The organism is Chryseobacterium sp. LJ668 (assembly GCF_019613955.1).
Lineage (GTDB): Bacteria > Bacteroidota > Bacteroidia > Flavobacteriales > Weeksellaceae > Chryseobacterium.
The window spans coordinates 346,028-461,370 of record NZ_CP080443.1; the positions used below are offsets into that span (position 1 = coordinate 346,028).

A 115,343-nucleotide genomic window follows, 5' to 3' on the forward strand; every position below is an offset into this window, starting at 1 on the left:
TATTAATAATAAATTTTTAAATTTGATACAAAATAAACATCCAAATATAACTAAACTATGAAAAAAAGCTATCTTTTTCTTTTAATGCTCCTATTCGCTTTTCTAATAAGCTGTAATGGAGACGACACGATGACCAGCCCAGAAACGAATGTGACAGCCGTTCAAACAGGGAAAATTACAGGAAAAGTAATGTCGCAAAACGGAACCAAACCTATTGGAGGTGCCTCTGTATTTGTATTTGATGATAAATATAAGATTTATCACACTAATTCTGATGCAAGCGGTAATTTTACATTAGAAGCTCCGTCCGGAAATCAGACCATTTATATCCAAACCGGAAACGGAAGTAACTTCCGTACAGAAATCTCAACATCTGTGAAGGCAAATGAAACTGTCAGTTTAGATGTAACTCAGACCAAACTCACTCAGGTAGCCAAGATCGCTTATGTAAAAGGAAATTATGATAAGATAGAAGATATTATCCAGACATTAGGCTATACTGCTACAGAAATTACTCATGCAGATCTTGCCAACATTACAACATTAGCACAATATGACATTGTATTTTTGAATTGCGGATCAAGAAAATATGCTCAAACTGCCGCATTATACCCTTTGATTGAAACCAATCTCGCTATTTTTGTTGCAAACGGAGGAAGTATTTATGCTTCTGATTGGGATGTCTCCTATTTGGTTGGCGGTACAGATAACACCAATAATTGTTCACTTGCAGGCGGATTTGTTCCTGATGCAAAATTATGCTCAAAAAATATTGGCTCTTCAGGAATAGTTGCAAGTACTATAAGCAACCCTGCTCTGGCGACTGCAATGGGCTTTAATACATTAAATATTGATTATGATTTGGGCTCTTGGCAGAAAATCATTAATTACGATGCTAATTACTGGGACGTCTTGGTAAAGGACACTTCTACTAATGATCCTTTGATGATCAGAACCAACCAATTTTCAGCAACCGGACTTCCTACTACGACCATTGGGAACGCTCCGAATACAGCTTTTACAACTGTTTGTATTACCCTTCCGGGAAATATTCAGATTAGTGTTTCTGTTCCGACAGTTGCAGTTCCTTACCTGGTAGCTTTAGGAGCGACAGTAGGACCTTGCTCAGGAGCAACAAACAGTGGATACATTTATTATACGACATTTCATAACCATGCTACCGGAAACATCGGAAATGCAGGAACGATTCTACAATATGTAATTCTTAATCTATAGAATCGGCTTAAAAATTGATATATTTGAAAAGTGACTTTACGGAGTCACTTTTTTATTAAAAAATAGTTTATGGATCACACTTTAATTTCGATCATCAGCATAATTTTACTTGTTTTAGGTATACTGGGAACTTTTTTACCTGTTTTACCGGGACTTGTCTTAAGTATCGCCGGACTTTTAATTTACAAATATGGTACAGATTCTGATCTGTCGATGATTTATATTTGGGCCTTCGTCATTCTTACGCTGGCTTCGGTAGTTTTAAGCTATGTAATCCCTGCAAAGACTAACCGAAAATATGGCGGAACCCGCTGGGGAAGTATTGGCTCTGTCATCGGTACCATAGTCGGAATTTTTCTGCCCATTCCATTAGGATTTCTTGTAGGAATGTTTGCCGGAGTTTTCATTGGAGAATTGTTGCATGACAGCAAAGACATGAGCAAAGCTTTGCGCTCGACAAAAGGTGCATTTATAGGGTTTATCTACGGAACCGGTTTTAGCCTCGTAGTAGGAATTGCTATGCTAATGGTTGTTGTCTTAGATATAATTAATTTTATTTAAAGAAAATATGCTGTACAAAATTATTATTTCCAGTTTTGCATTATTGTTTTTAGCAAATTGTAATGCTCAGAAAGAGGCAAAAAATTCCGAAAATGGAGCTATAAAAAATAATGTGTCAAAAAATATTGAAGGGAAAGTTATTTATTTCGCAGAAGGAGAAAATAAATTTCTGAGCGAATATCAGATGAATGTCACTTTTAAAAACATCGCTGAAGACAGCCGTTGTCCGGAAGGTGTAACCTGTGTGTGGCAAGGAGCTGCCGTTGCCAACATTGAGTTTATGGGCACACACACTAAACCGGCAACTTTACAATTAGCCACTACAGAAAATGCAGGACGCAATTACCACAAGTCAATTTCTTTTAATGGATATGTGATTACGCTGGTTGAAGTCAATCCTGCGCCCGCTTCAGGAGAAGGTGCAAAAGCACTGAGTGGAAAATACCGAATCGGACTCATCATTAATAAAGATGGAGGAAATTCTTCTACCAATCGATAGATTTTTTACCCTTTGAAACTAAATATTCATTGATTTTTGAGAAAGGTTTGCTTCCGAAAAATCCTCTGTGAACTGAAAATGGTGAAGGATGTGCCGATTTTAAAATAAAATGCTTCGCCGGATTGATCAATTCGGCTTTTTTTTGTGCAAAAGCCCCCCATAAAACAAAAACTACATTTTCTTTTTTATCTGAAATTTCTTTAATGATATAATTTGTAAACGTTTCCCATCCGAGATCTTTGTGAGAATTTGGTGAATGTGCACGAACGGTCAAGGTTGCATTTAATAACAAAACGCCCTGCTTTCCCCAATCGTCGAGTTCTTTTGAAGTTCTTTCAATACCAAGATCATCTTTCAGTTCGATAAAAATATTTTTAAGTGAAGGTGGTGCAGTCACCTGTTCGGAAACCGAAAAGCACAAACCATTTGCCTGAAAATCATTATGATAAGGATCTTGTCCGATAATGACAACTTCAATATCGTCAAAAGGCGTAATTTCTAAAGCTCTGAAAATCTGCTTTTTTGGCGGGAAAACTTTTGTGATTGCGTATTCCTGCTTTACTTTTTCCCAAAGATTGGTGAAGTAAGGTGTGCTCTTTATTTGGGCTAAAATTTCGGTCCAGGTCATGTAAATTGATTACTTTATGGGTTTTAATTCTAAATATTGATCTTTTCCTAATGTAATATAAAATAATGCCAAGAAAGGATTTCTTCCACTTAGATTATATCTTAAAATTTCCTCTTCTTTAATATTTAGATTAATTAAATTTGAACTACACCAATCAATTTTTGCTTTTAAAGCGTGATTTCCTGCAGCAATCTCAAATTCTTTCGATTCACCATCTTTTATTTCTCCTATTTTTTCGTTGTCGAGAAAGATTTCTATTGACCGTAAAATATTTGAAAATTCTGATGAACGATTAATAATTATTTTTGCCATATCTGTCGATTCAAATTTAAAATTTTATTAAGATTCTTTTTTGGTAAGATTTAAAAACACACGATTATGTCTTCAAACTATAAACCAAATTATCTGGAAAACCTTCATCAGTTCTCCCCTCTTGCAAAACAAAATCATGTTTCAGAAGAAGTCCTTTTGAATTTTCGTTAAACTTATTGGTAAAAGCTAAAATCTCCTGCAAATTTAATTCATTAAAACCAAAATTTAAAACTGCATACAGAGCTTCAGACATGATTCCTTTTCTATGAAATTCGGGTAATAATTCATAACCTACCTCTGCTTCTGTTCTATCCTCAGAGAATTTCCAGAGACAGATGGTTCCGATAAGATTGGGTTGGTCTTTTTGTGAAATACCCCAATAGAACGTTTCATGATTCTGAATTCTTTTTTTGATCGTTAAAATAAAATCCAACGCATCATAATTTGTTTTGGGCGGAATTCTTTTGACAAACTGATTGACGACTTTGTTGCTTCTGATTTTTAAAATATCATCAACGTGACTTTCATCGATTTCCTTTAAAATAAAACGGTCGGTTTCTATTCTCATATTCAAATGTAATAAAAACGATGTGAAGCTGAATTAATTTTTAATTGAAACATGAAAATGGTTTAAAATTGGGAATACATTTTCAAATTCTCAAATTAATTCATTTTCAAATTAATTATCTTTGTACTGTGTATATAAATAAAGCAGATTTAAACGAATTAGAATTTCCGGCATTGCTTGCGGAAATTGCTCCTTTTGCATATTCTCCGAAAACGAGAGAAAAAATCCTTGAGCTTCGTCCGATGAAAATTGATGAGGCAGAACTTTCGCTGAAAAAAACTTCAGAATATCTATCAAGTTTTGAAAGCTCCAACGCGATCCCTTTTGATGAATATGAAGACATTGAAAGCGAGCTGAAACTGATGTTGATTGAAAATTACCGTCTAGAAAATTCAGCTTTCATTAAAATAAAAACATTAACGGAACAAATAGGAAAACTTCAGAAGTTTTTCCCGACGATGCCCGATACTTTTCCAAATTTAATGAGAGAAGCATCTGTTCTGGAATTCAAAAAAGAAATCATTGATAAGGTTGACAAAGTTTTCAATCGTTTTGGTGAAGTAAAAAGTGAAGCATCACCGGTTCTGAAAACTTTGAGAGCGGAGATTCAGGTGGCGAAAAAAGCGATTCAGGAGAATTTCAATCGTGTATTGTTCAATTACAGTCAGAGTGATTTTCTGGATGATATTCGCGAAAGCATCATTGAAGATCAGCGGGTTTTAGCCGTAAAATCGGCTTATAAAAAAAGAGTTCCGGGAAGGGTTTTAGGACTTTCAAAAACAGGATCAATTACTTTTATTCAACCGGACAGCGTAGTAAAGCACTATTTTAAACTGCGAGAAGATCAGGAAGAAGAAAAGAAAGAAATCGATAAAATCCTGAGGCAGCTTACTGCAGAATTGGCGATTTTTCAGCCTGAACTCTGGCGATATCAGATATATATTTTTGATTTGGATTTAACGAGAGCAAAAGCAAAATTTGGTGAGCTGGTGAATGGTGTTTTACCAAAAATCAACCGTCATAAAACGCTGCGTTTAAAGGATGCTTACCATCCGTTGCTTTGGCTAAGGAATAAAATTGAAAACAAAACCATTTTCCCTCAGTCATTAAGTCTAACTGAACATAACAGAATTATCTGTATTTCCGGACCGAATGCGGGAGGAAAGTCTATTACTTTAAAAACCGTAGGATTGCTTCAGTTGATGATACAGAGCGGAATTCTGGTGCCCGTTCATCCAAAGTCTGAAATGTTTTTCTTTGATAAAATTATGACAGATATTGGTGATAATCAGTCGATTGAAAACCACCTTTCGACTTATTCTTCACGACTTAAAAAAATGGGCGGCATCATCCGGGAATCTGACCCCGAAACATTGTTGCTGATTGACGAGTTCGGAACCGGTTCTGATCCAGAATTAGGTGGCGCTCTGGCTGAAAGCTTTCTTGAGTTTTTTTATGATAAAAAAAGTTTTGCAATTATTACAACCCATTATACCAATATCAAACTGGTGATTGAAGGGCTTCCGAATGCACAAAATGCTGCAATGCTTTTCGATGAAGAAACACTGGAACCGATGTATAAATTGGAGGTCGGACAGGCCGGAAGTTCGTTTACTTTCGAAGTTGCCGAAAAGAATAAAATCCCGAGATTCATCATTCATTCTGCGAAGAAAAAAGTGGAACATGATATCGTCAATTTAGATAAAACCATTGTCAAGCTTCAGCAGGAAAAATTTGAGGTTGAAAAACTGAAGACCGATCTTGTTGAAAGAAAAGGTTCTATGGAAGACAAGAGAGATAATCTCCAAAAACTGAACGAGCAGCTGCAACAAAAGCTTTTCAACTTTCAAAAATTGTATGAAGATGAGCACCGCAAGCTTCAGTATGGGAATAAGATTGAATCTTTTATCGACGGCTATATTAAAGGAAGATCAAGAAAAGATGTCGTAAAAGATTTTGTGAAAATTCTTGAACAGGAAAAATTCAGAAAAATAGGTGCGGATAAGGATGAAACCAAACGTTTGCAGGTGGTTAAAAGAAAAATCACTCAGCAGCTTAAGAAAGAAGATATTATCGAAAAAATAAGTGAAAACAACGATAAAATAGAAGAAAAACGTAAAACTGACCGGGCCGTATGGATGAAAGTCGGACAACGGGTAAGAATTACAGGAAGTACAAGCGTTGGAACGATAGAAACTATTTCAAAAAATAAAGTGACGGTGAATTACGGAACGTTCAAAACCGTGATCAGTGCTGAAGAACTGGAAAGGATTTAATTACATTTATGATTAAAATAAAGGAGAGTGTTTGTAAGCACTCTTTTTTTATTCTTATTTTTGAAATTCCCGGCAATCTTTCCGGTGGTGAACTCCGAATTTTGGAAGTTTTATTAATTATTTACTCAAGAGCCGAATTTATTTTATTGGATGAACCTTTTCACAGTCTTTCACCAAAAATTGTTTCTGTGATTAAAAATGTAATCAAAGAACAGTCAAGAAGTAAAGGTTTCTTAATTTCTGACCATCAATATCAGGATGTTTTGGATATTTCAGATGATATTTATCTGCTGTCTAATTCGCATTTAAAATCTATAAAAGATTTAACAGAACTGAGACACTTTAATTATCTTCCAAAAAATATTTAATTTATATCTTTGAGCTATAAATATTCTTAAGAATGACTTTCATCAACAAAGCAATTTATATAGCGGTATTCACTGTTTTTTCTTTTTCTCTGATTTTTGCGCAAAATAAAGTTCCTTTTGGCGTGGTAAAAGCTGAGGAAGGCTACGCCATGGTGCGCGTACACAAGGAAGATTATCGAAAAATCGTCGATAAAATACGAATGAAAAAAGGTGATGTTTTCGTTTATGTAAAACCAGCTCCCGGCGAAACAGAATGGATCTGGATCAAATATCCAGAAAAAGATGAGATCGAAAAACCATTCGTACGATACGACAGCCTGACCAAAGAGGGAATGGTTAACAAGAGCCGAATCGCTTTCATCGATCAATTGCCGCAATTTACCCCTTCTAAATCTAAAAACGGAAAGTCATTAATATTCACGGATAACAGCAATCCTAAAATTCCGGCAGCGCAAAGAAGTAAAGTAGTGATCGACGTATATCCTTCAAACGCAGGTTTCCGGAAACAGGTAAAAGATTCTGACGGAAACATCAAAACCATTGATAAGGTAAAGCCATGGGGAATTGACAAGGAATTGCCTGCGGGAATGACAGAAATTAAATCCATCAGAGTGCAGCAACCCGGAAGAGGTTCTGTTTTTGTAAGAGAAGCCATAAAAAACATGTTTCAGCCTACAATGGATTTTGAAAACATCGGCGTGACTTCTATTGATGACGACCATATTTTTCTATATATGATTAATGGTTCCGGAGCCAACAGATATACAACGCTCTGGACGATCAAAGAAGGAAAAGTAATCAGCCAGATTATTTTTAATAATCCTGAATAATTCATCTATTTATCATTATTTTTGCATACGAAAGCTGCAGTGCAGCTTTCAGAAATTGGTTCTGCCTAATCGCAGATGAAAAGGGAATCGTGTGTAAATCACGAACTGTCGCGCAACTGTAAAGTAACCAAAGTCTTTTTAAAAAAATCCACTGTACAAAATGTATGGGAAGGAAATAAAGATGTTACAAGTCAGGAGACCTGCCTATTTCTTTAGATAAAAACTTTCGCAATTAGAAGTTTGTTGATCTGATAGTCTAAGTTCGGGAATTTCTTGCTCCTGACCAATCTGTTGTTTCAATCTATTTCATTTTCGCATTAATTTAATAATGAAATATGACTACAGAAGAAAGAATTGAAGCCTCCGAAACCCGAATCTTTAAAGCGGTTTTTCCCAACACGACCAATCACTACGACACACTTTTCGGCGGAACTGCAATGCAGCTGATGGATGAAGTTGCCTTTATTACGGCGACCCGTTTTGCAAGAAAACGTGTGGTAACCGTAAGCAGCGATAAGATTGACTTTAAAAAACCAATTCCTGCCGGAACCATTGTCGAGCTGATTGGAAAAGTGGCCCACGTTGGAAAAACCAGTATGAAAGTGAATGTAGAAATCTATACCGAGCAAATGTATTCTTACGAAAGGGAAAAAGCAATTGTGGGTGATTTTACTTTTGTGGCCATTGATGAATTTAAGAAACCCATTCAGATACTATAATTTTTAAACAGTTTCGGCGGGCCTTTGGCCCGCCGAAACTGTTTAAAAATATCTAAAACTCTATCCGCAGATCATAATGATGGCTTACCAGAATAATCACTTTATCATTGTATTCACTTATGACGGCTTCAGCATCTGTAAATGTATCATCGTCATTTTTCTTATAGACCTTTATCTCACCAAAGCCGAGAATATCTCTCAGAATTTCCAAGGAATAATGATTTTCGCTCTGGTGATAAGTAAGATCGTCTGCTGCAAAATCGATATACTGCATGATAATTATTTTAATTGTTATGAAAAGAAATAGATTTTCCTTATCCGTTTAAAGCTATTATCATTCCAAAATCTAACAGATATTCTACTCTTTTACCTTAAAATGAGATGTCAACGAGAACATTTATTGAGGATTTACTCATTATTTACAATCCAAATTAAAAATAATTATACTGAAAATCAATACATTATATAATTTAATAAAATAATTTCACTACTTTGTATTGCATATTACCATTTTAATTACATATCTTTGTAATGTAGAATCGGAGAAGGTTTAACTAGCTAGAAACTTAACCCGGTTTTATATAACTTATAACAAAACTTATTAAAGATGAATACTGAAAATACCAAAGCGCAAATGCGAAAAGGGATTCTGGAATTCTGCATTTTAAGTCTTATCAACAATCGCGAAATGTATGTTTCTGATTTGATAGATGAACTGAAAAAAGGAAAACTGGATGTTGTGGAAGGAACCCTCTACCCTCTTTTAACAAGACTGAAAAACGGAGAATTTCTTTCTTACAGATGGGAAGAATCTACAGGAGGACCACCAAGAAAATACTACCAGATTACAGAAAAAGGTAAAACTTTTTTAGAAGAACTGCAAAACACCTGGAAAGAACTCACAGATTCTGTAAACCAAATCACTCAAAAAATTTAAAAAAACAAAGCTATGAACAAGACACTCTCAATAGGACTCGCAGGTTTTTCTTTCACAATAGAGGAACATGCATATATAAAGCTCAGTGATTATCTTAATGCACTTAGAAGCTCTTTAGAAGCTTCTGAAGCAGATGAAGTAATGCGAGACATAGAAATCAGAATGGTTGAAATCTTCAGAGATTCTTTGGATAAACGTGAAGTAATCAATGATACTGATGTAGAAAGAGTAATCGCTCAGATTGGAACTCCGGAAAAAATCGAAGAACAGGAAGAAGCTTATTACTCTGAGAAGAACTCAAATTCAAGAAGAAATAACTTTACAGGAACTACACAAACCGACAAAAGACAATTGTTCCGTGATCCTGAAAGACAAAAAATTGCAGGAGTCTGCGCAGGTTTAGCAGCTTATTCAGGATTGGATATTACTTGGATGAGATTGATTTGGGTGGGTGCATTTATATTTCTTTGGGTTGCTCCTGGATCATCTTTCTTAGTGATTATTTTATACTTCATTCTTTGGGCAGTTTTACCAAAAGCAGAAACTGCTTCAGATTTTTTGAAAATGAAGGGTAAACCGTTAAATTTTGACAATCTGAAAGAAGAATCAAGCAAAATTGTACAGTTTGCTAACGAAACCACCACAAGAGCGGGAGAAATCTATATGGAGAATAAACCTTACATTAATAATGCTGGAAGTGGAGTTTGGAATATTTTAAAATACTTGTTGGGAGGATTCTTCGCATTTATGGCAGTTTCTAGCATTATTGGAGTATTCATTCTATTCGGTCTTTTTGGAATAGATTCAAATTTTCCAGGAGCAAATGAAATGAAATTCCTATTTGATGACGATGGATTATACACTGTATTTACTGCGCTAATCATTATAGCATCATTGATTCCTACAATATTGTTCAGCTTACTAAGCATCAAGATTTTTTCTCCAAAAACTAAATTGAGAAATATTGGTTGGGTAATTGGGGTGCTCTTTCTAACAGTTATAGCATTAGGTACTTATTTTGGAGTGAGCATGGCAAAAAGAGAAATGTTTCTGAAAGGACAAAAAGAAGACACTGAAGAGGTAGCCATCAATACTTTATCTGATACAATTTATGTGGATATGAAAAGTATAACAATACCGCAGAACTTCACTGCATACGACGACGATCTTTTTTCTGATAAAATATCTGTTTATGAAAAAGATTGGATCCATGTTGATGTTACGAGAAAAGCAGATATCAAAACGCCATATTTAATTATTAAAAAAGAAGCGAAAGGTTATAATATTCCTTTGAACGCCACTGTTCCTGTAGAAATCGTTGGCAATAAGGTGATCCTTCCTAATTACATTAAATATCCTTATGAACACCGTTTCAGAGATTATAGCATAGATTACGAATTGGTAATTCCACAAAATGCAGTGGTAATTCCCCTGAAAAAAGATCAGATTAATTTTGATGGCGATACGGATGGAAACGGAATCAATGACAATGAGGAAGATGAAAATGAGGATGAAAACGGAAACATCTCCATTGAAAAAAATAAAATTTCTATTAACGGTGCTACGATTGAATACAGTGATAATGACAAAGATTCTGTAATTATTAATGGGAAAAAATATCAAAAAAATGAAGCCAAAAAGATTATGGATACAATGAAGATGAATATTGATAATATGAAAGACGTCGATATCAAAATAAAAGGCGATAAAAAAGAATTTTCTATCAAAACCAAATAATTAAACTTGAGAGAGTGACAGAAGGTGTGGATGAATAGCAACAGTTTGAAACCCACACTCTTCTACTCTCAAAAAAACACTAAAAATTTTCAATAATTAGTGGTTTATATATCAAAATAGTCTTATATTCGTAAAAAATTAACCAACGTAAAACATCAAATCATGGTACAAGTAGTTTTAGAAATCGCAGTAAAAATCGCAGATTTAATCAGCGGATTATTTTAAGAGAGACAATATTTCAATATATTTGTAAAGTATAACCAAGGTTTGGTTATACTTTTTTGTTTTAAAATAAAATTCATGAGAAAGATAATAGGCAAATTTTTGTTAAAAATGCTGGGCTGGAAAGTTGTTCTTCAAGGCGATGTCAACAGTCTCAACCGGTGTATTCTCGTTGTAGCACCTCATACCCACAATATGGAATATCTTCTTGGAAATCTTGCTTATTGGTCTTTAAAAAAGCCTTTGAAAATTATCATTAAAGATGCTCATACGAAGGCATGGTATGGCTCTCTTGTGCGAGGTCTGGGTGGTATCGGCATCGATAGAAGCCAGAAAAATGATCTTGTGAATTTTGTAGCCAATGAATTCAAGAAAGACGATTTCAGCCTGGTAATCACTCCGGAAGGTACAAGAAGCTGGGTTCCGAAATGGAGAAAAGGGTTTTATCATATGGCTTTGGCGGCGAAAGTTCCTATTGTTTTAGCAGCAGGTGATTTTAAAAGAAATATTGTATATCTTGGATATACCATTCCCTACGAAAGACTTGAAACAGCGTCCTTTTTAGAAATCATGGAAGAAATACAAAATTATTATATCAAATATGACATCGGACCAAAAATCCCATCCAATTGGAATCCGAATATTTTAGGAAACGATTCAGAAGCTAAGAGTTAATTACGAATACGAATTACTTATCATCATAAAAATGTATACAGAAGGCAAAACTAAGGAAGAAATTTTAGAATTTATCAACAATTGGGGAGAAGAAACTTTTGCCAAAACTCTTGATATACAATTTATTGACATTGATCTGGAAAACGAAACGCTTACAGCAACCATGCCTGTCTCACCAAAAATCCATCAGCCGTTTGGCATTATGCACGGTGGAGCGAGCTGTGTTTTGGCAGAAACTATGGGATCCAGCCTTTCTAATATTTTCATTGATGGCAGCAAATATTTCGGTGTGGGAACCAATATCACTTCCAATCATTTAAGAAGTAAAAAAGACGGCGTTATAACGGCTGTTGCGAGATTTATCAGAAAAGGGAAAACAATGCATGTTTCTGAAATCGAAATCCGGGATGAAAAAGGTCAGCTGATCAATCATACGACAATGACCAATAATATTATTAGCAGGTAATTTTAAGATTAATATACTAAGACTCAAAAACTTGAGTCTTTTTTTATATACTTGCTGCAACCTTTTTACTTTTTGTCATCTTATAATTGTAACCCATAAAATTATCAGTTATGAAAAAGTATTTACTCTTATTTGTTTGTTCAATTTTCTTGGTCATCAACTCTTGCACTGACAGCGATGTAAACATTGAAACAAAAACACCAGTTACCGTACAGCAAATCGGTAAAGGAAATTTAGTAGGAAATTACGTTCCGCAACAGAATATGGTCATCACAAATTCTACGCAATGGAATACGCTTCTTAATACTTTAGACAGTGTGAATAATACTTCTGGTAGTTTTACAGAAACGAATATTGATTTTAATCAGTTTATGGTTATTGCAGTTTTTGATGAAGTATTTCCTAACGGTGGACATTCTATTGATATCATCACGGTAGATGACAATCCTCAAAATATTGTAGTAGACCTAGAAAGATTATTAACAGGAAATCTTACAACTGTTGTTACTCAGCCCTATCATATTGTGAAAATACCTAAAAGCACAAAACCTGTTTTATTTCAATAGAAAATGCAAATTTTTTAATTTTATTAAAATTTTATCCATGAAAAATTTACTTTTACCTTTTTTATTGATACTTGCTTTAGTTTTTTCTTGCAGAAGTGAAAACGATGAAATGCTGGAGAAAAATGCAAATTCTGTAAACCTATATATTGCAGGTGCCGAAAATAATCAGGCATGTTATTGGAAAAATGGACAGAAAGTGATTCTATCAAATGGAACAGGGCTGTACGCGAGTCAGATTATTGTTGAAAATAACAATGTGTACGTGTATGGAGCAATGACCTCAGAATATACTTTAAATCTATCATCAAAACATTTATATTTGTGGATAAATGGAACTAAGAATAATTTAGATGAATATCTACAGGATGTACCAGATCCCAATCCAAGCAACAACTTTCAAATTTCATCCCGAATGATTGTTGAAAATGGAAATATTTATTTTTGCGGATCGATAACCAATAGTACTATACCTAGTCAAACAAATCAAACGTATTATTATTGGAAAAATGGAATAAAGTACCAGATTTCAAATGATCCTGCTCTCACATCACCCGGAATGTACCAATTGATCAATAATGAAATTTATTTGGGAATTCGTAAGAACTATCAGTATAATCCACTTACCTGGGAAACTGGATTTTACAAAAACAATATATACTCTCCTCTGACAAATGATTCACAAATCCTAGACTTTCTCACTGATAATACTGGAACATATGCATATGTAAAAAATATACTAACCGGTGAAAAGACTTTGAGAAATATAAATACAAATGCAGTTATAGCTTTCCCTTCAAATCCTCCAGGAGAAATTTTAGATGTTACATGGAGTAATAATGATAAGTACTTTATAGGAGATAATTTTTATTATAAAAACAACACATTAGTACAGCTAAATGATCCAAATGGATATAACAGAATTCGTGGTTTTAAAGTTAAAGATCAACAAATTTATACAATCAGATATAAAGACGGGTCAAATGTAGGAACAACGGTAAAAGTTTTTATAAATGATGTTGAAGTTCAGAGCCAACCTATCACAGGCGTTTCAGATCCTAATGTTGGAGGGTTTTTATCCATATTTATAGACTAACATCTAATGCAGGCACCAGACTGGCAAAAAATCTATCTCAACCACTCCCCAAAACTCTTGGGGATTTGTCGCAGATATGTCGCAGACTTACAGACTGCCGAAGATCTTTTGCAGGACAGCTTTATCCTGGCAATGCAAAAAAGTCATCAGCTGAACGATGAAAAAGCCTTATTCGGATGGCTCAAAACAATTGTCGTGAATAACGCTTTACAACATTTACGAAAACACTCCAAAGAAATCTTTGTCACCACAGAAATATCAGAAATCCCGGAACTACTGACAGAAATGAATACTCTCGCCACAGAAAATAATCATATTTTAGCCTACGATTTTACCAGAGAAGAACTGTTGAAGTCTATTGACAGCCTGCCTGTACATCATCGGTCTGTATTTAATCTTTATTTTATCGAAAATAATTCACATGCAGAAATTGCAAAGCTGTTGGGAATCAATGTGAATACGTCAAAATCGCATTTGATGAGGGCGAAAAAATCAGTACAGAATTATTTGATGACTCATTTTGTTAATAAGAACACGCCGAAAAATAAAAAGAAAATGACCCAGCTACTGATTTTCATCGGATTTGGCGGACTGGCTTGGGCACAGACTTTCCAAAGTAAATTTGCAGATTTCAGCATTTTACCTTCAAAAGAGTTGATTATTCCTAATGATATAAAAACAAACAGTTTATCTTTCTCTGCATCAAGTTTAAACAAAAATCTTCAAAAAAAATTAATTATTGCAGCGACGCTTTTTATCATCATTCTATTTTCTATACATGTCAATAAAGGAAATTATCAATTCCAAAATTCAAAGGCAAAATCTCTGGTAAATACGAAGATGATTGTGAATGAAAAAATTTCTGAGAATAATTTTATCTCTCAATCAAAACCTGAAATTACTGAAGAAGTTCGAGCAAATGCAATCAATTTAAATCAAAAAATACAGATTCAAAAAACGGTTTCTTCTGAAAATAAGGTCAATGAAAAAGCAACTATCGTTAAACCAAAAGATTCAATAAAAAACATTCCAAAAAGAGTGGTAATTGTAAAAAAAGTGATCCAAAGAGATACCATTTTTATTGAAAGAGAAAACTAATGATACACATATTTTACAATAAATTCCTTTTTATTTTTGCAATTTTATTTTTGCAGTTTTTTCAGGCACAAAGAACCAAAACCGATACGGTATATGTTTATGAAAAAGTGACTGTGTATGACACCATTTACCTGGAAAAAGCTGTAAAAAATAAATTAAATGATATCATCCTCAAAGAGTCTGTAATAAAAGAACTGGTGATAGAAAACCAGCTTCCGCAAAAGCCCGGAAAAAACAGGATTAACAAAAACAAAGCATCAGGATTTGAATTTGGAATTGAAGCTGGAGTCGGGTTCAAAAACAGCAATTGGGCAAAAGAATTGAGCAACGGCAAACAACAATTTGGGCAGAATTCAGGAATATGGATTTCCAAAAGCGTAAGTCAAAATTTATATCTGATGTTATCTGCAAATGTATATCACTGGAACTCTACTTTTGATCTGGATGCAAATAAAGAAGATACTTATCTGAACGGATTTTATTTCACAGAAGACAGTGAGCCTCTGCTTTTCCAGAGATTTAACAATAAACACTTTGAATATATAGCACAATTGAAAGTCTTATACGAATGGAAAAAAATACGTCCGTTTGTCGGTTTTTTGGCAAACAGAAATGTTTATAAAATGCAGTTTTTGGTTCCTGAAAATAATGTTTTAGATAAGCTTGATGATTTTAAAAGCAAGCAATTTAATTTTGGGTTTTCTTTTGGAATTCAATACCTGGTTTTTCCTAAATTACTGATCTCAGCTGATTATCAGTATTATCGAATGAAAGATTTATCTTTAAAAAACAGCTCATTTGATTTTGACATTTTTAAGACTAATAATACCTTTGCTGAAAGAAAACTCAATCTTGGAATTTCCTATACCTTATTCAAGTAAAGTTTTTATTAACCTCTAATTTATGATCTATTTCAAATTTCCTTTTGACGAAAAGCTCTATTCTACAGATGGATATTCAGATAAAAAAGCTGTATTATTCAAATCTTTTGATCAGTCTGAAAGTATCATCTTCAATGGAGATATGATTGAGATAAATGATAAAACCGGGATTTTTTTGGGTGAATCATTCGTTAAAGATGAAACCCGATTTTCACCCGAAAATCATGAAGAATACGTAAAAAAACTGCAGAAAGTTATTGAAGTGATCAAAGAAAATCAACTTCCAAAGCTGGTGCTTTCACGAAGAAAAATTTTTAGAGATTTTAATGAAATTAATGCAAAAGAGAGCTTTAGAAACTTATGCGAAGCTTATCCCAATGCATTCAGATATATTTTTATAAAAGATGGTAACTCCTGGATGGGTGCATTTTCAGAAGTGCTGGGAAAATTCAACAAATCTACCCACGAGTTTGAAACGATGAGCCTCGCAGGAACGATTCCTATCTCTGAAAGTTGGACAGATAAAGAAATCGAAGAACAAAAACCTGTTTCTTCGTATATCAGAAATGTTTTACAGAAATTCAATACTAATGCTGAAATCTATGAATCGGAAACATACGATCATATTTCGGGAAATATCAAGCATTTGAGAACCGATTTTAAACTAAAAATAAATCCTCAGGATCTTGATGCAATTATTGAAGAACTTCACCCTACTCCTGCAGTTTGTGGAATTCCGAAAGATTTTTGTCAGGAAAAAATTAGGCAGTTCGAGAAATTTCCCCGAGAACTGTACGCCGGATTTATCAGAATTGAAACGGATGAATTCATCCAATATTTCGTGAATTTACGATGTGCGAAATTGTACAGCGACTCTGTACATATTTTCACAGGCGGCGGAATTACTGCCCAAAGCAACCCGGAAAAAGAATGGATTGAAACTGAGCTAAAATCTGAAGCGGTTTTGAAAAACCTAGTTTTTTCAATCTAAGCCAGTTATTTCAACAATTTCTATAAAAAATCCTCTCTCAAAACTGAAAGAGGATGATATTTTATATTAAAAGTATTATTTTTTAACTCCGATTTTACTCCACGTATTCAATACGAAGAGTAAAAACAACCCGATGACACCGCAGACAATTGAAATTACATACTTCATATTGTCTTCTGATGAAATCTCAGAATGCCAGTCGATTGCATAAATATTGATTGCGATAATCACGATAAATACGATTAAAAATACTTTATAAAACTTCTGCATGATCTTAAAAATTTATATAGGTCTGCACCAATTGTGCAAAGTTTGCTGTAAATAATTTAATTGAAATTGCGAGCAGGATGATTCCGAAAACTTTCTGTAAAATCGACAATGTCGCTTCACCCATTTTCTTCTCTAACCATGGAGCTGATTTCAGCACCAAATATACAAAAATTGTGTTGAGAACGATTCCAAGAATGATGTTAATATCATGAAATTCTGCGCGCAAAGACAAAGTTGTTGTAAGAGTACCTGCTCCTGCCACCAACGGAAAAGCGATAGGAACAATTGATGCCGCTTTTGCTTCGGTAGTTTTATTGATCTCAATCCCAAGAATCATTTCTAAAGCAATAATAAAAATAACAACTGCACCTGCAATTGCAAACGAGTTAACATCTACCCCGATAAACTTCAAGATCTTATTTCCTACAAAAAGAAAAACAATCATGATCAACCCGGCAGTAATCGACGCCCTCTTGGCTTCAATCTGCCCGAACTTTTGCTTTAAGCTTACGATAATAGGAATAGAGCCGATGATATCGATCACCGCAAAAAGTACCATAAAACAGGTCATGGTTTCTTTAAAAGAAAAATCTTGAAGAATCTCCATTATTCAATAATTATTAATTTCGCAAAATTATGAATAAAAAATGATTATTTACTAATCTGAGAATACAAATCGATAATTTCTTTCAAAAGTTCCCCAATTGACTCTTCAGATTTTACAGGTGTAAATTTTTCAATCTGAATTCTTTGAGACAGATTTCTATACCGTTCTGCTACGGAACCTCCAAGATGCTGCTCCAGGAATTGTTTGAAATCATCCTTGGAACTTTGAAAATACTGGTTTCTAACCTCCGAATCCAGCTCATCAACCGTTGCAAAAAACTGATCAAAGCGATGACTGTCTTTTAAATTTTCTAGATATGTAAAATAGTCTCCTACATCACTTTTCAGACTCTGTCTTATTTCTTTTTCAGTTTCAGCCACCGAACCTAAAGGTTTTGGAGCTGTTTTTTCTTTAACTATAATGCGTTTTTTTTGCCAATTTTTAAACAGCAAATATGCCACGAATAAGCCCAGTAAAATTCCTGCGTTAATGAAAAGGACCTTCCAGTTAAATCTGCTTTTTTCTTTTACTTTAAATGTAGTCGTTTTTAAAACCGGACTGTTTACTGTTTCAAGCAGTGTATTAGTATATTCATTCACTTTCTCAACCGTAGTACGTGCTTCTAAAACCTGATCATGTGAAAATGCAGTAAGATTTAAAGTTTCCTGGCCCAGATTGATGTATTCTTTTACTGCAGGGTTAAAGAAAGCAAACTCTTCTGTTTTTATATTAAGACTTCCGGATTTATTAGGTATTAGAACGTAATTGGCTAAAATATATCCTTTCATGCCTTCAATTCCGGCTTTTACTCTTGAGGTAATTTTGGGAGCGAAAACTTCGTAATCGGGAGAGTTTTCAATTTTTGGCAATTCCATATCTGACAAATTGCCTTCACCTGAAACTTTCAGAATGACATTGACCGGCTTTTTAGCTTCTATCTTGTCTTTAGATTCGTGATAAACATCTACTTTAAAATTTCCTACAGCATTTTTAAAACATTCCGGAGAACCCTCAGGAAGCTTTTTTACATTCAATTTTACTTTATTAGAAGACACTTTGCTTTTGGCTGTATACGAATTTACCGAAGCAGAAACTGAAGGTATCTCAACAAATCCTGACTCATTTGGAAATACAATAAACATTGCTAGAATCTGGGAAGGCATATTTCCAAATCCTGACGGGTCGATTTCAGATTTGTGAAAATTTACAGGATATACATTGATGTTCTGATTTTCAGGAAGATGTATATTTCTTACCTTTCTCAGGTTGTCTATATTTTTGGAATACACTCTCAAGACAGCTACTGTAGCCTGATTCTGATACACCTCTCTATCTTCAATTTCCATATTGAGATAAACGTCATTATCAATGTTTTTTGCGACAGTTTTCTTCTCAATATCACGAATAAAGATATCGAATGGTTCTGTTTTATAGATTTTATTATTGACAGTAACCAATACAGAACCGATTCTGATTTTGCCTCTTTGCTTGGGTTCAAGAGCAATTCTGGTAATGTACTGTTCTACAGAAACGTTAGAATCGGGATCTCTCACACCCTGATTAAATGAGCCGTTGCCAATAATATTAAATTTCGATAAATCCGGCAGCATGATTTTACTTTGCTGTACGAGATTATCACCATTCAATTCTAAAACAATCGTGAGATTTACAATTTCTTTACCGTTGTAATCACTTTTATCAGGTTTCATAGTGAGTTCTACCTGTCCGTAAGCAATTACGGAAACAAGGGTAAACAGTATGTAAATAAATTTTTGATTCATCACCAATCTTTCTCGTTGCTTGGAGGCAATGAGTAAGAATTCTTATTTAAAATTCTTTTGGCGGTTTCTTTTTCTTTCTCACCTACTTTATTCAATATGGCGTTCTCAACATCTTTTGGCATTTTGCCCTGATTATTCTTATCTTTATTGGGCTGATCGCCTTCCGGACTTTCACCTTCATTATTCTGACCTTTACCCTGATCTTGCTTAGGATCGCCATTTTTGTCTTTATTCTTCTGCTGATCGTCGCCTCCGCCGCCTTTACCGGATTTGCTCTTCTGATCTTTCTTCTGCTGATTTTCCTTCTCTTTTAATTTTGCAATTTCAAAATTCTTTCTTGTGGCTTCGTTGTAAGGATCCTGTTTCAGCGATTGTTTATAAAAATCTGCAGCCTTCTCGGGCTGGTTCATCTGCATATAGCTATTTCCCAGGTTATGCAAAGCAGCTGCCTTGTCCGGAATCGTCTGTGAAAGACTTTGTGCTTTCTCAAATTCTGCCTTTGCTTCTTCGTATTTTTTGCTTTTATATAAAGCATTCCCCAGATTATAATGTGCTGTAAATTCTTTTTCATCAGATTTTATAGCTTCCATATATCTTGATGAAGCGCCTTCATAATCTTTACCTTTAAATTTCTGATTACCCTCATAGACCAGAGTTTTATAATTTTTCTGCCCAAACAATGCGCCTGAGAATGAGAAAGTAATCATAAACGAGAGAAATAAAAATTTAGTATTCATCTATTGCAAAATTATTCCTTTATATGTTAAGAAAGAGATGTGTAATTGTTAAAGTTGGGTTAAAGTATTGACTGACTAAGATTTTGATAAAATCATCAGAGTTTTATATATTGAAATCTCTCTTGGGATTAAAAAGAAAAATAATCAGAAAAAACAAAATAGAAACCGCTAAAAAATACTGATAATAATGATTTGCATTTTGAGACTTCACTAGAGTTGCTGTGGAAGATACCTTTTTTCTTAATGCTTCGATGATTCTGTCGGGTGCTTCGCTGATGTTATTTCCGTCAATATAGGTTCCGCCGGTAGATTCTGCTATCTTATGAAGCGCATCAGTTTGTCTTTTAGAAATAACGGTTTGTCCGTTCATATCGCTTTTATAGCCCATCAACTGTCCAAATTCATATTCCGGAACGGGTGCACCTTCTTCAGAACCAATTCCAACAGAGGTTACCATAATGCCTTCTCTGTTGGCAAGCTTGATTGCAGCATTATCATTTCCTTCATTATCTTCACCATCGCTTAACAAAACAATTTTTCTAGAACCTTTGTTGATATCTTTAAATTTATCAGCCGCTGTTTCCATTGCTTTCAGAAAGTCTGTTCCTTGAATTTTGACAGAACCTGTTTCTACTCCATTAATATAAGTTTCTGCAGAATTATAATCTGTTGTCAACGGCATTATTGATGTGGCCTGGCCTGCAAAAATAATCATTCCCACTTTATCGTTTTTGAGCTTCTGCATCGTTTGAATAATAAGGTTCTTAGCTTCCACCAAACGGCTTGGCTCCACATCTTCGGCATTCATCGAGTTGGAAACATCCAGCATAAAAATCACATTATTAAATTTCTGATTGGTTGTCACTTCTTCAGAACCGCTTAATAAATCAATGATTGAAAAAATCAGAAACAACGTAGCCAAAAAATATAGGGCCGGAAAAATCTTAATAAATCCTGATTTTTTTTCAAATAAGGCTTCTTGGAAACGGCTTTCTGCAAATGCATCCCGGCTTTTCTTCTTCCACCGTAAATACCGGATAAGAAAAAATGACAAAACAGGCAAAAGCAAAAGTAACAACAAGTACCAGTAATTTCCTAAATACAACTCCATCAGCTTAAAAATTTATATAATACCCATCTTAATAATGCATCAAAAACCAGCATTCCTAAAGCAATCCAAAGGAAAATTTTAAAATATTCCTGATAATTATAAAGCTTGGCAACTTTTATATCAGATTTTTCAAGCTGATTGATCTCGCTATACACTTCTTCCAGACTGCTGTTTGAGGTAGCTCTGAAATATTTTCCGCCGGTTTCATTCGCAATTTCTCTTAAAACAGGCTCATCAATCTGAACCTCTGTTTCGGTAAAAACCAAATCTCCGAAAACATCAACTTCTGTAGGCATGAGCGCAATACCATTGGTGCCGACACCGATAGAATATACTTTTATATCATTGTTTTTAGCCAATTCAGCGGCAATCTGCGGCGGAATAGCATTTTCAACATTACTGACACCGTCTGTCATCAAAATAATGATCTTACTTTTTGCCTTGCTGGTTCGAAGATGATTTACCGCGACAGAAAGTCCTTCCCCTATTGCAGTTCCGGGATAAAGTTCGGTTGTATTCAGATTTTTCAGCTCCTCAATAACCACCTGATGATCTGAAGTGACGGGAACTTTAGTAAATGCTTCTGAGGCGTACGTTACGACTCCTATTCTATCGTTGGGACGCTTTTCAACAAATTGTATGGCAATTTCCTTCAATGCGGTCAATCTATCGGGTGAAAGGTCTTTAGATAACATACTTAATGAAACATCTACTGCAAACATTATATCTACACCTTTGGTATCATCTCTGTCCTGAGAGATTGTAAACGTTCTCGGTCTTGCCATCGCAATAAAAAGACATGAAAGGATAATGTATTTTGAGATTTTTAATAAAAAAAGAACAGGCAGAATTCCATTATTGCTCACCATATTTCCAATAGATGGAACTTTTATCCCTTTCAATTTTTTCTTGCTTATATCGAGAATTAATAAAGGAATAAATGAAAGAAACAGCAGCAAAAACCACGGACTGTAGAACTCAAAATCAAACATCTTTTCTCAGGTTTTCAAATTCTATATCCTTTGATGATCTTTTCACAAAGTCTTTGATTTCGTTAAAATCTTTTTCCATCGTCTGCTGATTAGGAAAAGTTTTAGCAAATTTCACCAGATCACCTCTGAAAAATACATCTTCTATAATTTTCTCATTATCCTGCGAAATGGTATTGTTTTCTTTCATTAGATGAATCAGATCATCAGTCAACAAAACATCGGCAGGAATTCTATATTGTTTTGCAATAAATTTTCTTGAAATATCAATTAACTCCACGTAAAACGAACGGTAGTTTCCGTCTTCGATATATTTTTTCTTTCTTAGAGAGTCCAATTCTTTTAAAGTCTGATTGGTTGCTACTATCGGCGAATCTTTAGATCTTCTTCCATATTTTACAAACATAATAATTGCAATAATTAAAGCGATCAAAGCTAAAGCTCCTAAAACATACCATTTATAAAGCTGCCAATAATCTATGACATCCAGTTTGACGTCCTTATTATTCATGATATCATTGATCACATCACCTTTTTGGGCAGTATTTACCACTTCAATTTCATAAGGAATTGTTTTTAAAACTCTGTCTCCTACTTTAAACTCAAGCTCAGGAATGGTATACGTTCCTTCTTCAAAAACTGAGAATTCAACATTTCTTTGGTAAGAATCAGGCTGAATTCCGATGCTGTCTTTAATTTCTTCAAAATGAAATGGCAGCAATTGATCCTTTGGGGCAGCTTTTACTTCCTGATTATTGAGATTATCAATTTTCACGGTAAATCGGTTGACTTCGCCGAGAGCCAATGTTTTCTTCTCAAGATTCGAGGAAAGTATCTGCGACAAAGCGTTTGCAGAGATGAAAAATGATAAGAGTAATACTAATTTTTTCAATTTTAAATAGTCAATTTCGGCTAATGCCTAATTTATTTTTAATTTAAATTTATTTCTTCTGAAAGTAATGATACAACAATTTTGAGTAATCATCGCCCGTACTGATATTCATAAAGCTTGCCGAACTGTTGGCAAAATCTTCCTCCAATACTTTTACTTTCTGCTTTTTTGCTTCCGCAAAAGTATATCTCCATCTTGCGTTTGAAGTATTGACCCAAACCTGTTTCCCGGTTTCGGCATCATGAAAAAGCGTATAACCTACATCAGGAATTTCATTATCTTTTTCATCGAAAATTCTCATTCCCAAAAGCTGATGTTTTTTTGAAGCAACACGAAGCATTTTAGAATCATAGGCGTCTTCAAAATCTGATAGTAAAAAAACGAGTGACTTTCTTTTGAAAATCCCCATCATGTATTCTAAAGATTTATCGATTTTAGAAACTGCAGGAATATAATCTGCCGTCAGAATATTGCTGATAATTGACAAAATATGCTTTCTACCTTTTTGTGGCGGAATCACTTTATAGACTTTATCTGCAAACAAAATCAATCCCACTTTATCATTATTACCTGCTGCTGAAAATCCTAAACTTGCGGCAATTTCTGCAGCATATTCTCTTTTGAGCTGGGTTTTAGTACCATAATCCATTGAAGCAGAAATATCAACTAAAATCATCATGGTCAGCTCACGCTCCTCCTCCATTACCTTTACGAAAGGCTCACGAAAACGTGCCGTTTTATTCCAGTCGATTCTGCGGATTTCATCACCGAACTGGTAAGGCCGAACTTCTGAAAACGTCATTCCTTGTCCTTTAAAAGCACTGTGATATTGTCCCATCAGAGAAGCTTCCGTCTTCTTACGAGTGCGGATTTCTATTTGCTTTACTTTTTTTATGATGTCTTTTATCTGCACTTAATCACTTCATTTATCGTTGCCTTTATCTTTTTCTTCTACTATACTTACCAATGTATATTTATCGTAAGCCATGATATCAAAAACCTTTGACACTCCGGTCAATAACCATTTTTTATAAATGAGTTTTCCATTCATATAAAGATAAAACTCATTATCTTTTGTCACTTTATTAAAAATTGGCATTACGGTGCCTGTATTTTAGCCAAAATTCTGTTCACAATTTCTTCAGAAGTAATTTCTTCTGCTTCCGCTTCAAAGGTTAATCCGATTCTGTGTCTTAAGACATCTTTTGCCAATTCTTTTACATCTTCAGGAATGACAAATGCTCTTCCTCTTAAAAAAGCGTACGCTCGTGAAGCAATTGCTAAGTTGATTGATGCTCTTGGAGAAGCTCCGAAACTGATATAATTTTTCAGTTCAGAAAGACCGTATTTCTCCGGAAAACGGGTGGCAAAAACCATATCAAGAATATATTTTTCAATCTTTTCGTCCAGATAAATCTGGTTGACAATCGATTTTGCTTCAACGATATTCTGTAAAGAAATAACAGGTTTTACCTCCGGCTGATGCGAAGTAGAGACCATTCTCATTACTTTTCTTTCATCCTCAAATTCCGGATAATCAATTTTGCATTTCAGCATAAAACGGTCGCTTTGCGCTTCGGGCAAAAGATAGGTTCCCTCCTGATCGATGGGATTTTGTGTTGCTAATACCAAAAACGGTTTTGGAAGAGGCATCGTTTCGTCACCTATTGTCACCTGTTTTTCCTGCATTACTTCTAGAAGGGCAGACTGCACTTTGGCCGGAGCTCTGTTGATCTCATCTGCAAGTACAAAATTGGCAAAAACAGGGCCTCTTTTTATTGAAAAATCGTTTTCTTTAATATTATAAATCATCGTTCCCACAACATCTGCAGGAAGAAGATCTGGTGTAAACTGAATTCTTGAAAAGTCACCATGCACAGCTTCAGCAAGCGTTTTTATCGCCAATGTTTTTGCAAGACCAGGAACTCCTTCGAGCAAAACATGGCCATTTCCCAAAAGTCCGACCAAAAGTCGATCTATCATGTATCCCTGCCCGATAATTACTTTGTTGATTTCCTGTCTCAAAAGTGAGAAGAAATAATTTTGTTCTCTAACTTTTTCCGTGAGTTGACGAATGTCTTCTGCTTGATATGAATCTGACATAGTTTAAATTAAAATAATTGGTAAATTTCTGATAAATACTTGCATTAATCAACACAATGAATGCCATATTTGAGTTAAAATTTGTTAAATATTCCAGACAGATTAAAAGATTCGGAATGTTTAAAGTTTGAAATTAAATATACTTTAAATTTAAAATCATAAAAAATACATAAATTTTGCCTTAAACCCCTATTCAAAAATTGTCATTTTCAGTTTATTAAACTATTTTTGGTGATTAAATTTTTTGCAAAATGAATTATCATTTTCAAGCTCACAGACAGGTCAGAAAAAACCTTTTGGATATCTTGCAGAACACTTCACATGATGATCTTCTATTAATTCCCGATGGTTTTAATAACAACATGTACTGGAATATTGCGCATACCGTTGCTACACAGCAATTGTTGCATTATTATCTGAGCGGACATCCTTTCAGAATCGATAAATACTGGATCGAAACCTATAAAAAAGGAACCATGCCCAATCTGAATGTACAGAAGTCTGAAGTAGAAGATCTAGAATTTCTTTTAACCGAAACATCCAAGATTTTGATGAAAGATTACGACAGCGATTTTTTTTCAGATTATACGCCGTACACCACAAGTTTCGGGATGGATCTGAAAAGTATTCAGGATGCAATTATTTTTAACAATCTTCATGAGAGTTTGCATTACGGCTATGCAATGGCGCAGAAGAGAGCAATTTTAGGAGAAAAAGGCTAAAGAGCTAAGAAAAAATAAGTTGAATTAAACTTATACATTTAAATTAAAAATATAAAATTTTGGAAGATTTTCAACATAAGAACTCAAAACCTGAATTTAGAAATTCAGAACCTAATAAGAAAGACGATTTTATATTCGGGTTGCGTCCCGTTTTAGAAGCGATTGAAGCAGGGAAAACGATTGACAAAATTTTTGTACAGAATGCCCTGCAAGGGGAAATTTTCGCAGAGCTGAAAGCTGTTTTAGCAAAATATAAAATACGTCCCAACTATGTACCTGTTGAAAAACTGAACCGTTTTACGAGAAAAAACCACCAAGGTGTAGTTGCTTTTATTTCAGACGTACCTTTTCATAAAATAGAAAATATTATTCCTGAATTATTTGAGGAAGGAAAAGTACCGTTCATATTAATTTTAGACAGATTAACTGACGTAAGAAACTTTGGAGCCATTTGCAGAACTGCAGAATGTGTGGGAATTCATGCAGTTGTTATTCCTGAAAAAGGAGGAGCACCGATCAATTCTGATGCGATAAAAACTTCCGCGGGGGCAATGTACAACATTAAAATCTGCAAAGAGAATAATTTGGCTCATGTGGTAGATTATCTTCAGCAAAGCGGAGTTTCTGTATTTTCGGCAACTGAAAAAGCACAAAAACTGATTTACGATGTCAATTTTACAGAACCTTGTGCTATCGTGATGGGGAATGAAGAAACCGGAATTTCTAAAGAAGTTCTGCATCATTCTGACGAAAAAATAAAACTTCCCATCGAAGGAAAAACTCAGTCATTAAACGTCTCTGTAGCTTGCGGAGCCATTCTTTACGAAGCGATGAGACAAAAATTAGTGAAAATCAATTAATAGTAGTACAATCATTTATGAAAAATATAGCAGCAATAGCATTGATCTCTTTAGCCATTATTTCATGTAAAAAAGAGACAGCAACGATTACAAAAATAGACCCTAAAACCGGAAAAACGATAACAGTAGAAGTTCCTGCAGATTCTGTGGCTGAAGTGAAAGCAAATCCTGCAATCAAAGACTCTTTGGGTGTTTATACACAGTCTTTTAAGCTTGAAAAAGGTAAAACATATCCTTTAACGACGTACCAAAGAGACGTGAAAACAATGACTGATCCTCAAGGAAAAACATTGAACGGAACAAGTGAATCTACCGACGAAATGAGTTTTACAGTAAATGATGTGAAAAATGGAATTTACGATATTACCATCAATCTGATCGGGAAAAGAAACTCTCAGAGTGCTGATGGAAAAACCATTGTTGTAGACACAAAACAGGCAATCCCGAAAGAGGACAATCTTAAAATGATCTGGAATGTAAACCGTGCATTGACCGGTAACAAACTGAACATGAAAATGGACAGTAAAGGAAATGTGATCTCAATTACAGGTTTTGATGCTATCTATACAAAAATTTCAAACGCACTGGGAACGCTCATCAAAGATGCTAATCAAAAAGCAAGTGCTGTTGCAGGTCTGAAACAAACCTTTAACGAAAAAGTGCTGAAAGACCAATTTGCAAAAAACCTGACAATTATCCCTAAAAAAGGAGTAAAAATCGGTGAAAAATGGTCGACAAGCGAAAGTGCTGATGAAACAGGAAAATTTAAGGTAACCTCAAACTATGTTTTGAAAAGTGTAGGAAACGGTATAGCTGAAATATCTATAACTGGAGGAATTCCTAAAAAAGAAGAGAAAAAATCTCAAGGCGAGATGACGCACAGCATGAGCAGCGAACTGGCTCAAAACGGAACCATTAAATTTGACCAGAATACAGGCTGGATCACCAATCAGAATATCACGGTAAAAACTACTCAGATAGAAACAATTTCAGACGGAAAACAGTCTCAGAGTATGAAAAGTGTGTCAAATTCTTCTGTAATGGTAAATCCTGCTGCTAAATAATTATAAAATTTGAAGGTTGAAGAGTTTTTAGCAACTAGAAATGTGTCTTTTGGATCTAACATTACAATTAATTTGATTGGTTATGAAATTTATTTTTGAGTTAATTCTCGCTACAATTATTATTTTCTTTGTCTGGAATATTTTAAAAAGAGTTTTCTTTAAATCTTTTTATAAATACACAGGCTTTAAACCAAATAACGTGCAGAACCAGGAAAATAAAAACTCAAATAAAAATATTGATAAAAAAGTAAAATGGGATGCAGAAACTGTGGAATACGAGGAAGTGAAAGATAAAAGTAATGCGAAGCATTAATGGATCTTGTGAACTTTGCTAAGTGAAATCAAGGATTCGACGAAGTCAAACGCCTTAGCGAACTTAAATATATGCATATAGTAGCAAAATAACTTTGCGGACTTTGCATTAGAAACAAAAACAAATCTAAACGAATGATTCTTAAAATCAGAATTTCTCAATTAATATCTACTGATAACCAAAATGGCAAAAAATAAAAACTTAATTTACATTGCAATTTCCATCGCTGCATTCTTAGTTTTAGCATTTTTATATTCCACTCCTGTGCTTACGGGAAAGCAGCTTTTCCAACATGATATCGTTCAGTATCGAGGCGGAGCGAAAGAACTTATCGATTACAGAGACACTTACGATAAAGAAACATATTGGAGTGATTCTATGTTTGGAGGGATGCCCACTTACCAAATGGGAAGCCGTTTTGATGGTGATATTATTAAAAAATTAGACAGTTACTTGAATATTCTTCCGAGACCTGTTAATTATCTTTTCTTATTGTTTTCAGGATTTTTCTTGTTAGGAATGGTCGCAGTAAGAAATTGGAAATATGCGCTTTTGGGAGCCACATTTTTTGGTCTTTCTACCTATTTCTACATCATTATAGCAGCCGGACACAACGGAAAAGTCAATACCATTGAATATTTTGCACCGCTTTTAGCCGGAATTTTACTGGTGTATATCAGAAAAAAATACGTCCTTGGTTTCATTGTCACCACTCTATTCTTCGGATTGCAGGTGGCTGCCAATCATCCACAGATGACCTATTATCTGTTTTTGGGACTGGGATTTTTATTCTTGTCTGAATTAATCAGAGCCATCCAAAAGAAAACACCGATGAAACATTTCATGATCTCATCCGGAATCATAGCAGGAGCTTTAGCGATCGGTGTCGGGATGAATTCTCAGCGAATCATGGCCAACTCTGAGTACATTAAAGAAACTGTAAGAGGAAAACAAATTCTCAATACAGAAAGCCACACTGCCGGAAATTCGGGAATGGATAAAGAAAGCATACTGATGTGGAGTTACGGTAAACTGGAAACTTTAAATCTTTTCATTCCGAGATTGATGGGAGGCGGAAGCCAGGAGCCTGAAGCTGCAGAAATGATGTCTAAAGTTCAGGAGCTGGTACAGGAAAATGTAACTTCTCAAGCAGAAATGGATAGGGTCTCTAAAGGTTTTGGAAGCGTAACCTATTGGGGCGACCAACCCGGAACTTCAGGTCCTGCTTATCAGGGAGCTATTATATGTTTTTTAGCCCTTTTAGGATTCTTTTTTGCATGGAAAAAGTACCGCTACTGGATTCTTGGAGCGACTATTCTGACGATTCTTCTGGCTTGGGGAAGCAACTTTATGCCATTGTCGGATTTCTTTATTGAATATATTCCTTTTTACAGCAAATTCAGAGCACCATCTTCTATTTTGGTTGTTATTGAATTATTATTTCCTTTAATTGCCATCATTGGATTGTACAGATTTTATACTGATTTATCTTTGGAAGAAGAATATAAAAAGAAAATTTTGACGTATGTGAGCGGCGGAGTTTTAGGCTTGACATTAATTTTAATTCTTTTCGGAAAGTCTCTATTAGGCTTCCATACCGATAATGAGAAGACCTATTTACCACCCTTCCTACTAGATTATTTAACAGAAGAAAGATTTAAATTATTCAGAATTGATGCAATCAAAGCATTGTTTTACGTGGGAATTACCGCTGCTATTTTATTTTTTAGTTTAAAACAAAAACTGAATCAGAATCTTACTTTAATTATCATTGGTGTGGTAAGCTTATTTGATTTATGGACAGTCAATAAACGTTATCTGAATGACGATAATTACGTTGACAAAATCTTCGCTGAAAACCCTTTCCAGACAGAAGGTTCGGATTATCTTGCTGAAAAAGTAGGTGATAATCAAAACCTTCAATCTATTCTGGCAAGTATTCCGGTTAATAAAACTCTGGAAACAATTGCTGAAAAAGACAAAAAACATTACAGAGTTTACAACCAGGTTTTGGGAGTAACAAGTGAGACCAATACCTCTTATTTTACTTCTTCCATCGGTGGATATCATGCAGTACGACTGAGACGATATGATGACCTACTGAATGAATATATTTCAAACCCAGACAGCGTAAAAACACCGAAAATATTGAATTTACTGAATACAAAGTACATGGTTTTCGGAAATCCACAGGAACCACAGGTTGTCCCGAATCCTAATGCGAACGGAAATGCGTGGTTTGTGAGTGATCTTAAATTTGTCAATACTCCAGACGAAGAAATAAAATCGCTTGGAAATATTGACTCAAAGAAAACAGCAGTTATCAATGTTTCAGACAAGGCTTATTTTAATGGAAAACAAGTTCAGCCAGACTCTACCGCTTTTATTAACCTAACAAAATATGAAGCGAATGAATTGGAGTTTAAATCTCAATCGAAAACCCCACAATTAGCTGTTATCTCAGAGATTTATTATCCCCACGGCTGGAAAATGTTTGTTGATGAAAAAGAAGTTTCGTACATCAAAGCAGATTATCTTTTGCGTGCAGTACACGTTCCGGCAGGAGAACACAGCATCAGAATGATTTTTGAACCTGAAGTGATTGCTACCGGAAAATGGATTTCTTTGCTATGTTTTGGATTATTTGTTTTATTGAGCGCGGGTGGATTATATTATATCTACCGCAAAAGAGACGAAAGTAAAACTGCTAATTAGTAAGTTAAAAGCTTCGAATGGATTTAGCAGATTTAGAAACAACAAAATTTATTTCTCAAAAAGAATTTGAAATATTCGAAGAAAAACTTAACCAATTAATTGCTAATCAAAAGCTCATCAAAGTTGGTGATGACACATTAAGAAATTTTGACTGCTATCTTTATCAGTCTTTTGATAATAATAAAATCTACTGTTTATCTGTTCCTGATAATTCTTGGAGAGGTTTTTTTCTAAATTATGAGAAGGCTAAAAGGCATATTATAAATTTAAAAAAGCTTGATAAACAGAAATCAACAGGTTGTTTATTTTCTTTATTTCTAATAATCCTAATAACTTTAATAGGAATAATTTTTAAAAATTATCTTTAAATTGACAGAGAAAAAAATCCTTATCATCACCTATTACTGGCCACCTGCAGGTGGACCGGGAGTTCAGCGATGGTTGAAGTTTGCAAAATATCTCCCTGAATTCGGCTGGAAACCTATTATTTTTACTCCTGAAAATCCAAGCTATCCTTTGATTGATGAAAGTTTGATAAAAGACATTCCTAAAGATTTAAAAATTATAAAAACTAAAATCTGGGAACCTTATCAATTGGCTGAGAAGCTTAATAAGAGTAATAAAAAATTTAAAGCCGGGCAGTTTGATGTAGGGAGTAACCAAAGCTGGAAATCTAAATTATCCATTTGGGTTCGCGGAAATTTTTTCATTCCGGACGCTAGAGTCTTTTGGGTAAATCCTTCTGTGAAATTTTTAGAAAACTATTTAAAAGAAAATAAAATTGATGTTGTCGTTACTTCCGGGCCGCCGCATTCGCTACATTTGATTGGTTTGAAATTGAAAGAAAAATTCACTGATATTAAATGGATTGCCGATTTCCGTGATCCTTGGACGGAGATTTCTTATTACAAACATTTAAAACTAACCAATAAATCTGACAAAAAACACCGTCAGCTGGAAAGTGATGTTTTCAAAAACGCAGATATCACATTGGCAACAAGCTATACCGATGCTGAAAATTTCAGGAAAAACGGAGCCAATGCCTTTTGCATTACCAATGGTTATGATGAAAGTGATGCTTCTGTTCCGCACCCAACCGCTGAAACTCTCTCAAATAAATTCACTTTGAGTTATATAGGAGTTCTTGAACAGCTAAGAAATCCTCAAAACCTTTGGAAAGCTCTTGATGATTTAATTATCATAAATGCAGATTTTGCTAAGAACTTTAGTCTAAAATTTGCAGGTAGAATTGATGATAAAATTTTGCAGTCTATTGAAAATTCAAACGTAAAAAATCATATTGATAATCTGGGATATCTGTCACATGACAAAGCAGTTGATGAAATGTCAAATTCTTCAATGTTATTGATTACCAACTTCCCGAACGAGTCTTCAAAAGGAATTATTCCGGGGAAAATATTTGAATATCTTGCGACAGGAAAACAGATTATTTCTTTTGGCCCGAATGATGCGGATGTTTCAAAAATTTTAGACGAAACGAAGGCCGGAAAACATTTCAGCTATGAAGACTCAGAAGCAGTTAAAAGTTTTATTCTGGAAAAGTTTGAACTTTGGAAGAGCGGAAATCTATTAGAGAATAAAGGAAATATTCAGAAATTTTCCAGACGAAATTTAACAAAGCAATTGTCTGAAATATTGTAGCAACCGGTTATTAAATTGTCCAGCGGTCATTAACAACTGCAACCAGATAATACTTTCCTTGAAACTCTTCAAAGATCAAACGCAGGGTATTCCAATCCATCTCGTTGTTTTTCCCTGTGCCCTGTATATAATTTTCTGTAAAATCGGTATCAGGATAAATTTCCTTTAAATTGTTCAGCGAATTTCCACCAGCCTGAAATTCATTGGCAGAATAACTTGCATTCGTAAAATCTTTCACAAAAACCCAGTCTTTTAAGTATTGATTAACGGTTGCTTTATATGGATCTCCTGAGCCGTCTCTTGCGCCCCAGGTAAAGATAGTTTTAGTTGGTTGATATTTTATAAAATCTGGTTTGGTAAAATGTTTGTCTTCATTAATGCTGGTAAATGCATACATAGAAAAACGAACTCCTTTTTCAGGGTGAATAAATTCTGCAAAAGACTTATAATTTTTATTTTTTAATATGATAAGAATTTCATCGTTGATCTTTCTCAAATCCTCTTTTTTAGATTCCGGATCTGTTCCGGCAATTTCTGAAGCTTTTGTTTTCTGGCTTGTAGAATCCTGCAATACTTTATCAGTTTTGGCCTCATTCTTTTTACAGCCTGCAAAAAAAAGCAGAACGACCAATAAAAATATGTTCTTCATTTTTGAAACTTTACTTCTTACAACGACCAAAACTGATGCCATAAATTGACTAAATTTGTTCTATGGAAATTTTGGATATTCTCATCATCGGAGCAGGACCCATCGGTCTCAACTGCGCACTTGAAGCAAAGAAAAACAACCTCAGCTATTTAATTATTGAGAAAGGGACGATTGTCAACTCATTGTACAATTATCCTTTGTACATGAGGTTTTTTTCGACAGCTGAAAAGCTGGAAATTGATGAAATCCCTTTTATTTCTGCTGCTCCAAAACCTGGGCGACAAGATGCTCTGGAGTATTATCAGGGAATTGCAAGACATAAAAACCTGAATATTAATCTATATGAAAAGGTTTTACATATTTCTAAAAGAGAAGAAGAAGTCTTTGAAATTGAAACTTCAAAATCAAAATATCTGGCAAAAAACGTTATAATTTCCACAGGATTTTATGACCTACCGAATTTAATGAATATTCCTGGTGAAAATCTGGAAAAGGTAAAACATTATTACACCGAGCCCTATCCATACGCAAAACAGAAAATTGTCGTTGTCGGATCGAGCAATTCATCGGTTGATGCTGCCTTGGAAACTTACCGAAAAGGTGCGGAAGTTACAATGATCATCCGTCATTCTGAAATTTCTGAAAACGTGAAATATTGGGTAAAACCTGACATTGAAAACCGGATCGCAGAAGGAAGTATAAAAGCACACTTCAATTCTGAATTATTAGAAATTAAAGAATACTCCGTTATTTTTAAAGATAAAAATGGTGATTTACATGAAATTGAAAATGATTTTGTCCTCGCAATGACTGGCTATCTTCCCGATTTTGATTTTCTTAAAAATGCAGGAATAGATCTTCAGGAAGAATGCCTAAAACCTGCTTACAATTCAGATACGATGGAAACCAATATTCCGAATCTGTATCTTGCGGGAGTTGTGTGTGGAGGAAAAGATACCCATCTTTGGTTTATTGAAAATTCAAGAATTCATGCGGAGATGATTGTAAATAATATTCATTTAAAGGATGAATAGTGAAACGTCTTCAATTTCTTATTCCGTATGAATCTCAGCTGCAAAAATAAGATTCTGTTTAGAATCCTACGGAATAACAAACTGTATGCTATAAAAAGAATATTAATATTTTTAAAATTCAGCTTTTACTCCTAAAACAAAATTCCTTTTTGCAGCAGGATTGTAATAACGATTACCAAAAGCGTTGATATCAAAACCTAAAACATAATCGGTATTGTAAATATTTTGAATTTGCAGAAATAAATTGAGCTTCGTTTTTTCAATAACAACAGGAAATCTGAACTGAATATTGCCTACTAAACTTGAATCTGACCAAGCCGTATTTGCATCATTCAAAGGGATTTTTGAAGTGTAAAAATGAGAATAATCGACTGAAAGTATTTTGAAAAAAGTAAAATTCAGTAAACTGTTGATTGTAGACTTCGGAACTCCTGTCAAATCATTCCCTGAAAAATCATTTTCACCCTGCTGATAATCCTGAAATTTAAAATCATAAAAGCTGCCTGAAAATCTGAATTTAAAATTGCTGAAAAAATCATTTTTAAGATTGAAATTTTTAGACTCTAATAAAATTTCGAAACCTTTTTGAACAGTTTCACCAGAATTCACAAAAAATTCTTCACCGCGCTCATTCTGTCTTCTTACAATCGCATCTTTTAGTCGAAAATCAAAATAACCTGCTTCTGCAAAAAGGAAATTCCCAAATTGCTTTCTTATGCCAATTTCTTTATTCCAACCAAATTCCGGAACGAGATTCAGATTAAATTCCTGATTCGATGAGCGTATTTCTTCATTGGTGGGTGCAGAATTTCCCTTTCCGGTTTTCCCTCTCAAAGAGAAACCGTTCCCGATAAGATACGTAACTCCAAAATTGGGAAGCAGCTGATCTTTAAATTTTGTTTCACCGTTTTCAGAAACCGGATACAGCTTTTCCCAAGCATAGGAATTTGAATTTAAGCTCAATGAAATATCAGAAAAGAGCTTTTCACTAAAATTTAATTTCTGTGAGACAAAAAAGAATCCTGAATTGCTTTTAAGCTGATCAAAATTCTGCGGATCACCTTCTGCTCCTCTATTATTATCAAAATTTTTAATGAAAATATGATTTGTTCCACCTTCATAGCCCAATCTCCATTCTGCTGAAATTTTTTCCCAGTTCTGCTGATAATTCAAATGCGTTCTCACTGCAAAATTACTCTCATAACGGTTTTCAAAATTGGTGATAAAAGGGTTTTCAAAATCAACATACGAACCCTGAACCAAAACAAAATGAGACAAATTTGGAATTATTGCGAACTCGTGAGAAATGCCTGCTAAAATCATTTTATTACGTATTCCTGCATTCTGCTCATTTGCACCGGGAAGTGCTGCTGTTTTAGGCCTTGCTTGTTTTCTATTGAGCTCCATCTGTTCCAGAGTCAGGCCGCCTGGAGTTTGATAGTCGATATCTGAAAGGAGGATCATTGCCTTTAGTTCAGCATTTTTTGAATACTGAAAATTATCTTTTAAAAAAATATGTTTTCTTTCTACAGCAGACTGTTCACGATAAGAATCTGTACGGTAATAGTTCTGGAAAATTTGAAAAAAGTGTTTTCCTGCCTGTTTTGAAAAATTTATACTTTCATTAAATGTTCCATAACTTCCGAGGGAAAGGCTGCCTGAAACATGTTCAGCATTTTGAGTCTGCAGTAGAACAGCCCCACCTGTTGCCGCGCCAAAATCTCCGCTTTCCGGACCTTTAAAAATTTCTATTCTGTTGATCAATTCCGGAGATATAACATTAAAATAAGTATTTCCCGAAGCATCAGATAAAATAAAATCATCCAGGTACACCTTCACATTACGAACTCCGAATGGTGATCGCAGAGTGCTTCCACGAAGGGAAATCCGGTAACTCCCGGGTGAGCGTTCCTCCATTCTTGCACCTGCGATTTGATTGATCGATTCTAATAATCTTTCTGGTGGATTCTGATTGAGTAAATTTTCCGAAACGACAGAAACTGATTTTGTAGAGGTGATAAATGTGGTTGGTTTCTTGTAAGAATCAATTTTCACTTCTGAAATCAATGTCGCGGAATCCTTTTTTTGCGAAAAAATCATCGTAGTATAGAAGGTAAGTGCTAAAAAGTAAAATTTGGTCATGAAGTTGTTTGTACACTTGCATTAGCAAATATTGTACATTTTTAAATATTTTAAGTTTAAATTGTAATATTAAAAAAAAAAGCTGCAGAAATTCTGCAGCAGCAATAATCATCAGTTTTCAGATATTATTTCTTTATTTTTCAGCATCCACGGAACGACAAGATAAAAACCGAGAGCAATAGCTGTCGCCAAAAGCCCGGTCCCGATCCATAAAACACTGAATCCGAATTTTTCAGCGATCAGAGTTCCTAAATAGGGTGTAATGATAAATGCAATTGAAAACGAAATTCCATTTAGACCCATATAAGCTCCTTTGTTATTTTTCCCTGATCGTAATGCTGTTATGGTAGACATGAAAGGCAGTGTCCAGATTTCTCCGATGCATAGCAAAGTCATTGAAACCAGTAACGCAAGCAAGCTATAATCGAAAGCAAGCATTGCGTATGAAAACCCGCAAATAAAAGTTCCTATAAGCATTGTAATTGCGAGGCTGAAATACTTTTCTGCAATCTGCACGAGTCCCATTTCGAGTAAGACAACTAAAAATCCACTGTATGCTAAAATATAGCCTATATTGTGCTGACTCAACTGGGCAGTATCCTTGTAAAAAATCGTCAGTGTACTGAATATTTGAAAAAAACAGATTGAAAAAAGCATACAGAAAAAGCAATATAGCAGAAATTTACCATCCCGGTAAGGAGAATTTTCTTTTTTTATTTCAACTATTTCTTTTATTTTTTTAGCAGCTATTTCTGACAGTTTAGCTCTTTTTGAAAAAAACCAAATGTAGAGCAACCCTGCTAACAAAGCCGCCAAAGCATTGCTGTAAAACAGAAATTCATAAGAAATTGCAGATAAAATTCCACCCAAAGCAGGGCCTATTGAAAATCCCAGATTGACCGCCATACGATTGAGGGAAAATGCACGGGTAATATTTTCGGGTTTTGCATATTTGGTAATTGCTACAGAATTTGCAGGACGGAATGAATCGCTGACAATACTCTGCAATAAAATAATTAATGCAACTCCTGCTTCAGTTTTGAATATGGGAATCAAGCAAAACAATGGTACACTAAGCAACAAACTGATAGACTGTACCTTAAATTCTCCTATTTTGTCAGTGATATAACCACCTAGCCATGATCCGATTACCGAACCGATTCCGAAAAAACTTAAAACAATTCCGGTATTTTCTATACTGAATTTGAGATGCGCAGTCATGTATACTCCCAAAAATGGCAATACCATAGAGCCGGAACGGTTGATCAGCATAACCAATGCCAACATCCAGCTTTCTTTTGAAAGTCCTTTGAAAGAACTTGTATATAAATGTATGATTTTCACGATTTAATTGTTTGATGTTTAAAACAAAAAAACAGGACTTAAAAGTTAAGCCCTGCTTTATTTATTGTGATATAAATAAATTTTTACTCCGGCTTATAGGAGTCTTTTAAAGTTACCGTTCTGTTGAATACAAAATTTGTATCCGTAGAATCCTGATCTTTCGTAAAATATCCAATTCTTTGGAATTGAAGCGGCTCGCCTACTTCAACATCTTTCAAACCTGGCTCAGCAAATCCCTGAATAGTAGATACAGAATTTGGATTGATGAAATTTAAGAAATCTACATCTTTTTCAGCATCCGGCTGCTCTACCGTGAATAAGTTATCATAAATTCTAACTTCCACAGGAATTGCGTGTTTTGCAGAAACCCAATGTAAGGTACCTTTTACCTTTCTTAAACTTTCTTCGGTACCGCTTCCCGACTTCGATTTCTCATCATACGATGCGTAAATGGTTGTGATTTCTCCGTTTTCATCTTTCTCTACTCTTTCAGCTTTGATGATGTACGCAGACTTTAAACGGACTTCTCCACCTAATTTTAATCTAAAAAATTTATTGTTAGCTTCTTCTTTGAAATCTTCACGCTCAATATATAATTCTCTTGAGAACGGGATCTGCCTTGTACCAGCATTTTCCTGCTCCGGGTTGTTCTCGGTTTCAAGCCACTCTTCCTGACCATCAGGATAATTTTCAATAATCAATTTCACAGGATCTACAACTGCCATGACACGTTTCGCAACTTTATTCAGGTCTTCACGCACACAAAAATCCAATAGTTGAATTGAAATTAAATTTTCTCTTTTAGCAACACCTACTTTATCAATAAAATTCCTGATAGAGGTCGGGGTAAACCCTTTTCTTCTCATTCCGGAAATGGTAGGCATTCTAGGATCGTCCCAGCCGTTGACTACATTTTCGGCGATCAGCCTCTGCAGTTTTCTTTTAGAAGTAATCATGTAAGACACATTCATCCTTGCAAATTCTCTCTGCTTATTTCTAACCTTTCCGTCTTCATAAACCTGGTCTAAATACCAGTTATAAAGCGGTCTGTGGTTTTCAAATTCTAAAGAGCACAATGAGTGAGAAACTTGCTCGATATAATCAGACTCACCATGAGCCCAATCATACATTGGATAAATTTTCCACTCTGTACCTGTTCTGTGATGGGGCTTATTTAAAATTCTGTACATCACAGGATCACGCATATTCATATTGGGTGAAGCCATGTCAATTTTGGCACGAAGTGACATTGAACCACTTTCAAATTCACCATTTTTCATCTTTTCGAATAAATCTAAAGATTCTTCAACAGGACGGTTTCTAAATGGAGATTCTACACCAGTTTCTGTAGGATTTTTTCTTTGCTCTGTAATGATTTGTGATGGTTGCTCGTCAACATAAGCTTTCCCTTCTTTAATCAACTGAACTGCCCAGTTGTATAACTGCTGGAAGTAGTCGGATGCGTACAAAACTTTATCCCATTTGAAACCTAGCCATTCTACATCTTTCATGATAGAATCTACAAATTCCTGCTCTTCTTTTTCAGGATTTGTATCATCGAAACGAAGGTTTACGGGGGCATTGTATTTTTCGCCCAAACCAAAGTTGATGCAGATCGCTTTTGTATGACCTACATGCAGATAACCATTAGGTTCCGGCGGAAAACGGAAACGGATCTGATCATTTCTCATACCGTTTGCCAAATCATCTTCTATAATTTGCTCAATAAAATTAAGCGATTTTTTTTCTTCTTCCATTAGAGTAAACTTACGTTGCTGCATGATGTTTACAGCAATTTGCAAATTTAATAAAATTTAAGGGTTAAAAAAAACGAAATTTTTTACATTAAATTCACAAATAATTGAAAATTTATGTCGAACTTTATTCCGTAAAACCATTTTTATAAACAATAATGTCTGTTTATATCCTTAGCAACCGCAAGATTGTACGTCATAAAGGCGAAAAGAATGATTCTTTCTCTAATGATGAATACTCAATCCCCAATTTCAGGATTGCAAAATGTAATTTTGACGGCTTTAAGGAATCAACAGCTCAATTTAAAAAGAAGAAAGAATATTCTGACAGAAAGATTTTAGATTACAAATTGTTTTCAGAACCTAAAAAACAGAGCTATGAAGAAGTCTTGGATGTTTTGCTGAATGAAAAAGGATTAAAACAGTCTGGCTTAACTGCAAATAATCTCGGCGGAACTCAGAGAATGTTTTATGAATTGTATAAAGATATGTCTTCGACGAAAGTAAGAAGTGATGTATTGATATTTATTCACGGTTATGCATATACTTTCGATGATGAACTAAAAGCAATTATTGATCTTAAAAAGCTGTTTATAGATAACCCAGAATCTCCGATTGAGCATATTTTGTTTATCAGCTGGCCCGCATCAAGCAGTTTGATTCCTATGACTTATTTTGATGACAAGGCCGCGAGTATTAACTCCGGGACTTCATTGGTAAGACTATTTTATTTTTATACACAGTTTCTGAAAGATATATTTTCAAACAAAGATTTGAAGCCATGTAACCAGCACATTCACATGATGACGCATTCATTGGGAAATAGAGTACTTCAAAGCATGCTGTACAGTCTGAAAGGAGAGAATATTCTGCGGGTAATTGATCAGGTTTTATTATTGAATGCAGATGTTTCCTACAAAGTTTTTGATGATGCTGAAGATTCTTTTAATAAACTTCCTTTGCTGGCTAATAGAGTTTCGATTTATTTAAACAGAAAAGATGCAATTTTAGGCATTTCACAGTTTACAAAAAATATACTGACACCAAGATTAGGAAAAAACGGCCCGTCAAATATTGAACGTTTTAAAGATATTGTTTCAATTATCGACTGTACTTTTATTGAAAACGATTTGAAGAGTTCATTCAAATTTGAATTTGGAAACCATTGGGGATACCTCTCAAGCTCACAGGCACAGAGTGATATTTTCCAGACGTTACATGGGATCAATAGAAGCTTAATTGCCGACAGAGTGAAAAATAATGAATACACATTTACATTAATGCCTGTATAAAAACTAGGGATTATATATTGGATTATTAGCACTTTACAGGGAATGGCGTATTTTTTGCAAACGTACAAATTCAAAATACTATTAATATAAATATTATGGAAACAATCAAAAAAAAGTTTTTTTATATAGTAGACTATATAAAAAAAGCAATGTTTATTAAAGATGTTATTTAATAAACTCAATCTATTTAAACAACAGTTATTGGTAAAAAACTACTCTATCCTTTAAAAAACAATTGATCACCATCTAATCTTAGATGATTATCAAAATTATTCGTAAAAAGTCCTCCGGTACCTAAACCCTGAGGCATGGGATTGTTTTTGGTATAGGCGTACTGTGCAATAGCATTCAGTCCGATATTACTTTCTAGTGCAGAAGTAATCCACCAGCTTATATTTTGCTGATCAGCTAATGATATCCATTCATCAGATCCTGAGAATCCGCCGACTAATGATGGTTTTAAAATTATGTATTGAGGCTTTACAGACTGTAAAAGTCTTTTCTTTTCATTAAAATTAATAATTCCAATTAATTCTTCATCCAGTGCAATCGGTGTTGGTGTTTCTGCACACAATTGTGCCATATCACTCCAACTTCCTGCTCTGATAGGTTGTTCGATAGAATGTATATGCAGATCTGCGAGTTGCTGCAGTACAAGTTTAGCCTCTTCTTTTGAAAATCCACCATTGGCATCAACACGTAATTCTAACTGTTCTTTTGAGAATTTTCGTCTTAGTTTTTGAAGAATTTCATGTTCAGATTTCCAATCTACACCAATTTTTAATTTAATACAATGAAAGCCAGCTTCCAGTTTTTCATGAATCTGTTCTTCCATAAAACCAATATCGCCCATCCAGATCAAACCATTGATCACCATTGAGGTTTTACCGTCTGTGAATTCATTAGGGAAGTAGATATTACCACCATGTTTTAAATTTAATAAAGCCTGTTCGTACCCCAACCAAATCGATGGAAACTCCTTCAATTCTTCTTTTAAAAATTCAAAATCTTGATGTATATTATTAGAAAGCCATTTTAATGTTTCTTCGTAATCAGGGCGGTCATCAAAGCTCAGTCCCCGGAAAACAGCACACTCTCCTATTCCTTTTTTCCCGTTCTCTGCTATTTCAAGAATAAAAGTTTCCTTTTCATATAAAACGCCGCGAGATGTTCCACTCGGGCGTTTGAATTGTAATAAATATCTAAAATATTCTGCTTTCATTTATTTTACGCTGTCGATTCGCATAAATTCTTCTGCTTTTTCTACCATATCAACGCTTCCTGCGAAAAACGGTATTCTTTGGTGCAGTTCGGTAGGTTCAACTTCCATGATTCTTCTGAAGCCATCAGTAGCTTTTCCGCCCGCCTGTTCAGCCAAAAATGCCATTGGGTTACATTCGTACAATAGCCTTAATTTCCCGTTGGGTGACTGACCGTATGATGGATAAATATAAATACCTCCTTTCAGCATATTTCTATGGAAATCTGCGACTAAAGAGCCAATATACCTTGAAGTATAAGGACGGTCGCCCTCTTCCATCTGACAATATTTTAGATAATTTTTCACTCCCTGAGGGAATTTAATATAATTTCCTTCGTTGATTGAGTAAATTTTACCTGTTTTTGGAAATGTCATATTGGGATGAGAAAGATAATAAGTTCCTAATGAAGGATCTAATGTAAAACCGTTTACACCATTTCCTGTCGTATAAACAATCATGGTAGATGAACCGTAAATAACGTATCCAGCTGCAATCTGGTTGATTCCTTTTTGTAAGAAATCTTCCAGCTGTACCGGTGTCCCCGGCTCTGTAACTCTACGGTAAATAGAAAAAATAGTTCCTACAGAGACGTTTACATCAATATTCGAAGAACCGTCTAACGGATCGATTAGCACTACATACTTGCTTAAATGACCGTTTTCGCCACATTTTATATCGATAAAATCATCATTTTCTTCCGAAGCAATTCCGCAGACCACTTCTCTCTGTGACAGAGCAGTTATAAAAATATCGTTGGCAATAACATCAAGTTTTTGCTGCTCTTCACCCTGAATATTCTGATTTCCTGCTGCGCCTGTAATATCTACAATTCCTGCCTTGTTAACTTCTCTGTTAACAACTTTTGACGCCAGCCTTATCGCACTTAGAAGACGTGAAAACTCACCAGTGGAATACTGAAAATCTTCTTGCTTATCAATTAAAAATTCTCCTAAAGTCTGTAATGGTTGATCTGACATTTTTATACTTTTACGTTACCGTCAAATTTCGGAAAAATAATCAGACCTCAAAGAATTTTCTTTCAAATTAGATAAGGAGTTGATTAAAAGATTATTAACTCGTAAAAACATCATTTTAAAACAATTATGCATCAATTATTAATCACCAAATTGTGCTCTTTCATATCTCACTGTAAATTTATAATTTTGTCGATTCAAAAACTTTTATTTATCTAATCACTTTATTTTAAATATTCAATGAAAATTTTCAAGTTTGGTGGAGCTTCGGTAAAAGATGCCGAAAGTGTAAAAAATGTGTCTATGGTTTTGAAGAGCCAGGGCTTTGAGGAATGTCTGCTGGTCATTTCAGCAATGGGTAAAACAACCAATGAGCTGGAAAAAGTAGTAGAACTGTACTTTGAAAAAAATAACTACCAAACCGAAATTGAAAAGATAAAACAGAAGCACATTGAAATAGCTAAGGGGCTTTTCCGGAATGACCATGTGGCTTTTGACGAAATTAACCTGTTTTTTGATGATATCGTTTCATTCTTAAGAAGAAATAAATCTCCTAACTATAACTTCGTTTATGATCAGGTGGTGAGCTGCGGAGAAATGATTTCTACCAAAATTGTAAGCGAATATCTGAATGACATTCAATTTACCAATCAATGGCTTGATGCAAGAGATTATATTAAAACTGATGATTCTTACAGAGACGGAAATGTAAACTGGGCGAAAACTGAAGAGTTTATAGCCACCTTAAACCCGTCTATTTGCTACGTAACTCAAGGTTTTATAGGATCAGATGACAATAATTTTACGGTAACATTAGGGCGAGAAGGTTCAGATTACTCTGCCGCTATTTTTGCGTATTGCCTAAATGCAACGGCGATGACGATCTGGAAAGATGTTCCCGGAGTTATGACGGGCGATCCAAGAAAATTCAATAATGTCTCTCTGCTTTCCAATATTTCCTACGAAGAAGCCATTGAAATGGCGTATTACGGCGCAAGTGTCATTCACCCAAAAACATTACAGCCTCTACAGCAGAAAAATATTCCTTTTTATGTAAAATCTTTTGTTGATCCTACGAAAGGAGGAACAAAAGTAGGTGCCTGTGAAGAAAACCAGCATGAAGAATCATATATTTTAAAAGAAAATCAAACCTTAATGAAAATTTCTACCAGAGATTTCTCTTTCATCGCAGAAGACCATATGAGTCTGGTTTTCGGGTATTTATCTAAATATAAAATTAAAGTTTCGCTGATGCAGAACTCTGCAATTTCATTAGCTTTATGTCTGGAAGACAAATTTTTGAAAATTGATGAACTCAACGAAGAACTTCAGAAAGTTTTTAAAACTGATGTCGTAAAAAATGTATCTTTATTTACGGTAAGGAATGCAAAAATGGAAAACATCGGTAAATTTTACCAGGAAAAAAGTGTATTATTGGAGCAGATTGCGAAAAATACACTGCAGATGGTAACACAATAAAACTAATCACGACTAAAAACACATGAGTTTAATTTCGAAAAATGACTTAATCAAAGCTTCCGGCTTAAATAAAATGGGATTTCTCAAGAATCCTATTGCGTCTGCTGTAATGAGCGTTGCCAAGATCAATGAAGTAAACAGATTATACGACAAATTAAAAGACAAGGAAGGCAAAGATTTTTTCGACTCATTTGTTAGAGAAAGAAATTTAAGTTACATCGCATTTGAAGAAGATTTAGCAAAAATCCCTAAGACAGGACCATTTATACTGGTTTCAAACCATCCGCTCGGCGCAATCGACGGGATTTTGATGTGCAAAGTTTTATCAGAAGTAAGACCGGATTTCAAAGTAATGGGTAATTTTCTTTTAGAAAAGATAAAGCCGATGGAACCTTATGTAATTTCCGTCAATCCTTTTGAAGGCAGAAAAGAAGCTTATAGCAGCTCTTCGGGAATGCGGGGCACGCTGAAACACCTTGAAAATGGTGGCTGCGTAGGAATTTTTCCTGCAGGTGAAGTCTCAAATAAAAATAATCCTTACGGCGAAATTCTAGATAGAGAATGGGAAAAACCTGCTTTAAAGCTTATCAAAATGGCGAAAGTTCCGGTAGTTCCCATGTATTTTCATGCAAAGAACAGTACATTATTTTACCAGGTCTCAAAAATTCATCCGAATTTACAGACTTTGATGCTTCCAGCAGAAATGATGAATGACCGGGAAAAACCTATCCGTATCAGAATAGGAAAACCAATCACCGTAAAAGCAATGGATGATATGGAAACCATTGAAGAATTGGGTGAATTTTTAAAGCGCAAGGTGTACATGATGAAATCTTACTACGAGAAGAGAAAATCTTTGGCGCAGGTGATTAATCTTAAAAACTTATCGCTGAAATTTCAGTTGTTAAGAGAAGAAAACATTGTCCAGAATATCATTGATGAAACTCCGAAAGAAGATATTTTAAAAGACATCAACAAACTGAAAGGTACAGATAAGATGCTTTTCAGCAACGGGAATTATGAAATTTATTTTACTCCTTACGAGCAGATTCCGTCTGTGATGAGAGAAATAGGACGTCAGCGCGAGCTTACTTTTCGTGCGGTAGGCGAAGGTAGCAATTTACCTTTTGATCTTGATGAGTATGACAAGCACTATCATCATCTTTTTCTCTGGGATAATGCCACAGAACAGCTTGCCGGAGCATACAGAATGGCCCTCGGAAAAGATGTTATGAAAAAATTTGGTATCAAAGGCTTCTACACCAGTTCATTGTTTGAGTTTGAACAGGATATTCATCCTTTTTTTAAGAAGGTAATTGAAATGGGCCGAGCATATATCCGCGAAGAATATCAGCAAAAACCACTTCCGCTTTTTCTTTTGTGGAGAGGGATTGTACACGTTTGTCTGAGAAATCCCGATCACAAATTTTTGATGGGCGGTGTGAGTATCTCAAATAAATTTTCTGAATTTTCGAAATCGCTGATGATTGAATTTATGCGATCTAACTATTATGATTCAGCAGTGGCACAATATATCACACCACGAAATGAATATAAGGTAAAACTTCGTGAGAGGGATAAAAATCTGTTTTTTGACGAAATGGAATCTGATCTTAATAAACTAGACAAGATCATTGATGATCTGGAACCCGAATTAAGATTACCTGTTTTAATTAAAAAATATATCAAGCAAAATGCTAAGGTAATTGCCTTTAATGTAGACCCAAACTTCAACGATGCCATTGACGGATTGATGTATATCAGAATCAGTGATCTTCCTGAAAGCACCATCAAACCTGTTTTGGAAGAAATGAGTGAACAGATCAGAAAAGAACAGGAAAATAATACACCTGAAAATCAGTAAGTTTTTGATTTTAATTAAAAAAAAACTGGTAATACTTGCATCATATATCAAAACTTACTACTTTTGCATCACTTTAAAACACCGAAGTTATACAAACAACCATATAATGGTTTCTTAGCTCAGTTGGTAGAGCAATGGATTGAAAATCCATGTGTCCCTGGTTCGATTCCTGGAGAAACCACAAACCACCTTTTTTAGGGTGGTTTTTTTATTTGTGAAATTTTAAATAAAACATTTGCTAGGTATGATAAAATAGTATACTTTTGCACCCACTAAATAAGAAAATAACAAACAAAATATATGGTTTCTTAGCTCAGTTGGTAGAGCAATGGATTGAAAATCCATGTGTCCCTGGTTCGATTCCTGGAGAAACCACAAACCGCCTTTTTTAAGGCGGTTTTTTGTTTTTACTCAAATATTTCTTACAATTCTAAATTACTTCAAATTTGAAGCTATACATTAGCAAAATGAAAATCCTGATCATAGAAGACGAAACAGAATTGGCTGAAAGTATCGCAGAATATCTTTCGGAGGAAAAAAATCTTTGTGAGTTTGCAAATACATTTCGTGAAGCAATGCACAAAATAGAAACCTATCAATATGATTGTATTGTTCTTGATATCATGCTTCCAGACGGAAATGGACTTAAAATTCTTGAAGAATTAAAAAGTCAGAATAAACAGGATGGAGTCATTATCGTGTCAGCAAAAAACGCATTAGATGATAAAATAAATGGGCTGCAAATGGGTGCAGATGACTATCTTACAAAACCCTTCCATTTATCTGAATTAGTGGCGAGAATATATTCTATTATTCGCAGAAAACAATTTGGAAATTCAAATACAGTAAAGCAGAATGAACTTGAAATAGATCTTTTAGCTAAAACTGTAAAAATAAATAATGAAGTAATCTCGCTTACCAAAAAAGAATTTGATCTGCTGATTTATTTTATCGGAAATAAGAATAAAGTAATTTCAAAAAGTATTTTAGCAGAATATCTTTCAGGAGATTTTGCTGATATGCTGGATAACCACGATTTTGTATACGCACATGTAAAAAATTTAAAGAAAAAACTTTATGACGCCGGATGTGAACATTATATAAAAACGGTCTATGGAACGGGATATAAATGGTATTCTCAATAATAAAAATTAACAAACACAATTTAAATCGTAAATTATCATCTAATTTATCATTGATTTGAAACCCTTATTAAGCAAAACGACAAAACCATTTCTGATTTATGTTCTGATAATTCTGATCATAAGCATTCCTGTTTATTTTATTGTTGTAGACACCATTTGGAAAAATGAGCTAGATGAACACAACAAAACTATTGCTCAAAAAACAGCATTCGAGTTTAATCATCTTAAACTTTCTGATGAAGAGCTTAAGAAAAGTATTATGCTTTGGGAAAAAATTCAGCCAGAAACTAATATACAGGAAGTCTTGGCCGATCCTTTGAAAAAAGATGTATACTCTACAATAGAAAAACCCAAACTTTTTTCTTCAGAGCCAGAAATTGAAAGATACAGAAGCCTTAAAACAGTCGTATATATCAATAGCAAACCTTATATTTTTACGGTAGAAACAAATATTGAAGAATCTCAAGAAACAATTGCTGCAATTACCGTAATCACCACTTTTTTCTTCATAATGATCGTTTTAGGGCTTCTTATTTTAAACAAAAATTTGTCTGAAACAGTATGGAAGCCCTTCAGAATTACATTAGAAAAACTTAAAAATTTTAATCTCAACTCTCAAAATCCCATTGAATTTGAACAAACAGATACTAGAGAATTTGAAGAGCTTCATCAATCTTTGCGAAAACTCATTGATCATAATATTCTGGCCTATCAAACTCAAAAAGAGTTTACTGAAAACGCTTCCCACGAATTACAAACACCATTGGCCATTCTTAAAAATAAGATTGATCTCCTTCTGCAGAATAAAGATCTCACTGAAAAACAGTATCATATTGTAGAAGAAATGAATAAAACGCTGACTAGAAGTTCACGAATCAATAAAAATCTTCTTTTATTGGCTAAAATAGATAACAATCAGTTTGACACTCATGAGAAAATACAAATTGATACCCTGATAAGACAAAGTTTAGCACTATTAGAAGAGCATTTTCAGCAAAAAAACATTAGACTAACATCTAATGTTAATCCCAGGATCAACGTCTGCGGAGATGGTGGATTAACTGAAGTTTTAATCAACAATTTGTTAATTAATGCAATACGTTACACTGACTTTGATGGTTCCGTTTCTGTAAAATTGACCCATTCAAGCTTAGAAATTACAAATTCCGGATCAGAAAAATTAAATGCTGATTTTCTATTTAAAAGATTTTCAAGACTATCCACAGAAAATAAAGGAAGTGGTTTGGGATTGGCAATTATCAAACAAATCTGCAGATTTCAAAGTTGGAACGTTGACTATAAGTTTGAAAACCGCAGTCATGTTTTTACAGTTTTATTTTAATTTTTAAAAAATTCAAAATTTCTTCTAAATTGAATTGTTGATTTGCTCTTTAAAAGAGTAAATAATGAATTCAAAAACAATCTCAAAACTATTTCAAAAAATTTTTAACAGCAGATTTTCAGCATTATTCAGTGTTTTGGGATTATATCTCGTTTTATCATTTCTAATACGGTTGGGTTTTCTATTAGGGTCGGCAAAAGATGTAGACTTTAGCCCGTTCTATATTTTGAGAGCATTTTTTACAGGATTTTTCTTTGATCTTACTGTTGTTCATTTTCTTTTGCTGTTATATGCCATTTATCTTTCGATATTCCCAAAACGATGGATCGGTTCTTTAATGGATACATCTTTTACTTATTTCTATTTAACAGTTATTTTTATCGTTATCTATTTCAGTCTTTTGGCGGAAATTCCCTTTTGGGAAGAGTTTGAAGTACGGTTTAATTTTATTGCCGTCGATTACCTGATCTATACCTATGAAGTTGTAGAAAACATTCACCAAACGTATCCCTTACCTATAATTGCAGCCGTTTTGGTAGGATTGGTTGTATCAACCTTCTTTTGTTTCAAAAAACTGAATATCTTCAGAAATACCTTTTCAGATAAAATTTCATTCCGCTCAAGATTATTATACGGAATTCCTGTTGTGGTTTTTACAGTCGTTTTAGGATCAATAATGAAAAACAAACAGGCTGACTTCAGCAATAATTTGGTCATCAATGAATTGGGGAAAAACGGAGCCTTTTCTTTTTTATCAGCCTATGAATCAAACGAATTAGATTATGAAACTTTTTATCCCAAACTTCCGGAAAAAGAGGTGTATACCGTTCTGAAAGATCACCTTTTACAGGCAAATCAAAAATTTACATCAAAACGTTATGATGATATTTCAAGATCAACAATCGGACAGCATGAACGCAAACCAAATATCATTGTCATTGCAATTGAAAGTTTCAGTGCAGATTTTTTAAAAGCGTTCGGAAATAAAGATCATCTTACTCCCAATTATGATCAGTTGTCTGAAGAAAGTATTTTCTTTACCAATCTTTACGCCACAGGAACCAGAACTGTGCGCGGGATGGAAGCTTTGACGTTGTCTGTACCTCCTACTCCAGGAAACAGTATCGTAAGAAGACCAGATAACCAGAATTTGTTTTCGGTTTCGACAATCGTAAAAGCCAAAAATTATCAGCCATATTTTATTTATGGTGGGGATGGTTATTTTGATAATATGAATAATTTTTTTGGTGGACAGGGATTTGATATCGTAGACAGAAACAGGGGAAACCCATTATCTGACGAAATTAAAACCAAACGATTTGCGATCAAAGACAATGAAGTAAGTTTTGAAAATGCCTGGGGAATATGCGATGAAGATCTTTATAGGCAATCTGTGAAATACGCAGATAAAAGCTTCAATGAAAAGAAGCCATTTTTCCAATTCGTAATGACGACATCCAATCATAAACCTTTCACCTTCCCTAACGGAAAAATTGATCTTCCACAAGGTGACAGAAATGCCGCAGTAAAATATACCGATTATGCTTTAGGAAAATTTATTCAAAGTGCAAAAGCAAAGCCTTGGTTTACAAATACCGTTTTTGTTATCGTTGCAGACCACTGTGCAAGCAGCGCCGGAAAATGGGAAATCAATATTGCAAAACATCATATTCCTGCAATTATTTATAGTCTTCCCAAGCAAAATCCTGAAAAAATAAATCGTCTGACTTCACAAATTGATCTGATGCCAACTTTATTCGGTTATCTCGGATGGAATTACAACACCAGTTTATATGGAAAAGACATCAACCAGACAAAAATTGGAGAAGAGCGTGCTTTCATCGGTAATTATCGTACTTTAGGGTTGTTGCAAAACAATCTATTTACTCAGATTGATGATCGCGCAAGAGTAAAACAGTTTACCGTTTCCGGAACCGAGCAGTCTTTATCTGAAGTCAATTTTAAAGATAATGATCTGATTTCTGAAACCATTGCGTACTATCAGTCTGCCAGTGAAAGATTTAAAAACGGAAAGATGAAAGCCAAATAAATTTTTATACTCTCATAATGCTCTTCTAATTTCTTAAATCAAACTGGATAATTTAATAAAATTCGCATCTGCCGCTATTACTCGTGTACTTTTAGATATTTTTAACAATTCTTATCAATCAAAATTAAGTATCTTCGCTTATTAAATTTTAAACAGAATGAAAAAGATTATCTCCGGATTATTTATTTTTATCACTATATTCAGTTTTGCTCAGGACGAAATTCTATTTCAGGATGTCCCTTTCAAAGATCTTGTTGCAAAAGCAAAAAAAGAAAACAAGCTGGTTTTTATCGATGCATACGCCTCATGGTGCGGTCCCTGTAAAATGATGGAAAAAAATGTGTTCACCCAAAAGTCTGTCGGAGATTTCTACAACAAAAATTTTGTGAATGCAAGAATTGATATGGAAAAAGGTGAAGGACGAGAAATTGCACAGAAATTTGGTGTACGCTCCTATCCCACTTACTTATTCCTGAATGGCGATGGTGAATTGATTTCACAGAATTACGGCTACATGGAAGAAAATGTTTTCCTGGCAATGGCACAGGATATCAATTCTCCAAATAATAAAAAAGGATCATTGAAAGAACGTTTTGCACAAGGAGAAAAATCATCCGATTTTCTTATCAATATCATGAAGCTGAACTCATCTTCAGATTTTGAATTTGCAAAGAAGGCATCAGAAAGATACTTTGAAAATAAAAAAAAGACCGATGAGTTTACAAAGGAAGATGTGGGATTTTTATTGTATTTTTTAAAATCAACAGAAGATTTTAACTACAAAACATTTGTTGCTAAAAAGGATGAAATTATAAAATATCTACCTGAAGAAAATTATAATGATTTTAATAATCAATTGATTTTAGCTAAAGTTGTGCAACAATCTATTGATGAAAAAGCTAAAAAAATCAATGATGCTTATTTTTTGAAAACTGCAGAACCATTAGTCGGGAAAGAGGCTGCAGCAATTAAACTAAACCAAACCAAACTGGCATATTACGAACAAAATGCCAACTTTCCGGAATATGAAAAAGCAGCTCTAGATTATTATAATAACTCCGATGCTTTCGAGCCAAATGAATTGCTAAAAGCTGCATGGGTATTTTCGGATTATGTGAAAACTCAGGCATCATTAAAAAAAGCTGCCGAATGGGCAGAGAAATCGGTAATGCGAGGTGAAACTTCTGAAAACACCTATATCTTAGCCAAGATTTATTATAACTTAGGAAATAAAGATTTAGCCAAAAACTTTGCAGAATTATCAAAAAACATTGCTGAAAAATCCGGAAAAGATGCCACTTTAGCCAATGAATTATTAAGGACCATCAAATAAATACGCTTTGAAAAATAAATTTTTTTTTGCAGCTTCCTTAAGTATATTTTTGTCATTGCATTTCAATGCTCAGGAAAATATAATAACCCCTCTCGAATCAAAAAAAATCTATGTAAAAGGTAATGCATTGCTTATTCCTATAGGGGTTGTAAACGCGGGTTTAGAGTATCAGCTGAGTACTAAATTTACTATGCAGGGTGATGTTTTGATCTCTCCCTGGAAATCTTTTGCAGGGCATGAAGCACAGATTTATATGGGAACTATTGAAGGGCGCTACTATTTTAAAGAAGCTTTTAAAGGATGGCATGTAGGTGGTAACTTTTCCTTTGGGACTTACGTCGTACAAAAGCCAAATTATTGGAATGATTCTCAGTACGTAGATGCACAGGTAGGAGCTTCAACTCCGTATATCAATTCTCAGCTTTATCAGAAAGGATTTTCTTTTCTTATCGGAGTAGAAGGTGGTTATCAATTCAGGCTTGCGGATAACTGGAATATGGATATTTTTGCAGGTGTTGGAACTTCACAGGATTTCTACAAAGGATATGTCCGCGGAACTGGTGAAAGATACGATAGTGCAGATGGCTACAACAGAAGTGGTGAAATTATACCTTACCGTGGCGGTGTAATGATCTCTTATAGACTAAAATAATATGAAATTACTAGGAAAAAACCATATCATTATATCAGTTATTACTTTTGCAATTCTTTTCTTAATGAATTATGTAGGAAATAGAGAGGCTGATAAACTGGAACGCGCGCTGATGACTGCTTTTGCAGGAGTCATCGGATTATCAATCGGACTTTTTATTCTCAATAAAAGCAAAGATGATAAAAATCCGCCTCAGAATTTTGACTGATATGAATTGAATTGTAAATTCACGTACACTTATAAATCTAAGGTTAACTGGCAAAGCCAAATTGATGATTTACAATTCACAACTTTAATCCTCATAAATCACATATCTGCTTCGGATTTTTGAGAATTTTTCAAGATCAGATTTCCATGAGGCTTTGATTTCTGCTTGAGATTTTCCTGAAACAATTTGTCTTCTTAATTCATCACTTCCCGCCAAAGTATCAAAGAAAAGATTTTTAAGGAAAAAGTCCTGTTGAGGATTTTTATAATTTTTGTAAGCTTTGATCAGCCATTCTAAATTCAATTCTCTTAGATCTTTGGAGTAATTTGAAAGATTTTCACCGTAACATAATTTACCATTTAAAAAAGGATCTTTTGCTCCAAAATAGGGCTTCGGAGTAAACTGATAAGGCATATCTTTCGTCCAGGGTGAACCATATATTTGGAAAGGAGTTTCCGTACCTCTTCCTACAGAAACCTGCGTTCCTTCAAAGAAACACAGACTCGGGTAAAGATTGATCGATTTGTCGTTGGGTAAGTTGGGAGAAGGTTTATCTAAAATCGCATACCGTTGTTTCTTATGATATTTCTGCATCGGAATCAAAGTATATTTTGCCTGCACTCCATCTTTCAGCCATTTTTCACCATTCACCATTTTCCCGTACTCACCGATTGTTAAGCCATAAACGACGGGGACCTCGTGCATTCCTACAAAACTTTCCCATTTTTTCTTTAAAACCGGTCCGTCAATATATCCGTCATGAGGATTTGGCCTGTCTAAAACCAGAATTTCAACATTATTTTCCGCTCCGGCTTCCATTAAATAAGTCAAAGTAGAAATATAAGTATAAAACCGTACTCCAACGTCCTGAATATCAAACAAAACAATATCAAGACCTTTCAATTGCTCCGGTTTTGGTTTTTTATTGGCTCCGTAAAGCGAGATGATAGAAATTCCTGTTTTCACGTCTACTCCGTTTTTCACTTTTTCACCAGCATCTGCATCACCTCTGAATCCGTGTTCGGGGGCAAAAATTATTTTGATATTAATTCCGTTTTTCGCGAGAAAATCAACGATGTGGGTCTTATCTTTCATCAAACCGGTTTGGTTGGTTACAATCCCGATGGTTTTACCTTTTAATAATGGCAAATACAATTCAGGCCTGTCTGCACCGGTCTTGAAACAATCCTGATCCTGAATTTGAGAAGAATATGGGTTGAATACTCCTAAAAAAATTAGGCAAATAAGAAGTAAAGTTTTAATTTTGAAATCTAAATTCATAAGCTTGAAATTTCCTTTATATTTCTCTAGAAAAATAGCGTTTTCCAAAGATAACAAAAATAACCTCTCACGGGTGATCATCTTCATCGGAAGGCTGTCTGTTGCTTTGGGAATTATTGTTTCATTAATCACCGTTTCTACTGGTTTCGGCTCAAAAAAAGCCATCAAAGAGAGACTGGCAGATTTCAGCGGACACATGACTGTAAAATCAACCCGTTCCAACTCTTCATACAATACGTCTATACTTGATAATCAGGGATTAAATTTAAAAAAGCTGAAAGAGCTTGATGATGTCGAAAGTGTACAGAAATATGCAACGGTGACGGGAATTATGCGTAACGAACACAGTTTTGCCGGAATTATCTTCAAAGGTGTAGGAAAAGATTTTGACAGCCTGAGATTTAAAAAATTTCTCATCGTCGGAAAAACGCCACGAATTACTGAAGAAGGTTACAACAACGGGGTTACCATTTCTGAAAAAATTGCCAGCGATCTTCATCTGAAACTCAACGACAGTATCGTAACGGTCTTTGCAAAGGAAGATCAGAAGCAGATATACAGAAAATTTCAGGTGGTCGGAATTTACAAAACCGATATCAAGATGATTGATGATCAGTTTGTGATCGGCGATATGAATCATGTGAAAAAAATTCTTGACATGAAGCCTGAAGACATCGGTGGAATCGATATTTTCTTTAAAAACGTAGATGATATCGATAAAGATTCTTCGGAAGTGGAAAAGGTAATCGGTTATAAAAATTATGCCGAAAAAGCCACTGATAAATTTCCTCAGATCAATGACTGGATCAGTATTTTTGATGTGAATATTGCTCTGATTATTTCAATCATGCTGATCGTGGTGATCATCAATATTATCATGGTTCTTCTCATTTTGATTATTGAAAGAACGAACTCTATCGGCTTATTGAAAACTTTGGGTGCTACAAACGCGCAAATCCGCGCTACATTTATCAATTATACGCTGATCATTATGGTTCCCGGTTTGCTTTACGGCAATGCCATCGGTCTTGGTCTTCTGTTGATCCAAAAGTTCTTTGGAATTATTAAGTTAAACCCCGAAAACTATTATGTAAGCACGGTTCCTGTAGATTTGAATCCTGTTGCTTTTCTTTCAATATCGGCAGGAATTTTATTTATTTCAGGATTGGCTTTGATTATCCCAAGTTATCTGATCAGCAAAATTTCTCCGGTGAAGTCTATTAAATATAGTTAATTAGTATTTAGTTTTAAATTAATAATTATTGATTTTCAATAAAAAAACCCTGAACTTTGAAAGTTCAGGGTTTATATTTTTAGATTCTGTCTTCGTCGCTGTCATCTTCATCATCGAAGACATCATCATTATAATCGTCATCTTCATCATCATCAAAACTGTCATCATCTTCATCTGCGAAGCTGCCTCCAACAAAATCATCTTCAAATCCAAAATCGTCATCCATCAAAGGCATTGCTGATTTTTTGTTTTTTGAGCCAGGGCCGCTTTTGCTTGGAGCTTTTAATGGAGCATTCCCGAATCTGTATACTGTGATCGGGTAATTGACACCTTTTGTTTCTTCTATCACTTCTACAAGCTCGCAGAAAAACTCCCATAAATCTAGCAAACCATACTGGAACTGAGCTTTGTCACCAGTTGCTTCAAATGCTTCATCGATGTAAACGTCTGACATTATTTCGCCATCACCCTCATCACTCATATCTTCCAAAGGAACACTCTTCACAATGGTACCATCTTCTTCCAGGAGGTTAAAAGTAGAGAGCTCATCACCACTAAGGTTAAAAGCACTTTTGATTCCTAAATGCAGGTTCCACAGCGTTTGTTTTCCTTTAATTTCGACATCACGGAAAATATCTTCTTTTGTATCTAATATTACACGGATTTTGTAAACCATACTGCTATTCCAATTTCTATTTTTGCCTTAAATTAATTGATCAATTTCTGTTGCAAATATATAATAAATGAGATTTTACAAAAGAATATTTATAGAATTTTTAGAATTTTTTTTTGCTTACATTTTGCAGCTCTATTTGCTTTTTTCGAGCATGAAACTGAATTTGGTGCCCTCAAGATATACACTCTCGACCGTAATGTTTTCGTTATGTGCTTCTAATATGTGCTTTACGATGGCAAGTCCTAAACCTGAACCACCCTGTCTGCGGCTTCGGCTGGTTTCTACACGGTAAAAACGTTCAAAAATTCTTGGGAGAAGCTCTTCTTTAATTCCCATTCCGTTGTCGATGACCTCGATGAGGACCTTATTTCTAAGAACGCTGGTTTTTACGACTACTTTCGCTTCCTGCCGGTTGGCATAGTGAATGGCATTTGAAATCAGATTAATAAAAACCTGTGATATTTTTTGCTTGTCAGCTTCAACGAAAATCTGGCTGTGCAGAGTCTGCAGCTGCAGAACCGTATTGTTTTTCTCGGCTTCGAGATCTAGAAGGTCGAAGATTTCTTTGACTAGAATATTAACATCAAATTTCGAAACGGTAACATCTATTTCTCCTGCTTCCAGCCTGTTAATCATATCCAGATCATTAACGATGGCAATCAGCCTTTCCACAGAAATTCCGATTCTTTCAAGATATTTGTCTCTGATGTTGAGATTTTCCACACCGCCCTCGCTTAGCGTTTCTACATATCCCTGAATGGAAAAAAGCGGAGTTTTGAGCTCATGCGAAACATTGCCGATGTATTCTTTACGGTAACTCTCCATTTTTTTCATCACTTCCATCTCGGTAACCTTCTGCTGGTTGAAATCTGAAAATCTTTCACCCAATTCTTTCAGCGTGATGTTTTCCTGATTGTCATACACAATCTCTTCCGGTAAAATCTTAGAAATGTTCCTTACCTGCTTTTTAGCATAATAACTAAAAAGAAGTTCGAGCACGATGTAATTGATGACAAACATCGCAATAATACACAGGACAAAACCCATTTTAAAAAATGAGTTTTGGTAATATTTTTCGTTCAGTGCATCAAAAATGATGACCAAAGCAAGCATCACGATCGTTAATAGACATGATGATATGAAACTAAGTCTGTAAAACCTCAATTTTACAAGAATTTAAGGGGTTATAAGTTAAGTAAAGATAGGATTTTTGAATTAAACAATCAGTTTATATCCTATTCCTTTTAATGTCTGGATGGTATTGATTCCTAATTTTTCTCTCAGCCTTCTGATGTGTACGTCAATTGTTCTTTCACCTACGATGACATCATTTCCCCATACTCTTTCTAAAATTTCTTCTCTTTTGAATACTTTTTCGGTATTTGAAGCTAACAGATATAAAAGATCAAATTCTTTTTTGGGAAGTAAAAACTGCTGGCCGCTTTTTGAAACTCTAAAATTATCTTTATCAATAATCAGATCACCTACTTCAATCAGTTTTGCATTATCAGAAACCTGAGAGGTCAACTGTAATAATGCATTTACTTTAGAAATAAGAATTTTTGGTTTGATTAGTTTTACAATGTAATCGTTGGCACCTGCCTGAAAACCTGCCAACTGAGAAAACTCTTCACTTCTTGCAGAAAGAAATACGATAAGGCTTTTTTGAAGTTCTTTTACTTTACGCAGTTCCTGACAAGTTTCTATACCGTCTTTTTCCGGCATCATGACATCTAATAAGATAAGATCCGGGATAATCTCTTTGGCTTTTTCTATACCCTCGTTTCCGTTTGTGGCAGTATAAATATCGTAGCCTTCTTTTTCTAAGTTGTATGAAAGAATTTCGAGAATATCCAGTTCATCATCAATCAATAGAATCTTTTTTTGGTTCATTTTCAATTTTTACATTTCAAAGTTAACAAAATTTAAGCAAGATGACTGATAATTAGTTTTCATTCACATAAACTTAATATTTCTGGTCATTTCGTAATATTTAGTTAAGAAAAATTTAAAACTAACTAAACCATATGCAACACATTTGTTTTATTTCTTTGCACCGAAAGAATCTACAAACTAAAGTAAGTAAAATAATGAAAATTTATAAACTCAGCATTGCAGTCTTATTTTTATCCGGATCTGTATTTTACGCTCAAGAAAAAGTGCAAGATACAGTAAAGAAAGAAAAGAGAATTGAAGGAGTAGTAATTCAGGGAAGTACTAATAAGAAGACGGAAACTGCAGTCTTAGGTGAGCAGAAAAGAGCAATCATTCAGAAACAGGCGATCAGTGCCGAAGAAATTTCAAGAAAAGGAATCTCGAATGTTGAGCAAGGACTTACAAAGGTAACCGGTATCACAACGGTTGACGGAAGAGGATTATTTGTTCGTGGTCTTGAAGAAAGATACAATTACCTTTTAATTAACGGATTGGGATCACCATCAAACAACCCGTTTCAAAAAATTGTTGCTTTAAAGCAATTCCCGACAGATGTTGTGGGTAAGCTTAATATTTATAAAACGTTTAACTCAAATCTTTACGGAGATTTTGCGGGGGCAACTTTCGACATCGAAACACTAACAATGGACCGCGCTTTTTCTAAGGTAGAGTTTAGTGTGGGAGTAAATACTCTTAGCACATTCAGAAATAACTTTAAAGTAGCAGAAAACGCTGATGGCTTGAAGGGATATCTGGGACTAAATTCCCAAGATAGAAGATTGCCAAGTGAGATTAGAGATTCTCGTCCTAATGGTTATCAGTTTACGAAAGAGCAATCATTAAACTCATTCAAAGATTCTTGGAATGTTGATAATGTAAAATCTATGCCTAATACAAGTATTGGTTTTACTACCGCACAAAAACTGAAAGCTGGCGAAACAGGAAATATCGGTATTTTATTCTCTCTCAATCAGTCTGCTAAATATTCTTACCGAGATGGTGAAAATAATCAATTCAGAGATAACGGAGGTGTAATACAGTTGAGTAACTTATTAAATAAAAAAAGTTATGAATATGAAACTGAATCTTCAGCATTATTAGGATTAGCTTACAAAAATAAGGGAACAAATGTAAACTTGAATGCAATATACCTTCAAAATTCATCGAATATTGTTGAGGATTTTGTAGGTTACAAAAATTTCAGCGTTCAAGATATACGTTTTTTCAGAACAAATCAGCAGGATATTTCCAGATTTCTAGATTTGCAGCTGACTGCATCTCAAAAAATTTCTGAAAGGCATTTATTTAAAGCAGGAGCAAGCTACGTAATGAATAATTACAGTCAGCCAGACAGAAAGATTTTTGAACTTACTGCACCATCAGATTACAACAATGCATTAATTTCTTACGGAGCAAATAGTTTCATAAGACAGTATCTGGATGTTGATGGCAGATTTTACGGCTCAGCTTACGGAGAATACTCTGTGTTTATTGGTGATAAAGGAGAAAGAAAAGATTATCCTTTACAATTATCAGTAGGTTACAATGGGTTTGCTGATGTAAGACAAAATTCTTACCGTTTTATTTTCGGGAATCCTGGTACAGGAAGTACTTCAGTAGCAATTAATATTGATCAGCCTCAAGGTACTTTAAATAATTCAATTTCTAACGGAAGTCTTTTTTACAGTGAAGGTACTGATAAATATAATTATTTGTCAAACATCTATCAGTTTGTAAATGCAGGTTACCTGAATTTTGATTACAAGCCGAATGATACATGGGATATTCTGGTAGGTGGAAGAATTGAAAATGACATGAGAATAATCCGCTACAACCCTCTCGGTGATTCTCAAACTAAAAACTTAACACCTAATAACTATTATTTTCTACCTTCTGTATCGATCAAAAAAGCTTTAAATGACAGAAGCAATTTGAGATTATCAGCGAGCAAAACAATTACGCGTCCTATCCTTATTGAGACGATGCCGTTGCAATATGTGAATCCTGACAATACCACGATCATTGGTAATGCAAATATCAAAAATAGCGAAAACTACAATATCGATTTGAAATGGGAGTACTTTCCATCTAATAAAGAAATGTTTGCTGTTAACTTATTTGCTAAAAGAATAGACAATGCTATTGAACGTTCTTTTGTATCAACGGGTAACGCAAGTGGTATGGACATCACATTTTTCAATGCCAAAAAAGCAACTCTTGCAGGAGTAGAATTGGAAGGTATTCTTAGTTTGGGTAGAATTTCAGATGCTCTTAGTAAGTTCACATTGGGTGCCAATGCAACTATTATGTATTCAGATGTTGTGAGAAGTGATGATCAGTTAAAACTTGAAAAACCAGATGAAAATAACTACAAAGGAGAACTTAGAAAAAGAGGTCTTCAAGGTGCTTCACCGTACACCGTAAATGCAGACTTGAAATATGAATATAAAAATTCTAATAATCTTAGCCAGACATTATCATTAGTATACAATGTTTCAGGGTCCAAAATATATGCAGTAGGAAGCGCAGGTTCAGATAATTATTTCGAAAGACCTTATCACATTCTAGATTTTGTTTACCAAAATCAGTTAACAAAAAATTGGAATGTGAAATTTGCAGTTCAAAACATTCTTGACAGTAAATATCGTGTAGAATTGGGTGACGAAAGTTACTACCCTGTACAAACTAACAACAATTACGCTTATAACAGCTATTTCAATGGTGTATCGTTCAACTTCACAGTAGGATATACTTTCTAAATTAATAATTAATTAAATCTTAATATAAAATGAAAACAAATCTTTTAACTCTATTATCACTAACATTACTTTTGAGTGTTTCTTCTTGTACTATAGAAGTAAATGACGGTATGGATGGTGGTGTTGTGACTGCTCCGGGAGCCACTTCAGGTATTCTGCCTGACGGATCAAAATTACCGAACGTAATTACAGGTAACTTAACTGTAAAAAAAGGAAACTATACTTTAGAAGGTGTAGTAAAAGTAGCAGACGGTGCTACATTGACGATTGAAGCTGGTGCAAATTTCATTGCTTCTACTGCAACTACAACAAGCTTAGTAATCTTGCAAGGTGGTAAGTTAATTGCTACAGGATCTGCAAGTGAGCCGATTGTCTTTACTACGACCAACAAAACTCCGGGAGGTTGGGGAGGAATTACCATTTTTGGTAAAGCTCCTATCAAAGCCGTAAACGGAAATGCTACTGCTATATCAGAAGACGGAAATACAATCACTTATGGAGGTTCTGATGCTAACTTCAGCTCAGGGATTCTACAGTATATACGTGTAGAATATGCAGGTAAAAAAATTGGCGACGGTACTTCAGAAACAAATACTTTTACATTCTACGCAGTAGGTGACGGAACGATTTTAGAAAATTTAGTAGCTTACAAGGGTACGGATGACGGTTTTGAATTTTTCGGAGGAACAGTAAGCGCAAAAAATTTGGTAGCCTACGGTAACTATGACGATTCATTTGACTGGCAGGATGCCTGGAGTGGACAAAATAACAGCAACTGGTTTGCATTCCAGACTGTTACCGGAAACTTTGGTATGGAAATCGAAGCTTCAGCAAATATAGTGAATACACCTCCAAAAATCTCTAACATTACGCTTATCAGAGATAATAACACCAATCCTGAAGTTGCAGGATCAGTTGAAATTTCTGCAATCCAATTTAAGAGACAGGGTACAGGTATTTTCTCTAATGTTTACATTAGTGGATACAAAAATACAGGTGGTAAAAATGCTTATCCTATCCTAATTCAGGATGATCTTACCAATACAAACCAGGTACTTACAAGTAAAGTTTTAGTAACACCAATCAACCAGGTAAATTCTGACAATATTGGAATTTGGGGTTATACTGAAACAAATGGTGGCAAAACATTCCCTAATACGGCTACGGTAACTAAGGTATCTTTACCTGCAGGAGCATGGGCTACGGTAGATGGAGTAAATCTTCTTTCTGCATTGTAAAATTAAGTAATTAGTTTATTCATATTAATTTTGAATCCCTCAGGAATATTCCTGAGGGATTTTGTTATTATTTCATAAAAAAATTAGGATGAAATTCTACATTGCATCCTATTTATATTTTACTTCAATTAATTTAAGAATACTGAAATTTTCTTACGGCTTCCAAAGTCATATCAATTTCTTTTTCTTTAATCGCATCACTGATGAAATACGTTTCATAGCCACTCGGTGGAAGATAAATTCCGTTGGTCAGCATCTGATGGAAAAAATTATTGAATAATGAATGATTGGCCTGCTGAGCTTCATCAAAATTAGAAACCCTGTTGATGTGAAAAAATACAGACATCATCGAGCCTTTTCTGTTGATTTTGTGAGCAATTCCTTTTTCATTTAAAATTTTACCAATTTCAAAATCTAAAGTTTCTGTAGTTTTGCTAAGATTAGTAAAGAATTTCTCATCATTTTTAATAAGCTGCAATGTTTTTAAACCAGCTCTCATTGCTAAAGGATTTCCGCTTAATGTTCCTGCCTGATAAACAGCGCCTTTTGGAGCCAGATGATCCATAATTTCGTTTCTTCCGGCAAAAGCACCGACAGGCAAACCACCACCGATTACTTTTCCATAGGTCACCAAATCTGCTTTTACGTTGTACAGTTCCTGTGCACCACCAAAAGCTAATCTGAAACCTGTCATCACCTCATCAAAAATCAATAGAGTACCGTATTCGTCACAAATTTTCCTTAAATTCTGAAGGAAGTTATTTTCCGGTAAAACGCAGCCCATATTTCCCGCTACCGGTTCGATAATTATAGCTGCAATTTCTCCCTGATTATGTCTGAAAAGATCCTGAACCTGCTCAAAATCGTTATATCTTGCCAACAAAGTGTCTTTCGCGGTTCCTGCAGTCACTCCCGGAGAATTTGGGTTTCCAAACGTGGCAGCACCACTACCCGCTTTTATAAGGAAAGAATCTGAATGCCCATGATAGCAACCCTCGAATTTTACAATTTTATCTCTCCTCGTAAAGCCTCTCGCCAATCTTACCGCACTCATACACGCTTCAGTACCGGAAGAAACCATTCTTATTTGATCGATATTAGGAACATTTTCTGTAATGAATTTAGCGATTTCAGTCTCCAGTTCGGTAGGTGCACCAAAAGAAAAGCCTTTCTCGGCCTGAATCTTTAAAGCTTCTAAAACTTCCGGATGCGTATGTCCCAAAATCGCAGGACCCCATGAATTGATATAGTCAATGTAGGTATGGTCATCCGCGTCGGTAAGATAGGCACCGTTAGCAGATTTCATAAAAACAGGCACTCCGCCAACAGATTTAAATGCCCGTACAGGTGAATTTACACCTCCCGGAATGTATTTGTAAGCTTCTTCAAATAGAGCTGAACTTCTTTGATATTTCATTGTTGTAAATAGTTGACGGTTGATGGTTTTTGGTTGACAGTATATTTATGAGCTATAAACTAATAACCATCAACTAAAAAGCAATAACCAATTTAGTTTCTGGGTTTTTTCTCGATCAGATAGATTAATTGTCCGGCGGATGGTTTCTGTCCCTCATCCATTCTGTTTTTAGCGTACAGCTTACTAAGCTTTACCCCGAATTTCTGAGCAATGTCATGCATATTTTCACCCGATTCGGCTTTGTATGTCGGAGTATTCCCTTCAGAATTTTTTGATTCTAAAAATAAAATATCATCTTTCTTCAGTATATCAGACTGCAGATCATTCCATTTTATCAATTTGCTGTCGCTGATTTTAAATTTATTGGCGATCAGTTGAACATTGGTATCAGCAGGAATCACGACATATTTTAAACCACCATTAGGGTGACTTTTGATAATGATGGAGTTGAGAATTTCAGCGTTAGTCTTAATGCGCTCCACTCTTTTTTGCTGTTGTGCATAAGAAGTAGCTTTATAAGGAACTTTTACAGTTACCGGTACCATAGCCTTTTTTTCTTTTTTTGCAGGCTCCAGGCGCGCCATAAAAGTCCTGTCATCTTTCAAATCAGGATATTTTTTCAGAACGGCATACAGAACCTCTGCAGAATTTACCTCATCAAATTCATATAATTTGTACCGTTCAATTTTACCAATAAGAATTGATGCATATCGTGGATTTGTTGCATATCCTGCTTTTTTCAGACCGTGAGCCCAGGCTTTATAGTCTTTCATATCAAGATTAAAAAGATTGGTGTAGTATTTTCTGGTTGCCAAAAAAATAGAATGATCTTCGTACGACTGTTTGGGATCATCATACACTCGGAAACATTCATTAGGTGCGTCGTCGGTATGCTTCATCGTTTTGCCCGTCCAGTCTTCTTTGCATTTTATTCCGAAATGATTTTTACCCTCAAGAGCTAAGCGGCTTTGTCCGCCACCTGTTTCCAAAAGCCCCTGTGCAAGCGTAATTGAAGCCGGGATCTTGTATTTTTCCATCTCTTCTACTGCATACTGTGCAAATTTCTGAATATATTGATCTTCGGTAGCCCAGGTCTGAGCTGAGAATTTTGATAAAACTAAAAGGCTTATAAGTAAGAAAAGTCTTTTCATGTTTTTATTATTTTAGAACTTTAAATGAACATTCATCAGATTATTTAATTGTAATCAAAATGACTGTTTCATGTTTTTAATTTTATATAATTAAATCTCTATTTTGTTTTTCCAGAAGCAAATTAGCTCCCTCTACACCCTGCAATCCTCCTGTATGAAAACACAGTATTTTACTTCCTGCAGAAAAATAATCTGCATCAATCATTTCAAAAACCTTCTGCATCATTTTTCCTGTATAAACAGGGTCTAAAGGAATTTCAAAATTTGTTTTAAAATCATTGATAAAACGAATGTTATCATCATTTATTTTACCATATCCTCCTAAATCAGCATCGGTTAGATAAAAATTTCTCTTAGAGGTTAATTCTGAAATTTTTTGTTCTAATGAGGCATCTTCAACAACTTTAAATCCTATCACTTTCTGGTTTTCTTCACAAAATTCTGAGATCCCGGCAATTGTACCACCAGTACCTACTGCGGTGCAAAGATAATCAAAATCTTTTGTATGGGTATTGAGCATCATTTTGATTCCCATAACAGCGCTTTTATTTGTACCTCCTTCAGGAATAATAAGAGCATCAGGAAATTCCTGCTGCAAAAATACGGTGAGTTTCTCTTTGTGCCGATATTCTTCACGCGTAATAAATTTCAGGTTCATACCGTTTCTTTTAGCAGAAGCTAATGTGGGATTATCTTTCCATTTTTTCTCAAGTTCTTCTCCTCTGATGATTCCAAGAGTTGGAATGCCCGCTGAATGTCCAACTGCAGATACAGCCGAAATATGATTTGAATAGGCACCGCCGAAAGTAATAATTAATGGGTTTTCGGGCTTATATTCAAGATAATTATTGACCGTAAAAAACAGCTTCCAATATTTGTTCCCTGAAATCTGAGGATGAATAAGATCTTCCCTCTTCATAAAAAGTTTCACATTTTTATGGATATCAATTTCTTGGATTAAAGCTGATTCTTCAGGAATTTTTAAAAACATTTTTGAATTTTAATAATACTTTTTATAATAGAATTTTTTGCTAATATTTTTACTTTCTTAAATATTTCCAGAAGCTCCAAAAATTTCTTTTTTTAAGATAATCTAAATCTTGTTCATTAGCATAAGCTTCCCTTTCAAATGATATGGCGAGATAGGCTCTATGACCATCTTTCAGTTGTAAGAAATGGTAATAATATTCTAAAATGTAAGCAATATAAAAGAAGATAATCAGAAGCTCTAATTGCTGTCTCAAATGAATTTTTTCATGATTAATGAGCACTCTATTTCTCTTATCTTCAGGATTTTTGATGAAAATAAAAGGATAAAGCGTAATGCCGTTTATTTTTGTATTTTTGAGGAACTTTTGGCACACAATTATCATGATAACAAATATAAAAGTTTTGATTTAACTTATGGCGCATTTTGATATCAAAGAGCATGAAGACTTTTACTATAATGAGCAGGGCTACAAAGTTTTTACAGAAAAATTCCACCTAAGACGTGGCTATTGCTGCAAAAGCGGATGCAGACACTGCCCTTACGGATACGATAAAAAGACAGATACATTTATAAAAATCAATAAAAAAAATAAATACAATGAAATTAATGGTTCGCAAATTCCCTAATTTAAATATAAGTATCATGAGCAAAAAATATATTTTTATTTTATTGGCGGCAACTTTGGGTTTATCTTCTTGCAGCCCCTTTAAAGTACGTTCAGATTATGCTGAAACTGCCAATTTCACTTCTTATAAAACGTATAAAATAAGAATTGACGATCTGAAATTGAATGATATTGATAAAGACAGAGTACTTAATGAACTGTCTAAACAATTACAAATGAAAGGTCTTCAGTCTGGTGAAAGTCCTGATTTGATTATTAACGTTAAAGCCAATCATAAAAAAGTAACCGACATCACTACGTCTAATCCCGGCGGAATGTGGGGATGGGGCGGTGGCTTCGGATGGGGTATCGGAATGAATAGAACCTGGTCTAGCAACTATAATGAAGGCGCAATCATCGTTGATATGATTGATTCTAAAACCAATAAACTGGTTTGGCAAGGTATCGGAAGCGGAATTTCTGTTGACAGGCCTCAGGCGAAACAAAAACAAATTCCTCAGATTGTAGCCGAAATTATGGCTAGCTATCCTCCGGGAATGAAGAAATAAAAAAGTTAATCAATTCAATATAAAGTCAATACATTTTTGTATTGACTTTTTTTCAATCTTTCATTGAAATTCTTCCCGGTTAATCATTGCAAAATGTACAGCTTTCCAATATTCATGCCCTGTTATTATCATGTTACGTTCTAACATTCTTTGACCCGCATTTATTACACTTCAATAGAGATAACATTCGAAAAAATGAGAGATAACTTTCAGATGGTACTTTACAGCATTTGAAAACCATAAAACAAAAAATGCTTTAAAACATATGTTTTAAAGCATTTTAAACTACTGATATCGCAGTTGCGATCCGGACGGGACTCGAACCCGCGACCTCCGCCGTGACAGGGCGGCATTCTAACCAGCTGAACTACCGGATCAATTTTTTTAAAGTAAATTGAGAAAACTTTCTGCGATCCGGACGGGACTCGAACCCGCGACCTCCGCCGTGACAGGGCGGCATTCTAACCAGCTGAACTACCGGATCAATTTTTTTAAAGTAAATTGAGAAAACTTTCTGCGATCCGGACGGGACTCGAACCCGCGACCTCCGCCGTGACAGGGCGGCATTCTAACCAGCTGAACTACCGGATCTCTTCACAACAAATAAAAAAGTATCTTCGTTTATTGTGGTTGCAAAAATACAACTTTTAAGCTAATCTGCAAGTATTTTAATAAAAAAAATGCTTCCCGATACAGAAAGCATTCATTATCAAAGTGATTTTTTTATAAGTGTGCGCTCAATTTCTCAGCGATGATCTCTTTTGGAGTAACACCTACTAGTTTATCTACAACCTCGCCATTCTTAAAAATAAGAACTGTAGGGATGTTTCTGATTCCGTACTGCATAGAAATTTCCTGATTGTTATCTACATCTACTTTTCCTACCACAGCCTTCCCTTCAAAATCTGTCGCCACTTCTTCGATGATTGGTCCCAAAGTTCTGCAAGGTCCGCACCATACTGCCCAAAAGTCTACCAATACTGGTTTGTCTGATTTTAAAACCAATTCCTGGAACGAGCTGTCCGTAATTTCTAAAGCCATTTTTTTATTTTTAATTATTAATATCTATTTAATTTCTGAGATCAAAATTACCACTTTTAAGTGAATAGCTTATCTATGCTCAACATTTGTATTTTCTATGATCAGATCTTTAGAGATATCCTTTAAAGCTTCTACAAAAGAATCAATCTCTCCTTTGGTTGTCAGGTGGCTGAATGAAACACGCAAAGGTGTACAATCTTCCATTTCGTCCTCAGACAATATCATCATCATGACCATAGATGGCTTCGAAGCTCCGGATGAACATGCACTTCCCTGTGAAACTGCAATACCTTTCATATCCAGCTGCAGACCAATTAATGGGTTTTTATAAGGTAGTAAAAGACTCACGACTGTATATAAACTGTTATCCCGCTCAGAACTTCTCCCATTAAACCTTATTCCCGGAATTTCTTCTGAAAGCCTGTCAATGGTATATTGTTTAATATTCTGCATATGCTGGGTATAGGCATCCATATTTTTAAGTGAAAGCTCTAAAGCCTTGCCTAAACCTGCGATACCGCTCACATTTTCCGTACCAGCTCTCAGGCTTCTTTCCTGAGGTCCGCCGGTGATAATTCCTTTTAAACCGCTTGACTTTCTGATAAAGGCAAAACCTATACCTTTTGGGCCATGAAATTTATGTGCACTGCAGGAAGCAAAATCCACCGGAATTTCAGAAAAATCTAAACTCATGTGAGCCATTGTCTGTACGGTATCTGAGTGAAACAGAGCACTGTTTGCCTTGCACAATTCAGCAATTTTCTTGATATCTGCAATATTCCCGATTTCATTATTAGCATGCATTAAACTCACCAAAGTCTTTTTATCGGAAGCTTTCAATAATTCTTCAAGTTTATCTAAATCGATATCTCCTCTTTCATTAGGACGGATGTAGGCAACCTCCACACCTTTCCTTTTTTTCATATCCAAAATGCTTTCAGAAACACATTTGTGCTCCATTGGCGAACTGATGATTCTCTCAACACCCAAATGCGATACACTTGATTTGATGATCATATTATTAGACTCAGTTCCGCATGATGTAAAAATAATTTCTGCCGGACTTACATGAAGATACTCAGCTACCTGCCTTCTTACATTTTCGATTAAAATCTTGGCATCCTGCCCGAAACTGTGTGTTGATGACGGATTTCCAAAATTCATCTTCATGGTTTCTACCATTGCATCGATAACTTCTTCTGAAAGCGGCGTTGTAGCAGCATTATCTAAATATATTTTATTCATTTTATTTTGAATATTTTAATTCTACTGAAGTGAACTGATAATCTGACGGCACAGAAAATATAAACCAAGGGTTTGACATTACCTGAATTTCCATACCTCCGGACTGATATTCCGGAACTTCTACATATAAAACATTATCCTTTACAGAAATACTTTTAATGGTTGAAATTTTATGATCTCCGGAATTAAACGTACCTAAATTATACAAAACAACTTTTTTATTTTTAGGAAAAACAGGAATTTCCATTATGGGTTGCATCCCTGATTTTTTAAAATTTTGTGTAATAATGTTTTTCAGTTCTGTCTGATCTTTAATCATTTTATAACCAGCCTGATCTGCTCCACCCTGCGTTTCTGAGGCAAGAATCTCTCCCTTTGTCTGCATATCTTTTGAATTTTGTGACACGGCGCTTGTACAACTCATAATGAGTGCTACAATCAACATAAGAAGTTTATTCATAATCAATATTTATCTTCCAAAATTAGTGAAAAAATTGATAATGTCCTTCATTTGCCCAATTCAGCATTGGCCTGTCCCCTGCAGTATCTCCGAATGCAATGATTTTATCGTATTTAGCGTCTGAAATTTGTTTTTTTATTCTTTCCAGTTTTTCTTTGCCGTTGCAATTTCTACCGACAAAATTTCCTGTAAAAACACCGTTTTTGAATTCTGCCTGTGTAGAAACGAGATGCATCTGCAGTTTGTCTGCAAAAGGTTTTGCCCAGATGTCTAATGAAGCTGTGACAATAAGGCTCTCGGTATTTTCTCTGTCGATATTCTGGATAAAATCGAGTGCGTTTTCTCTAACGATTTTAGGATAATTTTCTTCAAAAAACTGCTTAGATTTTTCTTCAATTTTAGTTTGTAATTGGCCTTTTAAAATAGAACCTATAAAACTTTTCTTAACTTTTTCAGTTTGTGCCAATTTTAATTTTAATAAAATAAAAAGCGGAATATGTTTTACAAACTGCACCCGAAATTTTGAAGGATTGTAAAATTTAAGATACATAAACATGGTATCTTTATAGGTAATAGTACCGTCAAAATCAAAACAATATAATTTTTTCACTTGATGCTAAAGTTTTAATTTTTTAAATATAAATTCAGGAATATTTCTGATAATCATCATTATAACGCCCCAAATCGGTAAAACGTATGTCACATTCTTCTGCTTTTTGAATGCTTTGTAAATACATTCTGCAGCCTGCTTTGGATTAGCTGTTAATTTCGGATTTAATGGTAAACCTTCCGTCATTTTAGTTGCCATAAATCCAGGTTTTACGGTTAAAACATGCACTTTTTTTTCAAAAAGATAATTTCTCAAGCCACTTAAATAAGCTGTAAAAGCTGCTTTTGCACTTCCGTAAATGAAATTACTTTGTCTTCCTCTGTCACCGGCAACCGATGATAGCCCGATGATTGTTCCGGATCTTCTGCTTTCAAATTTCTGAGCAAAATAATTGATTACAGGAACCAATTTTGAGTAATTGATATCTATGATTTTTTCGGTATTCTTATTATCATATAAACCCTCTTCTGTACCATCACCCAAATATCCTGTCGCACAAAACAAAAGACTTGAATTGACAGAATCAAAATTCTGATAATTAATTTCTTTTGTCAAATCGAGTTCAATAATTTCAGACTGCTGCAAAAATTTTACATCAATGTGTCTTGCAAAACGTTCCGTAGTTTCTTTATTCGACGTAAAAAGATAGATCCTTTCAAATCTTTCGCCTTCCTGCAAAGCTTTTTCTACAAATGCCTGCGCAATCTCCGATGTACTTCCCAGAACTATCATTTACTTATTATTTAGAATTCTTTTGTGCTGTAATGACACAAATTTTGAGCTGTTTACGTTTTTCAGATAATCGGTCAGCGAAGATCTGCTCATGCTATCTTTAGTAAGATAAATTCTTCCGCCAAATTCCTGTACTATATGATCGAGCTGATCAACGAGTTGCTTCAGTTTTGAATTGACTTTAAAATCAAGCGCTAACGTGTAGCCTTCAAAAGGAAAGGAATTGTATGCATCAGTATTATTTTCTCCAAACAGTTTTAAAACGGCCAGAAAAGACCCATTTCCACTGTTGGCAATAGTTTCAAGAATTCTTTTCATTCCCTCTTTTCCCGTTTCTTTAGGGATGACCATCTGATATTGAATAAATCCTGATTTGCCATAGATTTTATTCCAATCATTTACGAAATCCAAGGGGTAAAAGAATGTTTCATAATCTACAAAATTCTTTATTTCCTTTTTGGATTGTTTTTTATAATACAGAAAATTGAAAAGCTTTACCGTCAAAGCATTTAAAACAAAATTCGGAAAATAGAAAGGTACCGTTGGTGAGAATTTTTTCTTTAAAACCAAAGGACTTTTAGCCTCATTCTCCGCTAACTCATGGCGAAAGGCATGCTCGCCGCGCATCAGAATACTTCTCCCTATATTTTGTCCTTTCTGCAGACAGTCGATCCAGGCAACAGTGTAGGTCCAGCTTTCACTTTCTTCAAAAAGTCTGAATATTTCGTCTAAATTATCTGCTTTTATGCTTTCCTGACGAATGTATGCGGTCTCAATATTTTTAAGTTTAAATTTTGCAGAGAGAATGATTCCCGTAAGTCCCATTCCGCCGATTGTAGACCAGAATTTATCTGTATTGTGTTCACGTGAACAGGTGATAACATCTCCGTTTTCGGTCATTAATTTAAATTCTGTCACATATTCTGAAAAACAACCTTCAGAATGATGATTTTTGCCGTGCACATCTGATGCAATGGCACCTCCAATAGAAATAAATTTTGTACCAGGAGTTACATATAAAAAATAACCCTGTGGTACAGAGATCTCAAGAACTTCTGACAATAAAACCCCGGATTCGCATTCGATAATTCCGTTGATACGATCGAAACTGATGAACTTATTTAGTTTTTTTGACGAAAAAATATTTTCTCCTAATGAAGCGTCCCCGTAACATCTTCCGTTACCACGTGCGATAACTTCATTATGACTGAGTACAAATTCTTTAATTTTTTTGAAGCTGTCTTCCGACCTCATTTCTTTTTCTACTATGGGAAAATTACCCCAATTGGTAACTTTTTGTGTGAAATTTGGCTTCATCGGTAATTATTTATTTTTATTACGTAAAATGCAATCACCACAAAATTTTCAATATTGTTTGTAGTTTTCAGTCTTCGTGATTTCATTCTTTAAAATAAATTTGAATTAAAAATGCGGCAACCCAAAATATTAAAGTAATTTGTATGTATCGGTCTCTGTAAACAATTTTAGTAGGAGATTCTGTCCTGTTATAAACCAGAGTTTGCTGTAAATATCTTAAAAAAGCAAATACCACAAAAATCACAGTATAAAAAACCCTAGAGTGAAATTTTGCCTGGACTTCCGGTGATAAGGTAAACATGAGATAACAAATGATCGCCAAGGTCACCGAAATAGAAAGCGCAATATCTGCAAACTGTACATTATAACCATCCAGGGCTTTTCTTGTTTTCCCCGAAACCTGTGCATTAATCAATTCACCTCGTCTCTTCCCAATCGCTAATACCAGTGCAAGAACGAAAGTCAGCAATGTTGCCCACTGTGAAATAAAAATCCCTGTGATATATCCTCCGGCCTGTACCCTTAGAACAAATCCTGTTGCGATAATAAAAATATCAATTATGGGAACGTGTTTTAGCTTAAATGTATATGCAAGATTCATTACAAAATAAGTCCCAATGATGGCGGCAAACTTCCAGAGCATTTTATCAAAATAAAACTGTGCAAAAAATATTAATGCAATATCTATAATTACTAAAGCTGACAAAATACTTAGTGCTTGCGGTTTTGAAACGGCCCCACTAGCCAATGGCCTTCTTCTTTTTTCCGGATGCTGTCTGTCTGCTTCAATATCGTTGTAATCATTGAGAATATATACAACACTTGCAGCCAATGAAAATATAATGAAAGCAAAAATACTTTTGCTCAGTAAATCTATATTTCTAATATTACCTGAAAAAAATAAAGGTACAAAGACAAACAGGTTTTTGACCCACTGCTCTACACGAAGTAGTTTTAGATATTTCTTCATTTATGTAATTTCATTTGCAAAATTAGTGAATTTAAAGCAAAAAATAAATGCCGCATAAAAATACAAAAAAAACCGCCAAAGCGGTTTTTTCTGATTATATTTTATACTAATGACTACTGACCTTTCTGAGCGTCATTAATCATTTTTTCGTTTGCTGTAATTGCAAACTCTACTCTTCTGTTTTTTGCTCTTCCTGCATCTGTATCATTTGATGCTACAGGCATTGATTCTCCTTCTCCTAAAGCAAACATTCTGCTTGACGCTATTCCTTTAGACATCAAATAAGATTTCACAGAATTAGCTCTTCTTTCAGATAATTTTTGATTATAATCGTCAGCACCTACACTGTCTGTATGGCCGTATATATTGATGTTCGTATCAGGATTATTTACTAAAACTTCAGTCAGCTTATCTAAATTTGTCTTTGCAATAGAAGTAAGATCTGATGAATTGAACGCAAAAGTAACTATACTTTCATTCATTGTAATTTTAATACCATCACCTACTCTTTCTACTTCAGCACCCGGTAAAGTTTCTTTAATTTCTTTAGCCTGCTTATCCATCTTACTACCGATTACGTTACCTGCAACTCCACCAATAATACCTCCTAAAACGGCACCTAAAGCTGCATTTTTACCTTTCCCAACATTATTCCCTAGAACTCCGCCGATCACTGCTCCTGAAGCTGCACCCACTGCAGTACCTCTTTGTTGATGATTAGAATTCTGAATGGTCTCACAATTTGTAAGCAATAATGCTGAAGATAAGAAAAATGCTCCTATATATGTTCTATTAAAATTCATAGTATTTATTTTAAATTAATTTATTTCATTCCTGTTCTTTCAAAGTTGTAAACAACTCTTACCGTACTTCCATCAAAAGGCACATTTTGTTCTAAAGAAAACTGGTCTGTAGTCTGATTGATGACGTCTAGCGTATAGCCTACAGTATTTTGTTTTGCCTTTGTACCATCCTGAATTTTTTTAAACATAAAGGTATTTCCGTCCTTTACTTCAAATTTTATTGGCTGCGTAAGTGCAGGACACTGCCCACCACCATTCAATGTATAAGCTCCCGTATAGTTGTTAGGTATAAATCTCCAATGACTTCCGATAAAGCACTGTGCGTCTGCACCTTCATCAAATGGTTTGATTTTATATTGCTTATCATATTCTATACTGACAATCTGAAAATCTCCTTTCATTTTCAAAAATTCAGATCTGTTGCTTTGTGCATCTCCCGCTTTTTTAACGGACGAACAAGACACTGCAAAGAGTGATGTTCCTAAAATTGACGCTAGTAATAAGTTTTTCATAGTGTTGTTTATTATTATAAATAAAGTATATAAAAAAACCGTGCCAAAATAGAATAACTCAAAACAAAAGCCCGAAAATATCGGGCTTTTGTTATCATTAATGAATGAATATTTAATAATTACAATTTCAAAGCTTTTTTAGACTTTACAGCTTTTTTAGCTTTTACTGGTTTATTCATCTTAGAAGATTTTCCTGTATAGAATTTCGTAAATGCATATTGAGCTGCTTTTTCTAGATCAATAACACCTCCTGCCTGAGATTTGTTTCCAAACTCATTTTCTGTATTTGCGTTGCTAGTTTTAACTAGAGCCTCAATAATCTGTGCAGGCTTTAGATTTGGCATGTATGCCAATAACACCGCTGCAGCACCTGCAACTACAGGAGAAGCCATTGATGTTCCCTGCTGATAGCTATACTCATTATTTGGTACAGTAGAATATATTTCTTCACCCGGAGCAAATACATTCACCATTTTTTTATTGTAGTTTGAGAAGCCAGCTCTCAACTCATTATTTCTGTTGGTACTTGCACCCACAACCAAAACATTGTTTACGAAAGGAGCTTCATCTGTAATATTCTTGAAGTTGGTAGGATATGCCAAATGTTCTGCCACATCTTCATTTTCATTTCCTGCTGCTTTCACTAAAAGAACTCCTTTATCCTGAGCATATTTAAAAGCATCCCACACTACACTTTTACCCGGAGAAACAGGTTTTCCAAAGCTCATATTTAAAACTTTCGCTCCGTTATCTACAGCATATTTTATGGCATTGGCAACATCCTTATCTCTTTCATCACCATTAGGAACGGTTCTCACCACCATAATTTTGGCAACTTTTGAAGCAACACCATACTGAACTTCTTTCCCTTGCGGCAAGCCGGCAATAATACCTGAAACGTGAGTACCGTGCTCTGCATCAGGACCTTGATAATGGTTATTTCCGTAATTTTTTTCAGAATAATCATCATAGTTATCACCTACAACTTCTGCTCGTGGGTCATAAGTAAGATCATATTGTTTGGCCATAGGACCAAAATGATCAAGCGCATTTTTTATTTCCTCCTTCAAGAATTTCTCCACATCAGAAGGAGATTTTCCTGCCAGTTCAGGATTTTGAGCCAAATTATTCAAAATCTGCAAGCCTATTGCCTGCTTTTGCTCTGTTGGCTTAATGCTGGCTAAATTTTCTTTTGTCAAAGGTTTTCCGTTTAACATTTTAACCATTTCAGGAATTGCCTCATTGATCATTGTGAATTGCTTGAAGCTTTGTGCAGCTTCTACACTTTTCTTGGTAAAAAGCTCTTTAGACTTCATATACATCGCAAATTCTTCTGGCATTTTTGCCTGATTTGCTTTGTTCTTTGTAGAATCATCACCTTCAAAAACAGATTTATATTTGGCAACAACTCTGGTAACTTCCATGTTATCTACGTCAATATCACCGTTTTTTCCTCCGATGAAATTCCATCCGTGAACATCATCTATGTAGCCGTTTCTATCATCATCTTTACCATTATTTGGAACTTCATTAGGATTTGACCAAATATTTTTTACCAATCCCGGGTGATCAACTTGTACTCCACTGTCTAAAACACCAACAACGACTGTTTTGGGTTTAAGACCTTTGGATTCAAGAAATTTGTAAGCATTTTCTGTGTTTACACCATACACTTTTGATGTAGCAAAATCTTTATGATACCACGTCATCAAATCCTTATCTTGTTTCGGATCAAGAGCTGTAGCTTTTGCATCCTGTGCATACGTAAAACTAAAACCTGCTAAAAATACAGCAGCTAAAACTATGTTCTTCATTTTGTAAGAATTATTTAATATTTTTAAGATAAGTCACAGATTCCGGTCCTTTGTTACAAATAAGATCTAAAATCGATAAATCTTTTAAAAAACCGTATTTATCTGTGAAGATCTGATAATACTCTTCCATTTCAAATTCCGGCTCGGCTTTCGTAGAAAATTTTTCACGAAAGTTTATTTCAGAAGGATTTTTGATATACTCTTCATTCAAAGAGTATGCCTTTTCTGTCTTCAGTATTTTCTGAATAATATCTATACTTTTTAAATTAAAATCTAACAAGTATTTCTCTTTTTTCTGATAAAGCACTTCAAATTTATCTTCATAATATTCAAAATATGCAGAGCCCCGGTAAACATTTTTTATAGATTTCCAATGAATCTTTAACCAGTCTTCTCTATAAGAAATTTCGATATCTTTGATTTCTCTTTTTCCGGTATGATCGATTGGAATAATCAGTGAAAGTTTTCCGTTTGCTCCATAAATATTGGTCCTGTTTCTAAAGGTCTGCTTGGGAAAGCTTTCATACTGTTCAAAGAACACTTCATTTTCGGGGTTTAAAAAGACCGAAAACCACGATATGGGTGGTAGATAAAATACCGGTAATAATACGTTCTCCATTGTTTTTATATATAAAATGAAGTATTTTCTCAAATACTTCATTTTATTTACTTTATAAATCAGTTATAAATCTTCTTCTTTTTTCTTTTTCCCGAAAAGTTTAACGAAATATTCCCAGCCGAAGAAAAGAACAAGAATCATTGCGGCGATCCACCAATATGAAGTTTTGTTGGCTTCACCGGTATTGGTTGCTTTAAACATTCTGTCCCAGCGGATTTTCATCCCAAAAAACGAACCTTTATTAGCTTGATAACTTGAACTATTATCTTTAAAAGCACCTTCTAAACTCATCCAGGTAAACATTGGTTTTCCAACGATGTTTGATTCCGGTACAAAACCAAAAAATCTTGCATCAAGTGAAGCATCCCTATTGTCACCGACCATCATATAATAATCCTGCTGAATTGTGTATTGATTGGCTTCTTTTCCGTTGATGAACATTTTACCGTTTTTATATTCTAATGTATTATGCTCATAGTTTTTAATGATCCACTGATATTCTGGTAACGTCTGTGTATTGATAGCAACAACATCACCTTTTTTAGGAATTTTAAGTGGCCCATATTGATCTTGGTTCCATCCTTTATTGATTGGGAAAATACAATTTGTAGTGTCAATTTTGCTAGAAAGTAGAGCTTCATCTAAATCATTTCTTAAAACTTCTCCGCTTTTGTCTTTTCGTGGAAAATATCTTATATCAACGTTTCCCTTTGCTTGAATTTCTTCTTTGAAGTCTAGAACCTGTGGAAGTGCTTTAATTTCTTTAGCAACTGAATTTGTTAGGCCTTGAAATAAATAAGTGAATCCTATAATAGTTTTCTGTTTTGTAATGGGATCTTCATTATAATTAGGCATTTCTTGAACAGGCAAAAATCCATAAATATTGTATAACGCAGAAATATCTAATTGACTAGATGTTTTCAAAATAAATGAATGCTGAACTTCCTGATCTCCCAAAACTGTTTCAGGTTTTCCGTTCACAAATAATCTTCCGTTTCTCATCTCGAAAGTATCACCTGCAACAGCAACACATCTTTTCACATAAGGATCAGCACGGTCAAGCGAAACGTGTACAGAATCTCGCGGATAGTTAAAAACTACAATATCATTTTTCTGAGGCTTATTGAATTGGAAAATTCTTTCATAAGGTAATTTTACTGCTTCCACATAAGATTTTGGATCATCTTTCGGGTTTCCTTTTTCACCGGTATCAAGAATAGTTCCTTGCAAGAATGGGATTGCCAAAGGACGCATTGGTAATCTGTAACCGTAACTCCATTTATTGACAAAAAGAAAGTCTCCTACCAAAAGCGTTCTTTCCATCGATCCTGTTGGAATACCAAAAGGCTGCGTGAAAAAAACGTGAATGATCGTAGCAAAAACTACCGCAAAGGTTATGGATCCAGCAAAAGTATCTTTCTTTTTTGAAGACTTTTCTTCTTCTGTCAGATACAAATCATTTTCATCTTCTAATTCTGCATCTTTAGAATAGTTGACGGTTGCCATGTAAATGAAAGGTAGAATTACAGTAAGAACCTGATGCTGAACAAGACTTTTACCGAATTTTTTCATCAGATAAATATGGAAAACAGACATCATAATAGGTCCCACGATTGGCAGGTATGATAAAATTGCCCACCACTTCGGGTGCTCCGTTTCTTTTAAAATAATAAAATAATTGTAAAAAGGTACGAACGCCAATAGCGGACTATACCCCATTTTCTTGAACAGCTTCCAAGTGGAAATTCCCATCAATACTGATAAAATGAGAACATAAACTAAATATGTTAAAAAATAATTCATAAATTTCTGTGCCTATCTATAATTTGAGTACTGAGCGATGTGTAAGTGGTAATGAGCAGTTACACAAATTCTATTATTAGTTTGCTAAATTATGGTTTTGTTACAAAATTAAAGTCCTAAAACGTCTTTCATTGTAAAATTTCCTTTTTTATCTTTGATCCATTCTGCAGCGACAACTGCACCTAATGCAAAACCGTTTCTGTTGAACGCCTTATGTTTAATTTCAATCTCATCAACATCACTTCTGTAAAATACACTATGAGTTCCCGGAACTTCATCTTCACGTATGGCAAAAATCCCCAATTGCTTATCTTGAGTCTCCTCAAGCTTCCAGGCATCATATTTAGGATTATTTTTAAAAATTCCGTCCGCCAAAGAAATTGCTGTACCGCTGGGAGCATCCAACTTGTGTATATGGTGAATTTCTTCAAGCTGACAAGAATATTCGTCAACACTTTTCATTAAATCAGCTAATTTTTCGTTTAAAGCAAAAAATAAATTGACCCCTAAACTAAAATTTGATCCGTATAAAAATGCAGTTTCGTTTTCTATAGCAAGATTTTCAATTTCAGATTTTCTTTCGAGCCAGCCAGTTGTTCCGCAAATCACCGGAATTTTATTTTCCAGACAGGCTTTTATATTATCAAAAGCTACTTCGGGTAAAGAAAATTCGATCACAACATCGGGATTATTCAAATTTTCAGCAGTTGGAGTTTCTTTCAGTCGCGCAACCACTTCATGACCTCTTTTTGTGGCAATCTCGTCGATAATTTTGCCCATTTTACCATATCCGACTAACGCAATTTTCATATCTACAAAGTTTTAAAACTTGAAATTTAAACTTAATCCTGTCTTTGGCGGATTGTTTCCGAAATCATCATAAATTACAGCGGGTGTAAATGTAAGATCCGGGTCTTTACGACCTTCATACAAATGAGCGTCTACTACAGCATCTACAATATTTAAAATATAGATAAGACCGGTAATCGCAATCGCATAATCACGTTGCCTCTTTGATCTATCCTGCGCATTTCCCAAAGCAATTTTATCTAAATATGGGCGCTGATCTACAAACTCATTCGGAGTTCCGTTGAGTTTTGCGATGTAATATTCGCGGTATTTTTTATATTGATTTTGATTCCAGATAGCAATGCCTGCGCCTGCTCCAACAGCTCCCCAGACAATGGGGATTTTCCAGTATTTTTTATTGTAGAACTGTCCCAATCCCGGCAAAACTGCAGAATATAAACCCGCCTTTGTAGGATTTAATTTCTTCACCATAACTTTAGCGGGCGCATTTGCTTTTTCTATACTTTCGACAATAGAAGTTTCAGGAATTTTATTCAGCATTGTGCTGTCACTCGCAACGGTTTCTACCTTCGTATCTCGGTTTATTACGGTGTCACGAGGAATTATCTGCGAATAAATAACCGCATAAGCACATAAGAAAAATGTGAATAGTGTTTTTTTCATTTATTTGATATGGGATAAAATATACTCCAACTCGTCTTCATTTTTGAAGTCGAGTACAATTTTACCTTTTTTCCCGCTTCCGGTGGTTCTGATTTCAACTTTTACATCCAGAATATCAGCAATTGTTTTCTGAGCTCTTTTATAATTATTCGAAAGTTCAGCTTTTGCTGATTTCGTGGCAGGTGATTTTGGATTTTTTAAGGCAGTTGCGGCCTGTTCCGCTTGGCGCACATTCAACTTATCTTTGATGATCAGATCAAATAAAATTTTCTGAAGTTCCTCATTATCCATACTGATGATGGCTCTGCCGTGTCCTGCCGAGATCTCACCGCTTCTGATCGCATTCTGAATATCCGGACTCAATCTTAATAATCTGATAGAATTGGTAATCGTACTTCGGTCTTTCCCTACTCTCTGGCTCAGATTTTCCTGAGTCATCCCGATTTCGTCTAGGAGTCTTTGATAGGTAAGCGCAATTTCTATAGAATCAAGATCTTCACGCTGGATGTTTTCCACAAGCGCCATTTCCAGTAATTCCTGATCATTAACCAGACGGATGTATGCCGGAATTGATGTAAGACCTGCGATTTTACTTGCTCTGAAACGTCTTTCCCCGGAAATGATCTCAAAGTTTTCGCCGTCTTTTCTAAGAGTAATCGGCTGGATTACACCAAGATTTTTAATAGACTGTGCAAGTTCATTTAATGCTTTTTCGTCAAAATAAGTTCTTGGCTGAGTAGGATTCGGGTATATATCTTCGATGGAAACTTCCACGATATTTCCCACAAATTTATCTGCACCTTCATCAGTCGCGGAGTTTACCATAGCTTTGGATTCTGCACTCAAAATCGCACCTAAACCACGTCCCATCGCTCTTTTTTTATCTTTCATACTATGTTTATAGCTTAATACCTATGGCTTTTAGCTTTTAATTCTTAACTAAATTCTCGTTTTTCAAAAGTACTTCTTCTGCCAGTTGAAGATATTGAATCGCTCCTTTACTTTCTGCATCATAGTTTAAGATACTCTCACCAAAACTTGGTGCTTCACTCAACCTTACGTTTCTGCTGATAATGGTTTCAAAAACCATTTCCGGGAAGTGAGCATTCACTTCTTCCACTACCTGATTTGAAAGTCTCAATCGGCTATCATACATAGTCAGCAAAAGACCTTCAATATCCAGATCTTTATTGTGGATTTTCTGAACGTTTTTAATGGTATTCAAGAGTTTTCCCAAACCTTCCAAAGCAAAATATTCGCATTGAATGGGGATGATTACGGAGTCTGCTGCTGTAAGAGCATTGATGGTAATCAAACCTAAACTTGGAGCACAGTCAATAATAATATAATCATAGTCATCTCTTACGCTTTGCAATGCTTTTTTCAGCATGTACTCACGATTGACCTTATCAACCAATTCAATCTCAGCAGCAACCAAATCAATGTGAGAGGGCACAATATCAAGATTAGGAGTTGTGGTTTTCTGAATACAATTTCTTGTTTCCACACTGTGTTCCAATAAATTGTACGTGGAATACTGAACCTCTTCAACCCCAAGACCCGATGTCGCATTAGCCTGCGGATCTGCGTCTATGATTAATATTTTTTTCTCTAATACCCCTAATGCCGCGGCTAAATTGACAGCAGTTGTAGTTTTCCCCACACCCCCTTTCTGATTAGCGATACCTATGATTTTTGCCATTGCTTGAACTTTAAGTTTCAAAAATACACATTTTTCTCTGCTTTCAAGGAATGGCTAAAACGAAAGTTGAGTTAAAATATTGTTAATAAGGATTTTAGACATTAAAAAAATTATCCACAAAATATAGTATTTTGTGGATAAGTGTCAAGAGTTGTTTTGAATATATTTAATTATCGAATCTCATTGAAATCGGGAATTTGAAATAACTTCTCACGGCATCACCATCTTTATTTTTACCAGGAATCCATTTACCTTTTACGGCTTTAATTGTTCTTAGTGCTTCTGCATTAAAGGTGGCGTCTTTTCCATTGGTCTTGATATCTGAAATTGTTCCATCTGTTTCTACAATAAAGGTAACAACAGTAGCTACACTAGTTTGATCTTCAAATGCTGAAGTATCAAATTTATTCATTACTTTATTTCTGAACGAGTCTATCCCACCCTCAAAACTAGCCTGTACGGCAGGAAACTTATCAATTGCTTTAGGATCTTTAATAACTACATTTACCGGAGGTTGTACTTGATTAATGGGACCGTTTCCAGGAATTGCAGTTGGCGGAACATATGTATTTTGCGCAGCCGGAGGTGCAATAAAATCGTTCTTTACACCAGCAATAGCATCTCTAGGGATATCTTTTACAATTTGACTTTCATCTGCATTTCTTCTCGGGGTGACTACCTCTGCATTATACTGCTTCACACTTGGAGGAGGGGTAGCTTTTACAGGCTCAATTTTCACTGGTGGCTTCACAATAGGATCATCCGGGATAAACATTGGTGGAGGAAGTACATATCCTCCGTCTGTCACTGGTTCATCGGTTTTAAAAGCCGAAATAATCATTGGTGTAATCGAAATTGCAGCCAATAAACTAACACCTATAAAAAGTGCTTTGGTTAAGATTCTGTCTGATTCATTTCTTAGTACATAGGCGCCGTACTGTTTGTTACGGCCTTCGAAAAGGACTTCATTGAATCGGAAATCCTGATTGGTTTGTAGGTGTTTCATCACGATAAAAATTAAATTTGTTAATAATATTGCAATTATTAGTTTTCTATACAGTTTCTATTAATCTTTGAAACAATATCAAAATATTTGCCAAAAAATTGCTAAAACTTAAACAAGATTAAAAAAGTCATGATAAAATGAAAAATTAACTATGCTGAAAATAAGATGTACGAAATTTGTTATAACTGGTTCAATCTGTAAACAAAAAAAATCCCGCTTTCACAGGATTTTGTAATTCATATTGGAAAAAAATTAGAACAATTCTTTTCTGATGATATTCTGACTTCTTTCCGGCCCTACAGAAACTAGGTAAACATTGATTCCTAAATACTTTTCGATAAACTCAATATATTTTTGAGCAGTATCCGGAAGCTCATCATAGCTTCTGACCTTCGTTAAATCTTCCTTCCAACCCGGTAAATCCTGATAGATCGGTTCGTAGTTATACAATTTTTCTGTTGATGAAGTGAAATAGTCGATGATTTTTCCGTCCTCAGTTTTATAATTGGTAACGATTTTTAAGTTCTCGATTCCTGTAAGAACGTCTAATTTAGTAATTACTAAGTTATTGATTCCGTTGATCATACAAGCGTGCTTTAAGGAAACCAAGTCTAACCAACCTGTTCTTCTAGGTCTTCCTGTAGTCGCTCCGAATTCACCACCGATTTGTCTGATGCTTTCACCCAATTCATTATCCAGTTCAGAAGGGAAAGGTCCGTTTCCTACTCTAGTACAATATGCTTTGGCAACACCAATTAAATTCTGAAGTGACGTTGGTGGAACACCCGCTCCAGTACAAACTCCTCCGGTTGACGGAGAAGATGATGTAACATAAGGATAGGTTCCGAAGTCGATATCCAACATCAATGCCTGAGCTCCTTCAAATAAAACATTTTTACCGTCTCTGATGGCTTCGTTCAGTTCTAATTCAGTGTCAACGATTCTTTCCTGAAGCTGTTTTCCGATCTCTAAATATTCGTTGTAAATCTCTTCAACATCCAACGTAGGCTTTCCGTAATATTTTTCAAAAAGAGAGTTTTTAACTTTTAAGTTTTTCTCAATTTTATCTCTTAAAATCTCAGGATTCAAAAGATCTACCATTCTGATCCCGATTCTTGCAATTTTATCTTCATAGCAAGGTCCGATTCCTTTTTTAGTTGTCCCAATTTGAGTTCCTCCCTGCTCTTCTTCACGGTAAGTATCCAAAAGAATGTGGTAAGGCATAATGACATGCGCTCTTCTGCTGATAAAGATGTGGTCTGTTCTTAAGCCTTTGCTCTCAATCTGACCAACCTCTTTAATGAAAGATTTAGGATTTACCACGACACCATTGGCAATGATACATTTCCCTTTACATTGCAAAACTCCTGAAGGAAGAAGGTGCAAAACAAATTTCTCTTCACCCACATACACCGTGTGACCAGCGTTGTCGCCCCCTTGGAAACGCACTACATAATCAGATTTTGCCGATAAAACATCCGTGATTTTTCCTTTACCTTCATCTCCGTACTGAAGACCTACAACTACGTAAGTTGACATATTTTACTTTTATTTTAGATTCGTACAAAATTACTTTTAAAAAATTGGGTGGGCAAATTTGAGGGGGAATTTATTTTTTGGGTGAAAAAATTAATTAAGTTGCAAAAATTTAGAAATTTAAATGCTTTATCTCCTCGAACTATAAACAAATTAGAAAAATTAGGAAGAAAGAAAAATGCTCCCATTAATGTAAAGAATGGAAAAATTCAATTCGAAAACGAATAGGATATTGATCATGTCATTAAACTATTATGTGATTATTTTAAAACGGGAGCTTACTCTGGGAAATCATATGGAAGCTACGCAGGAAAAGTTCAAACAGAAGAACAAAAATTGACTTTCTATACACAATTGGTTGTATAGAAAGTCATATTTATTATAACAAAACCTCACTCTTCACTCCAATCTCCTCCAAAAACACCCCGTCATGCGAAATCATCACCAAAGTTCCATGATAATCCTTAATAGAATTCGTCAGAATTTTCACATTTTGAAGGTCTAAATTATTTGTCGGTTCATCGAGAATAATCATATCAGGTGCTTTACTGCTGATGGAAAGTCCGCACAGAAGAAGCCGCAGACGTTCTCCACCACTCAGTACATCACACTTTTTGTCCCAGCTTTCCTTTCCGAATAAAAATCTTGACAGTAAAGTTTTCACTTCAGATTCCTGCATCGCATTGTCATTAAACTGTTGGGCAAAATCATAGACCGTCGCATTTCTGTCAATCAGAGAATACTCCTGATCAATATAAATCGTATTAAAATCTGCTTTCGAAATCTTCCCAACAGAAGGTTGCAAATCTCTTAACAAAAGCTTGATCAAAGTGGTTTTCCCGGAACCGTTCGAACCTTTGATCGAAATTCTGTCACCACTTCGGATTTCAAGATTGATATTTTCTTTCCAAAGATTTTCTTGATGATATTTAAAGTTAATTCTCTCCGCTGAAACCAAAATTTTCCCCGAATGCAAATTGGAATCATTAAAATTCACTTTCATCTGATCCGCATTTCTCACAGACGAACGCAAATCCCTCAAATCACCGGAAATATCATTAATTTTCTCAGCATGAATCCCTTTTAATTTGGAAGAATTTTTTTCGGCATTATTCCGCAATGTATTCATCATAATTCTCGCCACACCCGATTTTTCCTGTTTTTGTTTTCCTCTTGCATCGAGTTTTTGCTTTCGTTCCAAGGTTTCCCGTTCTTTTTCTTTTGCTTTTTTCAGCGCGCGTTCTTTCGAGTGAATATCGTTTTGCAGCGCTTCATTTTCGATTTCTTTTTGTTCGGCATAAAAATCAAAATTTCCGCCGTAGGTCGAAATTCCCTGATTGCTCAATTCGAAAATGGTATCAACCAAATTCAGCAATGCACGATCGTGACTTACAATCACAACCGTAGAATTTGTCTTTTCAATAAAATCATACAACAGATTTCTTCCTTCCAAATCGAGATGATTGGTCGGTTCATCCAGTAAAACAATTTCAGGTTGATTGATCTGAATTCCTGCTAAAAAAACCTTTGTTTTTTGTCCGCCACTCAGGCTTTCTAAGGTTTGATTTAAATTTAAATTCTCCAATTTCCAATGTTGTAGAGCCATTTGACAGCGCTCTTCGATATCCCAGTCGTCATTTAAAATTTCAAAATACATTTCGTCCACTTCCCCACTCGTGATTTTTTGAAGAGCTTCTAATTTTTTATTAATTTTTAAACATTGTGCAATTGTCAGGTCATTAAAATTTCCGAACATCTGCGGAACATAGAAAATATCGTCAAGAATATTAACGTTTCCTTCCAAGGGTTCAATTTCTTTCGCAATAATTTTCAGCAAGGTAGATTTTCCCATGCCGTTACTTCCGACCAAAGCCGATTTTGCTTGTGATGTTATCGTTAAGTTGATAGAATTAAACAGCAGATTCCCCGCTGGAAACCCAAAGGATATATTGTGTAGAAAAAGCATAATTTCTTTCTGTAATTAAAGTTAAAACTGCAACAACATTTTTCTGTTATTGTTTATTAAATCTGAAAGAAATTAAATTCTACATGAGGGTTGTTTGGGATTTTGTGAATTGCAAAGATAAGGAATTTAAATTTTCAAATCATTTTTTGTCATTTCAAAAGGATAATTTTATAATACCGATAGTCTCCATTATTTGTTTTCAGAAGTTATTTCCAGCTATCCACTTATACTCCTCGTTCCAGCTGCATGACCCAACCCCTACTGCGGGGTAACCGTTTCTATCTGGGTTAGGAAGATCATGCTGTTGAAACCACCCCGTCCCAATCTTCTCTGAAAAATTGATCCACCCCTCCACTGGAGGGGAATTTGAATTCGTAAATATTTTACTAATTATTGTTATAAAACAAGTTTCACAAACCTGACACACCTCACAAAAAACTTTCATCAAAATTCCGTAACTTTGCCGCCTACTAAAAATTTTATGGAAAGTATTCAAGTTTTCGACAAAACTTTTGTTCCTTATTTAGAGGAAGCCGAAATTCAGGAGATTGTAAAAGCAACTGCTTTGAAAATTTATGAAGATTATAAGGACGAAATTCCTGTTTTCATCGGTGTGCTGAATGGGGTGATCATGTTTTTTTCAGATCTTCTGAAGCATTATCCGGGAGAATGTGAAATTGCTTTTATCCAGATGAGCTCCTATTCCGGGACCGAATCTACAGGTATTGTTTACCAAAAAATGGAACTGACGAAAGATGTGAAAGACCGTCACATCATCCTGGTAGAAGACATCGTAGATACAGGAAATACAGTTGAAAGTTTATTTAAATATTTTAATGAAACACAACGTCCGAAATCTGTAAAAATTGCTTCGTTCTTATTAAAGCCTGAAGTGTATAAAAAAGATTTTAAATTAGATTACATCGGAAAAGAAATTCCCAACAAATTTGTTTTAGGGTACGGTCTTGATTATGATGAATTGGGTAGAAATCTTCCTAATTTATATCAATTGGCTGACGGAAAAATCAATCATTAACGGTTGCTTGCTAATGGCAAATAGCCTTTAGCTTACAATTAATAAGTAGAAAAAAAAGAAATTTAATAATAACTAAAATAATCTGATAGCAAAGATGCAGTTTGCCATAGCCAAAAGCTAATCGCTAATTGCCAAATGCTAAAAGCTCCTCAACGCTATGATAAACATTGTTCTGTTCGGCCCTCCAGGAAGTGGAAAAGGGACTCAAGCTCAAAATCTGATTGAGAAATTTAATTTAAAGCAAATCTCTACTGGTGATCTTTTCAGATTCAACATGAAGAATGATACCGAACTTGGGAAATTGGCAAAATCTTATATCGACAAAGGAGAATTGGTTCCTGATCAGGTAACGATCGATATGCTGATTGACGAATTAAGAAAGCCTACTGATGCTTCAGGATTCATTTTTGACGGTTACCCAAGAACGGCCGTACAGACGGAAGCTTTGGAAAAAATTGTAAAAGAAGAGCTGAACAATAATATCGATGTCTGTCTTTCATTGGTCGTTGAAGACAAAATTTTAGTAGAAAGATTGCTTAAAAGAGGTGAAACAAGCGGTAGAACCGATGACAGCAATGTAGAAATTATAGAAAATAGAATTAAAGAATACTACGCAAAAACAGCCGAAGTTGCCGAGCTTTACAAACAACAAGGAAAATATGTAGAGATCAACGGCGTTGGAGAAATCAACGAGATTTCTGAAGAGCTTTTTGCTGAAGTAGAAAAAATAAAATAGTTTAAAGTTGTGAGTGATGAGTTATAAGTTCATACGATTCATTCTCATAATTCATAGCTCATAACTCAAATTGTAAGAAATGTCAAATTTTGTAGATTACGTAAAAATTCATTGTAAAAGCGGTCATGGCGGTGCAGGTTCTGCCCATCTTCGTCGTGAAAAATATATTCCGAAAGGTGGTCCTGATGGCGGAGATGGTGGTCGTGGTGGTCACGTGATTATGAAAGGAAATTCACAGGAATGGACGTTGCTTCCTCTGCGTTACACCCGTCACGTAAAAGCTGAACGCGGACAAAATGGAGCAAAAAACCAGCTAACCGGTGCATACGGAGATGATGTTTACATCGAAGTTCCTATCGGTACAATTGCCAAAAATGAAGAAGGTGAAATTGTAGGCGAAATTTTGGAGCACGGTCAGGAAATCATCCTAATGGAAGGAGGTAAAGGTGGTAAAGGTAATGAGCATTTCAAATCATCAACCCACCAAACACCACGTTATGCGCAGCCGGGAATGGATGGGCAGGAAGGATACATTGTTTTCGAGCTCAAAATATTGGCCGACGTAGGTCTTGTAGGTTTCCCAAATGCCGGAAAATCTACTCTTTTAGCATCTGTTTCTGCGGCTAAACCAAAAATTGCCAACTATGCATTTACTACTTTAACTCCAAACCTTGGAATTGTAGATTACAGAAATTACAAATCTTTCGTCATGGCAGATATTCCCGGAATTATTGAAGGAGCAGCAGAGGGAAAAGGTTTAGGACACAGATTCTTACGACATATTGAAAGAAATTCAATCTTATTGTTTTTAATTCCTGCAGACTCTGAAAATCACTTTCAGGAATTTAAAATTCTGGAGAACGAATTAAAAGAATACAATCCGGAACTACTGGATAAAGATTTTCTTGTTTCTGTCTCAAAGGCAGATCTTCTGGATGATGAACTGAAAAAAGAAATTTCAGCAGAATTTCCGGAGAACAGAAAGCCCATATTCTTTTCTGGCGTGACCGGAGAAAACCTGATGGCACTGAAAGATGCCATCTGGAATAAATTACACGGATAAAAATATTTGTATTTAAAGTATAAAAGGATAAGCATTAATGTTTATCCTTTTTTTTGTTCATCATCAATACCCCTTTGGAACGTTTATTGAGAGACAGAGATTAAATTTTAAAACAATGAAATATCTATTAAGTCTCTTTGCCATTACAATTCTGTTCGCTTGCCAGTCACAAAAAGTTCAGTCAAAATATTCAACAATCGAATATGAAGCCGGCGCATGTTTCGGGTTTTGCCCAATTTATAAAATGACCATTCAGGCAGACCGAACTGCAGTCCTGGAAGCAGAACATTTTAATTTTTCTAAAGGAACAACTAAAGACGAATTTTCTAAACCAAGAGAAGGAACTTTCACCACCACAATCAAAGAAGCTGATTATAATAAACTTCTAACCTTATTAGATGATTTAGATGTTAAAAATCTGAACGACAAATACGGAAATAATAATGTAACGGATCTTCCTACCTCTTACCTGAGAATTAAATTCGCAGACGGAACATCAAAAAATACAGAAGACTATGGCAAAAGAGGCTCGGAAAAACTGATGAAAGTATATCAATTCTTTGAAGATCTGAAACAGAATCAGCAGTGGACAAAAGTGAAATAACAGCATTTAATTAATTTAGTCTATCTTTGCGGTATATTTCGCGGCATTCTCAGCCAGTAAAGTAATAATTTACTTATAATTCTGTTAAAATTTTTAGCAGATTTGCTAAAAATGATGAAGTATACTGCTTCACCCGCACTATTTTAATACACAATACAATTTTGTTATTTACAGACTTAAACATTATCAAGCCCATTTTAGATGCGCTTCACCAAGAAGGTTATGAAAAACCGACACCTATTCAGGAACAATCTATTCCTTCTATTTTAGAACACAGAGACTTATTGGGTACAGCCCAGACAGGAACAGGGAAAACTGCTGCTTTTGCGATTCCTATCCTGCAGAATCTTACGGAAAGAAAAGGACCTAAGAACAATCATATTAAAGCTTTAATTCTTACTCCAACAAGAGAATTAGCCATACAAATTGAAGAAAGCTTCAATGCATACGGTAAAAATTTACCTTTAAGAAAGCTGGTCGTTTTCGGAGGGGTAAAACAAGGAAGTCAGGAAAATGCCTTGAGAAGAGGTGTTGATATTCTGGTTGCCACGCCCGGAAGATTATTAGACTTTATTGCTCAGGGAATTATCAGTTTAAAACATCTTGAAATTTTCGTACTGGATGAAGCAGACAGAATGCTGGATATGGGTTTTGTACATGATGTCAAAAGAATTATAAAGCTTTTACCACCAAGAAGGCAAACTCTTTTCTTTTCTGCTACAATGCCAACAGAAATTCAGAAATTGGCAGATTCAATTTTGAATACACCGATTAAAGTTTCTGTAACTCCGATTTCTTCCACTGCGGAAACAATCAAACAGGCTGTATATTTTGTTGATAAAGAAAATAAACTCGATCTTCTAACGCATATTCTGCAGAATGATATATCAGATTCTGTTTTGGTTTTTTCAAGAACAAAACATGGGGCTGATAAAATTGCAAGAAAACTACAGTCGAGCAACATCTCCACAGAGGCGATTCACGGAAATAAATCTCAAAACGCAAGACAGAATGCCCTGAATAATTTTAAATCAGGCAGAACGCGTGTTTTGGTTGCCACAGACATTGCAGCGAGAGGAATTGATATTGACGAACTGAAATATGTTGTCAACTATGAACTTTCTGATGTAGCAGAAACCTACGTTCACAGAATCGGAAGAACTGGCCGTGCCGGAGCAGAAGGATCTTCAATTTCATTTGTGGACGGTTTAGATTTATTAAACCTAAAAGATACTGAAAAACTAATTGGAATGAAAATTCCTGTTGAGAAAAATCACCCGTTCCATACCGATAATCTGGTGGTCGAAAAAAGAGATTCTAACAACAAACCTTTTATCCCGAGACCAAGATCCGCCGCCGCAGGTCAACAGCAAAAATCAGATCATAGCAAGAAGCCAAAAAATAAGAGTAATTTTTCTAGAAAGAAATAAAAAAATAAAGCCTTCCAGATCGGAAGGCTTATTTTTTGGTTATTTTTTTTGTTATTTTTTAATGAATTTTTGAGTTGAATTTCCTTTGGAAGTTTTGATATTAATAATGTACACCCCTGATGGAAGACTTCGCACATCAACTTTTTTATCTAATGTAAAAGTGGCATTAAATTTTCTCCCTACCAAATCTGAAACCGAAATATTACTGATTTCAGCTGTTGTTACAATGGTTAGGAAATCCGTTGTGGGATTGGGATAGATTCGTAAATCAGAACTATTTACTGTTTCCTTATCTAAAGAAATTTTCAAGTGAATGTTTTTTCTAAAATTTTCGATTTTTACTTTATCTTTTTCATCAGATAGAGTTTTTGTTGAACTGCAATTTTCAATTTTAGCAAGGTAAGAATAATTCGAGCCTGTTGTAATAAAAGTTCCCGTATTCAAAAAGACACTTTTACCTGCCTTCATAGAAATATTTTTGTTAGCAACACTTACTTCATAAGCCCCGTTTGTTTCTATGTAATCTGAAGCTTGATAAGTATGATTTACATTTGTTTCGGGATTGCTTAGTACGTAACTATTAACACATTGATTTCCAGCAAATGTATATACAAAATTTGGCAACAGACTATACGTAACTTTACCTGATAAATAGATGTTATCTAAATCAACATAACTGGAATTATAAGAATTGGGATTCATAATTTTACTCAAATACCCATAATTTGTACTGAAGCTCATATAAATATCATTTAATGCATTTCTTTTAATATCTCCACACTCAAAATAAGGATTACTATTATTATAAATTTGTTGATAAATTGGAGATGTAACAGAATTTAGCATATCGACAGCATATATTTGTGAATCATTATTTCTTCCTAAATACAAAACTGAAGAATCTTTATTAAACTCACCTACAGTGGGAAAAACACTTGATATTTCTAATTCATAATCATTGGTTAATGTTCCAGTTGTATTATTAAATGATAAAACTTTTGAAACATTATTTCCATTATTCATATTAACTAATAAATAATTTGAAAAATTTGAAAAATTTAAAGGCGGAGAAGATCTCATTGTTGTGCCATAACCTACCGTATTAGAAGGAATATTAATATTTAGATAGCTTTGAACCGGATTAGAGCTTACCCCGTTGGCATCTACTAAATAACTATAAATTTGATTTGCATCATGAGTGACCACCCAAAAAGAATTACCATTATGATGTTTAATTATGCTAAAGGTAGCAGACAGGTTTGTTGACTGATAATTTGAATGAATTGGTATTTCTTTAAAATTAGATAAAACTGCTCCTAGTGGAAACCCATTTGTTCCTAAAGATCCCTGCGACATGTCAACAATCGAGTACATTAATATTTCAGGATCTGCAGTTGAGGTACTACCAATTGTTTTTGTGACAAAAATGTAATATTGATTGGCATTGCCAGGATTCTGAACGATAGTAATACTTGATTGTGCAATATAATAATTCATATTTCCATTTTGCATTGTATTATGCTCACGTGTCATTATGGTTTCTCCATTAGTGTAAAACAATAGATTACCATTTGAGTCACTTACTGATGCAGTTACTGGAGAAGATAATTGATTATCTACCAATGCAATAGGATTTCCTGCTGCAGGAAAATTCACTGCAGCGTATCCTCCAAAATACCAGTTATCATTTTCTCCTTGAGAAAATATAAACATCGGTATAAACATTAAAAAAGTTAATATTATTTTTTTCATAATCTTGATATTAACTTTTTTTACTTGATTTTCTTTTCTAAAGTCTCAATACGTTTTTGCTGTTCTATTACATGAAGTGTAAGTTCCTCTACCTTTTTAAGAAGTAAAATATTCATTTCTTTTAGTTCGATACCGTTTTTAATAGCTTCTTCTGTTGTAGGGACTTCCGGAAGATGCCCATTTTTATTGATAAATTGATCAAGCTCATGAAGTGGCATCAGTTTATAATCTTTTTGGAAAACATAATCTGCCCAGCCGTTATTTGCTGCTATATCCACTTTTACTTTTTCGGTTTTAATGCCGTCTTTTACAAAAAGCTTATATTTCTCTCCGTCTTGTGCAATTCCGTCGGCTGGTAGCTGATTGGCGAAGTCACCAATTCCTATAGTCCCATTGTTGCCTTTGATCCAGTTACCTATATTTAGTTCATTATTGGGATGAGAATTAAATGGCGTGATATTATTTCCTATAAAAATGTTATTATTGACATTGTTTAAAACATAGGTGGACAAATTATTATATCCTAATACAATATTATTTGAACCGGTCGATAAACTTCTAAGTGATCTTGCACCTATAATAGTATTATAATTACCATTATGAAAGTCTCTAACTGCATCTAATCCGAGTGAAGTATTGTACGTGCCGACAAAACCATCTCCTTGCATCGTACCGACACCAATAGCCGTATTACCTTCTCCCGATTGTAAATTATGCAATGCATTTACACCTATTGCAACATTCCAATTCCCTGTAGTGCTTTGTTGCATCGCATTGACTCCAAGTGAGGTGTTACCAAACCCAGTGGAATTAGATGCTAGAGAATTAAAACCTAATACCGTATTAGAAGATCCCGTAGAATTTGCGCTCATTGCACCCAAACCAACAGCAGTATTCGCAAAATTTACTCCTCCTGCATTATTAGAGGGTATCTCATTACCACCTCCGACATATAAGTTATTCGTATATGTTATTCCATTGTTGTTATAAAAAACAAGTCTTCCATTTGCTGAAAGTCTTACTTGTTCTGAATTGTTAACTTTAAATACAATAGGTTGATTGTCTGTTGTGCCAAGGAAATTGGTTCCTGCAGTTGTCCCTCCATTTCCGGAAAGATTCCAAGTTTGTGAAAATGCATGCATACTGAATAGTAGCACAATTGAAAATGCGATTTTTTTCATGGTAAAGTTTTATGATGTTAGATTGTAAATATATAATAAAATTATATAATCATTATGAATAGTAAATTAATTATTTTATTTCGAAATTCATATTAGATATAGTCTGTAAAATATAGAACCCTAACAACGGCATCAAATAATTTGCGCCTTCCCAAACTGAAAATTGAAAATCAATTCTTATTAAATCAATATAAGCAATTGGGAAAAAGAACATACCTAATATTATAAAAACCCTTTTCTCAAATAATATCAGTTGGTAACTTTTCAATCTTGTAAAAAAGAAGAATCCTAAGCATCCTAACAATAATAAAAAAATAAAAACTTCTTTTCCTAAAATACCTAAGCCTTTATTAAAAAGATGCAAAGGCTGAAACCGTGTATTGATTGAATAGAAATAAATATTAAAAAAAAGGTTGACAGACAAAGATACTATCAGCAGAATTACTCCTTTTTTTCTATTGAGATTCATTACGAGGAATGAAAATAAGAATGGAAGAAAAATAAACACAATTCTGGATGTAGATAATATACCGAGTAAAAATCCTAATACAATAAACTGCCAAAGAGAACTTTTATCGTGTGATTTATAAAATATAACAATAGAAATGATGAGAAATGATAATGAAAAAGGTAAAATATCATGACCATTGAAAAGTAGTTCCCAGAAAACAAGCGTTATTCCTGTAAATAAAGCAAACATATTTAGTTCTTTATCGTTGAAAACATATTTTCGTAAAACTAAAAACAGAATGAGTAAATAAAAAGGACTAAAGAAGACATATAAATCTAAAAGAACAAAACCTGAGTTGATAAGCACCCAGCCAGGTCCGGGACTTATAGGTGTATTTTCATCAATATAAACATCGTAAAGTTTCCCAGTTGTTTTCAGAGTTTGTGCAGCAAGAATTATAGCATCATCTCCTGTAGAACCCTTACCAGAATTTTTACGATCATCTACTTTGGGATAAATGATGCAATTTAAAACAGTACTAACGACTATAAATAAGATCCACCATTTATATCGAAAAATTTTTAAATTCGAAATCTTAGTTCGGAATATATAAATAATATTTGCAACTATAAAATAAATAACAAAAATTGGAATTGAAAGTATTTTATCAAAAAAACGAATTGATGGCAACACAATCAAAAAATTAAAAAGAAAAAAATCTAAACAATTTTCTCTAAAAAATTTAGGAAATTTTGCTCTCATATTTTATACATTAAACATTTTTTTTGCATTCTCACTCGTAATCCGATCAATCTCAGCAAAATCTTTATTATAAATGTTTACAAGTTTACCCGCAACTAAATCAAGGTAAGAACTTTCGTTTCTTTTTCCTCTGAACGGAACGGGAGCCAGGTATGGAGAATCTGTTTCCAGAACAATTTTATCTAACGGAATTTCATTTAAAAACTGATCGATCTTACCGTTTTTGAAGGTGACTACTCCACCGATTCCCAAAATGAAATTTAAATCGATGGCGTGTTTTGCCTGTTCAAGATTTCCCGAAAAACAGTGGAAAATCCCTCTCAATTTAGGGTGTTTTTTTCTTTCTAACACCTCAAAAGTTTCATCAAAACTTTCTCTGGTATGAATCACAATCGGCAGATCTTTTTCGATCGCCCAATCAATCTGCTGCTCAAAAGCTTTTACCTGAATATCAAGAGTTGATTGATCCCAATACAGATCAATCCCGATTTCTCCGATGGCAGGGAAATGTCTTTGGTCTAAATAATTTTTTACAATTTTCAGTTCATTTTCCCACGATTCCGGTTTTACATAACACGGGTGCAGCCCCATCATTGAAAAAATCTGGCTCGGATAATCATTTTCCAGTTGGAGCATTTTTTCGTGCGATTCTGAATCTATAGCGGGAAGATAAAATTCTGTAATTCCTTTATTCAAAGCTCTTTGAATCATTTCTTTTCGGTCTGTATCAAACTCTTCAGAATATAAATGGGTATGGGTGTCTATCATGAATAGCGAGTAATTTAAATATTAAAAAAGCTGATGGTCCTAAATTCCTTTTCTACTAATATTAAAATATTTTATGCTTGGCTTTTTTCTGCTGAATTTCAATTCTTTGATTCAGTTTTTCTCTGAATTCTATATATTTCGGATCTTTTTCGTCTTCTGAACGATGTTCAAGAGCTTTATTGATTTTAAAATTTTCTTTAATAAAATCTTTAGTTTCATCTGAAAAATAAGCATTGCCAAATTTCTCAAAAATATAATTGACAGCCTGAGAATTCGGGTGAATCATATCTTCTTTGTAGAAACGGTAATCACGCAGATCATCCATCAAAATTTCATAAACCGGAAGATAGTGGCAGTTTTCTATTTTTGAAATGACTTCATGAATTGCAGTGATCAATTTTGATTTGCTCAGCTGATTCTCAATCATTCCGTCTTTGGTGTGGCGCACCGGCGAAACTGTAAATAAAATCTGAAGATCATCTCTGCAAATGTCTTTTAAATTCAAAATCGTATCGTAAATAGAATCTGTAAGTGCCTGATGCGTTAAGAATCTCTTGTCGAAAAACTTTTGTGGAATTTTATGACAATTGGCGACTAATGTTTCCTTTGGCTTAAATTGATAAATAAATGAAGTTCCATACGTAATAATTACCCAATTTGAATCCTGCAGAAACTGATTTCCTTCAACAATTTTCAGATTTATTTTTTCTAAAGTCTGATGAATAAAACGGGTATCAAAACCTGAATGATGATCTAACGAAATAAATTTATCATCAAAAGTTATCAGCTCTTCTTCGCGATAAAACGCAGAGTCGTGAAGTTTTTTAATGGAATTACTAATCGAAAAAGGATTAAACAAAGTACCGAAAGGATTATTCACCGTCTGCAGCTGGCCTTGCTTAAATAAATCAGACATTTCAGAAGCAAAACACGACCCTATTGAAAATATTTTATCCTCAATTTCAATCTTTTGATCAGATTCTGCGATGTTTACTTCTGTCCGGAATTTCATTTATTTAATTTGAAATAAATCAAATTGGCTCATTATCTCATTAAGATTCTCTTCTTAAAAGGTAATTTGCCAATTCAGCAAACGGTTTTTTCTTCTCTTCCGGAATTTCTATTTTCGCAAGATAACTTTGGCCGATTTCGTTGTGCTTTTCGATCAGACGTAATGCTTTTTCGTCCACTTTTGTTCTTCTGAAAATCTTTTCAACACCGTAGACTTTATCGATGTTATCGGTCTTTTTAGAATACCAGTAATCCAGTTCTTTTTTCTCTTCTTCCGTTCCGTGCTCTTTGGCTAAAAGATAAAGAACCGTCTTTTTGTTTTCATAAATATCACCGGCATGTTTTTTACCAAACTGCGCCTGATCTCCGAATACATCCAGATAATCATCCATAATCTGGAAGGCAATTCCGATGTGTTTTCCAAAGTTGAAAATGGCTTTTGCGTCTTTAAATTGAGCTTTGGCAATCAATGCTCCGATCTCAAATGAAGATGCGCTTAAAACTCCGGTTTTATAGGTAATCATTCTGATATAATCATCAAAGGTTACGTTTTCCTGAGTTTCAAAATTGATGTCATATTGCTGGCCTTCACATAAAAGCAAACCAGTATGGGTGAAAATTCTGATACACGCTTTAAAAATCTCAGGTTCAAGATCTTCAAAAAACTTATAAGCTTTCAGCATCAATCCGTCTCCTGAAAGAATTCCAACGTTGATCCCATGCAAAGTATGAATCGTAGGCTTGTTTCTTCTTAAAGGTGCCTCATCCATAATATCATCATGAATCAGCGTAAAATTATGGAAAAACTCGATCGCCAAAGCGGGCTTTATCGCCTGTTTCATATCACCGCCAAACAAATCACAAGCCATCAAAACCATGATCGGACGAAGGCGCTTGCCACCGTGCGAGATGATGTAATTCATTGGTTCGTACAATTCGGCAGGCTTATCTTTGAACGTATATTTGGTAATGGCATCAGCAACAATCTGTTGGTAGGTGTCTAAGAATTCCATAAAAAATTTTAATTTGAACAAAAATACGATTTTCTGAGGGGTTGTAAAACAAAAAACTTTGCCCAATTGGACAAAGTTTAGTGATATGATTTATTTCTTTAATTAAGTTAAAAACGTCACCGCAAGATAAGTAAGCGCAGCAACAATTGCTGAAATAGGAATCGTCAAAACCCAAGCCCAAAGTAAGCTTACTGTAATTCCCCAACGTACTGCAGAAACTCTTTTCGTCAATCCAACACCAATAATCGAACCGGTAATGGTATGTGTTGTAGAAACCGGAATACCAAAGTGATCGGTAATAAATAATGTGATTGCACCCGCTGTTTCAGCACTTACGCCTTCCAACGGAGTTACTTTTGTAATTTTAGTTCCCATCGTTTTGATGATCTTCCAGCCACCACTCATGGTACCTAAAGCGATTGCAATGAAAGAAACCAATGGAACCCACATATAATGCTCTGCAAAATAGTTAAAACGTTCGGCAGTTTCAATATTTAGATAAACAGGATCCTGAAGCATATTGACATGATAATAGATCAACGCCGCTCCAATAATCCCCATAACTTTTTGGGCATCATTAAGACCGTGTCCTAAGCTGAATAAAGCCGAAGAGACAAGCTGTAATTTTTTGAACGATTTATCAGCCTTATGAGGATTTGAATTCTTATAAAGATGTACGATGATTAAAGTTATGATAATTGAAATGACCATTCCGATCACCGGTGCAAGGAAAATAAACAGGAAAATAGGAATTACCTTGCTGAATTTCACGACATCCTGACTGGCAACCTTGATGAATGTATGCTTTATCGTCTCAAACATGCCTAAATTCGGAGCTGCAGCCACTACTTCACGGTAATCCATTAAAAAAGCATGCATCAATGCTGCTCCTAAAAAGCCACCGATAAGAGTGTGAGACGATGATGAAGGAATTCCAAACCACCATGTCAAAAGGTTCCATGCGATTGCCGCAATAAGACCTGAAAAAATAACTTCTAAAGTAATAAAATTCTCATTGACAGTTTTTGCAATTGTGTTACCGATTTTAAATTCGCCAATAATATAAGCTGCAATAAAGAAAGCTGCAAAATTCCAGACAGCAGCCCAAAGAACAGCCTGCAGAGGAGTTAAAACTTTTGTGGAAACAATTGTCGCAATAGAGTTGGCTGCATCATGAAAACCATTGATATAATCGAAGATTAAAGCCAGAGCAATAATAACCGTAAGTAAAATAGGAAAATCCATTTTTTGTTATGTATTGTTTTTAAGCGTATTTGATCATGATGTTTTCAATCGTATTGGCAACATCTTCTGCTTTATCGGTAACGATCTCAAGATAATTAAGAACAGATGAAATTTTGATGATATTGATGGCATCATTGGTTTCAAAAAGCTCTACCATCGAGTTCGAAAGAAGATCATCAGCAATATTCTCGATAGAATTTACTTTGATACAGGCTTCTTTCACCTGCTCCATATTTTTAAAACCTTTCAGGTTTTTCATCGCATTCTGAATCTCCAGGCAAGCCTTGTGAATTAATAGAGAGAAGTCTGCATAAGCCTTCATCATCGGAGATTTGTACAAGAAAATATATTTTGTAGAAGCGTAGATGTAATCTGCAATATCATCTAAACCTGTTGCCAACGTGTGAATATCTTCACGGTCGAACGGTGTGATGAAGTTTTTCCCCAATTCAATAAAGATCTCATGTGTAAGCTCATCATTTTTGTGCTCATAGTCGCTCATGAGTTTCAACATTGCATCGTCGTTAAGATCAAAATCTTTCACTCCGTTGTTAAAATCATTAGACATTGCAACTAAATTCTCTGTTACTTTTTCGAAAAGCACAAAGAAAATTTTATCTTTTGGCTGAAATGCGTGGAAAATATTACCAATTGCCATTTGTAAATTGTATTTAATTTATTCGAGTGCAAATTTCCTAAAAAAGCATCTTAACAAAAAGTATCCGGCATTAATTTTTGTTAATATTGAATTAATATTTGTTCATATCAAAATCATGCAAAAATATGTACTTTATATTTATTTAAAAATCAATAACTTAAACTAAAATTATACACTTTCTATTCAATAAGAACCAAAATTTTTCTTTATAAAAATTAATGTTTAAAAAAAGCCGGCAAAATTGCCGGCTCAAATATATTTTAAGTCTAAGATCAGTTCGCCTCTTCAGCTCTCATATCTTTTCCTTTAAATTTCATAGATTGAAGATTTCCTATAAGCTCGTTGCTAAAAGATTTTTCAACTTCAAAGAATGAGAATTTCTCAAGAATTTCGATGTTTCCGATCTCAGCTCTTTTGCTTCCTTTACTAGAAGTAGCCTTGTTAATGATTTCCAATACATCTAGCTTTTTCAACTGGTCTTTTTTACCAAGATTGAAGAAAAATCTAGTCATATTTTCGTCTCTCTGTCTTGGCTTACCACCACGATCTCCTCTTCTTTCACCTCTGTCGCTGCGTTCGTTACGATCTCCTCTGTCACGGTCTCTTCCTCTGTCGCGATCTCTTCCGCCTCTGCTGTCTCTGTCTCTTCCACCTCGGTCATCATCTCTGTTGCTAAATTTCTGATCCATAAGATCTTGCTTATCTTTGTAGTACAACGCAAGGTCTTTCAACTGGAACTGCAACAACTGTACAACCAATTCTTCTTTAGTGAAATTACTTAAATCCGGAACAAGACTTTGATCAAATTCAAAGATATTCTCATGCTCTGTCATCAGTTTTTCAAAAACTCCGGTTACCTGAGCCGAAATTACTTCGTCACCTGTAGGAATTTTCTTCTCAATGATATCAATTTTCGTAGTAGATTTGATCTGCTTCAGCTTTCTGCTTTCTTCAGGCTTTATCAATGACATTGAGATACCGTCTTTTCCTGCTCTACCTGTTCTTCCGCTTCTGTGTACAAAAACTTCAGGATCATCCGGTAAAGAGAAATGGATAACGTGCGTTAAAGAATCTACATCCAGACCTCTTGCAGCAACGTCAGTTGCAACCAAAATGTCAATGTTTTTCAGTCTGAATTTCTTCATTACCGTATCTCTCTGCGCTTGAGAAAGATCACCATGAAGAGCATCTGCCGCATATCCGTTTTGCATTAAAAAGTCTGCAACTTCCTGAGTTTCCATTCTTGTTCTACAGAAAATAATAGAATATTGATTCGGGTTTGCATCAATTAGTCTTTTCAGAGCTTCTTTTTTGTTACGGTAACCTACAACATAGAATTCATGTTTAATGTTCTTTTTAACTTCGTTAATAGAACCCACAGAAATACGGTGAGGTTTTGTAAGGTAACTTTTAGAAATTCTTTCAACCTCTTTGCTCATCGTTGCCGAGAACAAGAAAGTCTGTTTTGTTTCAGGAGTTTCTCTTAAAATTGTTTCCAATTCGTCTTTGAAACCCATAGAAAGCATCTCATCTGCTTCATCTAAAACCAACCAGTGGATTTCTGAGAAGTCAAGAGCTTTTCTGTTGATCAGGTCGATCACCCTTCCCGGAGTACCCACAATCACCTGTGGCTTGTCTCTCAAAGAACGCATTTGATCTGTAATACTGCTACCACCGTAAACTGCTGTAGTTTTGATGTTTTGCATGTACTTAGAATAGTTGTTAATGTCTTTTGAAATCTGTAGACATAGTTCTCGCGTCGGGCAAAGCACCAAAAATTGGATTTTGCGACTCGTATCGTCAATCATATCCAAAATCGGAAGCGAAAACGCTGCTGTTTTGCCTGTCCCTGTCTGCGCAAGTGCGATTAGATCGCGAATATCTGATTGAATAAAAGGGATAGTCTGTTTTTGGATTTCTGTCGGGCTTTCGTAACCCAGTTCGCCAATGGCCTTAAGGATATCAGGACTTAAATTGGTCTCCGTAAATAAATTCATTAATTAATATAAAATTTTTGCAAAGATACAACTAATTATTGAATCACCCTTTATATAATATTAACGAATTGATAATTTTATTTTAGAAAAACCTAAGTATTTTTAAATTAATGCAAAAAAAGAATAAAAAATTTATTTTAAATTTAAAAATCCCTCAAATCAATTTTTTTTTATCAATTTAATTGAAATCTATATTAATGTTTATAAATCTTCGAATAAGACAAAAATATTTGACTTCTGATCAGATTTATTTACATTTGATTAAAATAGAATAATGACAGCTACTCTTTCTAAAAAAATATTTGATTATCTCACTAAACTTAGCGAAAACAACAATCGGGAATGGTTTACCGACAATAAGAATCTCTTCACAGAGGCACAGGAAGAATTTGAAATTTTTGTCGAGCAGCTTATTCAGGAAGTAGGGAAATCTGATGAAAAAGTAGCCAACTGAATGCAAAAAAATCTTTACTTAGAATTTATAGGGACATCCGTTTTTCTAAAGACAAAACGCCATATAAAACCTATTTTGGTGCTTCTCTAGGGATGGGAAAGAGCAATGAAAAATCCGGTCATTATCTTCATATTGAGCCCGGAAAATCTTTCATCGCGAGCGGAATTTATTTACCTGAAGCTCCTGTTTTGAAGGTAATCAGAAAAGAAATATCGGTTTTTAAAGATGACTTTCTAAAAGTAGTAGACCACAAAGATTTCAAAAAATATTATGGCGAACTGGATCGTGAAAATGAGCTAAAAAAGATTCCGCAAGGCTTTGAAAAAGAAGATCCTATGGCAGAATATCTGAAACTTAAAAGCTTTATCGGAGTACACAGTCTTACTAACAAAGAGGTAACAGATAAAAATGCAATAGAAAACCTGACAGCTATCATGAAATCAGCAAAACCTCTGAATGATTTTTTAAATGCACCGTTTTCAAATGCTTCAGAATAATTCACATCTACCAATATTATAATCGATTAGCAACAACAACTTACATTTAATCTGATTTAATATCATTTTCATTATCTTTGTCGGTCGTCATAAAAAAGTAAAAAATGTCTTTATATCAGCAGCTCGCAGAAAAATTACAGTACATCAGTCCTGGTTTTTATAAACAGAGATATTTTAAAAATTTACATCAGTTAACCAAAGAAAATTTTTCAGGTAGAAATGTAGAGCCAGAGCTGGTTTGGATCAAAGAATATTTACAAAATGACGCTGTTATTTTTGACATCGGTGCCAATGTCGGAACTTTTCTTTATCAGTTTGAAAATAAGCTGAAACATCAAAACATATACGCTTTCGAGCCTAATAAAAAACTTTATATTCGACTTAAAAGACTTTTTCCGTCGATGAATATTTCATCCGTTGCACTTTCCGACGAAAACACAACAGCGGAATTTAAAGTTCCCATCATTAAAGGAAAAATGATCGCTTCAAGAGGAACGCTCAATACTTCTTACAAAGAAAAAGACGAGGAAAATTCTTACACTGAAACTGTAGAAGTTGTAAAACTTGATGACTGGACGAAATCTAAAAATATCTCAAAAATAGATTTCATCAAAATAGACGTTGAAGGAAATGAAATGAAAACTCTTTTTGGCGGAAAAAACACCATTCAGAAATTCAAACCAACGTTAATGGTTGAAATGGAACAGAGACACCACGAAACACCTATCTGGGAAGAAATTTCGGAAGTAGAAAGCTGGGGTTTTGACGCCAACTATCTCAACAGAAAAACCTTTACCCTCGAAAAATTAACCGAAGAAACTCTACTGAAAAACATCAGCGACGAAAAAAACAAAACCGACTACATCAACAACATTATTTTTATTCCAAAAAACTAAAATCTCATGAGTGTAGTTGCAAGGCAGGGTTTTAAGTATTCTATCATTGGATATTTTGGTTTTTTAATAGGAACGATTTCGGCCATCTTTATTTTTCCTAATGATTTTGAATTTTACGGGAAGCTGAGATATATTTTGCCTACTGCAGAAATGCTGGTTCCGTTCGTAGTGCTGGGAATTTCGTATTCAAATGTAAAATTTTTTCATAAGGTAGAAAAAGACGGCAAGAAGCAAAATATGCTTTCCCTTTCATTGGTTGCAATTCTTTTCAATTTTTGTATTTTTTCACTGGTATTTTTTATTCTCCCCTATATTTTTCCGAATTTTAAAAATACAGAAGCCTGGAAAATCAAAGAAGTTATCCTTCCGATGATTCTGCTTCTTTCATTTTGTACGGTTTTTAATAAATATATTTCCAACTACAAGCGAATTGTAGTTTCTAATATTTTTGATAATTTATTTCCGAAAATAGCCAATCTGGGTGCTTTTTGCATGGTTTTCTATTTTTCTTTATCACAGCAGATTGCATATGCTTTCTTTTTCGGAATGTTTGCATTAATGCTTTCAGGGTACATTTATTATACCAACAGACTTGAAAAAATAAAGCTTGATGTAAGCACAGAATATTTTAAAAAAGATCAATTCTGGAAAGAATTTTCCAATTACAGTTTCTTTGGTTTTCTGGGCACTTTCGGCAATTATTTAGCCATCAACAGCTTTATGATCGGTGAATTTTTGGGAATGGAAGAAAACGGGATCTACTCTGTTTTGTATGCTCTGATTTCATTAATATCTATTCCCCAACTTGGATTATTTAATATTTCAGCACCGATTATCAGTAAGAATCTTGCGGACGGCGATATGGAAGAGCTCGACAGGTTTCATAAGAAAACATCGCTTTCGCTTTATTTTCTAGGAGCAGTTCTGTTTTCGTGCATTATGGTGGGATTTCCTTTTCTGACGCACTTTATGCCTAAAAATGGTCTACAGCTGCAAGAATACACTCCGGTTATCTGGATTTGGGGTTCTGCGGTTTTGCTGGATTTGGCGACGGGTTTTAACGGCAATATTATTTCACTTTCAAAATATTACCGATTCAACATTCTGGTTATGCTTTTATTAGCGGGATTAACTATCAGCTTAAATCTGTATTTCATTAACCACACCGATCTCAAACTAATGGGAATCGCTTTGTCGACTGCAATTTCACTCACAATATACAACCTCATTAAGATCGTCTTCAATTATGTAATGTTTAAAGTTTCACCTTTAAGTATTGAGATGATCTTCGTTTCGATTATCTGCACATTGGCAATTACAGTTGCGATTGTTTTACCGAATTTTGAAAATCAATTGATCAATCTAGTTTACAAACCCGCTGTGGTATTGATATTGATTTTTATCGGGAATTATTTTACTAAAATTTTTCCTGTAGAGCAATACCTGAATATGAAATTTATTAAAAGTGTTTTGAAATTTAAGTAGAAATCAATTCATTCAAAAGGTTTTCAAGGTCTTTCTGAATTTTTTCACGGCTGAAATTTTTCTGGAAATCAAAAACCATATTTTTCAAATTTTGAAACTGTTCGATCAAATTTTCTTCTTCAGGAATGATAAAATCTAGTCCTGACGAATAATTTGAAGGAAAAACTGCAGGCTTTCCATATTTAATTGCGTCGCCTAAATTTCCGGTCATTTTTGTTTTTCCATAGATTTCTTTTTGGCTAAAAAACTCTGCTTCTTCCTGAATGGGACACCAGAGTACATCTGCCTTCTTCATCCAGCCATCGAAAACGTCGGAAGAAACTCTTTTTGAGAAATATTGTAAAGTGATATTTCCGGGAATAATTCTAGATAGGTTTTTTAAATTTTTTAATTCCTCACCTTTTGCTTTTCCTAAAAAAACGAAGATGATATTATTTTTAATATCTAAATTTCTAATTGTTTTAAAAATACGATGATAATCTCTTCTTTTCTGTGAAACCCCGCCGGGAACAACAATTATCAAGATTTCACTTTCAGTTTTATTAAAACTCTTAGTGTAGAAAATAGGTAAAAGCCTGTACTTTTCAGAACACAATTCGTGGTCGAGAACCAAATGATTTTTCGCTTTTGCGTAAGTTTCTTTGGTGTAAAATAATCCTTCTTTAGACCACAATTTCAGGCGGTAAATAAAATCTGCCTTAAAAGTATTTTTAATTAAACTAAATTTTGAAATTTTTGAAAAATTAATATTATGTATTATAACTGCTGCATTATATTTTTGAAAGATCTCAAAAAAAATATTGAAATAACGATGTACAGTTCCGATAATAATCAAGTCATATTTTCTGTCAGACAGCTGATCCAAAATCATTGAAGAATCTGTTATATAGACTGATTCACCATTTTCCCTTAATTGGTTTTTTATCTTTTCTGAAAAGTAATAATCTACAGAGATTTCACCAGAATCATGCATTAAATCCATAAAATCCTGCGCAATTTCAGCGTGGGTGTCAATTTCTATGTAGGCTATTTTTTTCAATGAATTATTTTGTAAGTTTTGGCTGAAGCCGATAGCATAATATGTATGTAAACAGTCTTAAGCCCGTTCTTATTAGTGAAATCAAGTTTTTTTTGGAGTTATCAAACCTAAAAGGTTTTCTTAAAGCTGTTAGGTTTCGCAATATAAAATGTTCAACTTTACATCCTAAACCATTTATTTTTAAATAGATCCCAGCGTTGTTTATTGATTACTTTTTGTTCATCTTTAGAAATTTTCAGCTCCAGATTTTGAGATTTGCATTTTTCGTATGAACGGATAATCTGAAAAAGAAAAGCCGGTGACTTTATTTTCATAGCTTCTTTTGCCGCTGCGGCATACGTTAGAAATCGGTTTAAGCCAAAAAAATAAAAATATCTGCCATAATAATCTGCAGGCTTTATCGTATAATCTGCACCCTTAATTTTAATTAATTTTACCTGAAGCTCCGGTAAGACAACTTCCTTCCAACCCAAATTTTTAAGCAAAACAGAATCAATATTGTCCCAGCCTAAGGTTTCTCTTAAACCGCCGATCGCTTGAAAACATTCTTTTCTGTACGCTTTCATCGGACCACGTACGTGATGCTTGTTTGAATTTCCTTCGTACACCCATTCTCCATTTTTTTCAACAAATAATAAGCCTCCGACTAACCCGTATTCAGGATTGTCAGTAAAGGCTTTATCAATTTCAAAAAGATAATTGTCATTTAAAATAATATCGGCATCAAACTTACAAATGATGTCAAATTCATTAATATTTTGAGTTTGAAGGCCACTTTTGAAAGCATTTACTACTTTTGAACCCGGCTGATGGGCAGATTTTTCTAACTCAATTGTTTCAAAACGCAAATCTGCAACCGTATATTTCTGAATAACGTCTGATGTTTTATCCGTTGAACCGTCATTGACAATGACCACTTTAAAATCTTTACAACTTTGCTTCTGTAAAGAATCTAAGGTAAACGAAAGATTATCTTCTTCGTTATGCGCGGGAATGATGATTAAAAATTTCACGATTCGTTATACATGATGGATAGCTAAAAAGTAATTACTAATTCACTGATAAAATTACATGTGGTGCGGTTTCAGCATATTTCGGGGATCAAGAATCTCATCTAAACTTTCCTGAGAAAGCAGATTTTTCTCTAATACCAGATTGTAAACACTTTTCCCTGTTTCTAATGCTTCTTTTGCAATCTCTGTCGATTGTTTGTAGCCGATGTAAGGGTTAAGTGCAGTAACGATTCCTATACTGTGCTTCACCATATTGAGACAAACTTCTCTGTTGGCGGTAATTCCTACAACGCATTTTTCACGAAGGGTGTCGAGTGCATTGCAAAGGAACTGAATGTTTTCCATTATTGCATGAGAAAGAACGGGCTCCATGACATTCAGCTGCAATTGTCCTGCTTCTGCAGCAAAAGTTACCGTTAAATCATTTCCTATTATCTTAAAACAAACCTGATTCACCACCTCCGGAATAACAGGATTTACTTTTCCGGGCATGATAGATGATCCGGGCTGCATCGGAGGTAAATTTATTTCAGACAAACCCGCTCTCGGTCCTGAAGACAATAATCTCAAATCATTACAGATTTTTGAAAGTTTTAAAGCCAGACGTTTCATTGCCGAAGAATAGATCACATAAGATCCCGTATCAGGAGTTGCCTCAACCAAATTGGGTGCAGATAAAATAGGATATCCTGTGATTTCTGCCAAATTTTTAGCACAAAGTACCGAATACCCTATTGGAGCATTGATACCTGTACCAATCGCGGTTGCGCCCATATTGACTTCAACAAATAAATTGGCGTTGTTATTTAATTTAGAAATATCTTCTTCCAGCGTTGCTGCAAAAGCTTCAAACTCTTGCCCCATCGTCATTGGAACGGCATCTTGAAGCTGGGTACGTCCCATTTTGATCACATCCTGAAACTCAACACCTTTCTCACGGAAAGCTTCAACAATGTTTTTGAGTTTTTCAACTAAACGTTCATTCATCTGCAGTAATCCCATCTTGATCGCTGTAGGATAAGCATCATTAGTCGATTGCGAAAGATTGATATGATCGTTGGGAGAACAGAATTGATACTCACCTTTATTTTTTCCTAATTTTTCTAAAACGATGTTTGCAATGACCTCATTGGCATTCATATTTATAGAGGTTCCTGCCCCACCCTGAATCATATCGACAGGAAATTCAGTATGAAACAAACCGGTAATTAATTCATCACAGGTTTCAGCGATTTTAGCATAGAGATCCTGATCAAGCAATCCTAATTCGTAATTGGTTTTTGCTGCTGCTTTTTTAACGAAAGCTAAGCCTCTGATAAATTCAGGATAGGAGGAAAGAAGCTGACCTGAAATTTTAAAATTGTCAATTGCCCGTTGAGTCTGAACTCCATAATACGCATTGATCGGAACGTTTAATACGCCCAATAGATCGCTTTCCTGTCTGAAATTTTCCATTAAAGTAGTGTAACAGTTATAATTGAATGATAAACAATATATATTGAGATGTTCTGTTTATTTTGTTGGATATTTTTGATTTAAGGCTTGTAAAACTGCCCAGGTTTCGGCATCTAAAACTCCGTTGTAATTCTGTGGTCTGAAATGGTATTGTAACGCTTCGATTGTTTTTTTCGTAGCATCATCCCATTTTCCGTTTGGTAAAACATCGTAACCAAATTTCTGCAAAGCAGTCTGCACCACAAAAATAAACGAGGGCTCATTGTATCTCGTGTCAACATCTGTTTGTGCCGAGGTCATAAAATTCTGTTTTGCCATCTCATCATACCACATTCCGATCTGATATTCATCGTACAGTTTTTTCCAAGGGAAGAGCGGTCCAGGATCTTGTTTTCGGGTCGGAGCAATATCAGAATGCGCCAAAACGTTGGTTGCAGGAATATTATATCTCGTAACAATATCTTTTGCCAAAGCAGCTACTTTCTTGATCTGCTCATTACTGAAGGCCTGGAAAGTTTTTGATCCCGCAGCATCAGCTGTGTATCCCATATTGACGATTTCAATACCGATTGAAGTGTCATTTAAATTTTTATCTGTACGCCAAGCACTTACTCCGGCATGATAAGAACGTTTGTTTTCGTCTACAAGCTGGTAAATTTCATTGTCACCAAGGTTGTTTACCAAATAATGCGCACTCACAGATTGCTGTGTAAGAACCTCTATAGATTTGTCATCCGGTAAAACTGTGTAGTGTAAAATAAGATATTTCTGTCTGAAATTCTGCCCTAACGCGGGAAAATGAGTTTTTACCACTTTATATCCGGCAGGCTTTGCAGAAACGATAGATCCGTAACTTGCAGTATTGTCATTTTTGGTAATGTCTGCAATATTTGTTCTGAAAAATTCAACACCGTGTTCAGTAGCAACATCGGGTTTATTTTTGTTTATATTTTGTCCATTAATGGCTGTTTTAGACTGTGTAACTGCCGTTCTGGGTTTATAAGTGCTCTTCGTTGTATTTTTCTGTGAAGTACACGAAAAAACGAAAACGCTTAAGCCGATGATATATAATGTTTTACGCATTAGTTTTAAATTTTTAACCTTTTATCTGCTCAAAAATACGCAATTTTTTTCTGAAATTTATTTGGTAAATAAAGAAATCTATTCTATATTTGCACTCGCAATAACGGAATAGCGATCATTCAAAAAACGTTATAATAGGAGAGTTGCCTGAGAGGCCGAAAGGACATGTTTGCTAAACATGCGTACTGGAAACGGTACCAAGGGTTCGAATCCCTTACTCTCCGCAGCAAGAAAAATTCGGGGCGTAGCGTAGTCCGGTCATCGCGCCTGGTTTGGGACCAGGAGGTCGCAGGTTCGAATCCTGCCGCCCCGACTGTTTTAGTAATTTTCTCAAAATTACAAATGGGTGCGTAGCTCAGCTGGATAGAGCATCTGCCTTCTAAGCAGACGGTCCCAGGTTCGAATCCTGGCGCGCTCACAAGAGAGAAATCATTATTTGGTTTCTCTTTTTTTGTTTATAACTACCTATGTCTCTGTTATATTCTCTATCCAGCATCTATAAAATCTGCTCAACATAAATTATTGTTTTTCAAATATTTAAAAATTAGATTTAAGATTCTCCGAAATAATACAAGTTTTTATTTCTTTAATCCAAAAAACAATCCTATATTTGCACCCACAAAAAACAAGGTAATTCTTGTTAAGATGACCTTCACTCGGGGCGTAGCGTAGTCCGGTCATCGCGCCTGGTTTGGGACCAGGAGGTCGCAGGTTCGAATCCTGCCGCCCCGACTTTTTTTAGTAATTTTTCAAATTATTTTATAGATGCGTAGCTCAACTGGATAGAGCATTCCGATTCATCGGGACGATCAAAGGTTTGAAATCTATTGCTCAGAATGTTTAGTAATTTCATAAATTACAAATGGGTGCGTAGCTCAGCTGGATAGAGCATCTGCCTTCTAAGCAGACGGTCCCAGGTTCGAATCCTGGCGCGCTCACAAGAGAGAAATCATTATTTGGTTTCTCTTTTTTATTTCAAATACTTTGGCAGATAATTATTTCAGTTTATAAGAACCCCCATTCCAAAGATAAGTCCTAGAAAGACGTTTGGTTTTCTCTTTATCGTTGTCATCTTTTTCCATTTCTTCCATTTTAAAGATAAATGCATTCGGAATTCCGCCTTTGTCGTTCGGGAAAACATATTCTTCGCTGTGATGATATACATCTGCGTCACCAACATTCATTAATTGTGGTAGAGCAATCAGTTTATTATTTTTAAATAAAAGATATTGGTCGTAACCGGCAATTCCGCAGGCTTCGCCAGACACGATTGCTTTTAAAGTGAATTCAACATTTTTAAGCTGGTGATTGCTTTCAATAATAAATGTTCCGTAACTTAAGCTTTCGCCCGAACCTGTTTCAAAGAAAACCTCATCAACTAAATTGTCATCTCTCAAAACTTTGATAGAGGCAATATTCTGTTTGTAAGTTTGATTGAGCTTTTTATCGGTTTTATCAACTGTTTTTGAAATACCGAAAAGAAAATCATAACCGTTTTTATTTCTGTAGCCAACGCTAAGATTTCCGCCCCAGATGTAGCCTTTTGAAGTCTGGTTTCCTTTCCGGTAAGAGACTTCGTACCAATTGGCTGCTCTTTCACCCAGTGCCAAAACCTTTTCATATTTTTTAAGAATCGAAACCTGCTGATTGCTCTTCAATGAGTCTAAAATTTGAGAATTCACATTGGGTTCTTTTCTTACCCGCGTCCAATCTGTGAAGATTTTCTGTGTTTTGTTGTTTTCAAAATTGAAAATTCCATTGGCGTAGATTTCTTCCTGTGCGAAAAAAGTCTGCAAAACAAATAAAAACAAGACGGTGAATACAGATTTCATAATCGTTTTAATTTAATTTTTTTCCAGAAGCAAACTTACCCATTCTTCACGCTGTAACTTCTTTTTCAGTTCTAAATTATTTTCTCTACATACTTCAAGAATATCATCCACATCAAAAAAACACAAGCCAGAAAGCAGTAATTTTCCGCCATCATTCAATACTGAAACGTAAGTGGGGATATCGGAAATCAAAATATTCCTGTTGATGTTGGCTAAAATAATATCATATTTTTCTTTGCCTAAATTTTCAGCTGTTCCCAATTCGATATCTAACTCAACATGATTTCTTGCAGCATTTTCTTTGGAATTTTCGACTGACCAATCGTCGATGTCAATTGCTTTGGTTTCTCCGGCGCCGTTTTGTTTTGCATAAATTGCCAGTACCGAAGTTCCGCAGCCCATATCCAAAACTTTTTTGCCTTTGAAATCAATATCCATCATTTGTTGAATCATCAGATGAGTGGTGGGATGATGACCTGTGCCAAATGACATTTTTGGCTGGATGACAATTTCATGCATTCCCGGAATCGATTCATGAAATTCTGCCCTTATTAAAACTTTATCATCAATATTGATTGGTTCAAAATTCTTTTCCCACTCTTCATTCCAGTTGATATTGGGCATTTCTGTGAAAGTATATTCTATGTTAACTGCTTCATTCTTAAAAAGAGGTAAAGCTTTCAGCTCATCTTCTTTAAACAGATCTCTTTGAATATATCCTAAAATACCGTGAATTTCTTCTGTAAAACTGTCGAAACCTATTTCAATCAATTCAGCCATTAATATTTCGTTCCATGGTTGAAGTGGCTGTATTTTAAAATCGAATTCTAAATAATTTTGCATGTGAATAATTTGTTGCAAAAATAGATAATTTAAAAATTAGAGTTTAAAAATTTGATGGATTTAGTGATTAAGATTGAATTAAATTAAAAAGAATACTTAGTTTTGGCTGAAGCCAATTTAATAATAAAAAGAAAAGCGGGCTAAAGCCCGCTCCTATTGATATACTATTGGTTAAAATTATATTATAACTACAACTTTTAAGGATTTGTAGAGAAGATAGAACCGTTTGCGATCAACGCACGTCTGTTCATTTTTAGAATATCTCTTACCCATTCTGCAAAATCTTCTGGCTGAAGTACTTTTTCGGGATTTCCGTCTGTTAATCCACCGTCGATCGACATATCTGATGCGATTGTACTTGGCGTCAATGTAATGACACGGATATTCTGTTTTCTCCATTCTGCCATCATCGATTGTGATAAAGAAACAACTGCTGCTTTGGAGGCTGCATACGCTGACATATTGGGTCCGCCTTTCAGACCGGCTGTAGATGCTACATTCACAATATCACCTTCTCCTCTTTCTTTCATGAAAGAATAAACAGCTTTCGAAGCATAATATACCCCGAAAAGATTGGTCTTAATCACCTGTTCCCAAACTTCAGAAGACATATCTTCGATTGAACCAAAATCACCGATTCCTGCATTATTGATTAAAATATCGATACCGCCGAGCTGCTCTGCCAACGATTCTATTCCTGCTTTTACGTGGATTTCATTGTCTATACTAAAAACCGCATACGCTGCATTCACACCCGTTTTTTTGATTTCCTCAATGGTCATTTTAAGATTTTCTTCATTTCTACCGGTGATTCCAACGTTTACACCTTCATGGGCAAGAATTAAAGCTACTGCTTTTCCGAGACCTTTTCCACCGCCAGTTACAATGGCATTTTTTCCTTGTAAATTCATTCAATTAATTTATGGTGCAAATCTACGAAACCCTTTTTTTAAACAGGTGTTTATTATTTTGATTTATCAGAACTCTTTCATTCAAAATTTCTATAAGAAAAAACCAGCTTATCTAAAGCTGGTTCCGAAAGTAATATAGTAAGTAAAATTGAAACTATGGAATGAGAATACGATCTTTAACTTCAAATTCTTCTGACGAAGAGAACTCATTTCCGTACATATCATAAGCTCTCACTTCAACTTTGTGTTTACCTAAAGTTAATTTGTTTCCAAATCCTCCGACCCAGATATGTTTCGACAATTCAGGATTAGAAGGTCTTCTTCCGGGGAAAAGATCTTTGGTTGTATCCCATTTGAAAACCGACTGTGCAAAATTCGGATCGATGGTTTCGTTATATTCCATTGTTTCCCATGCGCCATTGTCGATTCTGTATTCTACTTTATCTTTTTTGCTTCCGATAAAGAAATTAGCCAAAACTTTAGCAGAAGTTTTTGAAGGGAATGGAATCACTTTCGGCAGATACAATTTGATCTGGTACTCTTCAGGTTTTCCTGCAGTTTTGTATTTAACTTTGTACTGATTATCATTGAAACTGATAAAGGAATATCCTTTTGCTGTACCGTCTCTCATGGTAGACGTCGGAAGCCCGATTTCATCAGAAGTTCCTGACCACCAATCTCCGCAGGTAGTACCCACATTATATTCATGTAAATCTTTTGCACCACTCCATCCCTGTGGTTTTCCGTAGAAAATCTGTTGCTGAATATGCGTGTGTGCAGACAACATCAAAGCATTCTGAAAAGGTGAAAGTGCATCAAACAATATCTGACGGTCAGCATTTCTGAAGTTATCTTCGTTATTGTGATCCAGTGGGATGTGAAAAGAAACCACAATCAGTTTATTTTTATCTACTAGCTTCAGATCATTTTGAATAAACTGCATTTGATCTTCACGAAAGCCACCCCAATATCCTTTTCCATCTCGCGGGTCCGGATACAAAATATCATCTAAAATTATAAAATGTACATTCCCATAATTGAACGAGTAGTTCGCAGGACCAAAGTTGGATTCAAAAGTCTCGTCTGACAAATAATCTTCCTTGGCTTCGTAATTCATATCATGATTTCCCATAACGTTGTACCAAGGCAACCCTATTTCTTTCATTACATCTGCATAAGGCTTTTGAAGGCTAAGATTATCGCCTACAAGATCTCCTAAGCTAATCCCGAAAACTGCATTTTTCTTATTGTTTTTTACTTCGTTGACGATGCTTCTTTTAAAATAATCGAGTTCTTTTTCTGTGTACGGCTGCGGATCTCCGAAAACAAGAATGTCAAAATTTTTGCTTTCTTCCTGCTTTTGCAATGCGAAATTCAATTCTTTGGGAAGTTCTCCGGTGGGCGCACTGCCTTTATATTTAAAATCTGCAGGCGAACCTTTTGGTTTGTACTGGTAATAGTACTGAGGAAGATTGTTTGAATTTAAAGCCAATTTAAATCCTGAAGGCTTGATGACAAAAATCGTCTGGTCTTCCTGCACCGGTAAGCTGTACTTCCCGTTTTTATCTGTCAAAACAACCTGCGCTCCGTTGGATACTGCTACATTTTCAATTCCTTTTTCGCGGCTTTCTTTCTTTTGGTTTTTATTGAT

General features: G+C 34.8%; 109 protein-coding genes, 10 tRNA genes, 1 pseudogene and 1 riboswitch (1 of these 121 cut by a window edge). Of the genes and pseudogenes, 53 read left to right on the forward strand and 67 right to left on the reverse strand.

Going from position 1 to position 115,343, the window contains the following annotated elements; genetic code table 11:
• Window positions 1-57 precede the first annotated feature (57 nt).
• From K0U91_RS01665 to K0U91_RS01675, 3 genes are all read left to right on the forward strand, one after another.
• A complete protein-coding gene (locus tag K0U91_RS01665) occupies window positions 58-1,236 on the forward strand; it encodes a carboxypeptidase-like regulatory domain-containing protein (RefSeq protein ID WP_220180173.1) in 1,179 nt (392 codons plus the stop codon).
• A gap of 69 nt (window positions 1,237-1,305) precedes the next feature.
• Window positions 1,306-1,797, forward strand: coding sequence for a DUF456 domain-containing protein (locus tag K0U91_RS01670; RefSeq protein ID WP_220180174.1), 492 nt, complete (start codon window positions 1,306-1,308; stop codon window positions 1,795-1,797).
• 7 nt (window positions 1,798-1,804) lie between these two features.
• Window positions 1,805-2,296, forward strand: coding sequence for a hypothetical protein (locus K0U91_RS01675; RefSeq protein ID WP_220180175.1), 492 nt, complete (start codon window positions 1,805-1,807; stop codon window positions 2,294-2,296).
• On the opposite strand, the gene K0U91_RS01680 is transcribed toward K0U91_RS01675, so the two are convergent.
• The 3 genes from K0U91_RS01680 to K0U91_RS01690 form a co-directional block, all read right to left on the reverse strand.
• Entirely contained in the window at window positions 2,283-2,924 is a 642-nt protein-coding gene (locus K0U91_RS01680) for a uracil-DNA glycosylase (protein WP_220180176.1), read from the reverse strand. The genes K0U91_RS01675 and K0U91_RS01680 overlap by 14 nt on opposite strands.
• Window positions 2,925-2,933: 9 nt before the next feature.
• Window positions 2,934-3,236 carry a YusG family protein gene (locus K0U91_RS01685; protein WP_220180177.1) on the reverse strand — a complete coding sequence of 101 codons (303 nt, stop codon included), beginning with the start codon at window positions 3,234-3,236 and terminating at the stop codon, window positions 2,934-2,936.
• 64 nt (window positions 3,237-3,300) lie between these two features.
• The gene (locus K0U91_RS01690; RefSeq protein WP_220180178.1) at window positions 3,301-3,804 is read right to left on the reverse strand and encodes a GNAT family N-acetyltransferase; all 504 of its coding nucleotides are present in this window, start codon (window positions 3,802-3,804) and stop codon (window positions 3,301-3,303) included.
• A 128-nt stretch (window positions 3,805-3,932) separates the two neighbouring features.
• On the opposite strand from K0U91_RS01690, the gene K0U91_RS01695 reads away from it, so the two are divergent.
• From K0U91_RS01695 to K0U91_RS01710, 4 genes are all read left to right on the forward strand, one after another.
• Window positions 3,933-6,080, forward strand: a complete 2,148-nt coding sequence (locus K0U91_RS01695) for an endonuclease MutS2 (RefSeq protein WP_220180179.1) — start codon at window positions 3,933-3,935, stop codon at window positions 6,078-6,080.
• 8 nt (window positions 6,081-6,088) lie between these two features.
• Window positions 6,089-6,448: a hypothetical protein gene (locus K0U91_RS01700; protein ID WP_220180180.1), complete on the forward strand. Its 360-nt coding sequence runs from the start codon at window positions 6,089-6,091 to the stop codon at window positions 6,446-6,448.
• A gap of 32 nt (window positions 6,449-6,480) precedes the next feature.
• A complete protein-coding gene (locus K0U91_RS01705) occupies window positions 6,481-7,278 on the forward strand; it encodes a hypothetical protein (RefSeq protein ID WP_219971081.1) in 798 nt (265 codons plus the stop codon).
• A 39-nt stretch (window positions 7,279-7,317) separates the two neighbouring features.
• A riboswitch (cobalamin riboswitch) is annotated at window positions 7,318-7,500 on the forward strand.
• Window positions 7,501-7,613: 113 nt separating this feature from the next.
• On the forward strand, window positions 7,614-7,997 hold the full coding sequence (locus K0U91_RS01710; RefSeq protein ID WP_219971083.1) for an acyl-CoA thioesterase: 384 nt from the start codon (window positions 7,614-7,616) through the stop codon (window positions 7,995-7,997).
• Between the two features lie 52 nt (window positions 7,998-8,049).
• Here K0U91_RS01710 and K0U91_RS01715 read toward each other — a convergent pair whose 3' ends face one another.
• Window positions 8,050-8,271 (reverse strand): hypothetical protein, encoded by a 222-nt coding sequence (locus K0U91_RS01715; RefSeq protein WP_220180181.1) that lies wholly within the window; start codon window positions 8,269-8,271, stop codon window positions 8,050-8,052.
• A 333-nt stretch (window positions 8,272-8,604) separates the two neighbouring features.
• On the opposite strand from K0U91_RS01715, the gene K0U91_RS01720 reads away from it, so the two are divergent.
• The 9 genes from K0U91_RS01720 to K0U91_RS01760 all read left to right on the forward strand — a co-directional run bounded on the left by K0U91_RS01720 (window position 8,605) and on the right by K0U91_RS01760 (window position 16,663).
• Window positions 8,605-8,934 (forward strand): PadR family transcriptional regulator, encoded by a 330-nt coding sequence (locus tag K0U91_RS01720; protein WP_219971087.1) that lies wholly within the window; start codon window positions 8,605-8,607, stop codon window positions 8,932-8,934.
• A gap of 12 nt (window positions 8,935-8,946) precedes the next feature.
• Window positions 8,947-10,671: a PspC domain-containing protein gene (locus K0U91_RS01725; RefSeq protein ID WP_220180182.1), complete on the forward strand. Its 1,725-nt coding sequence runs from the start codon at window positions 8,947-8,949 to the stop codon at window positions 10,669-10,671.
• 300 nt (window positions 10,672-10,971) lie between these two features.
• The gene (locus K0U91_RS01730) at window positions 10,972-11,568 is read left to right on the forward strand and encodes a 1-acyl-sn-glycerol-3-phosphate acyltransferase (RefSeq protein ID WP_219971089.1); all 597 of its coding nucleotides are present in this window, start codon (window positions 10,972-10,974) and stop codon (window positions 11,566-11,568) included.
• Between the two features lie 31 nt (window positions 11,569-11,599).
• A complete protein-coding gene (locus K0U91_RS01735) occupies window positions 11,600-12,034 on the forward strand; it encodes a PaaI family thioesterase (protein ID WP_220180183.1) in 435 nt (144 codons plus the stop codon).
• Between the two features lie 110 nt (window positions 12,035-12,144).
• Window positions 12,145-12,600 carry a protease complex subunit PrcB family protein gene (locus K0U91_RS01740; RefSeq protein ID WP_220180184.1) on the forward strand — a complete coding sequence of 152 codons (456 nt, stop codon included), beginning with the start codon at window positions 12,145-12,147 and terminating at the stop codon, window positions 12,598-12,600.
• Between the two features lie 37 nt (window positions 12,601-12,637).
• The gene (locus K0U91_RS01745; RefSeq protein WP_220180185.1) at window positions 12,638-13,693 is read left to right on the forward strand and encodes a hypothetical protein; all 1,056 of its coding nucleotides are present in this window, start codon (window positions 12,638-12,640) and stop codon (window positions 13,691-13,693) included.
• A 6-nt stretch (window positions 13,694-13,699) separates the two neighbouring features.
• Complete coding sequence (locus K0U91_RS01750) at window positions 13,700-14,791, forward strand: RNA polymerase sigma factor (RefSeq protein ID WP_220180186.1); 1,092 nt, start codon at window positions 13,700-13,702, stop codon at window positions 14,789-14,791.
• Complete coding sequence (locus K0U91_RS01755) at window positions 14,791-15,672, forward strand: hypothetical protein (protein ID WP_220180187.1); 882 nt, start codon at window positions 14,791-14,793, stop codon at window positions 15,670-15,672. Before K0U91_RS01750 ends, K0U91_RS01755 begins: the two co-directional genes overlap by 1 nt.
• A gap of 22 nt (window positions 15,673-15,694) precedes the next feature.
• Complete coding sequence (locus K0U91_RS01760) at window positions 15,695-16,663, forward strand: chorismate-binding protein (protein ID WP_220180188.1); 969 nt, start codon at window positions 15,695-15,697, stop codon at window positions 16,661-16,663.
• A 75-nt stretch (window positions 16,664-16,738) separates the two neighbouring features.
• Here K0U91_RS01760 and K0U91_RS01765 read toward each other — a convergent pair whose 3' ends face one another.
• The 10 genes from K0U91_RS01765 to K0U91_RS01810 form a co-directional block, all read right to left on the reverse strand.
• Window positions 16,739-16,933 (reverse strand): hypothetical protein, encoded by a 195-nt coding sequence (locus tag K0U91_RS01765; RefSeq protein WP_219971098.1) that lies wholly within the window; start codon window positions 16,931-16,933, stop codon window positions 16,739-16,741.
• A 4-nt stretch (window positions 16,934-16,937) separates the two neighbouring features.
• Window positions 16,938-17,540 carry a MarC family protein gene (locus tag K0U91_RS01770; protein WP_220180189.1) on the reverse strand — a complete coding sequence of 201 codons (603 nt, stop codon included), beginning with the start codon at window positions 17,538-17,540 and terminating at the stop codon, window positions 16,938-16,940.
• A gap of 44 nt (window positions 17,541-17,584) precedes the next feature.
• Window positions 17,585-19,321, reverse strand: a complete 1,737-nt coding sequence (locus tag K0U91_RS01775; RefSeq protein WP_220180190.1) for a BatD family protein — start codon at window positions 19,319-19,321, stop codon at window positions 17,585-17,587.
• A complete protein-coding gene (locus tag K0U91_RS01780; protein WP_219971101.1) occupies window positions 19,321-20,058 on the reverse strand; it encodes a tetratricopeptide repeat protein in 738 nt (245 codons plus the stop codon). The genes K0U91_RS01775 and K0U91_RS01780 overlap by 1 nt, the downstream gene beginning before the upstream one ends.
• A 103-nt stretch (window positions 20,059-20,161) precedes the next feature.
• Window positions 20,162-21,169, reverse strand: coding sequence for a vWA domain-containing protein (locus K0U91_RS01785; RefSeq protein ID WP_220180191.1), 1,008 nt, complete (start codon window positions 21,167-21,169; stop codon window positions 20,162-20,164).
• Complete coding sequence (locus K0U91_RS01790) at window positions 21,169-22,161, reverse strand: vWA domain-containing protein (RefSeq protein ID WP_220180192.1); 993 nt, start codon at window positions 22,159-22,161, stop codon at window positions 21,169-21,171. The genes K0U91_RS01785 and K0U91_RS01790 overlap by 1 nt, the downstream gene beginning before the upstream one ends.
• Window positions 22,154-23,050 carry a BatD family protein gene (locus K0U91_RS01795; RefSeq protein ID WP_220180193.1) on the reverse strand — a complete coding sequence of 299 codons (897 nt, stop codon included), beginning with the start codon at window positions 23,048-23,050 and terminating at the stop codon, window positions 22,154-22,156. Before K0U91_RS01795 ends, K0U91_RS01790 begins: the two co-directional genes overlap by 8 nt.
• A 49-nt stretch (window positions 23,051-23,099) precedes the next feature.
• Window positions 23,100-23,963, reverse strand: a complete 864-nt coding sequence (locus tag K0U91_RS01800; protein ID WP_220180194.1) for a DUF58 domain-containing protein — start codon at window positions 23,961-23,963, stop codon at window positions 23,100-23,102.
• Between the two features lie 9 nt (window positions 23,964-23,972).
• Window positions 23,973-24,149, reverse strand: coding sequence for a hypothetical protein (locus tag K0U91_RS01805; protein ID WP_220180195.1), 177 nt, complete (start codon window positions 24,147-24,149; stop codon window positions 23,973-23,975).
• Window positions 24,149-25,153: an AAA family ATPase gene (locus K0U91_RS01810; RefSeq protein WP_219971106.1), complete on the reverse strand. Its 1,005-nt coding sequence runs from the start codon at window positions 25,151-25,153 to the stop codon at window positions 24,149-24,151. The genes K0U91_RS01805 and K0U91_RS01810 overlap by 1 nt, the downstream gene beginning before the upstream one ends.
• Before the next feature lie 251 nt (window positions 25,154-25,404).
• On the opposite strand from K0U91_RS01810, the gene K0U91_RS01815 reads away from it, so the two are divergent.
• From K0U91_RS01815 to K0U91_RS01845, 7 genes are all read left to right on the forward strand, one after another.
• The gene (locus tag K0U91_RS01815; RefSeq protein ID WP_220180196.1) at window positions 25,405-25,875 is read left to right on the forward strand and encodes a DinB family protein; all 471 of its coding nucleotides are present in this window, start codon (window positions 25,405-25,407) and stop codon (window positions 25,873-25,875) included.
• Window positions 25,876-25,934: 59 nt separating this feature from the next.
• Entirely contained in the window at window positions 25,935-26,735 is an 801-nt protein-coding gene (gene rlmB / locus K0U91_RS01820) for a 23S rRNA (guanosine(2251)-2'-O)-methyltransferase RlmB (RefSeq protein ID WP_220180197.1), read from the forward strand.
• A 17-nt stretch (window positions 26,736-26,752) separates the two neighbouring features.
• The gene (locus K0U91_RS01825; RefSeq protein WP_219971109.1) at window positions 26,753-27,799 is read left to right on the forward strand and encodes a DUF6263 family protein; all 1,047 of its coding nucleotides are present in this window, start codon (window positions 26,753-26,755) and stop codon (window positions 27,797-27,799) included.
• 82 nt (window positions 27,800-27,881) lie between these two features.
• On the forward strand, window positions 27,882-28,112 hold the full coding sequence (locus K0U91_RS01830; RefSeq protein WP_219971110.1) for a hypothetical protein: 231 nt from the start codon (window positions 27,882-27,884) through the stop codon (window positions 28,110-28,112).
• A gap of 183 nt (window positions 28,113-28,295) precedes the next feature.
• The gene (locus tag K0U91_RS01835; protein WP_220180198.1) at window positions 28,296-30,827 is read left to right on the forward strand and encodes a YfhO family protein; all 2,532 of its coding nucleotides are present in this window, start codon (window positions 28,296-28,298) and stop codon (window positions 30,825-30,827) included.
• Window positions 30,828-30,844: 17 nt separating this feature from the next.
• Window positions 30,845-31,195 (forward strand): hypothetical protein, encoded by a 351-nt coding sequence (locus tag K0U91_RS01840; RefSeq protein ID WP_219971113.1) that lies wholly within the window; start codon window positions 30,845-30,847, stop codon window positions 31,193-31,195.
• 1 nt (window position 31,196) lies between these two features.
• Window positions 31,197-32,489: a glycosyltransferase family protein gene (locus K0U91_RS01845; protein WP_220180199.1), complete on the forward strand. Its 1,293-nt coding sequence runs from the start codon at window positions 31,197-31,199 to the stop codon at window positions 32,487-32,489.
• A gap of 10 nt (window positions 32,490-32,499) precedes the next feature.
• Here the strand turns inward: K0U91_RS01845 and K0U91_RS01850 are convergent, their stop codons facing one another.
• Window positions 32,500-33,138, reverse strand: a complete 639-nt coding sequence (locus K0U91_RS01850) for a hypothetical protein (protein WP_219971117.1) — start codon at window positions 33,136-33,138, stop codon at window positions 32,500-32,502.
• A gap of 62 nt (window positions 33,139-33,200) precedes the next feature.
• On the opposite strand from K0U91_RS01850, the gene K0U91_RS01855 reads away from it, so the two are divergent.
• Complete coding sequence (locus K0U91_RS01855) at window positions 33,201-34,172, forward strand: YpdA family putative bacillithiol disulfide reductase (protein ID WP_220180200.1); 972 nt, start codon at window positions 33,201-33,203, stop codon at window positions 34,170-34,172.
• 111 nt (window positions 34,173-34,283) lie between these two features.
• Here K0U91_RS01855 and K0U91_RS01860 read toward each other — a convergent pair whose 3' ends face one another.
• The 3 genes from K0U91_RS01860 to K0U91_RS01870 all read right to left on the reverse strand — a co-directional run bounded on the left by K0U91_RS01860 (window position 34,284) and on the right by K0U91_RS01870 (window position 39,415).
• Window positions 34,284-36,314, reverse strand: a complete 2,031-nt coding sequence (locus K0U91_RS01860) for a TonB-dependent receptor (protein WP_220180201.1) — start codon at window positions 36,312-36,314, stop codon at window positions 34,284-34,286.
• A 111-nt stretch (window positions 36,315-36,425) separates the two neighbouring features.
• Entirely contained in the window at window positions 36,426-37,661 is a 1,236-nt protein-coding gene (locus K0U91_RS01865; RefSeq protein ID WP_408912596.1) for an MFS transporter, read from the reverse strand.
• An 80-nt stretch (window positions 37,662-37,741) separates the two neighbouring features.
• Window positions 37,742-39,415, reverse strand: coding sequence for a glutamine--tRNA ligase/YqeY domain fusion protein (locus tag K0U91_RS01870; protein ID WP_219971230.1), 1,674 nt, complete (start codon window positions 39,413-39,415; stop codon window positions 37,742-37,744).
• Between the two features lie 155 nt (window positions 39,416-39,570).
• Here K0U91_RS01870 and K0U91_RS01875 point away from each other — a divergent pair, with 155 nt between their 5' ends.
• A complete protein-coding gene (locus tag K0U91_RS01875) occupies window positions 39,571-40,704 on the forward strand; it encodes an alpha/beta hydrolase (protein ID WP_220180202.1) in 1,134 nt (377 codons plus the stop codon).
• Window positions 40,705-40,921: 217 nt separating this feature from the next.
• Here K0U91_RS01875 and K0U91_RS01880 read toward each other — a convergent pair whose 3' ends face one another.
• Together K0U91_RS01880 and fbp are read right to left on the reverse strand one after the other, a co-directional pair.
• Window positions 40,922-41,926, reverse strand: coding sequence for an o-succinylbenzoate synthase (locus K0U91_RS01880; RefSeq protein WP_220180203.1), 1,005 nt, complete (start codon window positions 41,924-41,926; stop codon window positions 40,922-40,924).
• A complete protein-coding gene (fbp, locus tag K0U91_RS01885; RefSeq protein WP_079464089.1) occupies window positions 41,927-42,943 on the reverse strand; it encodes a class 1 fructose-bisphosphatase in 1,017 nt (338 codons plus the stop codon).
• 237 nt (window positions 42,944-43,180) lie between these two features.
• Here fbp and K0U91_RS01890 point away from each other — a divergent pair, with 237 nt between their 5' ends.
• The 10 genes from K0U91_RS01890 (at window position 43,181) to K0U91_RS01935 (ending at window position 53,013) form a co-directional block, all read left to right on the forward strand.
• Window positions 43,181-44,419, forward strand: coding sequence for an aspartate kinase (locus K0U91_RS01890; RefSeq protein WP_220180204.1), 1,239 nt, complete (start codon window positions 43,181-43,183; stop codon window positions 44,417-44,419).
• A gap of 22 nt (window positions 44,420-44,441) precedes the next feature.
• Window positions 44,442-46,283, forward strand: a complete 1,842-nt coding sequence (locus K0U91_RS01895) for a lysophospholipid acyltransferase family protein (protein WP_219971125.1) — start codon at window positions 44,442-44,444, stop codon at window positions 46,281-46,283.
• A 108-nt stretch (window positions 46,284-46,391) separates the two neighbouring features.
• A tRNA-Phe gene (locus tag K0U91_RS01900) sits at window positions 46,392-46,464 on the forward strand.
• A gap of 121 nt (window positions 46,465-46,585) precedes the next feature.
• A tRNA-Phe gene (locus tag K0U91_RS01905) sits at window positions 46,586-46,658 on the forward strand.
• 92 nt (window positions 46,659-46,750) lie between these two features.
• On the forward strand, window positions 46,751-47,428 hold the full coding sequence (locus K0U91_RS01910; RefSeq protein WP_220180205.1) for a response regulator transcription factor: 678 nt from the start codon (window positions 46,751-46,753) through the stop codon (window positions 47,426-47,428).
• A 55-nt stretch (window positions 47,429-47,483) separates the two neighbouring features.
• Entirely contained in the window at window positions 47,484-48,770 is a 1,287-nt protein-coding gene (locus tag K0U91_RS01915) for a sensor histidine kinase (protein WP_220180206.1), read from the forward strand.
• 64 nt (window positions 48,771-48,834) lie between these two features.
• Complete coding sequence (locus tag K0U91_RS01920) at window positions 48,835-50,820, forward strand: LTA synthase family protein (protein ID WP_220180207.1); 1,986 nt, start codon at window positions 48,835-48,837, stop codon at window positions 50,818-50,820.
• A 157-nt stretch (window positions 50,821-50,977) separates the two neighbouring features.
• Window positions 50,978-52,153: a thioredoxin family protein gene (locus tag K0U91_RS01925; protein ID WP_220180208.1), complete on the forward strand. Its 1,176-nt coding sequence runs from the start codon at window positions 50,978-50,980 to the stop codon at window positions 52,151-52,153.
• A gap of 7 nt (window positions 52,154-52,160) precedes the next feature.
• Window positions 52,161-52,805 carry a DUF3575 domain-containing protein gene (locus K0U91_RS01930; protein ID WP_258561891.1) on the forward strand — a complete coding sequence of 215 codons (645 nt, stop codon included), beginning with the start codon at window positions 52,161-52,163 and terminating at the stop codon, window positions 52,803-52,805.
• 1 nt (window position 52,806) lies between these two features.
• Complete coding sequence (locus tag K0U91_RS01935; protein ID WP_220180209.1) at window positions 52,807-53,013, forward strand: hypothetical protein; 207 nt, start codon at window positions 52,807-52,809, stop codon at window positions 53,011-53,013.
• Between the two features lie 84 nt (window positions 53,014-53,097).
• Here the strand turns inward: K0U91_RS01935 and K0U91_RS01940 are convergent, their stop codons facing one another.
• Window positions 53,098-54,294, reverse strand: coding sequence for an exo-beta-N-acetylmuramidase NamZ family protein (locus tag K0U91_RS01940; RefSeq protein WP_220180210.1), 1,197 nt, complete (start codon window positions 54,292-54,294; stop codon window positions 53,098-53,100).
• Window positions 54,295-54,298: 4 nt separating this feature from the next.
• On the opposite strand from K0U91_RS01940, the gene K0U91_RS01945 reads away from it, so the two are divergent.
• Window positions 54,299-55,528 (forward strand): ABC transporter permease, encoded by a 1,230-nt coding sequence (locus K0U91_RS01945; RefSeq protein ID WP_219971133.1) that lies wholly within the window; start codon window positions 54,299-54,301, stop codon window positions 55,526-55,528.
• A gap of 79 nt (window positions 55,529-55,607) precedes the next feature.
• Here the strand turns inward: K0U91_RS01945 and K0U91_RS01950 are convergent, their stop codons facing one another.
• From K0U91_RS01950 to K0U91_RS01960, 3 genes are all read right to left on the reverse strand, one after another.
• Window positions 55,608-56,204 carry an IS1096 element passenger TnpR family protein gene (locus tag K0U91_RS01950; protein ID WP_219971134.1) on the reverse strand — a complete coding sequence of 199 codons (597 nt, stop codon included), beginning with the start codon at window positions 56,202-56,204 and terminating at the stop codon, window positions 55,608-55,610.
• 132 nt (window positions 56,205-56,336) lie between these two features.
• Complete coding sequence (locus tag K0U91_RS01955; protein ID WP_220180211.1) at window positions 56,337-57,368, reverse strand: sensor histidine kinase; 1,032 nt, start codon at window positions 57,366-57,368, stop codon at window positions 56,337-56,339.
• 51 nt (window positions 57,369-57,419) lie between these two features.
• The gene (locus tag K0U91_RS01960; RefSeq protein ID WP_219971136.1) at window positions 57,420-58,097 is read right to left on the reverse strand and encodes a response regulator; all 678 of its coding nucleotides are present in this window, start codon (window positions 58,095-58,097) and stop codon (window positions 57,420-57,422) included.
• Window positions 58,098-58,294: 197 nt separating this feature from the next.
• On the opposite strand from K0U91_RS01960, the gene K0U91_RS01965 reads away from it, so the two are divergent.
• Both K0U91_RS01965 and K0U91_RS01970 read left to right on the forward strand, forming a co-directional pair.
• Window positions 58,295-60,898 carry a TonB-dependent receptor plug domain-containing protein gene (locus K0U91_RS01965; RefSeq protein WP_220180212.1) on the forward strand — a complete coding sequence of 868 codons (2,604 nt, stop codon included), beginning with the start codon at window positions 58,295-58,297 and terminating at the stop codon, window positions 60,896-60,898.
• Window positions 60,899-60,927: 29 nt separating this feature from the next.
• Window positions 60,928-62,136, forward strand: a complete 1,209-nt coding sequence (locus K0U91_RS01970; protein ID WP_220180213.1) for a hypothetical protein — start codon at window positions 60,928-60,930, stop codon at window positions 62,134-62,136.
• 133 nt (window positions 62,137-62,269) lie between these two features.
• Here K0U91_RS01970 and hemL read toward each other — a convergent pair whose 3' ends face one another.
• The 4 genes from hemL to K0U91_RS01990 form a co-directional block, all read right to left on the reverse strand.
• On the reverse strand, window positions 62,270-63,553 hold the full coding sequence (gene hemL, locus K0U91_RS01975; protein ID WP_220180214.1) for a glutamate-1-semialdehyde 2,1-aminomutase: 1,284 nt from the start codon (window positions 63,551-63,553) through the stop codon (window positions 62,270-62,272).
• A 92-nt stretch (window positions 63,554-63,645) separates the two neighbouring features.
• Window positions 63,646-64,704, reverse strand: a complete 1,059-nt coding sequence (locus tag K0U91_RS01980; RefSeq protein ID WP_220180215.1) for a glucosaminidase domain-containing protein — start codon at window positions 64,702-64,704, stop codon at window positions 63,646-63,648.
• Window positions 64,705-64,786: 82 nt separating this feature from the next.
• Window positions 64,787-65,695, reverse strand: coding sequence for a 1-aminocyclopropane-1-carboxylate deaminase/D-cysteine desulfhydrase (locus K0U91_RS01985; protein WP_220180216.1), 909 nt, complete (start codon window positions 65,693-65,695; stop codon window positions 64,787-64,789).
• 49 nt (window positions 65,696-65,744) lie between these two features.
• Window positions 65,745-66,077, reverse strand: coding sequence for a hypothetical protein (locus tag K0U91_RS01990; protein ID WP_220180217.1), 333 nt, complete (start codon window positions 66,075-66,077; stop codon window positions 65,745-65,747).
• 31 nt (window positions 66,078-66,108) lie between these two features.
• Here K0U91_RS01990 and K0U91_RS01995 point away from each other — a divergent pair, with 31 nt between their 5' ends.
• Together K0U91_RS01995 and K0U91_RS02000 are read left to right on the forward strand one after the other, a co-directional pair.
• A complete protein-coding gene (locus K0U91_RS01995) occupies window positions 66,109-66,321 on the forward strand; it encodes a DUF5522 domain-containing protein (protein WP_220180218.1) in 213 nt (70 codons plus the stop codon).
• Window positions 66,322-66,337: 16 nt separating this feature from the next.
• A complete protein-coding gene (locus tag K0U91_RS02000; protein ID WP_219971146.1) occupies window positions 66,338-66,868 on the forward strand; it encodes a DUF4136 domain-containing protein in 531 nt (176 codons plus the stop codon).
• A 303-nt stretch (window positions 66,869-67,171) separates the two neighbouring features.
• Here K0U91_RS02000 and K0U91_RS02005 read toward each other — a convergent pair.
• From K0U91_RS02005 to K0U91_RS02110, 22 genes are all read right to left on the reverse strand, one after another.
• Window positions 67,172-67,245: transfer RNA gene (locus K0U91_RS02005), tRNA-Asp, on the reverse strand.
• A gap of 33 nt (window positions 67,246-67,278) precedes the next feature.
• Window positions 67,279-67,352 (reverse strand) — tRNA-Asp (locus K0U91_RS02010).
• Window positions 67,353-67,385: 33 nt separating this feature from the next.
• Window positions 67,386-67,459, reverse strand: a tRNA-Asp gene (locus tag K0U91_RS02015).
• A gap of 132 nt (window positions 67,460-67,591) precedes the next feature.
• Window positions 67,592-67,909 carry a thioredoxin gene (gene trxA / locus K0U91_RS02020; RefSeq protein WP_219971147.1) on the reverse strand — a complete coding sequence of 106 codons (318 nt, stop codon included), beginning with the start codon at window positions 67,907-67,909 and terminating at the stop codon, window positions 67,592-67,594.
• A gap of 69 nt (window positions 67,910-67,978) precedes the next feature.
• Window positions 67,979-69,154 (reverse strand): cysteine desulfurase family protein, encoded by a 1,176-nt coding sequence (locus tag K0U91_RS02025; protein WP_220180219.1) that lies wholly within the window; start codon window positions 69,152-69,154, stop codon window positions 67,979-67,981.
• Window position 69,155: 1 nt separating this feature from the next.
• Entirely contained in the window at window positions 69,156-69,614 is a 459-nt protein-coding gene (locus tag K0U91_RS02030; RefSeq protein ID WP_220180220.1) for a hypothetical protein, read from the reverse strand.
• A 22-nt stretch (window positions 69,615-69,636) separates the two neighbouring features.
• On the reverse strand, window positions 69,637-70,224 hold the full coding sequence (locus K0U91_RS02035; RefSeq protein WP_220180221.1) for an HAD family hydrolase: 588 nt from the start codon (window positions 70,222-70,224) through the stop codon (window positions 69,637-69,639).
• Window positions 70,225-70,230: 6 nt separating this feature from the next.
• Window positions 70,231-70,956: an SDR family NAD(P)-dependent oxidoreductase gene (locus tag K0U91_RS02040; RefSeq protein WP_220180222.1), complete on the reverse strand. Its 726-nt coding sequence runs from the start codon at window positions 70,954-70,956 to the stop codon at window positions 70,231-70,233.
• On the reverse strand, window positions 70,957-72,273 hold the full coding sequence (locus K0U91_RS02045; protein WP_220180223.1) for an FAD-binding oxidoreductase: 1,317 nt from the start codon (window positions 72,271-72,273) through the stop codon (window positions 70,957-70,959). It abuts the gene before it with no gap.
• Between the two features lie 82 nt (window positions 72,274-72,355).
• Window positions 72,356-73,243: a decaprenyl-phosphate phosphoribosyltransferase gene (locus tag K0U91_RS02050; protein ID WP_220180224.1), complete on the reverse strand. Its 888-nt coding sequence runs from the start codon at window positions 73,241-73,243 to the stop codon at window positions 72,356-72,358.
• A 113-nt stretch (window positions 73,244-73,356) separates the two neighbouring features.
• On the reverse strand, window positions 73,357-74,046 hold the full coding sequence (locus tag K0U91_RS02055) for an OmpA family protein (protein WP_220180225.1): 690 nt from the start codon (window positions 74,044-74,046) through the stop codon (window positions 73,357-73,359).
• A gap of 20 nt (window positions 74,047-74,066) precedes the next feature.
• A complete protein-coding gene (locus K0U91_RS02060) occupies window positions 74,067-74,558 on the reverse strand; it encodes a lipocalin family protein (protein WP_219971157.1) in 492 nt (163 codons plus the stop codon).
• A gap of 119 nt (window positions 74,559-74,677) precedes the next feature.
• A complete protein-coding gene (locus K0U91_RS02065; RefSeq protein WP_220180226.1) occupies window positions 74,678-76,372 on the reverse strand; it encodes a S8 family serine peptidase in 1,695 nt (564 codons plus the stop codon).
• Between the two features lie 10 nt (window positions 76,373-76,382).
• Window positions 76,383-76,991, reverse strand: a complete 609-nt coding sequence (locus tag K0U91_RS02070) for a WbqC family protein (RefSeq protein WP_220180227.1) — start codon at window positions 76,989-76,991, stop codon at window positions 76,383-76,385.
• Window positions 76,992-77,054: 63 nt separating this feature from the next.
• Entirely contained in the window at window positions 77,055-78,794 is a 1,740-nt protein-coding gene (gene lepB / locus K0U91_RS02075; protein WP_220180228.1) for a signal peptidase I, read from the reverse strand.
• 108 nt (window positions 78,795-78,902) lie between these two features.
• The gene (gene dapB, locus K0U91_RS02080; protein ID WP_220180229.1) at window positions 78,903-79,604 is read right to left on the reverse strand and encodes a 4-hydroxy-tetrahydrodipicolinate reductase; all 702 of its coding nucleotides are present in this window, start codon (window positions 79,602-79,604) and stop codon (window positions 78,903-78,905) included.
• A 12-nt stretch (window positions 79,605-79,616) separates the two neighbouring features.
• A complete protein-coding gene (locus tag K0U91_RS02085) occupies window positions 79,617-80,267 on the reverse strand; it encodes a DUF5683 domain-containing protein (RefSeq protein ID WP_220180230.1) in 651 nt (216 codons plus the stop codon).
• Window positions 80,268-81,158 (reverse strand): ParB/RepB/Spo0J family partition protein, encoded by an 891-nt coding sequence (locus K0U91_RS02090; protein ID WP_219971163.1) that lies wholly within the window; start codon window positions 81,156-81,158, stop codon window positions 80,268-80,270.
• A gap of 37 nt (window positions 81,159-81,195) precedes the next feature.
• Window positions 81,196-81,969: a ParA family protein gene (locus tag K0U91_RS02095; protein WP_219971164.1), complete on the reverse strand. Its 774-nt coding sequence runs from the start codon at window positions 81,967-81,969 to the stop codon at window positions 81,196-81,198.
• 166 nt (window positions 81,970-82,135) lie between these two features.
• Window positions 82,136-82,975, reverse strand: a complete 840-nt coding sequence (locus K0U91_RS02100; protein WP_220180231.1) for an energy transducer TonB — start codon at window positions 82,973-82,975, stop codon at window positions 82,136-82,138.
• A gap of 252 nt (window positions 82,976-83,227) precedes the next feature.
• Entirely contained in the window at window positions 83,228-84,514 is a 1,287-nt protein-coding gene (locus K0U91_RS02105) for an adenylosuccinate synthase (protein ID WP_220180232.1), read from the reverse strand.
• Between the two features lie 376 nt (window positions 84,515-84,890).
• Window positions 84,891-86,477: an ABC-F family ATP-binding cassette domain-containing protein gene (locus K0U91_RS02110; RefSeq protein ID WP_220180233.1), complete on the reverse strand. Its 1,587-nt coding sequence runs from the start codon at window positions 86,475-86,477 to the stop codon at window positions 84,891-84,893.
• A 481-nt stretch (window positions 86,478-86,958) separates the two neighbouring features.
• On the opposite strand from K0U91_RS02110, the gene hpt reads away from it, so the two are divergent.
• The 5 genes from hpt (at window position 86,959) to K0U91_RS02135 (ending at window position 91,346) form a co-directional block, all read left to right on the forward strand.
• Window positions 86,959-87,513 carry a hypoxanthine phosphoribosyltransferase gene (gene hpt / locus K0U91_RS02115; protein ID WP_219971172.1) on the forward strand — a complete coding sequence of 185 codons (555 nt, stop codon included), beginning with the start codon at window positions 86,959-86,961 and terminating at the stop codon, window positions 87,511-87,513.
• Between the two features lie 157 nt (window positions 87,514-87,670).
• Window positions 87,671-88,249, forward strand: coding sequence for an adenylate kinase (locus tag K0U91_RS02120; protein WP_220180234.1), 579 nt, complete (start codon window positions 87,671-87,673; stop codon window positions 88,247-88,249).
• A 79-nt stretch (window positions 88,250-88,328) separates the two neighbouring features.
• On the forward strand, window positions 88,329-89,312 hold the full coding sequence (obgE, locus tag K0U91_RS02125) for a GTPase ObgE (protein ID WP_220180235.1): 984 nt from the start codon (window positions 88,329-88,331) through the stop codon (window positions 89,310-89,312).
• 115 nt (window positions 89,313-89,427) lie between these two features.
• Window positions 89,428-89,916 (forward strand): DUF6438 domain-containing protein, encoded by a 489-nt coding sequence (locus K0U91_RS02130; protein WP_220180236.1) that lies wholly within the window; start codon window positions 89,428-89,430, stop codon window positions 89,914-89,916.
• Window positions 89,917-90,077: 161 nt separating this feature from the next.
• Window positions 90,078-91,346, forward strand: coding sequence for a DEAD/DEAH box helicase (locus K0U91_RS02135; protein WP_219971177.1), 1,269 nt, complete (start codon window positions 90,078-90,080; stop codon window positions 91,344-91,346).
• Window positions 91,347-91,397: 51 nt separating this feature from the next.
• Here K0U91_RS02135 and K0U91_RS02140 read toward each other — a convergent pair whose 3' ends face one another.
• The 9 genes from K0U91_RS02140 to K0U91_RS02180 all read right to left on the reverse strand — a co-directional run bounded on the left by K0U91_RS02140 (window position 91,398) and on the right by K0U91_RS02180 (window position 102,184).
• On the reverse strand, window positions 91,398-93,098 hold the full coding sequence (locus K0U91_RS02140) for a T9SS type A sorting domain-containing protein (RefSeq protein WP_220180237.1): 1,701 nt from the start codon (window positions 93,096-93,098) through the stop codon (window positions 91,398-91,400).
• 20 nt (window positions 93,099-93,118) lie between these two features.
• Window positions 93,119-94,255, reverse strand: coding sequence for an autotransporter outer membrane beta-barrel domain-containing protein (locus K0U91_RS02145; RefSeq protein ID WP_220571811.1), 1,137 nt, complete (start codon window positions 94,253-94,255; stop codon window positions 93,119-93,121).
• Between the two features lie 94 nt (window positions 94,256-94,349).
• Complete coding sequence (locus tag K0U91_RS02150; protein ID WP_220180239.1) at window positions 94,350-95,492, reverse strand: hypothetical protein; 1,143 nt, start codon at window positions 95,490-95,492, stop codon at window positions 94,350-94,352.
• Between the two features lie 3 nt (window positions 95,493-95,495).
• Window positions 95,496-96,260 (reverse strand): TatD family hydrolase, encoded by a 765-nt coding sequence (locus K0U91_RS02155; protein ID WP_220180240.1) that lies wholly within the window; start codon window positions 96,258-96,260, stop codon window positions 95,496-95,498.
• Window positions 96,261-96,321: 61 nt separating this feature from the next.
• Complete coding sequence (locus tag K0U91_RS02160; protein ID WP_220180241.1) at window positions 96,322-97,272, reverse strand: GSCFA domain-containing protein; 951 nt, start codon at window positions 97,270-97,272, stop codon at window positions 96,322-96,324.
• A 40-nt stretch (window positions 97,273-97,312) separates the two neighbouring features.
• Window positions 97,313-98,284: a polyprenyl synthetase family protein gene (locus K0U91_RS02165; RefSeq protein WP_219971189.1), complete on the reverse strand. Its 972-nt coding sequence runs from the start codon at window positions 98,282-98,284 to the stop codon at window positions 97,313-97,315.
• A 102-nt stretch (window positions 98,285-98,386) separates the two neighbouring features.
• Entirely contained in the window at window positions 98,387-99,529 is a 1,143-nt protein-coding gene (locus K0U91_RS02170) for an inorganic phosphate transporter (RefSeq protein ID WP_219971191.1), read from the reverse strand.
• A 19-nt stretch (window positions 99,530-99,548) separates the two neighbouring features.
• Complete coding sequence (locus tag K0U91_RS02175) at window positions 99,549-100,187, reverse strand: DUF47 domain-containing protein (RefSeq protein ID WP_129536417.1); 639 nt, start codon at window positions 100,185-100,187, stop codon at window positions 99,549-99,551.
• Window positions 100,188-100,459: 272 nt separating this feature from the next.
• Window positions 100,460-102,184 carry a DEAD/DEAH box helicase gene (locus tag K0U91_RS02180; RefSeq protein WP_219971193.1) on the reverse strand — a complete coding sequence of 575 codons (1,725 nt, stop codon included), beginning with the start codon at window positions 102,182-102,184 and terminating at the stop codon, window positions 100,460-100,462.
• A gap of 274 nt (window positions 102,185-102,458) precedes the next feature.
• Between K0U91_RS02180 and K0U91_RS02185 the strand changes: the two are divergent.
• The 3 genes and pseudogenes from K0U91_RS02185 (at window position 102,459) to K0U91_RS02195 (ending at window position 105,516) form a co-directional block, all read left to right on the forward strand.
• Window positions 102,459-103,135: pseudogene (locus K0U91_RS02185) on the forward strand (DUF2461 domain-containing protein).
• Window positions 103,136-103,239: 104 nt separating this feature from the next.
• Window positions 103,240-104,031, forward strand: a complete 792-nt coding sequence (locus K0U91_RS02190; protein WP_220180242.1) for an FkbM family methyltransferase — start codon at window positions 103,240-103,242, stop codon at window positions 104,029-104,031.
• A gap of 6 nt (window positions 104,032-104,037) precedes the next feature.
• Complete coding sequence (locus K0U91_RS02195) at window positions 104,038-105,516, forward strand: lipopolysaccharide biosynthesis protein (RefSeq protein ID WP_220180243.1); 1,479 nt, start codon at window positions 104,038-104,040, stop codon at window positions 105,514-105,516.
• Here K0U91_RS02195 and K0U91_RS02200 read toward each other — a convergent pair.
• The 4 genes from K0U91_RS02200 to K0U91_RS02215 form a co-directional block, all read right to left on the reverse strand.
• Window positions 105,509-106,555 (reverse strand): hypothetical protein, encoded by a 1,047-nt coding sequence (locus K0U91_RS02200; protein WP_220180244.1) that lies wholly within the window; start codon window positions 106,553-106,555, stop codon window positions 105,509-105,511. The genes K0U91_RS02195 and K0U91_RS02200 overlap by 8 nt on opposite strands.
• A 158-nt stretch (window positions 106,556-106,713) precedes the next feature.
• Entirely contained in the window at window positions 106,714-107,568 is an 855-nt protein-coding gene (locus tag K0U91_RS02205; protein WP_220180245.1) for a glycosyltransferase, read from the reverse strand.
• A gap of 54 nt (window positions 107,569-107,622) precedes the next feature.
• Complete coding sequence (aspA, locus tag K0U91_RS02210; protein ID WP_220180246.1) at window positions 107,623-109,023, reverse strand: aspartate ammonia-lyase; 1,401 nt, start codon at window positions 109,021-109,023, stop codon at window positions 107,623-107,625.
• A 57-nt stretch (window positions 109,024-109,080) separates the two neighbouring features.
• Window positions 109,081-110,106 carry an N-acetylmuramoyl-L-alanine amidase gene (locus K0U91_RS02215; protein ID WP_220180247.1) on the reverse strand — a complete coding sequence of 342 codons (1,026 nt, stop codon included), beginning with the start codon at window positions 110,104-110,106 and terminating at the stop codon, window positions 109,081-109,083.
• Between the two features lie 137 nt (window positions 110,107-110,243).
• Here K0U91_RS02215 and K0U91_RS02220 point away from each other — a divergent pair.
• The 5 genes from K0U91_RS02220 (at window position 110,244) to K0U91_RS02240 (ending at window position 111,044) form a co-directional block, all read left to right on the forward strand.
• Window positions 110,244-110,330 (forward strand) — tRNA-Ser (locus K0U91_RS02220).
• 14 nt (window positions 110,331-110,344) lie between these two features.
• Window positions 110,345-110,419, forward strand: a tRNA-Pro gene (locus K0U91_RS02225).
• A gap of 31 nt (window positions 110,420-110,450) precedes the next feature.
• Window positions 110,451-110,524 (forward strand) — tRNA-Arg (locus K0U91_RS02230).
• A gap of 239 nt (window positions 110,525-110,763) precedes the next feature.
• Window positions 110,764-110,838: transfer RNA gene (locus K0U91_RS02235), tRNA-Pro, on the forward strand.
• A 132-nt stretch (window positions 110,839-110,970) separates the two neighbouring features.
• Window positions 110,971-111,044: transfer RNA gene (locus tag K0U91_RS02240), tRNA-Arg, on the forward strand.
• 57 nt (window positions 111,045-111,101) lie between these two features.
• Here K0U91_RS02240 and K0U91_RS02245 read toward each other — a convergent pair.
• The 4 genes from K0U91_RS02245 to K0U91_RS02260 form a co-directional block, all read right to left on the reverse strand.
• The gene (locus K0U91_RS02245) at window positions 111,102-111,938 is read right to left on the reverse strand and encodes an SH3 domain-containing protein (protein ID WP_220180248.1); all 837 of its coding nucleotides are present in this window, start codon (window positions 111,936-111,938) and stop codon (window positions 111,102-111,104) included.
• Window positions 111,939-111,950: 12 nt separating this feature from the next.
• Entirely contained in the window at window positions 111,951-112,781 is an 831-nt protein-coding gene (gene prmA, locus K0U91_RS02250) for a 50S ribosomal protein L11 methyltransferase (protein WP_220180249.1), read from the reverse strand.
• A 197-nt stretch (window positions 112,782-112,978) separates the two neighbouring features.
• Entirely contained in the window at window positions 112,979-113,692 is a 714-nt protein-coding gene (locus K0U91_RS02255; RefSeq protein ID WP_219971205.1) for a 3-ketoacyl-ACP reductase, read from the reverse strand.
• Between the two features lie 154 nt (window positions 113,693-113,846).
• A protein-coding gene (locus tag K0U91_RS02260) for a calcineurin-like phosphoesterase family protein (RefSeq protein WP_258561892.1) crosses the window boundary here: on the reverse strand, window positions 113,847-115,343 show its 3' portion. The gene runs 87 nt beyond the window's last position; only the last 1,497 of its 1,584 coding nucleotides appear in the window; its start codon lies off the right edge, out of view — the gene reads right to left on this strand; the stop codon is at window positions 113,847-113,849.

Bases quoted from the DNA above. Each gene is read 5' to 3' on its own strand.
- K0U91_RS01665 (WP_220180173.1), top strand. From the start codon at position 58: ATGAAAAAAAGCTATCTTTTTCTTTTAATGCTCCTATTCGCTTTTCTA.
- K0U91_RS01670 (WP_220180174.1), top strand. From the start codon at position 1,306: ATGGATCACACTTTAATTTCGATCATCAGCATAATTTTACTTGTTTTA.
- K0U91_RS01675 (WP_220180175.1), top strand. From the start codon at position 1,805: ATGCTGTACAAAATTATTATTTCCAGTTTTGCATTATTGTTTTTAGCA.
- K0U91_RS01680 (WP_220180176.1), bottom strand. From the start codon at position 2,924: ATGACCTGGACCGAAATTTTAGCCCAAATAAAGAGCACACCTTACTTC.
- K0U91_RS01685 (WP_220180177.1), bottom strand. From the start codon at position 3,236: ATGGCAAAAATAATTATTAATCGTTCATCAGAATTTTCAAATATTTTA.
- K0U91_RS01690 (WP_220180178.1), bottom strand. From the start codon at position 3,804: ATGAGAATAGAAACCGACCGTTTTATTTTAAAGGAAATCGATGAAAGT.
- K0U91_RS01700 (WP_220180180.1), top strand. From the start codon at position 6,089: ATGATTAAAATAAAGGAGAGTGTTTGTAAGCACTCTTTTTTTATTCTT.
- K0U91_RS01705 (WP_219971081.1), top strand. From the start codon at position 6,481: ATGACTTTCATCAACAAAGCAATTTATATAGCGGTATTCACTGTTTTT.
- K0U91_RS01710 (WP_219971083.1), top strand. From the start codon at position 7,614: ATGACTACAGAAGAAAGAATTGAAGCCTCCGAAACCCGAATCTTTAAA.
- K0U91_RS01715 (WP_220180181.1), bottom strand. From the start codon at position 8,271: ATGCAGTATATCGATTTTGCAGCAGACGATCTTACTTATCACCAGAGC.
- K0U91_RS01720 (WP_219971087.1), top strand. From the start codon at position 8,605: ATGAATACTGAAAATACCAAAGCGCAAATGCGAAAAGGGATTCTGGAA.
- K0U91_RS01725 (WP_220180182.1), top strand. From the start codon at position 8,947: ATGAACAAGACACTCTCAATAGGACTCGCAGGTTTTTCTTTCACAATA.
- K0U91_RS01730 (WP_219971089.1), top strand. From the start codon at position 10,972: ATGAGAAAGATAATAGGCAAATTTTTGTTAAAAATGCTGGGCTGGAAA.
- K0U91_RS01735 (WP_220180183.1), top strand. From the start codon at position 11,600: ATGTATACAGAAGGCAAAACTAAGGAAGAAATTTTAGAATTTATCAAC.
- K0U91_RS01740 (WP_220180184.1), top strand. From the start codon at position 12,145: ATGAAAAAGTATTTACTCTTATTTGTTTGTTCAATTTTCTTGGTCATC.
- K0U91_RS01745 (WP_220180185.1), top strand. From the start codon at position 12,638: ATGAAAAATTTACTTTTACCTTTTTTATTGATACTTGCTTTAGTTTTT.
- K0U91_RS01750 (WP_220180186.1), top strand. From the start codon at position 13,700: ATGCAGGCACCAGACTGGCAAAAAATCTATCTCAACCACTCCCCAAAA.
- K0U91_RS01755 (WP_220180187.1), top strand. From the start codon at position 14,791: ATGATACACATATTTTACAATAAATTCCTTTTTATTTTTGCAATTTTA.
- K0U91_RS01760 (WP_220180188.1), top strand. From the start codon at position 15,695: ATGATCTATTTCAAATTTCCTTTTGACGAAAAGCTCTATTCTACAGAT.
- K0U91_RS01765 (WP_219971098.1), bottom strand. From the start codon at position 16,933: ATGCAGAAGTTTTATAAAGTATTTTTAATCGTATTTATCGTGATTATC.
- K0U91_RS01770 (WP_220180189.1), bottom strand. From the start codon at position 17,540: ATGGAGATTCTTCAAGATTTTTCTTTTAAAGAAACCATGACCTGTTTT.
- K0U91_RS01775 (WP_220180190.1), bottom strand. From the start codon at position 19,321: ATGAATCAAAAATTTATTTACATACTGTTTACCCTTGTTTCCGTAATT.
- K0U91_RS01780 (WP_219971101.1), bottom strand. From the start codon at position 20,058: ATGAATACTAAATTTTTATTTCTCTCGTTTATGATTACTTTCTCATTC.
- K0U91_RS01785 (WP_220180191.1), bottom strand. From the start codon at position 21,169: ATGGAGTTGTATTTAGGAAATTACTGGTACTTGTTGTTACTTTTGCTT.
- K0U91_RS01790 (WP_220180192.1), bottom strand. From the start codon at position 22,161: ATGTTTGATTTTGAGTTCTACAGTCCGTGGTTTTTGCTGCTGTTTCTT.
- K0U91_RS01805 (WP_220180195.1), bottom strand. From the start codon at position 24,149: ATGCCAATTTTTAATAAAGTGACAAAAGATAATGAGTTTTATCTTTAT.
- K0U91_RS01810 (WP_219971106.1), bottom strand. From the start codon at position 25,153: ATGTCAGATTCATATCAAGCAGAAGACATTCGTCAACTCACGGAAAAA.
- K0U91_RS01815 (WP_220180196.1), top strand. From the start codon at position 25,405: ATGAATTATCATTTTCAAGCTCACAGACAGGTCAGAAAAAACCTTTTG.
- K0U91_RS01825 (WP_219971109.1), top strand. From the start codon at position 26,753: ATGAAAAATATAGCAGCAATAGCATTGATCTCTTTAGCCATTATTTCA.
- K0U91_RS01830 (WP_219971110.1), top strand. From the start codon at position 27,882: ATGAAATTTATTTTTGAGTTAATTCTCGCTACAATTATTATTTTCTTT.
- K0U91_RS01835 (WP_220180198.1), top strand. From the start codon at position 28,296: ATGGCAAAAAATAAAAACTTAATTTACATTGCAATTTCCATCGCTGCA.
- K0U91_RS01840 (WP_219971113.1), top strand. From the start codon at position 30,845: ATGGATTTAGCAGATTTAGAAACAACAAAATTTATTTCTCAAAAAGAA.
- K0U91_RS01850 (WP_219971117.1), bottom strand. From the start codon at position 33,138: ATGAAGAACATATTTTTATTGGTCGTTCTGCTTTTTTTTGCAGGCTGT.
- K0U91_RS01855 (WP_220180200.1), top strand. From the start codon at position 33,201: ATGGAAATTTTGGATATTCTCATCATCGGAGCAGGACCCATCGGTCTC.
- K0U91_RS01860 (WP_220180201.1), bottom strand. From the start codon at position 36,314: ATGACCAAATTTTACTTTTTAGCACTTACCTTCTATACTACGATGATT.
- K0U91_RS01870 (WP_219971230.1), bottom strand. From the start codon at position 39,415: ATGGAAGAAGAAAAAAAATCGCTTAATTTTATTGAGCAAATTATAGAA.
- K0U91_RS01875 (WP_220180202.1), top strand. From the start codon at position 39,571: ATGTCTGTTTATATCCTTAGCAACCGCAAGATTGTACGTCATAAAGGC.
- K0U91_RS01880 (WP_220180203.1), bottom strand. From the start codon at position 41,926: ATGAAAGCAGAATATTTTAGATATTTATTACAATTCAAACGCCCGAGT.
- fbp (WP_079464089.1), bottom strand. From the start codon at position 42,943: ATGTCAGATCAACCATTACAGACTTTAGGAGAATTTTTAATTGATAAG.
- K0U91_RS01890 (WP_220180204.1), top strand. From the start codon at position 43,181: ATGAAAATTTTCAAGTTTGGTGGAGCTTCGGTAAAAGATGCCGAAAGT.
- K0U91_RS01895 (WP_219971125.1), top strand. From the start codon at position 44,442: ATGAGTTTAATTTCGAAAAATGACTTAATCAAAGCTTCCGGCTTAAAT.
- K0U91_RS01910 (WP_220180205.1), top strand. From the start codon at position 46,751: ATGAAAATCCTGATCATAGAAGACGAAACAGAATTGGCTGAAAGTATC.
- K0U91_RS01920 (WP_220180207.1), top strand. From the start codon at position 48,835: ATGAATTCAAAAACAATCTCAAAACTATTTCAAAAAATTTTTAACAGC.
- K0U91_RS01925 (WP_220180208.1), top strand. From the start codon at position 50,978: ATGAAAAAGATTATCTCCGGATTATTTATTTTTATCACTATATTCAGT.
- K0U91_RS01935 (WP_220180209.1), top strand. From the start codon at position 52,807: ATGAAATTACTAGGAAAAAACCATATCATTATATCAGTTATTACTTTT.
- K0U91_RS01940 (WP_220180210.1), bottom strand. From the start codon at position 54,294: ATGAATTTAGATTTCAAAATTAAAACTTTACTTCTTATTTGCCTAATT.
- K0U91_RS01950 (WP_219971134.1), bottom strand. From the start codon at position 56,204: ATGGTTTACAAAATCCGTGTAATATTAGATACAAAAGAAGATATTTTC.
- K0U91_RS01960 (WP_219971136.1), bottom strand. From the start codon at position 58,097: ATGAACCAAAAAAAGATTCTATTGATTGATGATGAACTGGATATTCTC.
- K0U91_RS01965 (WP_220180212.1), top strand. From the start codon at position 58,295: ATGAAAATTTATAAACTCAGCATTGCAGTCTTATTTTTATCCGGATCT.
- K0U91_RS01970 (WP_220180213.1), top strand. From the start codon at position 60,928: ATGAAAACAAATCTTTTAACTCTATTATCACTAACATTACTTTTGAGT.
- hemL (WP_220180214.1), bottom strand. From the start codon at position 63,553: ATGAAATATCAAAGAAGTTCAGCTCTATTTGAAGAAGCTTACAAATAC.
- K0U91_RS01980 (WP_220180215.1), bottom strand. From the start codon at position 64,704: ATGAAAAGACTTTTCTTACTTATAAGCCTTTTAGTTTTATCAAAATTC.
- K0U91_RS01985 (WP_220180216.1), bottom strand. From the start codon at position 65,695: ATGTTTTTAAAAATTCCTGAAGAATCAGCTTTAATCCAAGAAATTGAT.
- K0U91_RS01990 (WP_220180217.1), bottom strand. From the start codon at position 66,077: ATGATAATTGTGTGCCAAAAGTTCCTCAAAAATACAAAAATAAACGGC.
- K0U91_RS01995 (WP_220180218.1), top strand. From the start codon at position 66,109: ATGGCGCATTTTGATATCAAAGAGCATGAAGACTTTTACTATAATGAG.
- K0U91_RS02000 (WP_219971146.1), top strand. From the start codon at position 66,338: ATGAGCAAAAAATATATTTTTATTTTATTGGCGGCAACTTTGGGTTTA.
- trxA (WP_219971147.1), bottom strand. From the start codon at position 67,909: ATGGCTTTAGAAATTACGGACAGCTCGTTCCAGGAATTGGTTTTAAAA.
- K0U91_RS02025 (WP_220180219.1), bottom strand. From the start codon at position 69,154: ATGAATAAAATATATTTAGATAATGCTGCTACAACGCCGCTTTCAGAA.
- K0U91_RS02030 (WP_220180220.1), bottom strand. From the start codon at position 69,614: ATGAATAAACTTCTTATGTTGATTGTAGCACTCATTATGAGTTGTACA.
- K0U91_RS02040 (WP_220180222.1), bottom strand. From the start codon at position 70,956: ATGATAGTTCTGGGAAGTACATCGGAGATTGCGCAGGCATTTGTAGAA.
- K0U91_RS02045 (WP_220180223.1), bottom strand. From the start codon at position 72,273: ATGAAGCCAAATTTCACACAAAAAGTTACCAATTGGGGTAATTTTCCC.
- K0U91_RS02050 (WP_220180224.1), bottom strand. From the start codon at position 73,243: ATGAAGAAATATCTAAAACTACTTCGTGTAGAGCAGTGGGTCAAAAAC.
- K0U91_RS02055 (WP_220180225.1), bottom strand. From the start codon at position 74,046: ATGAATTTTAATAGAACATATATAGGAGCATTTTTCTTATCTTCAGCA.
- K0U91_RS02060 (WP_219971157.1), bottom strand. From the start codon at position 74,558: ATGAAAAACTTATTACTAGCGTCAATTTTAGGAACATCACTCTTTGCA.
- K0U91_RS02065 (WP_220180226.1), bottom strand. From the start codon at position 76,372: ATGAAGAACATAGTTTTAGCTGCTGTATTTTTAGCAGGTTTTAGTTTT.
- K0U91_RS02070 (WP_220180227.1), bottom strand. From the start codon at position 76,991: ATGGAGAACGTATTATTACCGGTATTTTATCTACCACCCATATCGTGG.
- lepB (WP_220180228.1), bottom strand. From the start codon at position 78,794: ATGAATTATTTTTTAACATATTTAGTTTATGTTCTCATTTTATCAGTA.
- dapB (WP_220180229.1), bottom strand. From the start codon at position 79,604: ATGAAAATTGCGTTAGTCGGATATGGTAAAATGGGCAAAATTATCGAC.
- K0U91_RS02085 (WP_220180230.1), bottom strand. From the start codon at position 80,267: ATGAAAAAAACACTATTCACATTTTTCTTATGTGCTTATGCGGTTATT.
- K0U91_RS02090 (WP_219971163.1), bottom strand. From the start codon at position 81,158: ATGAAAGATAAAAAAAGAGCGATGGGACGTGGTTTAGGTGCGATTTTG.
- K0U91_RS02095 (WP_219971164.1), bottom strand. From the start codon at position 81,969: ATGGCAAAAATCATAGGTATCGCTAATCAGAAAGGGGGTGTGGGGAAA.
- K0U91_RS02100 (WP_220180231.1), bottom strand. From the start codon at position 82,975: ATGAAACACCTACAAACCAATCAGGATTTCCGATTCAATGAAGTCCTT.
- K0U91_RS02105 (WP_220180232.1), bottom strand. From the start codon at position 84,514: ATGTCAACTTACGTAGTTGTAGGTCTTCAGTACGGAGATGAAGGTAAA.
- K0U91_RS02110 (WP_220180233.1), bottom strand. From the start codon at position 86,477: ATGCTTTTTCTACACAATATATCCTTTGGGTTTCCAGCGGGGAATCTG.
- hpt (WP_219971172.1), top strand. From the start codon at position 86,959: ATGGAAAGTATTCAAGTTTTCGACAAAACTTTTGTTCCTTATTTAGAG.
- K0U91_RS02120 (WP_220180234.1), top strand. From the start codon at position 87,671: ATGATAAACATTGTTCTGTTCGGCCCTCCAGGAAGTGGAAAAGGGACT.
- obgE (WP_220180235.1), top strand. From the start codon at position 88,329: ATGTCAAATTTTGTAGATTACGTAAAAATTCATTGTAAAAGCGGTCAT.
- K0U91_RS02130 (WP_220180236.1), top strand. From the start codon at position 89,428: ATGAAATATCTATTAAGTCTCTTTGCCATTACAATTCTGTTCGCTTGC.
- K0U91_RS02140 (WP_220180237.1), bottom strand. From the start codon at position 93,098: ATGAAAAAAATAATATTAACTTTTTTAATGTTTATACCGATGTTTATA.
- K0U91_RS02150 (WP_220180239.1), bottom strand. From the start codon at position 95,492: ATGAGAGCAAAATTTCCTAAATTTTTTAGAGAAAATTGTTTAGATTTT.
- K0U91_RS02155 (WP_220180240.1), bottom strand. From the start codon at position 96,260: ATGATAGACACCCATACCCATTTATATTCTGAAGAGTTTGATACAGAC.
- K0U91_RS02160 (WP_220180241.1), bottom strand. From the start codon at position 97,272: ATGAAATTCCGGACAGAAGTAAACATCGCAGAATCTGATCAAAAGATT.
- K0U91_RS02165 (WP_219971189.1), bottom strand. From the start codon at position 98,284: ATGGAATTCTTAGACACCTACCAACAGATTGTTGCTGATGCCATTACC.
- K0U91_RS02170 (WP_219971191.1), bottom strand. From the start codon at position 99,529: ATGGATTTTCCTATTTTACTTACGGTTATTATTGCTCTGGCTTTAATC.
- K0U91_RS02175 (WP_129536417.1), bottom strand. From the start codon at position 100,187: ATGGCAATTGGTAATATTTTCCACGCATTTCAGCCAAAAGATAAAATT.
- K0U91_RS02180 (WP_219971193.1), bottom strand. From the start codon at position 102,184: ATGAATTTATTTACGGAGACCAATTTAAGTCCTGATATCCTTAAGGCC.
- K0U91_RS02190 (WP_220180242.1), top strand. From the start codon at position 103,240: ATGTCTTTATATCAGCAGCTCGCAGAAAAATTACAGTACATCAGTCCT.
- K0U91_RS02195 (WP_220180243.1), top strand. From the start codon at position 104,038: ATGAGTGTAGTTGCAAGGCAGGGTTTTAAGTATTCTATCATTGGATAT.
- aspA (WP_220180246.1), bottom strand. From the start codon at position 109,023: ATGGAAAATTTCAGACAGGAAAGCGATCTATTGGGCGTATTAAACGTT.
- K0U91_RS02215 (WP_220180247.1), bottom strand. From the start codon at position 110,106: ATGCGTAAAACATTATATATCATCGGCTTAAGCGTTTTCGTTTTTTCG.
- K0U91_RS02245 (WP_220180248.1), bottom strand. From the start codon at position 111,938: ATGAAATCTGTATTCACCGTCTTGTTTTTATTTGTTTTGCAGACTTTT.
- prmA (WP_220180249.1), bottom strand. From the start codon at position 112,781: ATGCAAAATTATTTAGAATTCGATTTTAAAATACAGCCACTTCAACCA.
- K0U91_RS02255 (WP_219971205.1), bottom strand. From the start codon at position 113,692: ATGAATTTACAAGGAAAAAATGCCATTGTAACTGGCGGTGGAAAAGGT.